We start from the raw sequence: 93870 nt of genomic DNA on the forward strand, positions 1-93870 counted from the left end.
ACTCGGTGACCCGCGCCACCGTGTTGTAGTGTTCCCAGCGCACGTCGGCTAAGACCTTGCCGGTGTACTGGTCGACATGCAGGGTTGCGTCATTGCGCGGGTCGTTGGCGAATACGGCGATGGTGAACACGCCCGTGGCCGTGGTGGGGAAGGTGACGCTGTAGCCCGGCTCGACCTGGCGTGCGGTGGCCAGGTCCACCACCTGTTGCAGGCTGATCGCCGGGGCGGCCGGGCCATGGTGCATGCCGCCGTGCTGCATGTGTTCGGCATGCTCGCCGGACATCGGCATGGGGGTGTTTTCCAGGGCCCATGGCACGGTCTGTTGTGTGGCGGTGTTGAGGCTGCGGGCCTGTTGGTCGGACTGCGGCACGTCGTTCCACATCGCCGCTGGGAAGTGGTTCCACAGATCGGCGTATTGCTTGCCCCAGAAGCCGGTCCAGGTCAGGCCGCTGAGGATCATCAGCAGCAGGAATGCGGCGCCCCAGAACCCGGTGACCCCATGCAGGTCGCGCCAGAACAGGCGCCCGCGACTGCCCAGGCGCGGCCACAGGATCCCAGCGGCGGATCTGCCGCGCGGCCACCACAGGTACAGGCCGGACACCACCAGCATCACCCCCCAGCCCGCCGCCAGCTCGATCAGGCGGTCGCCGGTGGTGCCGATCATCAACTCACCGTGCAGCGCACGGACGATGGCTTGCAGGTTGTAGGTCGCGTCCTGCTCGCCGAGTACGTTGCCGCGATAGGGGTCGACGAACACGGTCAGTTCGTGGCCGGCGTTGTGCAGGACAAACTGCGCGCTGCTGCTGGCGTCCACAGGCGGCAGGTATTTGCTGAGGGTGGCTTGTGGGTAGGCGGCCTTGGCGCGCTGCAATTGCTCGTCGGCGCTGAGGACGTGCGCGGCGGGCTCGACCTTGAGCAGGTCGGCATACATCAGCGGGTCCAACTGGGGTTTGAACAGGTAGATGATGCCGGTCACTGCCAGCAACACCATGAAGGGCGCGACAAACAGCCCGGCGTAGAAATGCCAGCGCCAGGCCAGGTTGTAGAAGGAAATCTTTGGAGGGTTCATCAGGGCGCTCCGCAAGGACTCTTATATGGGTATTGATGACGCTATTGCGGGCAATCCCCCTGTAGGAGCCGGCTTGCCGGCGATGAGGCCCTTGAGGACGCCATCACCGGCAAGCCGGCTCCCACAGGGGGGATTGCCCGCGATGTGGTTAGAAGCTCATATCCACCTTGGTCCAGAGCGTGCGCCCTGGCTCCTTGATAGCTTGCGGGTCGTTGGCCGGGTAGCCGAACCCGGCGTTGCCGGCCAGGTTCAAGTGTTCGGCGTAGGCCTTGCCGAACAGGTTGTCGACGCCGGTGCTGACCTTGAAGTTCTTGTTGATGCGGTACGCCGCGTTGAGGGAGAACACGCCAAAGCCACCGCTCTTGGCGAAGTCCTTGCCGACCACGTTGCCTTTGTTCTGGTCGATGCGGTTTTGCGCCGCCACCACGCGCCACAAGGCGCCGGCGCTCCAGTCGTCTTCGCTGTAGGTCAGGCCGAAGCGCGCGTCCAGCGGCGGCATTTGCGGCAGGGCCTTGCCGTCGCTGCTGTTTTTGCCCCAGGCATACGCCAGGGTGGCATCGGCTTTCCAATTGGAGGTCAGCTTGTAGGCGGCGCCCAACTCACCGCCCATGATCCGCGCGTCGATGTTCTGCGCCTGGGAAGTCATGCCCATCATCCCGGGGGTGTAGTTGAACAGGATGTAGTCGCGCACCTGGCCAACATACCCGGAGGCCCAGGCTTCAAGCTCAGCGGTCTTGTATTGCAGGCCGAAGTCCAGCTGGGTGGTTTTCTCCGGCTTGACTGCATCAAAGGCATTGAGCGAACCCGCCGGGCCTTTGCCGGGGGAGAACAGTTCCCAGTAGTCCGGGAAGCGTTCGGCGTGGCCGAGGCCGGCGTAGAGCGTGGTCGGGCTGTCGGCCAAGTCATGTTCATAACGCACGAAACCCGATGGCAGGGTGTCGGCGCGGGTGTCGCCGGCTGTCGGGTTGGCGCGGATCATCATGCCGCTGCCGGTGCGCTGGCGGTAATCCTTGGCCGAGGCGCGATCCAGGCGGGCGCCCGTGATCAACCTGTCATTGTCGGCGGCGTACCAGGTCAGTTCGCCAAACACCCCGTAGTTATGGAAGTCGGCGTCCTTGGTGCGCGGCAGGTTCTTGTAGGTATCGACACCGGCGCTGCTGCGCTGGCGGTGTTCGTTGGTCTGCGCGTCGATGCCGCTGATCAGTTGCACATCGGCCCAGCGCCAGGTGGCTTTGATCCGCGCGCCGAGGGTGCGGCGGTCGACGTTGGACGCCATGGGCCCGGCCATCATCCCGGTGCCCGATGGCGTGCGCAGGCTGTAGTTGTCCATCACATGGTCGGCGTAGTTGTAGTAGACCTGGGCTTCAACCTTGTCCAGCACCTCGCCGATGTTGGACTTCTCGAACCGCAGGCCAAGGCTTTCGCGCAGGAACTGCGAGCCGTCCATGCCACGCCCGGCGTAGCGCGCTTCGCCATCGCCACGGCCGGCGGTGAGCTCTAGCAGGGTGTCGGCGTCCGGGGTCCAGCCGAGGGCGACGTCGCCGTTCCATTTATCGTAGCGCGAGGCGACGGTGTCGTTGTTGCCGTCCTTGTAGTCATCGGCGTGGGCCTGGTTGCCGATCACGCGGATATAGCCGAGCGAGCCACCGGCAGCGGCATCTACTACTTTGTCGAAGCGCCCGTTGGAGCCGGCGAGGATGCTGGCGTTGACCCGGGTACCCAGTTCGCCGAACTGTTCCGGCTCACGGTCGAACAGCACTGTGCCGGCCGAGGCGCCGGGGCCCCAGAGTACGGTTTGCGGGCCTTTGATCACGGTCAGCTTGTCGTAGGTTTCCGGGGAGATATAGGAGGTGGGCGCGTCCATGCGGCCAGGGCAGGCACCGAGCATCATGCTGCCGTTGGTGAGGATGTTCAGGCGCGAGCCGAACATGCCGCGCAGTACCGGGTCGCCATTGGTGCCGCCGTTGCGCACCAGGGCAAAGCCTGGGATGGTCTTGAGGTAGTCGCCGCCGTCACTGGCCGGCACCGGCTGGCGCGGGTCCTTGGGGTTGGTGACGATAGTCAGCGGGGAGCTGGGAGCGACGCCAGTAATCACCGTCGGGCTCAGCTCGTTGCGGTGCTCGGCGTGGTCGTCGGCATACGCCTGTGGCGCCAAGAGTGCGCCGCACAAAACGGCGAGCACAGGGGTACATCCCATACGGGTGTCAGCAGGAAACCTGGACATGAAAAATTCCATCAATCAGTCGTAAACAACACGGCCAGCAGCCTGCGGCTGTCTGTGTGAAGACGGCCGTGCGAAGTTGTGTGTTATTGGCGGTCTACGACTGGCTGGGCGGTGCGCGGCTGCGGGCGCCGGGGAAGATGCTCTGCCGGGCATGGCCCAGGCGCGGTGCGGGGATCAGGCCGGTGGCCGGCGGCGGGCTGCCGAGGGCCACGAACGACACGCTGCCAGGCAGGGCCGGGCAACTGAACAACAGGCTGCAATAGCCGCATTTCTCCCACATCACGTGGTCGGCGGCGGGGGCCTTGGCATGCCCGGCCGGGTGCTGCGGGGCGGCATGGCAGATGTCGTCCATGGACATCTGCATGGACATGCCGGCGTGATGGTCCATCGGCATCGCTTGGGAAATCAGCGGTCCGATAAAGATCATCAGCATGGCGAACAGGCTGATCCAACTGCCGCGGGCCAGCCTCAAGGGCTGGCGGCGGCGCAGGGTCGAGCTGTTGGCGGGAGCACCCATGGGGAGCGGCCTGGGGTGGTTACTGGGCGTGCTGGTGCTCGTGGTTGGCCATCGGCGGCACTTTTTGTACCCAGACTTGCACTTTTACCGGCCCGGCCTTTTCGAAGTTCAAGGTCAGGGGGAAGTGCTGGCCGTCGCGCAACTGGCTGCGATCTTTAAGATCCAGGAGCATCACGTGATAGGCCATCGGTGCAAAGGTCAGCTCGCCCTTGGACGGCACGGCCACGCTGGGCACCTGTTGCATCTTCATCAGGTCGCCCTGCATCACATGCTCATGCAGCTCGGCCTTGGCCGCCACCGGCGTATCGACACTGAGCAGGCGGTCCGGGGCTTCGCCCTGGTTATGGATCACAAAGTAGGCGGCAACCGTGGGTGCATTGGGCGGCAATTCCTGGGACCAGGGATCGCTTACCAGCAGGTCGCCGGCCTTGTAGTCATCGGCATTGGCAGCACTGAACACAGGCAGCAGCAAGGCCGCCAGAAGCAGGGAAGATTTGAGCATGGCAGTTCTCCAGAACGATTCAAACGCAGTTCAATTGCGAAGTGATCAAACGGTTGGAGAGGCGCGGGGGTTGAGGCTCGGCCATTGCTGGCGCGGGGTCGGGGCTTGCAGGGCAGGCGATGGCAGGCCAGGCGCCGGGTCGAAGCGGGTGAGATACAACTGCGGCACATGCCCCGGCAGCGCCACCAATGGCGCCGAGCCCGAACAGCACCAGCAATGCTGCATGCTGGAATGCTCGTCCTGCTGCGGCGCCGGTACATCCAGCGTGCCCAGGGACATCGCCACCAGCTTGCTGCCGGTGGACGAGCAGAAACTGCCCCACAGCAATTGCTGGGTAGGGCTTTTGCCCTGCTGCATCGCCCCAGCCATCGGCATGGCAAACGCATTGAACAGCACTGCAAGGCAGGCGATCCAGGCAAATGCAAAGCGTTGACGGGCCATGGCGGACAATCCGTAGGGTTAAGCGATCAAGTGGGTATTTAGCCTGATCGGGGGGCATAAGTAAAAGTTGCTGGTGTGGTTTGGTGTCGCAGTGATCCCAAGTTATGTAAAGGGAACGCCATGCACCTGCATATCGACCCCAAGTCCCTTTCGCAGTACCGCAAATATCGCAGCCAGGTTATCCATGCTTGGGTTGCCATGCGCCGAAAGCATGCGATGCAAGCTTTTGCTCGGTTTGGCCGTTTCCTTTGCCAAGCTCTCAAAACCCACCGTGGCGTTGACCAGGTCGCGCAGAATGATGCGGGACAATTCTGGTTCGCCGTTGAGAAATAGCGTAGCAGCCTCGTCGAGGAGTGCCTGGGCAAACTCTGGGTCGCGCTGGGCGGCTTCGGCAATCGTGAGTTTATAACTGCGGGTAAGTGCCATGCTGGCTACCTCTTTTGTTCCAGTTTTTTGTCGCGTTGATAATCGCGGATCAGCGACTTTGCAGTTTTGATATCTTTTTTCTGAGTGGATTTGTCACCGCCACCGAACAAGATGATCAGTCGCAGGCCCTCCCGTACCAAATAAATTCGATACCCCGGGCCCCAATCGATCCGGTACTCGCCCATTCCATCGAACCACTTGATATTGCTGGTGTTGCCCATTTCCAGCCGAAGCAATGAGGTTGAAACCTTGAGACGTGCCGGGACGCTCAGGGATAAAAACCATTGTTTGAATGGGCTGGTTTGGCCGTCGCGTTTATATTCTTCGATCTCAATCATCGCCCTCCTCGAAGGTAACAAATAGGTTACTAATCAAGCAAGCGGGCGATCCTGACTTATTGAGTGAAACTTGCCAACGCTGTGAGTGTTTCTTGGAGCGTCAAAAACTCCCGATCCACCCCCGCCAACACCGGCCGCTGCAAAACCACCACCGGTATGCCGCGCTCGCGGGCCACTTGCAGCTTGGGTTCGGTGGCGCTGCTGCCGCTGTTTTTGCTGATCAATACATCGATGCGCCGCCGTTCGAACAACGCCCGTTCGTCCTCGATCAAAAACGGCCCACGGGCGCCGATCACTTCGCAGCGTTCGTTGCCGGGGTAGGCGTCCAGCGCACGCAAGGTCCAGAACTGCCCGGCGGGGATTTCGTCGAGGTGTTGCAGCGGTTCGCGGCCGAGGGTGAACAGTGGGCGCTGGAAGGGTTTCAAGGCCTCGATCAGCCCGGCCCAGTCGCAGACTTCGCGCCAGTCATCAGTGGGTTGTGGCTGCCAGGCGGGACGGCGCAGGGCCCAGCAGGGGATCGTGCACAAGCGCGCTGCCTGGGCGGCGTTGGCGCTGATTCGTGCGGCGTAGGGGTGGGTGGCGTCGAGTATCAGGCTGATGTTCTGGGCGCGGACAAACTGCGCCAACCCCTCGGCACCGCCGTAACCACCGACGCGGACCTGGCACCTCAGGTCAGTGGGCACCCGGCCAATCCCGGCCAGGCTGTAGATATGCTGGGGCCCCAGGGTGCGGGCGATGGCCAGGGCTTCAGTCACGCCGCCCAGCAGCAGGATGCGCTTCATAGCGGCTTGATCACTTCCAGCAAGGTGATGGGCAGCGCCTGGCGCCAGGTGTCGAATTCGCCCAGGGGCTGGGCCTGGGCCACATGGATGCGGGTCAGTTCGCCGCCGTGTTGTGTGCGCCAGTTCATCAGGGTCATCTCGCTTTGCAGGGTCACGGCATTGGCCACCAGCCGCCCGCCGGGACGCAGGTGTTGCCAGCAGGTGTCGAGCACGCCGTCGCGGGTTACGCCGCCGCCGATGAAGATTGCATCGGGCGCCTCCAACTCTGCCAGGGCCTGGGGCGCGCTGCCGCGAATCAATTGCAGGCCAGGCACGCCGAGGGCCTCGCGGTTGTGTTCGATCAACTGTTGGCGGCCGGCGTCGGCTTCAATTGCCAGGGCGCGGCAGCTGGGGTGGGCGCGCATCCATTCGATGCCGATGGAGCCGCTGCCGGCGCCCACATCCCACAGCAATTCGCCGGGAGTCGGGGCGAGGCGCGCTAAGGTCATGGCCCGCACATCGCGCTTGGTCAGTTGGCCGTCATGCTTGAACGCCGCATCCGGCAGGCCGGCCAGGCGTGACAGGCGTGGGGTATTGGCGTCGGCGAGGCAGTCGATGGCGATCAGGTTCAGCGTGGCAATCGGTGGGTCTTGCCAGCCTTCGGCGTGGCCATCGATGCGCCGCTCGGCGGTGCCCCCGAGGTGTTCAAACACACTCAGGCGGCTCGGGCCAAACCCGCTGGCGCGCAGCAACGCGGCGATGGCGGTCGGGCTCTGGCCGTCGTTGCTCAATACCAGCAAGCGCACGCCACTGGCCAGATGGGCATTGAGCGCGGCCACCGGGCGGGCGACCACCGATAGCGTCACCACGTCCTGCAACGGCCAGCCCAGGCGCGCCGCCGCCAGCGATACGGACGAGGGCGCTGGCAGGATCAACAGCTCATCCGCCGCCACCTGCCGTGCCAGGCTGGCGCCGACGCCGTAGAACATCGGGTCGCCGCTGGCCAGCACGCAGACCGGCTCAAAGCGCCGCGCCAAGAGCGGCTCCAGGGAAAACGGGCTGGGCCATAGCTCGTGTGTGCCACGGATGCACACCGGCAGCAAATCCAGCTGGCGCTGGCCGCCAATGATACGAGAGGCGCGCAACAGAGCATGCCGGGCATTCCTGCCCAGGCCCTTGAAGCCGTCTTCACCGATGCCTACTACCGTCAGCCAGGGCGACATATTGATTCCTTGAACGACATCCGACGGGCAGGCTTTTCATGCCGCCGGACAAAGCAGGCATAATACCGCGCCTTTACCCGTGAACCGGTAGCCCCCCGTGAAGCCACTTCCTCTGTCCACTAGCAAACGCCCCTCGGGTTGCCCGGGGTTGCTGCGTATTGTCCAGGCGTTGGATGGCGGGATTTGCCGGATCAAACTGGCCGGTGGGGCCATCACCGCCGCGCAGGCACTGGCCGTGGCGCACGCCGCGCAGGTTTACGCCGGTGGGGTGATCGAGGCGACCAACCGCGCCAACCTGCAGATTCGCGGTATTGGCCCGGAGCATGACGGCTTGATCGCGCATCTGCTGGCCGCAGGCCTGGGCCCGACCACCGCCGGTGGTGATGATGTGCGCAATGTGATGCTCAGCCCCGGCGCAGGCATCGACCGCGACATGCTGCTGGACACCCGGCCCCTGGCGGACCAGATCCTCGCCACCTTGCAAACCCATCCACGGTTCCATGAGTTGTCGGCCAAGTTCGCCGTGCAACTGGATGGCGGCGAAGCCCTGGCGATGCTCGAACATCATCACGACCTGTGGTTATCAGCCTACGCCGCGCAGGGCCAGACCTGGCTGGCGTTCGGCCTGGCCGGTTGCCCCGGGCAAGATCAACCGCTGGCCGCTGTCCCCGTGGAGCAAGGCCATGGGCTGGTCGTCGCCGTGCTGGAGCTGTTCCTCGACCTGGCGCGCCCGGAGCAGAACCGCATGCGTGAGGTGCTGGCGCAAACGTCTGTGGATAACTTCGTCGGGCGTTTGCACCTGCCGTTGCTCCGCGCCGATGGCTATCGCCGCCGCGCCAGCCCGAGCAGCTTGCGCCTGGGCACTTATCCACAGCGCCAACCGCAGCGGGTCTACGTGGCCGCCGTCACGCCATTGGGGCGCCTGGACTCGGCCATGCTGCGAGGCGCTGCGCAACTGGCCCTGGAGCATGGCGACGGCACATTGCGCTTCACCCCATGGCAAGGCTTGCTGCTGCCCAACCTGGCGCCGGACGTTGCCGTGGGCGTTACCGAAGGCCTGGCGCAGTTGGGCTTCCTCTGTTCGGCCGACCAGGCCCTGGCGCGGATGATTGCCTGCACCGGTTCCAGCGGCTGCGCCAAGGCCCAGGCCGACACCAAGGCCGACGCCCTGCACCTGGCCACGTTGCTACAGGACCACGGCCAGGGCCTCGACGTGCACTTGTCCGGCTGCCCGCGCACCTGCGCTGCGGCGCACATTGCCCCGGTCACCTTGCTGGCGGTGGGCACCGGGCACTACGACCTCTATTTTCGCGATGCAGGCCAGCCGGGTTTCGGCCGCCTGCACGCGCACAACCTTTCTATTGAAGCGGCGGGCGCCGTGTTGCGTGCCCGTCCACGGAGCAGCACCGATGATTGATTACATCCGCGACGGTCAGGAGATCTATCGCAACTCCTTTGCGATCATTCGCGCAGAGGCCAAGCTGGATCGCATCCCGGCCGACCTGGAAAAACTCGCCGTGCGGGTGATTCATGCCTGCGGCATGGTCGAGGCTATCGACGGTTTGCAGTTCTCTGAAGGCGCAGGCAAGGCCGGCCGTGAAGCTCTGGCCGCCGGTGCGCCGATCCTGTGCGATGCGCGGATGGTCTCCGAAGGCGTGACCCGTGCGCGCCTGCCGGCCAACAACGAGGTGATCTGCACCTTGCGCGACGATAGCGTGCCGCAGCTGGCACGGGAGCTGGGCAACACTCGTTCCGCCGCCGCCCTGGAACTGTGGCGCCCGCACCTGGCTGGCAGCGTGGTGGTGATCGGCAACGCGCCGACTGCCTTGTTCTACTTGCTGGAAATGCTCGACGCCGGCGCCCCCAAGCCGGCGCTGATCCTCGGTTTCCCGGTGGGCTTTGTCGGTGCCGCCGAGTCCAAGGCGATGCTCGCCGCAGACAGCCGTGGCGTGCCGTTTGTGATCATGCAGGGCCGCCTGGGCGGCAGTGCGATGGCCGCCGCAGCGGTCAACGCCCTGGCCACGGAGGTCGAATGATGCAGGCGCGTGGACGTTTGATCGGCCTGGGCGTCGGCCCTGGCGACCCGGAACTGATTACCCTCAAGGCCCTGCGCCTGCTGCGCGAATCGCCGGTGGTGGCGTACTTCGTCGCCAAGGGCAAGAAGGGCAATGCGTTCGGCATTATCGAAGAGCACCTGGTACCCCAGCAGACGCTGATGCCGCTGGTGTACCCGGTGACCACCGAAGCCTTGCCGGCGCCGTTGTCCTATGAACAGGTGATCAGCGATTTCTACGACGCTGCCAGTGTCGAGGTGGCCGCGCACCTGGATGCCGGGCGCGATGTGGCGGTGATCTGCGAAGGCGACCCGTTCTTCTACGGCTCCTACATGTACCTGCATGACCGCCTCGCCGAACGCTACGACGCCCAGGTCATTCCCGGCGTGTGCTCGATGCTCGGTGGCGCCTCGGTGCTGGGCGCGCCGTTGGTGTATCGCAACCAGAGCCTGTCGGTATTGTCCGGCGTGCTGCCCCACGACGAACTCAAGCGCCGCCTGGCCGATGCCGATGCGGCGGTGATCATGAAGCTGGGGCGCAACTTCACCAAGGTGCGCCAGGTGCTTGAAGAGCTGGGGCTGGCCGGGCGCGCGCTGTATGTGGAGCGCGCCACCATGGCCAACCAGAAAATCGTCGCGCTGGATCAGGTCGAGCCCATGTCTTCGCCGTATTTCTCGCTGATCATCGTGCCGGGCGAAAGGTGGCAAGGGTGATGACGCCGGCGATCGTAGTCCTCGGCCAGGGCAGCCTGGCCACCGCGCGCAGCATCCAGCAGGTCTACCCCGGCGCCTTGATCCACGGCCTGGCTGGCCGGGTGGAGGGGGCCGACCAAGCCTATAGCGAATTTGGCGCGACCCTGCGTCAGTTGTATCAGCAGGGCACGCCGATCATTGCCTTGTGCGCGGCCGGGATTGTGATCCGCACGTTGGCGGCGCTGTTGCTGGAAAAAGGCGAGGAGCCGGCGGTGCTGGCTGTTGCTGAAGACGGTAGCGCGGTGGTGCCGTTGCTCGGTGGCCTGGGCGGGGTGAATATCATGGCGCGGGAAATCGCGGCGGCCCTGGGTGTGGCTGCCGCGATTACCACCAGTGGTGAGCTGCGTTTTGGCACCTGCCTGCTCAACCCGCCCCAGGGTTATCAACTGGCGGACCTTGAACTGGGCAAGCGCTTTGTCGCGGACCTGCTGGCCGGCGAGCATGTGCGTATCGAAGGCGCTGCGCCATGGCTGGAGCAGGCCAACCTGGCGCAGGACCAGCAGGCGCGCCTGAGCATTCATGTCGGCAATGCCGAGCGGGTGCCAGCGGCCAATGAGCTGCTGATCTATCCGAAAAACACTTGGATCACCTGCCGCCCGGGCGTCGGTTTGGCCGCGCGGGTGCGCCAGGCGTTGCAGCAGGATGGTATTGCCGTGCAGTCCCTGGCGTGCCTGCTGGCCGATAATGCCGATATGGCCAGTGGCCAACTGCATGAGGCCGCGCTGGAGCTGGGCGTACCGCTGCGCTTTACGGCGCTGGCCGCCGGGCCGGAGCTGGTCATCCATTCGAGCGCTGCGCCGGTGGACCTGGCGCAACTGGGCCACCCCCGTGGCCGCCTTGCGGTGATCGGCCTGGGCCCCGGCGCTGCCGAACTGATGGTGCCGGCGGTCAAGGCTGAGCTGGCGCGTTGTACCGACGTGCTGGGCTACGAAACCTATGTGCGCATGGCCGGGCCGTTTCGGGCCGACCAGGTGCAGCACTGCACCGACAACCGCGAAGAGATGCAGCGGGCGCGGCATGCCTTCGCGCTGGCGGCCGAGGGGCGTTCGGTGGTGGTGGTGTCTTCCGGCGACCCTGGGGTGTTCGCCATGGCTGCGGCGGTGCTGGAGGCGTTGCACGAATCCAGCGACCCGGCCTGGCAGCGGGTCGAGCTGGAGATCCTGCCGGGGGTCTCGGCGTCCCTCGCCACGGCGGCCCAGGCGGGTGCGCCACTGGGGCACGACTTCTGCGTGATGTCGCTGTCGGACAACCTCAAGCCCTGGTCGATCATCGAGAAACGCCTGGACCTGGCATGCGAGGCCGACCTGGCCCTGGCGTTCTACAACCCGATCTCGCGTTCGCGCCCCTGGCAGTTGGGGCGCGCCCTGGAAATCGTCGCCCGGCACCGCGTTGCCAGCACGCCGGTAGTGCTGGGACGCGATATCGGTCGCCCCGGGCAGACACTGCGCACCACCACCCTGGGCCAGTTGACCCCGGACCAGGTGGATATGCGCACCATGGTGCTAGTCGGTTCGTCCACCACCTGCGCGTTCCCTCGGGTGGGCGGTGGCGAGTGGGTGTACACGCCACGCTGGTATGGCGAGAAGCCGGCCTCCTGAAATGATAGCGGCCCCGCGATGGGGCCGCTGATCTGTCAGAAAACGCCAATCATCGATGACAGAGATTTCTGCATTCACCCCCGCCGTTTCGCAATGCCATCAACGGTTCCTCCCTTTTAGTTGCAGAAAGTAAGCCTGCTGTTATCAGGCTTCACCCCATCCCCCGTGTTTGCGAGGGGGCCAAGGGGCGCAGGTTTTTCCTACGGCCAAATAACCCTATTTGTACCCCCTGAAAAAAGTTCAATCACACGACTAGTGTTTCTTGTAAGCCCGTGTGGGTTTTTGTGGAGAAACAGTTATGGAGCGCAAACATAAACGAATCGATGTGGCGAAAAAGAACAAGCTGATTGCGGCATACCGGCTGCCACTGACCAGTCAGCCGTCGGGTTCGCCAGGGCCCGCCCAGGCCGATGGCGACTTGAATGGCGCGGTGATCAACAACAGTGTGTTTTCGTTTGTGGCGGGTATGAGCCGCCTCAACAAGGAATACACCCGCAAGAGTTACCTGTTGGCCAGTAGCTACGTGAGTGATGTGCTGAAAGTGGGGCGTGGTACGCAGGCCTGGTACGACGAGTTCATCAAGGTCATGGGCAACCTTGGGTGGTTGCCGATACGCAGCAGTTTCGAACGGGTCACCACTTCGGTGAAGGGGCTGAGCGTGCAGATGGCGGCGCTGAACATCATCACGTCCACGGTGGCCTCGACGTTCCTGTCGGGCTCCCTGGCCATGGCGCTGCCCAAGTTGGCGGCGGATGCCTTCGAGGCGTTGAAGCAGCTGTCGGCACCGTTTGATCTGTTCAAGCGCAATATCGTCAACCATGAGGGCGGCGACTTTGGCCTGGCGTCCTGTTCTGAGGTCGACGGAGAGGTGTTGATGGTGCTGGTGACCTACAGCGCCCATGGCGTGAGCAAGAAAGTGGGGGTGCCGTTTTTTGAATGGGACAGTTCCACGGTCGAAGCCTACAGTGGCCAGACCTGCCTGATGCTCAATCCCGCCGTGGTCAACGACGCAACCCTCAAGCAGTTGCGCGAGAGTGCAGGCGACAAGGTCTTGCTGGCGATTGCCCAATACCGGATCTGACCGTTGCCTCAGGGCACCAGGTAACCGCGCACTCCGGTAAAGATGATCTGCGCTGCCAGTGCGCACACGAACAAGCCCATCAGGCGGCTGACAATCTGCAGCCCTTGGTCGCCGAGGATGCGTTCGATGCGGTTGGACAAGTACAGCACCACGCCCACCGTCAGGCTGGCCAGGGCAATGCTCAGGATCGCGGTGAGCTTGTCATCCCAATGGGGCTGGCTGACGCCCATCACCAGCAGCGCACCGATGGTGCCGGGGCCGACCGTCAAGGGGATGGTCAGGGGGACGATGGTCACGTCCTGCTGCACGTTGTCGGTCTGCACTGCCGACTTGCCCTGGGCCATGCCCAGGGCGGAGATAAACAACACACTGCCGGCGCCGATGCGGAAGGCATCCACGGTGATGCCAAACACACTGAAAATCACCCGGCCAAACAGGTAGAGCAACACGCTCGACACCAGTGTCGCCAAGGCGACCTTCCAGGCCAGGCGCCGCCGTTCCTTGCTGGAATAGCCACGGGTCAGGCTGATAAAGCAGGACAGGACGAAGAAGGGGCTATACAGCACCAGCATCTTCAAATAAACGCTGAACAACACGTGGAGCATGGTGGGAGCTCACAGCGAAGGAAGGGCGAGGGAGAGTTTATCAGGCTTGCAGGCCGGAAGGCGCGACTGCGAACCAATGTGGGAGTGGGGTTGTGTAGGAGCGGGCTTGCCGGCGATAGCATCGCCTCGGTACATCAGGTATATCCAGGTGATGCTATCGCAGGCAAGCCAGCTCCCACACAAGCCAGCTCCTACACAAACCAGCTCCGGTACCCGCAGGGATGTGTGGTGATTCAGGACGTATGCGCCTGCTCTGCCGGCTGCTCACGCTGCGTCACCCAGAACTCTACCAGTTCGCGCAGTTGCGACAGCTCCACCGGCTTGGCCATGTGCCCATCCATCCCGGCCTGGCGTGCGCGTTCCTTGTGTTCCGAGAGGATGTGCGCGGTCAGCGCCACCACCGGCGTGCGGGTGCGCTGGTTGCTGACTTCCCAGACCCGCAACTGCTGGGTCGCGGAGAAACCATCGAGGATCGGCATTTCGCAATCCATCAACACCAGGTCGTAGCGCTGGGCCTTCATCGCCTGCAAGGCTTCCTCGCCGTTGCTGGCGGTGTCGGGTTGCAGGTTGAGCTTGCCGAGCATGCCGCGAATCACTTTGGTGGAGATGCTGTTGTCTTCGGCCACCAGGATGCGGAAATCGCTGGGCACCGTGACGGCCACCGGGGCGCTCGGCGCGGGGTGGCGGGGTTGCACCACGCCTTTGCTGCGCTGGGTCAACTCGTCGGCCAGGGTGGTCTTGAGGGTGTAGCCCGCGACCGGTTTGGCGAGGATGCGCTTGATCCCGCAATTGCGCGCGATGATCTTGCTTGGCGCGTTGCTGATACCGGTGAGCATGATCAGCAGGATGTCGTGGTTCAGGCTCGGGTCTTCCTTGATCTTCGCCGCCAGTTGCATGCCGGTCATGCCAGGCATGTTCTGGTCCAGCAGCACCACATCGAAATAATCGCGCAGGTGCGCCTTGGTGCGCAGCAGGGCCAGGGCTTCCTTGCCCGAGGGCACGGCGCTGACGTTCAGGCCCCAGGCGGTGCATTGCTGCACCAGCACCTTGCGGCAGGTGTCGTTGTCGTCCACCACCAGCACCCGTGCGCCTTGCAGCGGGCCGTCGAGGTCGGAGGTCGGGTGTTCCAGGCGCTCCGGGTCCAGCGGCAAGGTCAGCCATAGCGTGCTGCCTTGCTGGCTGCCAGCCTTGATGCCGAACTCGCCATTCATCAACAGGATCAGTTGGCGGGCGATCACCAGGCCAAGGTGGCCGCTGAGGCGGGTGGCCGAGAGGAAATTCTTGCTGTGCAGTTCGCTGTGCAGCAGGGCGTCGCGCTCGGCAGCTTCCATCGGCAGGCCGCTGTCTTGCACGGCAATGCGCAGGCGCGGTTTGCTGCTGCGCTCGTCCAGGGCGACCACGATCAGCACTTCGCCTTCGTCGGTCTTTTGCAGGGCATTTTCCAGCAGGCTCAACAGGGCCTGGCGCAGGCGCGTCGGGTCGCCGCTGATGACTCGGGGCACCTGGGGCTGGATAAAGCTGATCAGCTCGACGTTCTGCTGCTCGGCCTTGGCGCGAAAGATACTCAGGCAGTCTTCGATCAGGGCGTTGAGGTCGAACTGCACATCGTCCAGTTCAATCTGCCCGGACTCGAGCTTGGAGATGTCGAGAATCTCGTTGATCAGGGTCAGCAACTCATTACCGGCGCTGTGGATGGTCTGCACGTAGTCACGCTGCTTGACCGACAAAGGCGTGCCCAGCAGCAACTCGGTCATGCCCAGCACGCCATTCATGGGGGTGCGGATTTCGTGGCTGATCTTCGCCAGGAACTCGGCCTTGGCCGCGATTTCGGCGTTGCTCGCAGCCAGGTCGCGGCTGAGGCTGAAGCGGTCCTCGACTATGCTGCGCTGGCGCTCGCCCAGGGCCTGGCTCATCAGCAGGCCGCTGACGCAGATCACCGCCAGCAAGGTGATGATCAGGCCTTGCGGGGCCACCAGGGTCAGGCCCAGCAGGGCCGGGAGGATAATCAGCGTGCCGGTGTTGAACACCACCATGGCCAGCAGGAACAAGCGGGCCGGCCGGTAGCCTTTTTGCCAGTGGTAGGCCGAGACAAACAGCATGCTCAGGCCGGCCAGCGCCACCAGGGCATAGGTGATGATGTTCAGTGGCAGGGTGTTGACGAACAGCAGCAACAGGCCGCACAGCACGATCAGCAGGATGTCCGCCATCAGCAGCTTGTTCAGTGGATGCGGGCCCAGTGGCGCGAAGAAACGGTAGGCAAACATCAGGCCGCACGGTGCGGTCAGCAGCAACGCCATATAGGCCCCCGGGGTTTGCACGGCGTGCCAGTTCGGCAGCCAGGGGCCCAGCAGGTTGAGCAGCAGCAACAGGCTGAGCAACAGCAGCACTTCGCAGGCCGCCAGCCACAGGCTGCTGCGCGAACGATGGTAGGCGTAGCGGGTGAGGTTGTGCAGGATCAGCATCAGCAGGCAGCCGAACAGCAGGCCATAGACCAGGGTCTGGGTCTGGTTGGCGGCGGCCATCACGGCGGGTTCGAGGGTCAGGTATGGCCGCAGCTCGTGCTCCGAAACCAGGCGCACATATACATCCAGGGGCTTCTGGCTCTGGGGCAAGGGCAGCATGAAGTCGCTGCTCGGCAGCGGGCGTTCGGCCTGGGGTTGGCGGGTGCCGGTGTTCACTTGCTCGATCAGCGTGTCGCCGTCCAGCACATACAGGTTGAGGTGCGCCAGGTCCGGCGCGAAGACCCGCAGCACTTGCTCGTGCTTGCCGGGCTGCAGCCTGAAACGTACCCACAGCGCACCATTGGGCTCGGCTGCGGTGATCCGGTCCAGTTCGATGGGGCTAAATTGGTTGGTGTAGCGTGCCGAGCGAATGTCGCTCAGTTGCAGGTCGGCCTGTTCATCAAGCAATACCGCCCAGCCGCTACCTTGTGCGGCGGCCTGGGCCGGCAAAAGGCAGAGCAGGGTCAGCAGGCTGACTGTAAAAACTATGGCGATCCTGAGCCAGCGCACGGCGAAATCCCTTCGTAGGTTGATGCACGGGGTTAACTATGCGCGGGACCGTAATGGGACGGCAAGGGCCAAAGGCCCCTGCCTAGCCGAACGGACAGCTGCTTACTGATCTTCGCCCCGCTCACGGGCAATGGCGCGGTAGCCGATGTCCTTGCGGTAGAAACAGCCCTGCCAGTCGATCTTCGCGGCCAGCTTGTACGCTTGCTGCTGGGCGGCATCGACACTGGCGCCCATGGCGGTGGCGCACAGTACACGGCCACCTGCGGTGACGACTTGGCCATCCTTGAGCGCGGTACCCGCGTGGAACACTTTGCCTTCCAGTGTAGCCGCTGCGTCCAGGCCCTGGATCAGGTCGCCCTTGGCGTAGTCGGCAGGGTAGCCACCGGCGGCCAGTACGATGCCGACGCTTGGGCGTGGGTCCCACTGCGCTTCGACCTTGTCCAGCGCTTGCGCCAGGGCGGCTTCCACCAACAGCACCAGGCTCGACTGCAGGCGCAGCATCACCGGCTGGGTTTCCGGGTCGCCGAAGCGGCAGTTGAACTCGATGACTTTCGGGTTGCCGGCCTTGTCGATCATCAAGCCTGCGTACAGGAAGCCGGTGTAGACATTGCCTTCATCGGCCATGCCGCGCACGGTCGGCCAGATCACCAGGTCCATGACGCGCTGGTGCACGTCGGCGGTGACCACCGGGGCAGGGGAGTAGGCACCCATGCCGCCGGTGTTGGGGCCGGTGTCGCCGTCGCCGACGCGCTTGTGGTCCTGGCTGGTGGCCATCGGCAAGACGTTCTTGCCGTCGACCATCACGATAAAGCTGGCTTCTTCACCGTCGAGGAATTCTTCGATCACCACCCGCGAACCGGCGTCACCGAAGGCGTTGCCGGCGAGCATGTCGCGTACCGCGTCTTCGGCTTCTTGCAGGGTCATCGCGACGATCACGCCTTTACCGGCGGCCAGGCCATCGGCCTTGATCACGATGGGGGCGCCTTTCTCGCGCAGATAAGCCAGGGCCGGCTCGATCTCGGTGAAGTTCTGGTAGTCGGCGGTCGGGATCTTGTGGCGCGCCAAAAAGTCCTTGGTGAAGGCTTTCGAGCCTTCCAACTGGGCGGCGCCAGCGGTCGGACCGAAGCAGTCCAGGCCACGGCTGCGGAACAGGTCCACGACACCCGCCACCAGCGGCACTTCCGGACCAACGATGGTCAGGGACACGTTCTTTTCGGCAAAGTCAGCCAGTTGCTCAAGGGCCAAGACGTCGATGGCGACGTTTTCGCACTTGGCTTCAATGGCGGTACCGGCGTTGCCGGGAGCGACGAAGACTTTCTGCACGCGTGGGTCCTGGGCGACTTTCCAAGCCAGGGCGTGTTCCCGGCCACCGCTGCCAATGATCAAAACATTCATTTCAAAAACCTCAAATTCTGTAGGCGCTGCTGGAGCGCTTTAAAATGTGGGAGCGGGCTTGCTCGCGAAAGCGGTGGGCCTGTGAGGAATGTGTCGAATGACACACCGCATTCGCGAGCAAGCCCGCTCCCACATAAGCCCCACCCACATTTGGATCAGTGGCGGAAGTGGCGCATGCCGGTGAAGACCATGGCAATGCCGGCTTCATCAGCCGCGGCAATCACCTCAGCATCACGCATCGAGCCACCCGGTTGAATCACCGCAGTAACACCTGCTTTTGCAGCGTTATCCAGGCCATCACGGAAGGGGAAGAACGCATCCGATGCCATCACCGAACCCGCGACTTGCAAACCGGCATGTTCAGCCTTGATCGCCGCGATACGCGCCGAGTTCACGCGGCTCATCTGGCCGGCGCCGACACCGATGGTCTGGCGGTTCTTGGCGTAGACGATGGCGTTGGACTTGACGTACTTGGCCACTTTCCAGGCGAAGATCAGGTCGTTGATCTCTTGCTCGGTCGGTGCGCGCTGGGTCACCACTTTCAGGTCCTGGCTGCCGATCATGCCGATGTCGCGGCTCTGTACCAGCAAGCCACCATTGACGCGCTTGTAGTCCCAGGCAGCGGCGCGGTCAGCCGACCACTCACCGCAGGCCAGCAGGCGCACATTGGCCTTGGCGGCAACGATGGCACGGGCCTCTTCGCTGACGGACGGGGCGATGATCACTTCGACGAACTGACGCTCGACGATGGCCTTGGCAGTCTCGGCATCCAGTTCGCGGTTGAAGGCGATGATGCCGCCGAATGCCGATTCGGTATCGGTGGCGTAGGCCAGCTCGTAGGCCTGGCGGATCCCGCCTTCAGCGTCCGGGCTCACCGCCACGCCGCACGGGTTGGCGTGCTTGACGATCACGCAGGCCGGCTTGACGAAGCTCTTCACACATTCCAGCGCGGCGTCGGTGTCAGCCACATTGTTGTAGGACAGCTCCTTGCCCTGCAGTTGGGTCGCGGTGGCGATCCCCACTTCGGCAGGCTTGGCTTCCACGTAGAACGCCGCGCTCTGGTGCGGGTTCTCGCCGTAGCGCATTTCCTGGGCCTTGATGAACTGGCTGTTGAAGGTGCGCGGGAACTGGCTGCGGCCGGAAGTCGACAGGGTCTCGGCGGCCTGGTTCACGGTGCCCATGTAGTTGGCGATCATGCCGTCGTAGGCGGCGGTGTGTTCGAAGGCCTTGAGCATCAGGTCGAAACGCTGGGCGTAGGTCAGGCCGCCGGCTTTGAGGCTTTGCAACACCTGGGCGTAGTCGCTGGCGTTGACCACGATGGCCACGTCTTTGTGGTTCTTGGCTGCCGAGCGCACCATGGTCGGGCCGCCGATATCGATGTTTTCGATCGCGGTCGGCAGGTCGCAGCCTGGCTTGTTGATGGTGGCTTCGAACGGGTAGAGGTTGACGGCCACCAGGTCGATCGGCTTGATGCCGTGCTCGTTCATGATGGCATCGTCGATACCGCGACGGCCGAGGATGCCGCCGTGGATTTTCGGGTGCAGGGTCTTGACCCGACCGTCCATCATTTCTGCGAAACCGGTGTAGTCCGCGACTTCTACTGCGGCCACGCCGTTGTCCTGCAGCAGTTTGAAGGTCCCGCCCGTGGAGAGGATTTCCACGCCCAGGGCTTCCAGCTCCCGGGCAAATTCGAGGATCCCGGTCTTGTCGGAAACACTGATCAAGGCACGGCGGATCGGCAGGCGGGTAGTCTGGTCGGTCATCTCAATTTCCATCAAAAGCAAAGGAGTCAGCAAAAAAGGCGACCGGTTTTACGCGGGCGCCTTTCTGGTTTGATTGAATGCTTACAGCAAATCGTACTGTTTGAGCTTCTTGCGCAGGGTCCCACGGTTCAGGCCCAGCAGCTCACTGGCTTTGGTCTGGTTGCCCTTGACGTAGTTCATCACGCTTTCGAGCAAGGGCGCCTCGACTTCGGAGAGCACCAGGTTGTACACATCCGTGACGGCCGCGCCCTCAAGGTGGGCGAAATAATTGTGCAGCGCTTTCTCGACGCTCCCGCGAAGGGTCTGGCCTTCTTCGCTCGGCGTGTTGAGGTGCTGTTTCAAATTGACGTTGTCGCTCACGGGTGTTGTTCCACTCACTAAAGTCTCGGTCATCATCGTCATGCGGCCACCCCTTCTGCGTCCCCTGCTCTCAGGCTCTTGTCTCGTTCGGCAAAGAACTCACGAACGGCGGTGACCTGTGCTTGCGTTTCATCCAAACGATTGAACCCGGCGCGAAACTCTTTGGCGCCGGGCAGGGTTGCGAGATACCAACCCACATGCTTGCGAGCTATGCGCGCGCCCATCACGTCTCCATAGAAGGTGTGCAGGGCGGCCAGATGCTCTAGCAGAATACGTTCCACCTCGATCAGCCCCGGTGCCGGCATGATTTCGCCGGTACGCAGGAAGTGCTCGATCTCACGAAAAATCCATGGCCGCCCCTGGGCGGCCCGGCCGATCAACAGCCCATCGGCACCGGTTGCGTGCAGCACGCGCCGGGCTTTCTCGGCCGAGTCGATGTCGCCGTTGGCAAAGACCGGAATCGACACCGCCTGCTTGATCGCAGCAATGGTGTCGTATTCAGCCTCGCCGGTATAAAGGTCCGCACGGGTACGGCCATGCACCGCCAGCGCTGTAATGCCTGCCTGTTCGGCGATCTTCGCCACCGTCAGGCCGTTCTTGTTGTCCCGGTCCCAGCCGGTGCGGATCTTCAGGGTGACCGGCACATCCACTGCACCCACCACGGCGTGCAGGATCTCGGCCACCAACTGCTCATCCTTCAACAGGGCGGAGCCGGCGGCCTTGTTGCAGACCTTTTTTGCCGGGCAACCCATGTTGATATCAATAATCTGTGCACCCAGCTCCACGTTGGCCCGGGCTGCATCCGCCAGCATCTGCGCGTCGCCACCGGCGATCTGTACCGAGCGCGGCTCGGGATCACCTTCGTGGATCATGCGCATCCGCGATTTGCGGGTGTTCCACAAGCTCATGTCGCTGGTGACCATTTCCGAAACTACAAGGCCCGCGCCCAAACGTTTGCACAGCTGACGAAAGGGCTGGTCGGTGACACCCGCCATCGGGGCGAGAATCAAAGCGTTTGGCAATGTATATGGGCCGATGCGTACCGCCGACATAGGACTTCCCTGTTGTGGGGCCGGATCATTAGAGTTCGAAAAAGGGTTGGCATGATACCCGCTCTCGATGACTGGTTAAAGGCTGAATTGGATAAAATCTGAGCAGTTATTTTCTTATCGCCAGCGGTTTGGTCGTGGACGAGCAAGTCAATAACCTGCCGTCCGAACCTTGACGTGCGCTGCGAATCACTCGGGGGAGTGGAAACTGAGACTGTAGTTCACAGCCTTGTTGCCTGGGTCGAGAATGTCCAAGGCGATATGGATCGGGGTCTGGGACGGCATCTCGGTCTGGCCGGCCAGCTCCCCGCTGAGGTACTCGGCGGGCTTGAAGCGCCGGCTGGCGATCATCCGGCCATTGAGGTCGGCAAAACGCAGCTCCAGCAGCGGGAACGGCTGGGAGAACGTCGCACGGTTGTAGATGATCGCATCCACCACCAGGGCGCCGGCGAACTCGGGATGGCTGCGCACCACCAGGTTGCTGCTCTTGATATGGGCAATATCGACCCGCGACGGCACGGTGCAGCCCAGTTTCGGGCACAGTTCCTGGAACCATGGCCGGTACTTGTCCTGACGGGCCAGGTCGTCGAACTGATAGGCGATGTACTGGCCAGCGAGGGCGGCGGCGGCCAGCAGCACCAGGGTCAGCCAGAGCAGGCGGCGGCCCCAGCCGGCCGGGCGTTTGCCGGTGTACAGGTGCAGCGGGTCGTCTTCCAGGTCCTGCAGCATCTCGTCATGGGCGTTGCCCGTGGCGCGTGTGCGCTTGCGGCGTGGCTCAGGCTCGGGTTCGTCCAGCTCGCTGCTGAGCGTGGGCTCGGGCGGGTCGAGAGGCTCGTCAGCATGCAGTACGGGCTCGTCGTCCACCTCGTGGATGTCGAAGGACATCGAGGGCTCGGTACGCTGGGTTTTGCCCGTGGGGGCTGGGGCCGGTTCGGCGGCTTGCTCGGCGTGGGCGATTGTCGCAGCCCGTTCGTCCGGTGGGTCGCTGAACAGGCTGGCGGCCCATTGTTCTTCTTCAGCCTTGGCGGTGTCGCGGCTGGCGCTCATCGACTCGTCTTTTTGCCGGCGGTCCGCGCCTGCCTGGCGTCGTTCGCTGCCCTGGGGCTGGGTGTGCTGGATTTCCCGGCGTTCCAGCTTGGCCAGTTCTTCGTCGAGGTCCAGGTGGTCCAGGTCCAGCTCCTCGGCGGTCCATTGCTTCTGGCTGATGGCGCGCGGCGGGGCTTCGGCGGCCGGTGTTTCAGGCGCGTGGGCGCGCTGCTCCAGCAGTTGCCGGGCGGCATTGAACACTTGCAGGCAAGAGCCGCAGCGAACCACGCCGCGGGCCACGCTCAACTGGGCATGGCTGACGCGGAAACGGGTTTGGCAATGCGGGCACTGGGTGACAAAACTGTCGGTCATGCGGCCATCCGATTCATGCAGGCGCTCATTCTAGCGCCGACGACCGCTGATGCGTACCCAGCCATCGCGGTTGGCGATGGGGTCCAGGTCGAAGTCCTGGGCATAGGCGGCGGCGACTTCTTCGCCCTGCTCGGCGAGGATCCCCGACAGCGCCAGGCGCCCGCCCGGCTTGACCAGGCTCGACAGTTGCGGGGCCAGTGAGACCAGCGGCCCGGCGAGGATATTGGCGACCAGTACGTCGGCCTGCACCTGGGGCAATTGCTCCGGCAGGTACAGTGGGAATTTGCCTTCAGGGATGTTGTTGCGCCCGGCGTTATCGCGGGAGGCTTCCAGGGCCTGCACGTCGATGTCGGTGCCGACGGCTTCCTTGGCGCCCAGCAGCAGCGCGGCGATGGCCAGGATCCCCGAGCCGCAGCCGAAGTCCAACACGTTGCAGCCTTGCAAGTCCTGGCCATCGAGCCATTCCAGGCACAGGGCGGTGGTGGGGTGGGTGCCGGTGCCGAACGCCAGGCCCGGGTCCAGCAGCAGGTTGACTGCCTCAGGCTCCGGGGCCGCATGCCAGCTTGGCACGATCCACAGGCGCTGGCCGAAACGCATAGGCTGGAAGTTGTCCATCCAACTGCGTTCCCAGTCCTGGTCTTCGATCACTTCGCTATGGTGCTCGGGCAGCGGGCCGCCGGTGAGCAGTTCCATGTGGGCAAACACGCTGCTGGCGTCGGTGCCGTCTTCGAACAGCGCCAGCAAGTGGGTGTGGGACCACAGCGGGGTGGTGTTCAGCTCAGGCTCGAAAATCGGCTGGTCTTCGGCGTCCATGAAGGTCACCGACACGGCGCCCACTTCGAGGAACGCGTCTTCATAGGTTTCGGCTTGTTCTGGGCTGATGGCGAGACGGACTTGCAGCCAAGGCATGGCGGGCACCTTTGAAAAAATGAGTGTGCAGCGGGGTGGGGCTGCGAAAGGGCGCAAGTTTACGCGAGAGCAGGCCAGAAGACGACACCACTGACAGCACGGGAGCCAAATGTGGGAGCTGGCTTGCCTGCGATGGCGGGGTGTCAGCTTGCTCATCAGTGCCAGGCCTACCGCTATCGCAGGCAAGCCAGCTCCTACAGGGTTTTGTGGTGTTCTTGTGTGCGCATAAACGACAAAACCGCCCGAAGGCGGTTTTGTGGGTGGAGCACAAACTTACTGGTTGGCCAGCTTGTGTTCCAGGTAGTGAATGTTCACACCACCTTCGCAGAAGCCTTCATCACGAACCAGATCCCGATGCAGGGGGATGTTGGTCTTGATGCCGTCGACCACGATTTCGTCCAGGGCATTGCGCATACGGGCCATGGCCTCGTCGCGAGTGGCGCCCCAGGTGATCAGCTTGCCGATCAACGAGTCGTAGTTGGACGGAACCTTGTAGCCGCTGTACAGGTGCGAATCGACGCGAACGCCGTTGCCGCCGGGTGCATGGAAATGCTTGACCAGGCCTGGACTCGGGATAAAGGTTTTCGGGTCTTCGGCGTTGATCCGGCACTCCAGGGAGTGACCGTGCATCTTCACGTCGTCCTGGGTGAAGGACAGCACGTTGCCAGCGGCGATGCTCAGCATCTCCTTGACGATGTCGATACCGGTGACCATCTCCGAAACCGGGTGCTCTACCTGCACACGAGTGTTCATCTCGATGAAGTAGAAGCGGCCGTTCTCGTAGAGGAACTCGAAAGTCCCGGCGCCACGGTAGTTGATATCGATGCAAGCCTTGACGCAGCGTGCCAGGACTTCCTGACGCGCCTTTTCATCCAGGCCCGGTGCCGGAGCTTCTTCCAGGACCTTCTGGTGACGGCGTTGCAGCGAGCAATCGCGGTCGCCCAGGTGGATGGCGTGGCCCTGGCCGTCGGACAGTACCTGGACTTCCACGTGACGTGGGTTGGTCAGGTATTTTTCCAGGTAGACCATCGGGTTGCCGAACCAGGCGCCCGCCTCGGAGCGAGTCTGCTTGGCCGCTTCGATCAGGTCTTCTTCCTTGTGCACCACGCGCATGCCGCGACCACCACCGCCGCCGGCGGCCTTGATGATCACCGGGTAACCGACTTCACGACCAATGCGCAGGGCGGTTTCCTCGTCCTCGGGCAGTGGGCCGTCGGAGCCTGGAACGGTAGGCACGCCGGCTGCGATCATGGCGTCCTTGGCCGACACCTTGTCGCCCATCAGGCGAATGGTCTCGGCTTTCGGGCCGATGAAGGCGAAGCCGGATTTTTCCACCTGTTCGGCGAAATCGGCGTTTTCCGCGAGGAAGCCGTAGCCAGGGTGGATGCCATCAGCGCCGGTCACTTCCGCCGCAGCGATGATGTTCGAGACCTTCAGGTACGAGTTCGTGGCCAGTGGCGGGCCGATGCAGATGCTTTCGTCCGCCAGTTTCACGTGCATCAATTCGGTATCGGCCGTCGAGTAAACAGCGACGGTCTTGATGCCCTCTTCCTTACAGGCGCGCAGGATCCGCAGCGCGATCTCGCCGCGGTTGGCGATCAGGACTTTTTGCAGTTTCTTCGCAGGTTTCAACATCGAAGGCGCTCCGCGGTTCAAACGATGGTGAACAGCGGCTGGTCGTACTCAACCGGCTGACCGTTTTCTACCAGGATGGATTCGATGACGCCGGCTTTTTCGGCCGTGATGTGGTTCATCATCTTCATCGCTTCCACGATGCAGATGGTGTCGCCCACTTTCACGGTCTTGCCCACTTCAACGAAGGCTGGCGAGGTCGGTGCCGGGGTGCGGTAGAAAGTACCGACCATTGGCGACTTGACCACGAAACCGTTCAGCACAGGCGCTGCTGGTGCGGCAGGTGCAGCGGCAGCAGCAGGCGCGGCGGCTGGAGCAGCGGCGGCTGGCGCCGGCGCTTGCATCTGTGGCGCGTAGAACTGTTGGGCCGGGGTCTTGCTGTGACGGCTAATCCGTACGGACTCTTCGCCTTCCTTGATTTCCAGCTCGTCGATACCGGATTCTTCCAGCAGTTCGATCAGTTTCTTAACTTTACGGATATCCATGAATCATCAACTCCCAAGGGTCGGTCAGGGGCGTATAGCCTGTTCTTCAATGTGTTCCAGGGCGGCCTCCAGGGCCAGTCGGTAACCGCTGGCGCCAAGGCCGCAGATCACTCCTACCGCTACGTCGGAGAAGTAAGAGTGATGGCGGAAAGCTTCGCGTTTATGCACGTTCGATAAATGCACTTCGATGAATGGGATGCTCACCGCCAGCAGCGCGTCACGTAATGCAACGCTTGTGTGCGTAAAAGCGGCGGGATTGATCAGGATAAAGTCCACGCCTTCGCTGCGCGCGGCGTGAATGCGATCAATCAATTCATACTCGGCATTGCTTTGCAGGTAGAGCAGATGGTGGCCGGCTTCACGGGCCCGTCGTTCCAGATCGAGGTTGATCTGTTCGAGGGTCACTGCACCGTACACACCCGGTTCGCGGGTGCCGAGCAGGTTCAGGTTGGGTCCGTGCAGAACCAGTAAGGTCGCCATCGGCTGTTCCTTGTTATTGGAGGTAGGTACGTCAGAACCCGGCGACTATGCCGCAAAGCCTTTGTGACTGTCCAGTTCTCTGCAATAGCCAGCACGATTAGCGAGGATTGCGCAAAGTATGTGACTGGGGCGCACGATCCGGTCATTGGTAATACGGTCTGGAAAGCAATGAAGATCGACTGTAGGAGCTGGCTTGCCTGCGATAGCGGTGTGCCAGGCGACTAATCGGCTACTGATCCACCGCTATCGCAGGCAAGCCAGCTCCTACATTTGATCTTCATGGGGCGGGAGATGGCGTCAGACGCGAAATGCCTGCACCGCCGTATTAAGCTGCCCGCCGAGCACCAACAGATGCTCGCCCTGGCGGCGGCCCTGGCCGATCCGCAGCAGGTTGTCCTCGCCCAACTGGTGGATGCGCTCGCTGTTATCGCGGATTTCACTGACCGCGCCGCTCTGTTGGGCCGTCACCTCGGCAATCCGGGTGGCGGTGTCGGAAATGGTCTGGATCGCGCCGACGATTTCATCCAGCGCGCCGTCGGCCGCCTGGGCCTGCTGGGCGGTGGCTTCGGCGTGTTCGACCTGGGCGCGCATGCCTTCCACCGATTGCCGGGCTGCGGTCTGCAGGCCGGCAATCAGGGTCTGGATCTCGGCGGTGGCGCCTGCCGTGCGCTGGGCCAGGGAGCGTACTTCGTCGGCAACCACCGCAAACCCGCGCCCGGCCTCACCGGCGCGGGCCGCTTCGATGGCGGCGTTGAGTGCCAGCAGGTTGGTCTGGTCGGCAATCGAGCGAATCACCGTAAGCACGCTGCCAATGGTTGCGGACTCTTCGGCGAGTTTTTCGATCATCTGCGCATTGTCTTGCACTTCGCCCACCAGCGCGTGCAGGCCGGTGAGGCTCAAGCCGATCACCCGTTGGCCATGTTCCACGGCCTCGCCGGCACTGCGGCTGGCCCCGGCGGCCTGGCTGGCGTCACCGGCAACCTGCTGGATAGTGGCCTCCAACTCGCCCAATGAATCACGGATTTGCGCAGTGTCCCCGGCCTGGCGTTCGGCCCCGTCATGCAGGCCGCCGCTCAGTTCGGCCAGGGCGCGGCTGCTGCCGGCCACTTGCTCGGCATTCGTGCGAATAGTGCCCACCAGGTTCACCAGGTAAGCCCGCAGGCGATTGAGCGAGGCTTCAATATCATGCAGTTCGCGGTTGGTCGCACCCAGGGCTATCTCTTGGCTGAAGTCACCCTCGGCCCAGGTCGACAGGGCCGGCGCCAGGCTGGTCAGCACCCGCGCCAGGCGCCGTTGCAGGGTGTCGATGAGCAGGGCGATCAGCAGGATCAGGCCAATCATCACGCCTTGGATCACCCGCACTTCGCCCTGGATTCTGGCGTGCTGGGCGCGCACTTCGGGCTCCAGTGCGGCAATGGCTTGCTGCACGGTGTCGATTTTCAGATGGGTGGCGGCGGCCAGCTCAGTGCGTTTGTGGATTTGCTCGCGGGTGCGCGCCAGTTCGGCCGGGTAGCGCGTGAGCAGGCTGTTGAGCTCGCGCTTGAGGCCCACGCCGGTGTCTTCGGCGGCTGTGGTTTCGCTGCTTTCCAGGCCCATCAGCGCCGAAAAATCATCGCTGTTGGAGGCACTGCTGGCGGTCACGCCCAGCAGCGGCAGTTGCCCAAGCTGATCAGCCTGGCTGCGGATGTTGGCCAGTTCGCGCTCTACATCGTCGGCCAGTTCGCTGCGCCCGCTGCTCACCAGTTTGTCCCGTGCCAGGGATAGTCGGCCCAGATGCTGGGAGGCGGCGAGCAACGGCGGCAGATAACGCGGCGCGTCTACTGAGCTGACGCCGATGGCGTACTGGCTCAATTGCTCCAGATTGGCCCCCAACTCCCGTTCGGCTTGCAGCAGCAGGGCTTGTGGGTCACCGGCCAGTTTGCCGGCGGCCAGCAGGTCGGTCTTGCTGAAGCCATCGAGGTCGAGCAGGCCGGGCCGCAGTTTTTGCGTCAGCTCAGGCGGCAGCTCGTCCAGGTGCAGCAGCAGGTTTTCCAGGCTCTGGCCGGCAGCGCTCAGGCGCAAGGCGTCGCCGCTGGAAAGATAATCGTCGATATTGCGCGCAGTCTGGTTCTGGAAGGCCTGGGACAGGCCCAGGTAGCGCTCCATCAACAGGTACGGGCGCTCAAGGGCCCGCTGCGACCACCAGAGCGTAGCGCCCAGGGCCAGGCAAACGGCGACCAGCAGAAGGGTGTTCAGATTCGTCAGCAGCTTCAGGCGCATGCGTGGTTTCAACCAACGGCGGAAAGATAAGTGCCTGAAGTTATTGCGTTTTCGTTACAAGGTTATGACGGATTGGGTGGAATCCGATGAAAAGGTGGCACTTTGCCTTGAGGCGCCTGCGGCGTGCACCCGGTTACGCCCGGCATCCTTGGCGCGGTACAGCGCCTCGTCGGCCTGGGCGGCCATCATCAAGCTGTCAGAGCCATCGCACAGCTCGACCACACCGGCGCTGAAGGTGCACCACAAATCCTGGGGCTGGGCCGGGTAGTGAATTTCGGCAAAGCGCCCACGGATTTCGTCGAGCACTTTGCAGGCCGCGTCCAGGTCGGTGTCGGGCATCACAATGGCGAACTCTTCGCCGCCGTAACGGCCGATGTAGTCGGTCTTGCGCAGGCGTTGCTTGAGAAACAGCGCCAGGCTCTTGATCACGCGGTCGCCCATGGGGTGGCCGTGGCTGTCGTTGACCCGCTTGAAGTGGTCAATGTCGAGCATGGCAAAGCTCAGCGGCTTGTTCTCGCGGCGCGAGCGGAAGCTGCAGTCTTCCAGCAGTTGCAGGATATGGGTGTGGTTGTACAGGCCGGTCAGGCTGTCGCGCACCATCCGCGCCTTGAGATGGCGGGCGCGGGCGGCGCGGTTGCGCACGGTGGTGATCAGGTGGCGCGGCTTGATTGGCTTGGTGAGGAAGTCGTCGCCGCCTTCGCTCATGGCATCCAGCTGTTTATCCAGGTCGTCTTCGGCCGACAGGTAGATGATCGGCACGCTGACATAACGGTCATTGTGGCGAATCACCTTGGCCAGTTCCGTACCGGTGCAGGCCGGCATGTACATGTCGAGGATGATCAGGTCGGGCTGGAAGTCTGCCAGCTCGGCCATGGCCTGGATCGGCTCGATCAGGGTCCGGGTGACGATCCCGGCGCTGTTGAGCAGGCGCTCGGTGTGCATCGCCTGGGCGCGGGAGTCGTCGATGATCAGCACTTTATAAGGTTCGTACTGGGCGACGCAGGTCAGTACCTCGATTTTTTCCAGCAGGCTCGAGGCTTCCAGGGTCCCGGTGAGGAACTCCTGGCCACCGGCGCGCACCGCCGCCAGGCGGGTGGGGGTGTCGGTTTCGTGCAGGCTGAAGAACAACAGCGGCAGTTTCTGCTCCAGGCCTTCCTGGGCTTCGGCGGCCAGTTTCAGGCCCAGGCCGGCGCCGCAGAAGTCCACGTCCATCACAATCGCCGCCGGCAGGCGTTCGGCCATGGACGAGCGGAACGCGGCCACGCTGTCCAGGGACTGCGCGCTCAAGCCAAAGAATTCCAGCTGCTTGGCCAGGCGCTCGGCACGGTCGTGATCGGCCAGCATCACGTAGATCGGCTTGCGCATCGGCGGCAGGAAGGTCTGGTCCAACTGGTCGCCCTGGCGCAGGCCGGTTCGTGACAGGCGCTGCATCAAGCGGTTGAGGTCGGTGATCAGGTGGCTGCTCAGGCGGCCGCGGTTTTCATCCACCGCTTTGAGCGACTCGATGATGTGCCGGGCCAGTTGGCCATGCTCGGGTTGTTCAAAGCGCTCGGCAAAACGCAGCAGGCGCAGATTGGCCTCGCTGAGTTCGTTCAATTCGGCGTTCGACCATTCGCTGCGCTGCAAACGCTGCCAGATCTCAAGAATTTGACGCGCCTGATGAATTACCCGCTGGGCAAAGTGGTGCTTGAGACGCTCACGGCTTGGGTCTTCTGGCTCGGTCATATCCTGACTACTAGGTAAGGGTGCATGCTGAGGTCGACTGGTGGCTCTATGCTAGCACCTCTTTTCAATCGCACGAGTGTCATACGTCAATTAACTGCAAGGTCCCGGGGATTCATTTACTGACTGGCGGGTCGCATAGGCGCATCAGCGCCCTTCCTTTATAGTTGAGTGCCAGCTTTGCGCCACCTTGATTAAAAGCCCCGCACAGACGGGCACGATGGGGTAGGGTTGTGGTCGTAGCTATTGAACTCAAGTGACTGAAAGGATATCCGCCATGCTGGACTGGAAAAACCGTGCAGGCAGCGCCCCAGGCCCAAGCCCTGCGCCCAAGTCGGCCTCCCGCAGCTATTTTCGTAACCTGTTGATGAGCCGGGCACTGCTGACCCTGGTGGTGATTTACCTGTTGGTCACCGGTGGCCTGGGTTGGTATTGGAGCCAGGAGCCGGCCTTGTTCCCGGTCCAGCAAAACGCGCAAATTGCCGCCGAAAAAGACGGCAAGCAAATGGTCATCGGCTTTACCACCGTCGAAACCGTCAAGACCGTAGTGGGCACCCTGCTCAACAAGCCTGGCGGCTACATTTCCAACGACCGCTTCCCGCCTGGGTTGTGGATGGACAACATGCCCAGCTGGGAATATGGCGTGCTGGTGCAGGTGCGTGACCTGACCCGTGCCCTGCGCAAGGACTTCGCCCGCTCGCAATCGCAATCGGCCGAAGACGCCGACCTGGCCAAGGCCGAGCCGCGTTTCAACTTCGACAACAAAAGCTGGGTGCTGCCTTCCAGCGAATCGGAATACCAGGAAGGCATCAACTCCCTGAGCCGCTACCAGGCACGCCTGTCCGACCCCAATCAAAAAGGCGCCCTGTTTTATGCGCGCGCCGACAACCTGAACAACTGGCTGGGCGATGTCGCCACCCGCTTGGGCTCGTTGTCGCAGCGCCTGTCGGCCAGTGTCGGCCGGGTCAAGCTCAACACCGCGCTGAAAACCGAAGCGCTGGCGCCGGGCGAAGTGCCGCAGGTCGATGAAGAAGTGGTGGAAACCCCATGGATGCAAATCGACAACGTGTTCTACGAAGCCCGTGGCCAGGCGTGGGCCCTGTCCCACCTGTTGCGTGCCATCGAAGTCGACTTTGCCGACGTCCTGGCCAAGAAAAACGCCACCGTCAGCGTGCGCCAGATCATTCGTGAGCTGGAAGCCTCCCAGGAAACCCTGTGGAGCCCGATGATCCTCAATGGCAGCGGCTACGGCGTATTGGCCAACCACTCGCTGGTGATGGCCAACTACATCTCCCGCGCCAACGCGGCAGTGATCGACCTGCGTCAACTGCTGAACCAGGGTTGAATCATGGTTGATAGCGCCAAGGAGGTCGCGCACCGCGCGGCCTCGGATGCCGAACACATCGCCTGGGTCGACGAGCAGGACAACCTGCTCGGCGCCCTGGTGCGGGCCGACCTGCGCGAGCGCGGGCTGATCGGGCGCGGCACCTACATCATGCTGTTCAACTCAAAGGGTGAGCTGTGTGTGCATCGGCGCACCCTGAGCAAAGCCATCTATCCCGGTTACTGGGACGTGGCGGCGGGGGGCATGGTTGCGGCGGGCGAGACCTATGAGCAATCGGCCGCCCGCGAGCTGGCAGAAGAGTTGGGCGTCAGCGGTGTAAAGCTTACGGCCCACGACCACTTCTTTTTCGAGGACACGGGCAACCGGCTCTGGTGCTCGGCGTTCTCGGCAGTCTGGGACGGGCCGCTGCAATTGCAGCCCGAAGAGGTGCTGGAAGCGCGCTTTATGAGCATCGAGGCGGTGCTGGCCGATATCGAGCAAAAGTCCTATTGCCCCGACTCGTTGGCCGCCTTAAAACGCTATCTGGCTGCGCGTCGCTAAAGTTGCATAAATTGGCGCCATTTGGCTCTTAGCAAGTAGGCTTTTTGCCGTTACACTGCGCGACTTTTCAAGCCGAACCGCTCCAACGTTTCCCCGGTCCCTGTAGGAGCGAGCTTGCTCGCGAAAAAACCAATGTCACCGCGTGCTGTCTGGATGCCCGCGTTATCGTTGACGATTTTCGCGAGCAAGCTCGCTCCTACAGGGGCGGGTAGGCCTGAGCGGTTCGGTAGCGCTGCCCCTGCCTGAGTGGGGCTTCGCGGTTGGTGGCCGGTTGACGGGCACTGATCAGTCTTCATCCTCCCAAGAGGATTGCCGGTGGCCAAAAAAGCCGCATCCTTCGCCGCCCTTGGTGGCCTGGTGTTTTCCACCGACGCAGGTCGGCATTGCCCGGACTGTCGCCAGCCCGTGGACGCCTGTACCTGTAAACAGACCCTGATTCCCGAAGGTGACGGAATTGCCCGCGTACGCCGCGAGAGCAAGGGCCGTGGCGGCAAGACGGTGACCACCATCACCGGCGTGCCCCTGGCAGCCGAGCCACTCAAGGAGTTGGCCACGCTGCTGAAAAAGCGCTGTGGCACCGGTGGTGCCCTGAAAGACGGGATCATCGAAATCCAGGGCGATCACGTCGAGTTGCTGTTGGCCGAGTTGATCAAGCTCGGCTACAAGGCGAAGAAATCCGGCGGCTAGCAGCCTCTGTGAAACCCGCACCGACGAGCGCGCTCGTCGTCTCCATGGTTTCACAGAGCCTGTTCCTGACCGGTGTCTAAACTCTGTCCTGCAAGTGGGGTCTACCCCTCTCACAGGCAAATCGTCATTTTCACTCTTTAGACTGCGCCAGCCTCTGACTTGGGTGGCGCTCTTCGACTTTATATAGGGGACTTCGATGTCCGTACGACGCACACGCAAAGACGATGGCAGCCAATGGACAGTTGCGGACAGCCGCAGTGTTTACGGGATTCGCCATTGGGGGGCCGGGTATTTCGCGATCAATGATGCCGGTCGCGTTGAAGTCCGTCCGAACGGCCCGAACAGCTCGCCCATCGATTTGTACGAGCAAGTGGATGAGCTGCGCAAAAGCGGCCTGTCCCTGCCTTTGCTGGTGCGCTTCCCGGATATCCTGCAAGACCGCGTGCGCCAGCTGACCGGCGCCTTCGACGCGAATATCGAGCGCCTGGAATACCAGAGCAAATACACCGCGCTCTACCCGATCAAGGTCAACCAGCAGGAAGCGGTGATCGAGAACATCATCGCCACCCAGGACGTGTCCATCGGCCTGGAAGCCGGCTCCAAGCCTGAGCTTCTGGCCGTACTGGCCCTGGCACCGAAAGGCGGCACCATCGTCTGCAACGGTTACAAGGACCGTGAGTTCATCCGCCTCGCGCTGATGGGCCAGAAGCTGGGCCACAACGTGTTTATCGTGATCGAGAAAGAGTCCGAAGTGGGCCTGGTGATCGAAGAAGCCGCCAACCTCAAGGTCAAGCCACAGGTCGGCCTGCGGGTGCGCCTGTCGTCCCTGGCGTCGAGCAAATGGGCCGACACCGGTGGCGAGAAGTCCAAGTTCGGCCTGTCGGCGGCGCAGTTGCTGTCGGTGGTCGAGCGCTTCCGCGCCGCGGGCCTGGACCAGGGCATCCGCCTGCTGCACTTTCACATGGGCTCGCAGATCGCCAACCTGGCGGACTACCAGCACGGGTTCAAGGAAGCCATCCGCTACTACGGCGAACTGCGCAACCTCGGCCTGCCGGTGGACCACATCGACGTCGGCGGCGGCCTGGGCGTGGACTACGACGGTACCCACTCGCGCAACGCCAGCTCGATCAACTACGACATGGACGACTACGCCGGCGTGGTGGTGGGCATGCTCAAGGAATTCTGCGACGCGCAGAACCTGCCGCACCCCAACATCTTCTCCGAGAGCGGCCGCTCCCTGACCGCCCACCACGCCATGCTGGTGGTGCAGGTGACCGACGTCGAGAAACACAACGACGACGTACCGGTGATCGAGAACAAGGAGAGCCTGCCGGAAACCGTGCAATGGCTGGTTGACCTGCTGGGCCCGACCGACATTGAAATGGTCACCGAAACCTACTGGCGCGCCACCCACTACATGAGTGACGTGGCTGCCCAGTACGCCGACGGCAAGCTGACCCTCGCGGAAAAAGCCCTGGCCGAACAGTGCTACTTCGCCGTGTGCCGCCGCCTGCACAACTCGCTCAAGGCCCGCCAGCGCTCGCACCGCCAGGTGTTGGACGAACTCAACGACAAGCTGGCCGACAAGTACATCTGCAACTTCTCGGTATTCCAGAGCCTGCCGGACACCTGGGCCATCGGCCAGGTCTTGCCGATCCTGCCGCTGCACCGCCTCGACGAAGAGCCGCTGCGCCGCGCGGTACTGCAGGACCTGACCTGTGACTCCGACGGCAAGATCAAGCAATACGTCGACGAGCAAAGCATCGAGACCAGCCTGCCAGTGCACGGTTTGAACGAAGGCGAGGACTACCTGCTGGGGATCTTCCTGGTGGGCGCCTACCAGGAAATCCTCGGGGACATGCACAACCTGTTCGGTGACACCGATTCGGTGAACATCTACCAGCGCGAGGACGGCTCGGTGTACAGCGCCGGGATCGAGACCCACGACACCATCGAAGACATGCTGCGCTACGTGCACTTGTCGCCGGAGGAGTTGATGACCCACTACCGTGACAAGTGCGCCAGCGCGAAGATCACGGCGGCAGAACGCACCCAGTTCCTGGATGCGCTACGCCTGGGCCTGACCCGTTCGTCCTACCTGTCTTCCTAAGACCGGCAGGCACAGCGCCAAGCTGTGGGAGCGGGCTTGTGTGGGAGCGGGCTTGCTCGCGAAAGCAGTAGATCAGTCAATACAGGTGCTGACTGATCTGCCGTCATCGCGGGCAAGCCCGCTCCCACATTAGTGTGCGCCCAGCCACAGCCCCTGCCGATTCAGCCGCCAGGCAATCGCCCACAACGTCAAACTGCGCACTGCCATAAACAGCAGGAACGTTATCCACAGCCCGTGGTTACCCAGCCCCTGCAACGCCCAGGCAAGCGGCAGCATAATCAGCACCGTCAGCAACATGCCGTTGCGCATCTCCCGCGCGCGGGTCGCGCCGATAAACAAACCGTCCAACAGATAACTCCACACCGCAATCAACGGCAGTACCGCAAGGTACGGCAGGTAGATATCGGCGGTTTCGCGCACGCTGGGGATATCGGTCTGCATGGCGATAAACAAGTGGCCGGCGAAGGTAAACAACAGCACAAACCCGAGGCTGGCGATCAATGACCAGCCGCAGGCAACGACCAGCGAGCGGCGCAGGGCCTGGCGGTCATGGGCGCCGATGGCGTGGCCGCACAACGCTTCCACCGCGTGGGCCAGACCGTCCAGGGCATGGGCGGTCAGCAACAGCCCGTTGAGCAGCAGGGCATTGGCCGCGACGGTGGCGTCGCCCAGCCGGGCGCCTTGCACCGTGATCATGAAAAACACCGATTGCAGCGCCAGGCTGCGGATAAAGATGTCGCGGTTGACCGCCAGCAGCGCGCGCCAGCTTTGCCAGACCTTGAGCGCCGCCCAGGCGATGTGCCCGGGGTAGGCGCGCAAGGCTTTTTGCGTGAGGGCCAGGCCGAGCAAGGCGCCGGTCCATTCGGCAATCACCGAGGCCCGCGCCGAGCCGACCACGCCCCAGTCCAGGCCTAAAACGAACCACAGGTTTAGGGCGATATTTACAAGGTTAGTGGTCAACAGAATCGCCAGCGGGGCCCGGGCGTTCTGCGTGCCGAGGAACCAACCCACCAGGGCGTAGGTAGCCAGGGCGGCAGGGAGGCCGAACAGGCGGGTGTGGAAGAATTCGCGGGTCAGTTGATTCAACTCGGCCGAGGGCTGCATCCACTCCAGTGCCAGGTGGCTGAGGGGAATGCCCACCGTGCCCAGCACCATCGCCAACCCCAGTGCCAGCAGCAAACCTTGCAGCAGGATTTGCCGCAGCGCCGCGCCATCATTGCGCCCGGCGGCTTGGGCGGCAAACCCGGTGGTGCCCATGCGCAGAAAACCCATGGCCCAGGCCAGGAAGGTATACAGGCTGGCCCCAACGGCCACGGCACCCAGTTGATGGGCGTGGGGCAGGTGGCCGATGACCATGCTGTCCACCAGCGCCACCAACGGTACCGAAATATTCGACAGAATCATCGGCGCGGCCAGGGCCCAGACACGGCGGTGAGTGGGGCGGTGGCGCCAGTCGGTGAGTAAGGTGGGCATGGGGGCTCCTTGGGGGAGCGGCATTGTAACTGGCCCTCAACAGCGGCGCAGATCCAAATGTGGGAGCGGGCTTGCTCGCGAATGCGGTGGGTCAGTTGGCATCTCTATTGACTGACCCACCGCATTCGCGAGCAAGCCCGCTCCCACCTTTTTGATCGCGTTTATGCCGGGGGATGCAGGCACTCGATGGAGCGGTCGACCGTGGTCTTGGCGATCTCCAGCAAATGCCACACCGCGAGCACCTTGGCCCGTTCGGCGCCGGGCAAGTGTTCACCACAGTCGAGCGCGGTGGCCGAGGCGCTGTTCAGCAGGCTGGCGGTGTAGAGCAGGGAGTCTTCGAAACTCAGTTCTTCACTGATGGAGTGGAAGCCCTGGGTCGGTAGGTAGTGGCTGAGGGCGCGACTGAAGGCGGCGCGGTCGTTGAGCAGGTCGCAGGGTGGGTCGGGGACAATCTTATGCATGGTGTAACTCCATATGGTTTGGAGCTGACATCCGTCGCGACTAAACGAAGGGTGGCGGCTGTACGCAGGTTAGTCGACCGGCCATATGGCAAACCGGCGCACCCGAAGGTGCCCTACGCACAGCCACCATGAAACTTCATGAGACCATGCGCCATATAGGATCCGGGCGACTAAACCCGATCACTGATAAGCAGTGACGGACCGCAGACTAGTCACCGATTCCAACAGGCACAAGGCGCCAAGGATTGTCTAGGAAACGTCCTGCAATTTAAAGCGATACGCCTTGCTGGCCCTTTACAAACCGTGACCAAATGCCAGCCCGGCGACCCCACAAGCCAGCTCCCACAGGAGGTCTTCAGTGTTTGTGGTGGCGATGTCGGCATGATGAAGGGTCATGGCTGTGCTGATGAGCTTTCGCTTCCGGCCGGCACGCGAGGCTGAGTTAAATGTCCGCCTTCTCCTCTGAACAGCCAAAACCCCATGGATAACTCCGATATCGCGATCACCCTGGTCCTGATCTCCGCCTTCATGCACGCCACCTGGAACGCTGTTGTCCGGGCCGGCAGCAGCCGTTTCATGACCCTGGCCCTGGTCGATGGCACCGCATTGCTGATCTGCCTGGCGGCGCTGCCGCTGGTCAATGTGCCAAGCCTGCAAGTCTGGGGTTATGTACTGCTTTCGGTGATATTGAATACGGTCTATCGCCTGTTTCTGATCAAGGCCTATGAGACGGGCGACTTCGGCCAGGTTTACCCGGTGATGCGCGGTGTGCCGCCGGTGCTGGTGGCGTTGTTTTCCTACTTTCTGCTGCATGAGCAACTGTCGTTCCATGCGATGGCCGGGGTGTTGTTGATTTGCCTGGGGATCATCAGCCTGACATTTGTACGCAGGATGACCGCGCACATGCTCAAGCCGATCCTGATGGCGGTAGGCGCTGGAGTGTTTATTGCGTCCTACACAGTGGTGGACGCCAAGGGCGTGAGAGCCAGTGAAACGGTGCTGCAATACATTATTTACCTGACGGTGTTCCAGAGCATTCCTATCCCGCTGCTGGCGTTTTTCAAGGAGCGTGCGGCACTTGTCCAGGCCATTGGCAGTCATTGGCGAGTGGGGGCCTTGGGGGGTATTTTTTACCTGGCATCCTACGGCCTGGTGTTGTTCGCGCTGTCGCTGGATGCGGTGGCCAAGGTCTCAGCGCTGCGGGAAACCAGTGTTATTATCGGCGCCATTATTGCCGCGCTGTTCTTCCATGAACGGTTCGGCTGGCGACGGATGCTCTCGGCGTTCGTCATTGTTTGCGGGATCATCCTGATCAAAGTGAGCACCTGATGGCTCAGCGCCCTCCACCCACCCCGATGCTTCAGGCTTTTGTCAGCGCCGCGCAAACGGGCAGTTTCGCGCGTGCGGCGTCTGAGCTTAACCTCACCGCCAGTGCCATCAGCCATCAAATTTCAGGCCTGGAAGCGTGGTGGGGCGTACAGTTGTTTGAGCGGCACTCGCGCGGCGTCAAGCTGACGTCGGCAGGGCAGGCCTTGTTGCCGGTCACTGATGGGTTTTTCAAAGGGCTGGAGGCGGCGTTGCAGGCTCTTAATCCGCGCACAGCCCAGCCGTTGTACCTCTTGTGCACCTCTTCGCTCTGTTCGACCTGGCTGATTCCCAGAATGCATGGCTCGCATACTGACGCCTCGTTCAATCTTGACGTGGTGCTGACCAGCGCAGATATGAACCCTGCCAGCCTGGGGGCTCATCAATTTGATGTCGCAGTAGTCATAGGGGGCGGGGACTATCCCGAGCATCATGTCGAGTTGCTGATGCGCGATGCGGTGTTTCCCGTATGCTCGCCGGCGTTTTATCGCGAGCATGGCGATATTGCACCGACGGATATCGCCCGCTACCCATTGATTCACCGGGCGGATGATCAGATCTGTCCGGGGTGGGAGAGTTGGTTTGCGTTCCAGGGGGCGGCGGCGCCCCCGTATCACCCTGGGCCTCGGTTTCCGGATTCGAGCCTGGCTATAAGCCTTGCGGTCAAGGGGGGTGGGATCGCTCTGGGCCGGACGGCGTTGGTATACGACCAATTGGAAGAGGGGGCGTTGGTTGCCTTGAGCAGCCCCGTGATGATGTCGCCGGCGGCGTATTACGTTATTTGCCGCAATGGTCGACAGTCCGAGCCGGACATCGCCCGGTTGATTGATTGGCTCAAGGCCAGCGCGGGTGAGTTTCTGCGGGAGGTTCGGACCCGGCACCCGCAAATAGCGGGTGCTGGAGCACTTTAGCGGTAGGGTTTGGCCTGACTTGGCCTGCACGCAGAACCAAACCGCCCTCCGTCGGTCAATTTGATCACTGCCACAACCGCTTCACTGGCACTGATATATAGTTCACCCCTCAGACACCCCGACAACGAGTGCCCCATGCTTAACAAAGGATTGTTCCTGGCCTGTGCGCTGGCCCTGCTGAGCGCCTGCGATTCTTCCGACAAACCCGCAGCCCCCGCGGCCTCTGCGCCAGCGGTGACGGCCCCAGCCAAGGCCGCGGTGGATGTGGCGACGCTCAAGCAGCGTTATGCCGGCCGAGAGTTAAGCGTGGTGGACGTTTCTGAGGTGCAACTGGATGGCGCCAGCACCTTGTCGGTGAGTTTTTCGATCCCGCTGGACCCGGACCAGAAGTTCGCCGACAAGCTGCACCTGGTGGACAGCAAATCCGGCAAGGTCGATGGAGCCTGGGAGCTTTCCGACAACCTGATGGAACTGCGCTTGCGCCACCTGGAGCCCCAGCGCAAGTTGGTGCTGACCGTGGACGCCGGCCTGCGGGGGGTCAATGACGCCAAGCTCGCCGCCGAGTACGTCAGCCGCCTGGAAACCCGCGACCTGCAAGCCACCGTCGGCTTCGCCAGCCGTGGCACCCTGTTGCCCACCCGCCTGGCCGAAGGTTTGCCAGTGATCGCGCTGAATGTCGACAAGATCGACGTCGAGTTTTTCCGTATCAAGCCCGAATCGCTGCCGGCGTTTCTCGCCCAGTGGGGCCGCAATACCAGCCTGCAAAGCTATGAGTCGCGCGAACTGCTGCCCATGGCGGACTTGGTGTACGGCGGCCGCTTCGACCTCAATCCTGCGCGCAACACCCGCGAAACCCTGCTGCTGCCCATCGCCGGCCTCAAGCAACTGCAACAGCCGGGCGTGTACCTGGCGGTGATGCGCGCCTCGGGCACCTACAACTATTCGCAGCCGGCCACGCTGTTTACCCTCAGTGATATCGGCCTGTCGGTGCACCGTTACGCCAACCGCCTGGATGTGTTTACCCAGGCGCTGGAAGGCGGCAAGGCGCTGGACGGTGTCGAGCTGGAAATCCTCGATGCCGAAGGCCGCGTGCTGGGCCAGGGCAAGACCGAGAAGGGCGGCCACGCCGAACTGCCGCTGCCGAAAAAGGCCCAGGTATTGCTGGCCAAACAGGGCGAGCAAACCAGCCTGTTGCGCCTCGACAGCGCGGCGCTGGACCTGGCCGAGTTCGATATCGGCGGCCAGCCTGCGCACCCGCTGCAATTCTTCGTGTTCGGCCCGCGCGACCTGTACCGCCCTGGCGAAACCGTGCTGCTCAACGCCCTGCTGCGCGACAAGGACGGCAATGCCGTCAAGCCGCAGCCCGTGAGTGTCGAAGTACGCCGCCCGGATGAACAGGTCAGCCGCAAATTCGTATGGGACGCCGATGCCTCTGGCCTCTATCAATACCCGTTGCAGTTGGCCGGCGAAGCGCCGACCGGGCGCTGGCAACTGGTGTTCGACCTGGGTGACGGCAAGCCGCAGCTGTATGAATTCCTCGTCGAGGACTTCCTGCCCGAGCGCCTGGCCCTGGAACTCAAGGGCAGTGACACGCCGTTGAGCCCGGCGGACAACGCCATTATCCAGGTCAATGGCCGCTACCTCTACGGCGCCCCGGCGGCGGGCAATCGCCTGAGCGGGCAAGTGTATGTGCGCCCGCTGCGCGAGGCGGTCAAAGCCCTGCCGGGCTACGAGTTCGGCTCGGTAACGGAAGAAGAACTGAGCCAGGATTTTGAACTGGACGAAAGCGTGCTCGACGCCCAGGGCCAGGAAAAACTGACCCTGGAAAGCAAATGGAGCGAGGCCAAGTCGCCGCTGCAACTGATCGTGCAGGCCAGCCTGCAAGAATCGGGCGGGCGCCCGATCACCCGGCGCCTGGTGCAGCCGGTCTGGCCGGCCGAGCAATTGCCGGGCCTGCGCGGCTTGTTCGATGGCAAGGAAACCGATGGCGATGGCCCGGCGGAATTCGAAGTGCTGCTGGCCAACCAGGACGGCCAGAAACTTGCCGTCGACAACCTCAAGGTCCGCCTGATCCGCGAGCGCCGCGACTACTACTGGAACTACTCGGACAACGACGGCTGGAGCTATCACTACAACGAGAAATTCCTCAACCTCGATGAGCAGACCGTCAACATCAAGGCCGGCGACACGGCCAAGGTCAGCTTCCAGGTGGAGTGGGGCCCGTACCGCGTCGAGGTCGAGGACCCGCAGACCGGGCTGATCAGCAGCAAGCGTTTCTGGGCCGGTTACCAGGCCCAGGACAACACCGAAGGCGGCGCCGTGCGCCCGGACCAGGTCAAGCTGGCGCTGGACAAACCGGCGTATGGCGATGGCGATACGGCCAACGTCACCGTCACCCCGCCGGCAGCCGGCAAGGGCTACCTGTTGGTGGAGTCCAGCGAAGGCCCGTTGTGGTGGCAGGAAATCGAGGTGCCGGCCGAAGGCAAGAGCTTTGCGGTGAAGCTCGACCCGAAATGGTCGCGCCATGATTTGTATGTGAGTGCGCTGGTGATCCGTCCCGGCGAGCGCAAGGCCAACATCACCCCTAAACGCGCCGTGGGCTTGCTGCACCTGCCGTTGGACCGTACCCAGCGCAAACTGGGCTTGACCCTGACCGCACCGGAAAAAATGCGCCCCAAACAGCCACTGACGGTCAAGGTCGCGGCAAAAAATGCCGATGGCAGCGTGCCGAAACAGGTGCATGTGCTGGTGGCGGCGGTGGACGTGGGCATCCTCAATATCACCGAATACCCGACCCCGGATCCGTACTCCAGCCTGTTCGGCCGCAAGGCGTATGGCGTGGACCAGTTCGATATCTATGGGCAGTTGATCGAAGCCGGCCAGGGCCGCCTGGCCAGCCTGGCCTTTGGCGGTGACGCGGCGCTGGCCAAGGGCGGCAAGCGCCCGGACACCAGCGTCACCATCGTCGCCCTGCAAAGCGCGCCGGTGACCTTGAACGAGAAAGGCGAGGGCGAAGTCAGCGTCAATATCCCCGACTTCAACGGCGAGCTGCGCCTGATGGCTCAGGCCTGGAGCGATGACCGCTACGGCATGGCCGAAGCCAAGACCGTGATTGCCGCGCCGTTGATTGCCGAGCTGTCGGCCCCGCGCTTCCTCGCGGGCGGCGACCAGACGCGCCTGGCGCTGGACCTGTCCAACCTGTCGGGCAAGGCACAGAAGCTCGATGTGCAACTGACCGCCGAAGGGCAACTGACCCTGCTGGGCGAACCATCGCAAAGCGTGCAACTGACCCAGGGCCAGCGCACCACCTTGCAGATTCCGGTGCGCGCGCTGGGCGGTTTTGGCCAGGGCAAGATCAAGGTCACGGTCAATGGCCTGGACCTGCCGGGCGAGAACCTGCCGGCGTTTACCCGCGAATGGACATTGGGTGTGCGCCCGGCTTATCCGGCGCTGCTCAAGCAATACCGCGCGGTGCTCAAGGACGACGCCTGGAGCCTGCCGGACAGCGAACTGGCCCTGTTTGAGCCGGCCGGGCGTGAGGCGCTGTTGAGCCTGTCGAGCCGTCCGCCGTTGAACCTGGGCGAGCAGATTCGTGCGCTCAAGGCCTACCCGTATGGTTGCCTGGAGCAAACCGCCAGCGGCCTGTACCCGTCGTTGTATGCCGATGCCGCCGTGCTGACGCGCCTGGGGTTGACCGGCGAGCCGGATGCCGAGCGCAAGCGCAAGATCGAACTGGGCATAGAGCGCCTGCTGGGCATGCAGCGCTACAACGGCAGCTTTGGTTTGTGGGGCGCCGATGGCGAGGAAGAATACTGGCTGACGGCGTACGTCACCGACTTCCTGCTGCGCGCCCGCGACCAGGGTTTTGCCGTACCGCCCGAGGCGCTGAAAAAGGCCAGCGAACGCCTGCTGCGCTATGTGCAGGAACGCAATCTGATTGAAGTCGACTACAGCGACAACGCCGACCACACGCGTTTTGCCGTACAAGCCTATGCCGGGCTGGTGCTGGCGCGTAGTCAGCAGGCGCCGCTGGGGGCATTGCGCAGCTTGTTCGAACGTCGCAGCGATGCTCGTTCCGGCCTGCCTTTGGTGCAGTTGGCGATTGCCCTGCAGAAGATGGGTGACCAACCGCGTGCCGACCAGGCCTTGCTGGCCGGTTTGGCGGTCAAGCGCAAAGCCAATGAATGGCTGGCCGATTACGGCAGCCCGCTGCGTGATCAGGCGATGATCCTGGCCCTGCTGGAAGAAAACGACCTGGCCAAGGGCAAGCGTGAAGAGCGCCTGTTCGAGCTGTCGGACCAGATGGCGGCCAGCCCGTGGCTGTCGACCCAGGAGCGCAACTCGCTGTTCCTGGCCGGGCGTGGCTTGCTGGGCAAGCCGGAAACCAACTGGACGGCGCAGTTGAGCAGCGGCGGCGAAACCCGCGAGCTGAACAACAGCCAGTCCGGCCTGAAGCTGGAAGGGCCGTTGCTGGCCTCACCACTGACCCTGCACAACCCGGGCAGCGAGCCGATTTACCAGCAACTGAGCATCTCCGGTTATCCACAGCACGCGCCGGCAGCGGGTGGCGAAAACCTGAGTATTCGCCGCGAGTACCTGGGGATGAATGGCCAGCCGCTGAACCTGCAAAACCTGCGCAGCGGCGACCTGGTGTTGGTGCACATTGCGGTCAGCGCCAACAAACAGCGGGTGCCGGATGCACTGGTGGTTGACCTGTTGCCGGCTGGCCTGGAGCTGGAGAACCAGAACCTGGGGCAAAGCGCCGCCAGCCTGGAAAACGCCAGCAGCCAGGTCAAGGAATGGCGCGAGTCGATGCAGAATGCGTCGATCAAGCATCAGGAATATCGCGATGATCGCTACGTGGCCGCGCTGAACCTGGACGGCTATGGCACCACGCACCTGCTGTACCTGGCCCGTGCGGTCACGCCTGGGACTTATCGCGTACCGCCGCCGCAAGTGGAGTCGATGTACCGGCCGAACTGGCAGGCAGTGGGGGAAACCCCGGCCGATATGGTGATCAAGGGCCGTTAAGCCCAACCCCTATAGGAACTGGCGGTAGCTTTATGTGGGAGCGGGCTTGCCCGCGATAGCGATCTTTCAGCCCATACATTCGGTGGCTGATACACCGTTATCGCGAGCAAGTCGCACCGCTGCTCCCACACAAGCCCGCTCCCACAGGGTCTGTATTTAATGCACAACCCAACTGAGCAGCCACAACCCCAGCATCAACCAGATAATCCCCATGATGATCGAGGCCCGCATAAATGCCCGGACTGCCGAGTACAGCAGCATCAGGCCGATGATCAGGGTGATGATGCTGATGATCGAGGTGTCCATGCCCAGGGTGCGCGACAGGCCATCGATAAAGTTGCCACCGGCATTGGTCAGGGCGCCGAACAGGCCACTGAGCCCGTCGACGATAAAGCGGATGACCGAACCGAGCGCCTGGCCCAGCCATTCGAAAAAGCTTTCTACCTGCATATGAGTTTCCTGATGAAAGGGTGGGCGTATCTGCCGGACCTGAGCCTTTGGTCGCCAATCCCTTGGGCGAGTTCCCTAGAAGCATAGAGGTTTGCCCGTTTGAATTTGCGAATAGTTGCACGCGCTACCCTGGGTAGCCTGCTGGTGGTAATAGCCCTGCTGTGGCTGGCCGACCGCCTCTGGCCCCTGCCGCTGCCCAAGGATGACCTGGCCCGCGTGGTGCTGGCCGAAGATGGCACGCCGTTGTGGCGGTTTGCCGATGCCAACGGCGTGTGGCGTTACCCGGTGGCCACCGATGAGGTCTCGCCGTATTACCTCGATGCGCTGCTGACCTACGAAGACCGTTGGTTCTACCAGCACCCCGGCGTCAACCCGCTGGCCCTGGTGCGGGCGACCTGGCAGAACCTCAGCGGTGCACGGGTGGTATCTGGCGGCAGCACCTTGTCGATGCAGGTGGCGCGCCTGCTTGATCCCCATTCGCGCACCCTGCCGGGCAAGTTGCGCCAGCTGTGGCGTACGGCGCAGTTGGAGTGGCATCTGTCCAAGGACCAGATCCTCAACCTGTACCTCAATCGCGCGCCATTTGGCGGCACCTTGCAGGGCGTGGCGGCAGCCAGTTGGGCGTATCTGGGCAAGTCGCCGCAACAGCTGACCCACGCTGAAGCGGCGCTGCTTGCGGTTTTGCCCCAGGCACCGAGCCGTCTGCGCCCGGACCGCCACCCGCAGCGCGCCCAGGAGGCCCGGGACAAAGTGCTGCGGCGCCTGGCCGAGTTTCAGGTATGGCAACAACCTGCGGTCGACGAGGCCCTGGAAGAACCCCTGTTGCTGGCGCCGCGCCTGGAACCCAGCCTGGCGCCGCTGCTGGCGAGGCGCTTGAACCGTCCCGACAGCCCGCCGCTGATTCGCACCACTCTCGACGCGACCCTGCAACGGCGTCTCGAAGACCTGCTGCTGGGCTGGCGTGCGCGGCTGCCGGAACACACGTCGGCGGCGATCCTGGTGGTTGAGGAAGAAAGCATGGCGGTGCGCGCCTACCTGGGCTCTGTGGATATCAACGACGCGCGGCGCTTTGGCCATGTGGATATGATCAGCGCCCTGCGCTCGCCGGGCTCGACCCTCAAGCCCTTCCTGTATGGCATGGCTTTGGACGCGGGGCTGATTCACTCCGAATCGCTGTTGCAGGATGTGCCACGGCGCTACGGTGACTACCGGCCGGGCAACTTCTCCATGGGCTTTACCGGCGCGGTACCGGCCAGCACGGCGCTGTCCAGTTCGCTGAACCTGCCGGCGGTGCAACTATTGGAAGCCTATGGGCCCAAGCGCTTTGCCGGCGAAATGCGCATCGGCGGCATGCCCCTGGCGCTGCCGGCGCTGGCCGAGCCGAACCTGGCATTGATCCTGGGCGGCGCCGGCAGCCGCCTGGAGGACCTGGTCGGCGGCTACAGCGCGTTGGCCCGCGACGGCAAGAGCGCGGCCATCCGTTTGCAGCCTGATGATGTGCTCAAGGAGCGCCCGTTGTTGTCGCCGGGTGCGGCGTGGATCGTGCGGCGCATCCTCAGTGGCCAGGCGCGGCCGGACCGTGATCCCCGGGCCGAGTTGGTACAGCGCCCGGTGTTGGCCTGGAAGACCGGCACCAGCTACGGTTTTCGCGATGCCTGGGCCATTGGGGTCGGGCCGCGCTATTTGATTGGTGTGTGGATCGGCCGCCCGGACGGCACCCCGGTGCCCGGCCAGTTCGGCCTGGCCTCGGCGGCGCCGTTGATGCTGCAAGTGCACGATGTGTTGACCAACCGCGACAGCCAGCGCGGCATTACTGCGCCCGTTAAGGCGGTGCCGATGAATGTCGGCGTGGCGGCGATCTGTTGGCCCCTGGGCCAGCCCATGAGCCGCAGCGATCCCAATTGCCGGCGCCAGCGGTTTGCCTGGACGCTGGACAACACCACGCCGCCGACCTTGCAGGCCCTGGACCAACCTTTGGGTGTCGGCTTGATGGAGACCGTGTGGGTCAATGCCAAGGGCCTGCGCGTGGCGGCCAGTTGCCCGGGCGCGGTCTCGCGGGACATAGCCCTGTGGCCGGCACCGCTGGAGCCATGGTTGCCGCGGATCGAGCGGCGTGACGCGCGCATCCCCGCGCCAGACCCGGATTGCCCACCCCCGGCCCTGGCGGCAGCGTCGCCGTTGTCGGTGGTGGGTGTACGTGAGGGGGACCAGTTGCGGTTACCGGCGGGTAGCCAGCAGCAGTTGCGCTTGAAGCTATCGGCGTTGGGCGGCAGTGGGCGGCGCTGGTGGTTCCTCAATGGTGCACCGTTGGGGGACAGCGCCAGTCAGGACAGTATCAATGCCAGCCTGGAGCAGTTGGGGCGCTATCAACTGAGTGTGCTCGATGAGGCGGGGCAGACGGCCAGGGTTGAGTTCAGCGTGGTGGATTAGGTCGCCATCGCAGGCCAGCCAGCTCCCCCATGTTGATTTGTAAATACCGTCAAATGTGAGAGCTGGCTGGCCTGCGATAGCGCCCTGACAAGCGCCGTAAATTTATTTGCCATCCCCGCCTTTGAGCCCGAAGCTATACCCCTTCAGGAGCGCCCCATGAATCTCGAACACCTTACCGAACGCATGCATCGCATCCGCGATAACAACGACTGGAAGCCATTCCACAGCCCGAAAAACCTGGCCATGGCCGCCAGCGTCGAGATGGCCGAGCTGGTGGAAATCTTCCAGTGGCTGAGCGAAGACCAGTCCCGCCAGTTGCCCGCCGACAAACTCGCCCACGCCGGGCAGGAAGTGGGGGACATCGTGCTGTATCTGCTGCTGTTGTGCGGCGAACTGGGCCTGGACATGAACCAGGTGGTCAGCGCCAAGCTGGCCGACAACGAACGGCGGTTTACCCATGAGTGATCGCCATTTCGACCAGTTGGCCACGCGCTTTGCCGAGAAGATCTACGGCGGTGCCAAGGGTGCGATTCGCCTGGCGGTGTTGCAGGCCGACTTGGCCGAGGCCCTGCCGGACCGGCCTCTGCGCGTGCTGGATATCGGCGCAGGCCTGGGCCATATGTCGTTGTGGCTGGCCGAACGCGGGCATCAGGTGACCTTGGCCGAGCCTGCCGAACCGATGCTCGAAGGTGCCCGCCAGCGGTTCGCCGAGGCGGGGCAGAGCGCAACGTTCATCCAGGCGCCGTGGCAGGACCTGCTGGGTCAACTGACCGAGCCCTACGACCTGGTGCTGTGCCACGCCGTGCTGGAATGGCTGGCCGAACCCCATGGGATCCTGCCGGTGCTGCACCAGTTGACGGCGCCGGGCGGCTGGTTGTCCCTGGCGTTCTATAACCGTGATGCGCTGATTTACCGCAACTTGCTCAAGGGGCACTTTCGCAAGATGCGCAAAAATGACATGGCGGGCGAAAAACAGAGCCTGACCCCGCAACAGCCCCTGGACCCGCGTGAACTGGCGGCGCAACTTGAAGGCCTGTGGCAGGTCGAAAGCCAGAGCGGGGTGCGGGTATTCCACGACTATATGCCGGTGGAGTTCCAGGCCCGCGCCGACTTGCAGGACTTGTTGGAGATGGAGCTCGCTCACCGTCGTCACCCAAGCTTTGCCGGACTTGGGCGTTATTTGCACTGGATCTGCCGTCCGGTTTAAGCGGCCCAGTCTGCGGAGATCGAAATGAAGCGCTGTGCATTGATCCTGCTGTGCCTGGGGCTGGGTGCCTGCTCCAGCAACAATCCGTATGTCGCGGCCTCCAAGCCCATGCCACCGGCGCCTGCCCAGGCGGCCAACACCTTTGATGCCAGCGCCTACCCGGCGCCGGTGCGTGACTACGGCGCCTATCGCAACTGGGCCTGGCGCAACGGCCAATTGCCGGCGGGCTCGGCCTGGGCAGATCCTGCACAGATCGCCGAAGCCGTCAGCGGCGCCCTCGACCAGCGTGGCCTGCGGCCGGTGCATGACCAGCGCGCGCCGGACTTGCTGGTCAGCGCCGATGTGCATCTGGAAAAACGCCTGCGCCAGGTGCAGGACGATTATGGCTACGGCTACGGTGGCTACAACCGCTATGGCAACGGCTATGGCATGTACAACTCGGTGCCGATCGTGCGCACCTATGAAGTGCAAGTGGTGGTGGTGCGCGTCAACCTGTTCGACGCCCGCACGGGCCAGCCGGTATGGAGCGCCAGCGCCGAAACGGGCAGCCAGGGCAGCCTGAGTGAACGCGGCGATGCGTTGCGCCAGGCTGTGCAGAAGGCCATGACGGCGTATCCTCCGAGTTAACAGCTATTCTCATCTCAGGTTCGGTTTGCCCTTTGGAGAACTACCATGTTGCGTCGTATCGCTTTGCTCGCTTTTGCCGTGCTTTTGGGCGGATGCCAGACCAGCCAGGTCAACCACGATTTTGACGCCAGTCGCGACTTTGCCGCCTACCGCAGTTGGGCCTGGAAAGACCCAGCGTTGCAGTACCGCCCCGATGATCCACGGATCAAGAGCGACCTCACCGAACAGCGCATCCGCCAGGCGGTGGCCGACCAACTCGACCAGCGCGGCTTGCGCCCGGCGGCCCCGGGGGCCAAGGCTGATGTGAACGTGCAGGCCTACCTGATCGTCGAGGATCGCCAGCAGCAAGTCACCACCAACTACGGTGGCGCCTGGGGCGGCCCGTGGAATGGCTATTGGGGTGCGCCGATGTACAACGAAACCCGCAACGTCACCTACAAGGTCGCCACCCTCCAGATCGACCTGCTCGACGGCAAGGACGGCAAGTTGGTATGGCGCGGCAGTGACGAACAGATGATGAGCAGCTCGCCCAACCCCCAGGACCGCAATGCGGCGATCCGGGCGACGGTGACCAAAGTGCTGTCCAACTACCCGCCTCGCTAAGTCGTACTCGGTCCGTGTAGGGCCGCTGCATCACTGCGATGCGGGCGCTGCGGTTTAGCAGGTACACCGAGGCGATCCCATCGCAGCCTCGCCGGGGCTCGACAGCTCCCACATTCGATCTGTGTTGCCAAGATAAATCTGCAGGTGTCGCGGCTCCCCTGTGGGAGCTGTCGAGCCCCGGCGAGGCTGCGATGGGATCGACTCCGTACAACTCGATACACCGAGGTGCCCGCATCACTGCCATGCAGCGGCCGGACTAGCCAGCGTCGAGCGGTGTTTCTTTCCGTCAGTCGCCAAAGTGGCGACTTGCCAGCGTACCTTGCAAGCCTTGTCTACACTGCTGTTGACTACAGGAGAGTAAGCGCTCGGCAGTTCGCCGGCAAAGGAGTGCTCGATGTCTCCCCGACTTCGTTCTGGCCAACGTGGCGCAATCGGTCTGGTATTCGCCGGCACCCTGGCATTGGCTCTGGTGTTTCTGTTGCTGGTGGTCGATAGCGGCCGCCTGTACCTGGAAAAACGCAAGCTACAGGCCGTTGCCGACACCGCCGCCCTGGAAGCCGCCAATCGCGGCGGGCAGTGCTCCGCCAGCACTACGGCGGTGGACTACGCCAAGCAGAACGCCACCCGCAATGGTTTCACCGTTGTCGCCAATGACAACAGCCGCGCGCTGGCGGTGACGTGTGGGACGTTGTTGACCAATGGCCTCAACACCCGTGTATTTACGGCGGATGCCACCAAGAATGAGGCCATCCGCGTAGTCGCGAGCCGCACCGTCACCACTGGTATCGCCAATGGGGTGTGGAAGTTGTTCAGCGGGACGTACAACGCAAGTACTACGTTGACTGCGACAGCGGTGGCGGCGCTGGCGCCGCCGGTGGCGCAGTTGACGATTCGCAGCTCGTTGCTGACGGTCAATTCGGCTCAATCAGACATCTTGAACAAAACCATCGGTGGCTTGCTTGGTGGTGGCCTTTCCCTGACCGCCGTGGGTTGGCAGGGCTTGATCAATACCAATGTGAACCTGCTCAGTTACCTGGACCAGTTGGCTATTCAAGCGAATGTGGCGGCGGGTGACTACGCGACGCTGCTCAACACCGCGGTTTCGGCGACGCAATTGATCGACGCGGCGGTCAAGGTTCTGCAAACCAACGGTTCGGCGGTCGCGGCGACGATCACTAACGTGCTTGCCATCGAGGCCATCGCACCGAATACCAAGGTGCTCAAACTGGGCGATTTGTTAAATGTCGCGACGGGCACGCCCACAGCGGCCTTGAATACGGACGTGCAGTTGTTCCAGTTGCTGCAGGGCGTGGCCCAGCTCTCCAATGGCAATAGTTTGGTGAGGGCAGATTTTCAATTGAGCGTGCCACTGGTCGCCACCTTCTCAGTCAAAACCAAAGTCATGGAGCCGCCACAGCTATCCGCCATCGGCAACCCCGCCTTGGCCAAGGCTGGCTTGGCTACGGGGACAAATCAGATTTCCGTGCGCACTGCACAAGTACGCACGCTGATCTCGGTGGATGCGCCGATACTGAAGACGGTTTCTTCAGTGCTGTCGGGGCTGTCAGCCTTGACCGACCCGGTGACCAAAGTGGTGAAGGGCCTTTTGAACCTGGATCTGGCCGCTATCGTAAACGCTCTTTTGTGTACGTTGTCTTGCGAGCGCACGGATGTAGATATTGCCAGCAAGCTGGATATCTACATCGAAGCCGCCAGCGGCGAAAGCCATGTCACCGACTTCACCTGTGCAACGTCCGCCAGCAAGACGCTGACCGCCTTGGCCACGAGTTCCATGGCCACTCTGGCCGTCGGCAACATTGACCCGGCCAAGGCGTTTTCCTCGTCGACACCGGTCGATGTCCAGCCGATCCGCCTGATCGATATCGGGACCCAGCACTGCACCTTGCTGGGGGGCTGCGACCCACGCAAAGCCAACGTCGGCGGCGGTTTTTTGTTAAAGGCACAATCAACTGTGGGGCAGAGAACAGAAAGCCTGTTTTATTCACCGGTGGCAGAAATGAATACTCTGCCGACCTATAAAAGTATTTCCAGCATCAACATCATCAATAGCCTGGGCGCCACACTGAGTGGCCTTCAGGTGACCTATGCACCGCCACCCGCCCCGGCTGTGCCAAATGGTGCACTGGCAGGTGTGGCGACACTCCTGACAACAATCACCACGACACTGGTCGGGCTCGTCCAAGGGCTTTTGTCGCCGCTGCTGGACCCTATCGTCAATACGCTACTGAGCGCTCTGGGCATCAACCTTGGCAATGCCGAAGTCGGCGCCAACCTCACCTGCCACATGGGCCGCGCCTACCTTGTGATCTAACCCCCACCCACCACCGGCAACTCCACACAAAACCGCGCCCCATGTTCACTGTTGGCGACGCTCAGGCGTCCGCCCATGTTTTCCACAATGCCGTAGCTCACCGACAACCCCAGCCCGGTGCCGACGCCAATCGGTTTGGTGGTAAAGAACGGCTCGAAAATCCGCTCCAGCAACCGCGCATCGATGCCGCCGCCGTTGTCTTCGACCCAGATGCGCACGTGGCGGCTGTCGTGTTCGCTGTACAGGGCGATCCAGGGGTGGAAGTCGTGGTTTTTTTCGTGGCGTGCCATCAGTGCATCGCGGGCGTTGACCACCAGGTTGATCAGTACCTGTTCCAGTTGGTCGACATGGCCGTTGACCTGTACGCCCAAGTCCATCGGCGTGATGCGCAGGTCCACGCCTTTGCCGCGCAGGCCCTCGCCCAGCAGTGACTGGGTGCCTTCCACCGCCTGGGCCGGGTCGAAGGGTTGTTGCTCGACCTCCGAGCGGCGGCCGAACACGCGCATGTGGTCCACCACCCGGGCGGCGCGTTGGACCTGGGCGTCGATGCGCTGGAGTTTTTCCGTGAGGTAGTCGATCTGCACGTCGCCGTTGCCCAGGCGCTTGAGCACATTGACGATGGCCATGCGCATCACATTCAGCGGCTGGTTGATCTCATGGGCCAGGCCGGTAGCCATTTCGCCGAGGGTGGCCATTTTTGCGCTTTGGGTCAGTTGCTGCTGGGAGCGACGCACTTCGGTGTTGTCGCGGCCCACGGCCTGGACTTCCTGCAACTGGCCGTGTTCGTCGAATACGCCACGGTCCGACCAGACCCACCACGCATGTTCGCGCCCCGGCAGTTGCAGGCTGATTTCAGCCGTACTGACGGGGAATTCCGGGCTCAACTGGCCGATGCGTTTTACAAAGGCGTTGCGCTGTTCTTCAGATAACCAGTGGCCCAGGTTGATCCCCGGCAACTGGGCCGGCGTGCATTCCAGGTAGTTGGCCAGGGGCGTGTTGCCGAAGGTCAGGGTCAGGTCCGGGCGGTAGCGGCAGATCATCGCCGGTGAGTCTTCGACGAGGATGCGATAGCGCTCTTCGCTGTCCTTGATCTGTTGCGCCGCCAGGGTCGCTTCGGTGACGTCCAGCCACAGGCCGACGGCCTCCACCGGCAAGCCGAGGTCGTCGCGCAGCAGCTTGGCTTCGTCCAGCAGCCAGTGGTAGTTGCCCTGGCGATCGCGCACGCGGTAGCGACTGCGCACGCTGCCTTCGCGCAGCAACTGCCGGGTGCGTTCGAAGTACAGGTCACGGTCTTCGGGGTGTACCCATTCCACGGAGGTGTCGTGGGTGCATTCGGCCAGGGTCCAGCCCAGCAGCGGCAGCAGGCTGTCGCTGAAGAACGCCGGGTGCAGCGCGCCGTTGACGTAGCGCTGCACGTAGATCACCGCCGGGGAGCTGGCGATCAGGTTGTCCAGGCGCGCATGGGCGGCGGCGGCCTGCAATTGTTGGTTCTTGATGTCGCTGATGTCGAGCATGAAGCCGATCCAGCGGCGCTGCTCGCCGGCACCCAGCACCTGGCCCTGGACGCGGTACCAGATGGGGTTCTGCTTGGCGTCGCTGCGCAGCAGGCGCACGCTGGTCAACAAGGGTTTGCCCAGGGTTTGCAGGTCTTGCAGGCGGCTGTTGAGTTCCTGGCGGTCGGCGGGGTGGATCAGTTCCAGCCAGTTGGCCAGTACCTGTTTGGTCGGTGCATCTTCCGGGCTCAGGCTGCGCATCAGCTGTGGGGCCAGCAGGATTTCTTCACCGCTTTCCAGCAATTCCCACCAGCCGGTACCGAGCAGGCCTTGCAAGGCTTCCACCCGTTCCAGTTGTTGGTGATGACGTTGCTCGCGCAGGCGGCTGAGCAAAGGGGCGGCGAGGGCGGCGGCGAGGTTCAGCCAGTCACGTTCGCTGACGTCGGGGTGGCCACTGTAGAACCCGCACAGCAACCAGGCGGCCACCCCCTGGCTATCGCGATAGGGCACCAGCAGGCCCTCGGCGCTGCCAAACACGCTGTACAGGCGCGGGTGTTCGCTGCGGCCCTGGAGGGTTTTCAGGCTCAGCGCGGTGTTGCCGTTGAGGCTGTCCAGGCAGGTACCCAGGCGTTGGCCCGGTTCCCACAACTGCGGCGCGTCGTGGGCGCTGTAGCCGCTGTAGACCAGCCAGTCCTGGTCCTGCTGGTCGAGCAGGACCATCGCCACGCACGGGATATGCCAGCGCTGGGCCAGGTTGCGCAGGTGCTCGCTGAACACTTGCGGCAGGCGTGTCAGGCTGCAGACGCGCAGCTGCTCGCTCATCTGGCTGGCCAATTGGTGGTTCTGTTCGCGCTGCTGGGCCAATTGCCGGCCGCTCAGTAGGTCGCTGATATCCAGCAGGCGCAGGATCCAGCCATCGCCGTCCGGCTCGATCCAGCCACGGGTATGCAGGATGGTATCGGCGGCACCCTGGAAATCCAGGTCCAGGCTGTGCCGCTGCCAGTCGGCGGGCGTGCCTTCGATGCTCAGGGCGCCAGGCAGGCACAGCAGGTCGCGCAACAGCGGGTGAGCCGGGGCGCCAAGGTGACGGGCCAACTGTGGGTGCAATGCCCGGCTGATATCCAGCACATGACCTTGCGGGTCCAGGCGCAGGTGCAAGCCTTGCGCCGGTGGGCTGGCGGGCGTCTCCAGGGCCTGGGCGCTGCTGCGGCCCAGCAGCCTGCCGAAGATTTTGTCACCGGAGTTCAAAATTGCAGGCTCGACTGGGCGTGCAACGTGGTCGGCAAGCGGGGCACCGTGCCAATGCCCGGCAGCACGATAAACGGCAGGACGTTCTTCAGGTTGGCCGAGGGGTAGTTGATCTCGACGGTCAACACGCCTGCGGTGTAGGTCGGATTGATATGGGCCGCCTGGAACTGGAACGTCGCGGGGATCCACTGCAATTGGCTTTGCACGGTCTGGGTCGCCCGCAGGATCAGCGCCGCATTGTAGTTGGGGGTGCTGGGGTCCAGTGCCACGCTGCGGCGCACGGCTTCGGCGGTAGCCTGGTTGAACGACTGCAGCAGCAACAGCGGCAGGCTATAGCTGACCATGGCATAGAACACGGCAAAAAAAATCACGAACACTGCCGCAAATTCGATGGCGACGGCGCCTTTTTGCTTTCTAGGGAGGCTGGTTTTCATCACTGCGACTACCCTGACTGCTACTACCTGATATCAGCATAGAATCAATCGGCAAAATGGGACGGTTTTTACGTGATCCAAGGCCTCGTGGTAGTTGTCTGGTTGGTGTTGTGTGCAATGCAGGATATTCGCCAGCGACAGATCGCCAATCGCCTGACCCTGGGCGTGGCGTTGCTGGCGCTGCTCTATCTGCTGTGGAGCGGTAGCACCTGGCTCGGCACGTCCCGGTCTGAAGGGCTGTGGGCGTTGATCCTGGCGCTGCTGTTGACGCTGCCCGGCTACGCCCTCGGGCGCCTGGGGGCCGCGGATGTGAAGATGCTCGCGGCGTTGGCGCTGGCGTCGAATTCGACCTACCTGTTGTGGTCGCTGATCGGGGCCGGCGCGGCCAATGTCGCCTGGCTGGTCTATGGGCCTCGGCTGTTACCGCTTACCAGTCAAGGCGTTAGAGCGCGCCTGGGTTACCTGGTGGTGGATCCGTCAAAAAAACTGCCCTTTGCACCGTTTCTTTTAGTGGGTTTTACCTTGGCCTGGCCGTGGCTCCATTAGTCGCGGGCGCTCTATATCGCTATGTACATAGTCGCAAAGTACGTCTACGTTTATTTGTACCGGTAATTAGGAAAGTTCCTCGGAACGGATAGGTCAATCTTTGGCTTGCCAGGCATGGAGTAGCGCGTGAACAAGCTTACATCTGCAGTAAAAGTGCTCGTGGTCGACGATCAACCGCTGATTGTGGAGGAGCTTTGCGAATTTCTTGAAAGCAGCGGTTATCGCTGTGTCCCGTGTGGCTCCAGCCAGCAGGCCGTGCAACGCTTCAGTGAAGACCCGCAGATCGGCCTGGTGCTGTGTGACCTGCATATGCCGGACATGGACGGCATTGAGTTGGTGCAGGCCCTGCAGAAAATTGCCGGCAAGCAGCGTGCCTTCGAAGCCATCATGCTCACTGGCCGGGCGGACAAGCAGGACGTGATCAAGGCCTTGCGCGTGGGCATCTCCGATTACTACCAAAAGCCCATCAACCTCAATGAGTTGCTCGAAGGCTTGCAGCGCCAGGAGGCCGCCCTGGAAGAGCGCCACAAGAATCTGCACCTGGGGAACTTGAATCAGAAGCTGCAATATCTTTCCGAGTCCATCGATGACTTGTACCAGGACCTGGACAAGGTCCGTCGCGGCCCGGCGCCGCAAGCCGAGGGCGAAGGGTCAAGCGAGGAGGCCGAGCGCCTGGAGGTGCCGGCGATCTTCAATCAGTTGTCGCCCCGGCAACTGGACGTCGCGCGGCTGGTGGGCAAGGGCCAGACCAACTACCAGATTGCCTGCGAGCTGGGTATTACCGAGAACACGGTCAAGTTGTACGTGTCCCAGGTGTTGCGCTTGACCCATATGCACAACCGCACCCAACTGGCGTTGGCGCTGTCACCGAGCAACTCGGCATTGCGCCAGCGGGTGACGGCGCACTGAAGCTTTGCGTACAGCCCTGTAGGAGCGGGCAAGCTTAATGCCAGTCAGTTAAGCGCAGATCCCCCCCCTGTGGGAGCGGGCTTGCTCGCGAAGACGTCGGCCCGGCAAACATTGATGTTGACTGACCCACCGCTTTCGCGAGCAAGCCCGCTCCCACATTTGATCTTCACTGTCTTGAGCATTGCGTTCGCTTAACTGATCTGCATCAGGGCAAGCCCGCTCCCACATTTCTCCAGTGGCTGTGGTTTATTTGCTACTGCCCGAGCCCCCGCTTGCGTTTTCTTCGTCGAACTTTTCGGGGATCGCGAATTTCTTGCTCTCCAGCAAACGCTGTATCGCCAGTTCACGTTCGGCGGGCGTTGCCCTCTGTACCGTGGGTGAGGCGGCTTGCCCGTCGACTTGCAGCCTCAGCCAGTTCTCCGTTTCCTGCTGGGCCTTGGACGAGGGCCCAGGCTCGATGGCCAGTACCGTCAGGGGCAGGGCCAGCAGCGTCAGGCTGGCGAGGTAGGGGAATTTCATCATCGGCTCCTTCAAGCGCTTACTTGATTAGTGCGGGCGGTGCATCGCTGGCCGCTGCGACCTGGTCCTTGGCCTTGGCAGCCGGCGTGCCGGCGGCCTTGAGTTTCTCGGCCCGGGCCTGGGCCTCGGTGACCTGCTCGGGGCTCAGGCCCACTTGGCTGGCCAGTTGTGCGGCCTGGCCCCAGTTGTCCTGGTAGATCAGCAGGGTCACCAGGTTGACCGCCGCCAGTTGATCGCTTTGCTTGAGCTCCATGGCCGTCATGAACTCAAAGCGCGCCTCTTCCAGGCGCCGTTGGTTGAGGTAGACCACCCCCAGGTCGTTGCGGATTTTTTCGTCGGTGGGCGCCAGTTGCGCCGCCCGTTGCATATGGGCCAAGGCCTGGGCGTTGTCGCCCTGGGCCGCCGCCAGTTGACCCAAGCCGTGTTCCCCTTCGGCCGCCATGCAGGTGCCCAGCAGGCTGCGGTACAGCGGTTGCGCTTCACTGCGCCCGAGCAGGCGGTAGACCTTGGCCTTGCGCTGGCGCACTTGCGGCAAAGACTCCGGCAGGCTTTGCAGGTTGGCCAGGCTGGCGTGCATCTTTCCTTCATTGGCCATGTCGTCGGCCAGGTTCAGCGACAGCTCCTGCTCGGCGCTGGGCTTGGCACAACTACCCGGGGTCATCAGCGCCGACCACGGCGTCTGGCCGTTACTGGCACAGCCGCCGAGCATCAGCAGGCCCAGGCCTGCAATCAGTGCTTTCATCGAGCGCTCCTCAAAAACTGCTCAGGGCCCGGGAGATCGCAATGAATGCCGGCCCCCCCAGCACAATCAATAAAGCGGGAAACAGGAAGACCATCATCACCACCGACATCTTGGCCGACATCTTCGAGATGAATTCCTGCAAGCGGGTCAAGCGGCGGTCATCGAGCAGTTGCTTGAGGGCCAGCAGCGACTTCATGGCGCCGCCGCCCTGCTGGATCAGTTGTTGGAGAATGATGCAGGTGTCGGTGAATTCGTCCACGGCCAGCAGCCGGGCAGTTTTGCCCAGTTCCTCGCTCAGTTCCAGGCCGGAGTCGACCCGTGCCAGGATCAGCCGCAGCTCCTGGGTCAGCGCGGGCAGCAGGCGCTGAGCTTCAACGCTCAATACCCGCAGCGACTGTTCAACCGCCATGCCCGACTCGAACAGAATGCGCAGCAGCGGGATGAAGGTCGACACCTCACGGGAGATTTGCTGCTGGCGGGCCTTGGCCGCGCTGGCGAGGATGCGCTTGGGTATCAGGTAGCCCACGCCCAGGCCGAGCAGGGGCGCGATCCACGGGGAGTCGGCGCCGGGAAAGATCAGTTCCTCACCCACCAGGATCAGCCCGGCCAGCACCAGCGGCACGCCAATCTGGCAGGCGGCGAAGATCGAGCGCTGATTGGCTTTGCGCCAGCCCACGCGGTTGAGCAGGATCTGCGTTTCGTTATCCATGCTCACCGAGCGCTGGGCCAGTTGGCTGCTGCCAAACTGGCTGAGCAGGGTGCCGAGCCGGTCGCGGCGCACCAGTTGGCCTTGCAGGCGCTGGTTGACCAGGCGCTCGCGGCGACGCTGGGCCAGCAACTGGCCGGCGATCAGCGCGAGCGCAGCCAAAAACAACAAGGCACTGATCAGCAGGACCATCTCAAATACTCCGCAACATGCGCCACATCGTCAGGCAGCCCAGCACCTGCATGGTCAGCGCGGCCAGCAGCATGTAGCGGCCGCTGTCGTCGTTCCACATGGTCAGCAGGTAGCCTGGGTTGATCAGCATGAAATAGCCCACCATGGCGATCGGCATGCCCGCCAGGACAAAAGCGGTAACGCGCGTCTCGCCGGTCATGGCGCGCAATTGCCGCGCGCCCTGTTCCCGTTCGCGGATCACCTTGATCAGGTTCTCCAGCAAGTCACTGGCATTGCCGCCGTAGCGGTGGTTGACCTTGAGGCCCAGGGCAAGCATGCGGAACTCGTCTTGCTCGTAGAACTCGGCAAAATCACTGGCGGCCTCGGGCAGGCTGACCCCCAGTTGCACATTGCGCTGGATACGCCCCATGGCGGGCTTCAAGGGCTCCTCGGTGCTGTCGATCGCACCCAGCAAGGCGTCGGCCAGGGTGCGTCCGGACTTCAGGCTGCGCACTGTATGGTCGAGCACTTGCGGCAGTTGTTCGATCATCCGCTTCACCCGCCGCCGATAGCGCCAGGCGATGTACAGCCGCAGCAGCAGCGGCGGCAGCAACACCATGCTCAGCAGGCCGACCCAGCTCCACACCAGGAACCCCAGGACGGCGCCCAACACCCAGCAGGTCACCCACAGGCCCAGGCTGTCGGTGGGTTTGCCCAGGCCCGCGCGCTGGAACATGCGCTCCAGGCCGACCCAACGCCCACGCTCTTCGGCCAGCAGCGGTTGGCCTTCGGCGAGTCGTTCCAGGACGCGGTCGGTTTCTGCCTGGCGCAGGCCACTGAGGAACAGGTGCAGCGACACGCCAATCAGGATCACGCAACTGAACATCAGGATGGCGCCGGTCATGGTGACGCTCCTATAGCGGCAGGGCGGATTCGCGGCGCAGTTTGTCACCCGCCGGGTTGACGGCCTCGCGCAGGAAGCCGAAGCCGGTGCGCCGGTCATGGCGGAACAGGGTGTTGGTGACATACACGTCATCGCGCACCCCCACCACTTCCACCACTTCACTGACGCAGCGCCGGCCGTCGGGCAGGCGGGTCAGCTGGATCACCACATCCAGCGCCGCGCAGATCATCTGGCGCAGGGTTTTCTCCGCGACCACCCGCCCGGTCAGGCCCACCAGGGTTTCCAGGCGCAACAGGGCGTCCTGGGCGTTGTTGGCGTGCACGGTGCTCATGGAGCCGTCGTGGCCGGTGTTCATTGCGGTCATCACATCCAGCACTTCCACACCACGGATCTCACCGAGGATGATGCGGTCCGGGCGCATCCGCAGGGCGTTGCGGATCAGGTCGCTGGCCTTCACCTCACCGTGCCCCTCGGCATTGGGCGGACGGGTTTCCAGGCGCACCACGTGGGGGTGGCCCAGTTGCAGTTCGGCGACGTCTTCGATGGTCACCAGGCGTTCGTGGGGGTTGATCAACTGGCTGAGAATATTGAGCAAGGTGGTCTTGCCGGTGCCGGTGCCGCCGCTGATCAGGATATTGCAGCGCTTGCCCACCGCCTCCTGGAAAAACTCGAAAATCGACTGGTCGATGGTCTGCATCGCTACCAGGTCGCTGCTCTTGAGCATGTCCTTGCGAAACTTACGAATCGACAGGCACGGACCGTCGAGGGCAATCGGCGGGATGATCGCGTTGACCCGGCTGCCATCGGGCAACCGGGCGTCGACCATCGGCGAAGATTCATCCAGGCGCCGACCCAATGGCGCGAGGATGCGTTGCATGACCCGCTCCACATGGTGGGCGTCGATAAAACGCAGGTCGCTCTGGTGCAACAGGCCGTCCCGTTCGACAAACACCCGGTGTGGGCCGTTGACCAGAATCTCGGTCACTGACGGGTCGCGCAACAGCACTTCCAGAGGGCCGAAGCCGGTCAGTTCATCGACGATTTCCTCGGCCAGGCGCTCCATCTCATAACGGGAAATTGCCAGGTGCATGCGCGTGATGTATTCGGACACCTTGTCGATGACAAATTGCGCCAGGGATTGGCGCGAGCCTTCCAGCAGGTTTTTCCCCGACTCTTCGATGGCATCGATGATGTAGCGGTGCAGCACCAGTTTCAGGCCGTCGTGATCCACTGCGCTGCCAAGCCCACGGGCGGGCGCGCCGAAGAGCTTTTCGCCGTTCATTTGGTGGTCCCCCGCAGTCGCTCAAACCAGCGGGTGGAAGGTTTTTCAAGACCTTCGGAGCGCTTGGCCAGGCGTTCGCCCAAGACCTTCAGGTTTTGCGTCAGGGTCTCCCTGGGCGCCAGGCTGAACAAGGTTTGCCCCTGGTTCTTGGCGTTCAGGCGCACTTCCGGGCTCAATGGCAGCACGGCGATGACTTCCAGGCCGAAGCTCTTTTCCAGGGCCTCGCTGTCCGGTGCGGCGCCCTTGAGATAGCGGTCGATCAGCAGCCGTGCATGGTCCAGCTTCATACCCTTTTCCCGCCACTGATTGAGTACCGCCAGGTTGCGTCGGCAGTCGAGGACATTCTGGTCGGTGCACCACAAGAGCTTGTCGCAGTGGCTGACAAAAGTGCGCAGGGCTTCGCTGTCGCGCTGGCCGGTGAGGTTTACCACGATGTGCTGGAAGTGTTGGCGCAAGGCACTGAGCAGCATGTACAGCTCGGCGGCGCTGGTCAGTTCCAGGGGGTCGTCGCTTTCGGTGTAGGCGAGGATGCGCAGGCCACCTTCGGTGGCGGTAAAGGCGCTGTTGATCAGCGTGGTGTCCAGGCGGCGCAGGTGGCGCAGGGCATCGCCAAAGTTGAACGAGCTTTCCAGGCCCAGCAACGCCAGGCTGTCGCCACGGGGCAGGCCCAGGTCCAGCAGCAGGGTCTGTTGACCGCTCTTTTGCACCACCATCGCCAGGTGGCTGGCGAGCAGGGCGCCGTCGGCATTGCCCTGGGTGCCATACAGCACCGTCAGGCCGCCCAGGTGCGCATTGTGGGCGACTGGCGGCAGGCGTTTGCTCAGGCGCCGCACCAGGCCGGCGACTTCGCTGGAGCGTGAACCATAGGCGACAAAATCCCGCGCCCCGGCACGCATCGCGTTGAGTACCAATTGATTGTCCATGCCGTCGCCCAGGGCGACGATGGCCAGCATCGGCTTGGCTTCCAGGGCGCCCTCGATCAAGGCGCTCTGGGCCACTACATGCTCGCGGTCCAGGCCGACGAACACCAGGTTGGCGAAGGTCACGTCCACCAGGGCCAGCAGTTCGTCGAGGCTGCCACCACCGGCACTGACCACTTGGCCCAAGGGCGCCAGGGCGCCTTGCAGCCATTCCAGGTCGGTGGTGTTGCGGGTGATTGCCAGGAACGTCTGGCTCAGGCTGTCGCTCATTGGGAAAGTCCTGTGCGTCGGTCGAAGTTGCCGTTTTCCAGGAAGTACAGGCGATACCAGTTGGGATCGTAGTTGCGCAGTTTTTCCCCGGGCAGGGACGGCAGGCGCGCGTTGGCGGCCAGGGGTTGGACCAGGTGCGGGGTAACGATCATCAGCAACTCTTTTTCCTCGCGGCTGACGTTGCTGTCACGGAAAAACGCACCAAGGATCGGTATATCGCCCAGGCCTGGAAACTTGCTGATGGTGGAGCGGTTGTTATTGCTGATCAGGCCGCTGATCACAAAGCTTTCGCCATCGGCCAAGGACACTGTGGTGTCGGTACGCCGCACCGTCAGTGCCGGTACCTGGATGCCTTCTACCTGCAAGGCGTTGGCGTAATCCAGCTCGCTGACTTCCGGTGCGACCTTGAGGGAAATCCGCGTGCGGTCGATCACGGTGGGGGTCAGGGTCAGGCGGATACCGAACTCTTTGTACTCGATGGAGATGGTGTCGCTGCCGGCACTGGGCACTGGGATCGGCACTTCGCCACCGGCAAGGAAGGTCGCACTGTGCCCGCTCATGGCAACCAGGCTCGGCCGCGCCAGCGTGTAGGCAAAACCGCTGCGTTCCAGGGCATTGATCAGCGCCGAAAAGCGCCCGCCGCCGATGCCGATGTTAAAACTCTCGTTATCCAGGGGCAGGCTCATCCCGGCTGTGCGCGGGCTGCCGAACAGGAAGTTGCGGGTGCCGCCGAAAATCGACGTGCTGGCCTCCTTGAGCTTGGTGCGGCTGACTTCGACAAAGCGGATATCGGTCTGCACCTGGCTCGGCAGGGACGGGTCGTCGGACGGCGCCAGGGCCTGGCTGGTCAGGCTTGAGCTGGCCTTGCCCTTGACGAACACCATGCTTTGGCGCGGCGCACTGGAGCAGTGGGTCCAGACCATCAGGCTGGTAGCGCCCGAGGCAACGCCGGTGAGCAGGAAGGCGCGGTCACCGTTGAGGTGTACATCGGCGATTTTCGGGTCGCCGATGGCCAGCCGGGTGATCGCTACAGGCGATTGCAGGGTCTGTTGCAGGCCTTCGCCGACCTCGACCACGGCCGGCAGGGCGCCCAGGCCGCTGCAACTGTCGGTAGCCGCGAACGCCAGGCTTACAGGCAGGCTGGACAGCATCAGTGCCCAGGCCATTTGCGTGAACGCAGGTGCAAATCGATGGCGCATTCAAGGCATCCTTGCTCAGGGATTTTGTTGGATCGCTTGGTTACCGCGTATGACCTCGATGCCGGAGCGCCGGGGTTCGTTGGCGCCTCCAGCCTGTGTGACTCTTTTCGGCGCACCGAGCATGGCCAGTTGAGTGAACTGGTACAGCTCGCGATTGGCGCTTTGCAGTTTGGCGAAGGCCTCGTTGTCCCCGGCCCAGTACTGGCTCAGCAATTGTTCATCGGCACTGCGTACCGCCAGGCGCAAGGCGCCGACGCTGGTGGCCAGCATCAAGCGGCTCATCAACTGTTCCGGCACTGCCAGCACTACGGTTCGCGGTGGGCTTGCCTGGCGTTGTGCCTGGCGGGCTTTTTCTTCATCGGTGGTGGGCGGCGCAACGGCGGGCTTGCCATCGTTGGTCGGGCCGAGGGTATCGCCGACACTGAGCAGGCGCAGGGCCGGCACGATGATCTGTGACGTGGGCTCGGGGTTGGTGCCTTCCGGGCGCAGGAACAGCAGCACATCCACAAAATCCCCGGGGCTCAACTGGCCAGCCGCACCGATGACCTCATCGACGGCCACCGCCAGGGCGCGTTCGTCAGGGCGGATCATGCGGGCCAGCGGGCCTCCGGCATTGAAGCTGGAATCATCCAGCCAGGTGCCGGCACGCAGGGCTCTCAAGGGCGTGCGGCCGATGGCCTGGTCGAGGCTGGTCAAGCTGCCGGCCGGGGCGGTGCGCAGTTTTTCCAGGGTCAGGTCGGCGGCGGTCAGGGCGATATAGGGCGGCACGTCATGGGCCAGGACCACCACGGGTTGGCGGGTCTGGTCTTCGACGGCGGCGACGGTTTTTTCCACAGAAACGCCAGATGGCGCGGGCGTGGCTGCCGGCTCAGGCGGACGACTCAGTACCAGTCCCCAATAGCCTGCAAACAGCGCACCGATTAATAACAACCCGGCCAGGATCATGCTGACACGACTGTTCATGAAGGCTCTCCCTTTCCTGTTGCACCACGCGCCCGTTTTTCCCAACGAGTTGATTTCGCAACCAGGCAGCTATGAACATCTAACGATTTCGCTATTTGACGGTAGCCGAGCTAGGACAAAATGCCATTAGCGTCCGCGATTTATTTTGGAACCCTCGCGCAGCTCCTTAAAACACGGGTTCATGACGTCAAGGTTGTGACTACTACTTTGTGATTAATCCGTTCTTACAGTTGTTGATGTGGGGTTTGTTGACAATGCTCTAGTGGCACGCAGCAATCACCGTGCAGCACCGCGATCTGCGCAAGCAAGCGCAAAGGAGAAGTCATATGTTCCTTACCTTCATGATGAAGCTCTACGTCCAACTCCAACTGTTCTTTCATCGCAAAGAGGGCGCGACGGCGATTGAATACGTGATTCTTGTCGCGGTTATCGCGCTGGTCGTGCTGGCGGCCGGTAAATTGCTTGGGCCTCAGATCGCGGCCATGTTCGCTAAAGTCGGAGCCGCCTTGACCTGATTGGCAGCAGTGCCTTGAGCATGCCCATCAGTGATTGTCTTGGAAGGTATTGCTCATGAGCGCTGTTGTTGCGAGCCGCCAGCAGATCCTGTTGGTGGATGACGAAGAAGATGCCCTCGTTGAACTGGCCGAATCGCTGGGAGACGAGGGCTTTATTTGTTTTTGTGCCACCTCCGTCACAGATGCATTGCAGCAACTGACACTGCATCCTGATATCGCGCTGGTTATCACCGACTTGCGCATGCCCGAGGAAAGTGGCATCTCCCTGATCAAGCGCTTGCGTGAGCACACGTCACGCCAGCACCTGCCCGTTATTGTCATGTCCGGCCATGCCGAAATGGATGATGTCAGTGACATGCTGCGCTTGCAGGTCCTGGACCTGTTTCGCAAACCCATCTACCTGGTTCGGTTGATCGACACCCTTAACAATCTGTTCCCCCGGGCGTAGGGAACAGTTGGCCCGTGCATAGCGCCCTGCTGAGGAGATGCCCTATGTTGCTTGCCCTGCTGCTGAGGATGTATGCGTGGTCGATGCTGTTCTGGCGCCGCCGGGACGGTGCGACGGCTATCGAGTATGTGATTTTGATTGTGGTGATTGCGCTGGTGGTGCTGGCGGCTGGGAAGTTGCTGGGGCCGCAGATTGCGACGTTCTTTGGCAAGGTGGGGGATGCTCTGACCTGAGGGCGGTGCCATAGGTATCTACACTGGGTTTGTGTACATATCCGTTGCTGCGGTCATGGCCACTTAGGGTTCCGCCCTGACGGCGGGTCACTTTCGAAGAGCGCGAAAGTAACCAAAGCGCTTTTGCCCCACCACTCGGTGCCTCGCCTAGGCTCGGCATGCCCGCAGTCAGGCATTGCTCCGTGGGCCCGCCGCGATCGTCCATCCATGGCCGTGTCGCGGCTACCCCGGCATCCATGCCGGGGTGCCCACTGCGCAATACCTGCCTGCGGCCAGCGTGGTTTGACGGGGCGTCTGAGATCAAGATCAAGATCAAAAGCAGAGCTACAGCGCAGAGCTGCATTTCCCTGTGGGAGCTGGCTTGTCGGGTCGCCGCATCGCCGCATCGCCGGCAAGCCGGCTCCTACAGCTGATAGCTAAAACTCAAGGTATACCGCGGCCGCCGGTTAAAACTGTCCAATGCCATATCCGACATCGGCTTGGCCGCCTCCAACGCAATGTTGTAGTACTTGGCATCGCCAAAGCGCACGCCAACGGCGGCAGATGACATGTCACTGTCCTTGACCGGCAGGTTGTTGAACCAGGCCTTGGCGCGGTCGAGCACGACGTAAGGCTGCACGACCCTTACCCAGTCGCCAGCGCGGTTGTAGCTGTAGTTCACCTCGTAGGCCACCCCCCAGCCCTTGTCGCCCGAACCCTGGTCATCCGGGTAGCCGCGCCCGAAGTTCTGCCCACCGAACACCGCCCGTTCGCTGTCGGGCAGGGTGTCGTCGCTCCAGTACAGCGCCGCCGAGAGCACGCCTTGCCAGTTGTCGAAGAACTTGTCGCTCTGCACCCCGGACAGGCGCAGGCGGAAGAAGTCCAGGTCGGATTTTATGCCCTCGAAGTCACTGCGGGTTTTTGCGCCCAGGCCGTCGACGCCCTGGTACAGGCCGGCGCTGAGGATGCGCAGTTGGCGATTGTCGGCCTTGCGCCAATCCCCTTCAAAGGCCAGCGCGCGCAGGTCGGTTTCCACGTCAAAGCGTTGCGGGTAACCGACCAGTTGATAGCGAGTCCTGTCGTTCACTCCGTAGAAGCGAGTGCCGAGGGTCAGGGACTCGCTGGGCGAGGCGATCAGCGGGTGGCTCAGGCCGATGGAGAACCGGTCGTTTTCCCGGTGTGGCTTGAGCGAGAAGCCGCCGTCGAGGCGGATATGGGTGCTCGGGTCGCTGCGATAGCGCGCGCCATACAGGCTCAGTTGCGTGCCCTCGGCATTGATGAACTGGCTGTAGTCGAGCCGGTAGTAATGCTCTTTGTCGTCCCCCGGCGGGAACAGGCCGCTGAGGCTGACTTGTTCGCCCATTGATGTGTGGGAATTGCTGGTACCGGCGATCAAGGCTTGCAGGCCCCCGCGGCTGTCGTCGGTCATGCTCATGCTGCTGGTGAACGGTTTGCGGCTGGCCTGGATATTCATGTGCGCGGCACCATCGGTGGTGCCCGGTGGCGGTACTTGCGCTTGCAGCGTCACGCCGGGAATCCGCCCCATCAAGGTGGTGTAGCGCTCGAAAGTCTTGCGGGTCAGCGGGCGTTCGGCCTGGAGCTTTTGCGCCAACTTGTCGACGTAGGCCGACACCGAACCAATGTCGCCTTGTACCTGGTAGTCCTTGATATAACCCTCGACCAACACCACGCGCACCAGGCCCTGTTCGAAGCGCTGGTCGGGCAGGAAGGCGTAGGACAACAGGTAGCCGTCCTGCTGATAGCGCCGGGTGATGCTGCGGGTCGCTTCGATCAGTTGGGCGAGGTTGGTTTCATGGCCAATCAACGGCTCGAAAACCTGGGCGACTTCCTGCAGCGGATACACCGTGCCGCCTTCGATCTGCAGCTTGCGGATGGTGACTTTGGTGTCCATCAGCAGCGGTTGCGCTTGTGCCGCCGGGGTCTCTGGTAGCTGGGTCTGCGGCGTCACGGGCCGGTAGGCGTCGGCCGGCAGGTTGGGGACGGGGAGGTTGCGGATGGTGTCGTTGCTGTTGAGGAAGCTGGGTAGGGTCTCGGCGTGGACGTAAGCGCTGAGGGTGAGCAATAACAACGGCGTCAAAACGCGCATAGGACACTCCATGGTCAAAACTGCAGCGGCATTTCGCAGGGTCCCGCCGGGTTCTTGGGCACGGTTCGGGAGTTCCAATAAAAAAGACGAGAGACCCATTGGAATCTCTCGTCTCAACCAAGCGTAGGCGCTGTAGGGGAGGCCGTCTAATGGCCAGGTGCAATTCTTCTATTTGCCGGTCAGCCCCTTGAGCAGGCCGCCTACGCCGGTGTTTGTAGTGGCCGAACCAGACGCCGTGGCGTTGGCGTTGGCATTGATGTTCAGACCGCCCAGCAGGCCCCCGCCGCTACCACTGGTGCCGCCGGTAACCAGGCCGCCCACCGAGGACACCACGCCCCCGACTGCGGTGACGGTCTGGCCCACGGTATTGGTGACCGGGTTGGCGTTGGCCGCGCTGATGTTGCCGCCCAGGCCGCTGACTGCGCCGCCCACTTGCGTCACCAGGCCGTTGACCGGTGCACCGAGGCCGGTGGTGGTGCCGATGTTTTGGGTCAGGCTGCTGACACCCGAAGTCACAGGGTTGAGCGCTGCGCCCACATTGGTTGCCAGGCCTGCCACCGGTGCGGTTGCCGCCGTGTTGGCGACGCCGTTGCCACCGATCACTGTGCCGAGCGAGGCTACTGTGTTGCCCAGTGCGCCGCCTGCCACACCCCCCGCACTGACGGTGCCGTTGGTGTTGCCCGCATTCAGGCCGTTACCGACGTTGGCCACCAGGCCGCCCACCAGTTCAGGCAGACCGGATGCAGGGGCGCTGCCACTGCCGGTCCCGGCAGACGGTGCGACGTAACCACCGGCAGTGCCCGCTACTGCTCCGACACCGCCGAGCACGCTGCCCAAGGCACCAGTTACCGGGTTGCCAGCGCCACCCGCGCCTGCCACCTGGGTGCCGAGGCCGGTGACGGTAGAGCCGACTTTGTCCAGCAGGCCATTGACCGGGTTACCCAGGCCGGTGGCTTTACCCAGGTTGCCGGTGGTGTTTTCCACCAGCGAGACCACAGGCACCAGCACTTTGCCGCCCAGGGTATTGGTGACCGACCCCAGTGGGCCGGTGGTGCTGGCGGTGCTCAAGGTATCGCCGAGCATGGTGACCGCCTGGCCAACCTTATCCACCAGGCCGCCGGCTGCCCCACCGACGCCGCCGGTAAGGCCGCCCACTACCGGGATACCGCCCAGGGTGGTCGACAGTGTTTTGCCAGTGTTCGAAACACCCGTGCCCAGGTCGGCGACGCCGTTGGCCACACCGGCCACGGTAACGCCCAGGGAGTTGCTGTTAGTGCCCAGGGAGCCCAGGCCAGTACCGACGCCGGTGCCTACGCTGCCCACGGCGGTGCCCACGCTGGACACCAGGCCGCCTGCGGCAGTGCCGACTACTGGAACGCCGCCAACGGTGGTGCCGATGCCACCGATAGCTGTACCGACATTGCCGAGGGTGCCGCCCAGGTTGGCTGCAATCTGGCCAGTGACCAGGGGGCTGGTGGTCGAGCCAGTGCCGCCACCAGTACCACCGCCAGTGCCGCCGCCAGTGCCACCACCGGTTCCGCCGCCAGTGCCGCCGCCAGTGCCACCACCGTCGCCACCGCCAGTGCCACCACCGGTTCCGCCGCCAGTACCACCACCGTCGCCACCGCCGGTTCCGCCGCCAGTACCACCACCGTCGCCGCCACCAGTGCCGCCGCCAGTACCACCACCGTCGCCGCCACCAGTGCCGCCGCCAGTACCACCACCGTCGCCGCCACCAGTGCCGCCGCCAGTACCACCACCGTCACCACCACCCGTACCACCACCGCCGGTACCGGCGCCAGCATCCGGGGAGGAGGATGCAACGCTGCTTTTATGACCGCCACCACCACTGCTGCAGCCTCCCAGGCTCATCGCCAAGATAAGGGCCAATGCAGTACTTGCCTTCCACAACACGACTTGAGTTTTCATGATGAGTTCCTTAGCACCTGGTACAGCCTTTGTTGGTTTCGCAAGTTCGCCTGTTCTTTGGCAGGCAATACATGCGTCCGTTGTGGCTATAACAGTCTTCGGTACTCTTTCTCGCAACGCTCAACTTGGTATTAACGATTTATATACAGGCGCTGGTATGCATCTTGGTGATTAATACCAAGGGTATAGGGGGCGGTTTGTTGTTTGCATCGATGTTTTATAAATCAACTACTTGAATAAGTTAGCGGGCTATCGTTAGCCCGCTATAACTTAGGTTGTATATATACAATTAATCAGCAAATTACCCCGGTTTCAGGCAATCGGCTGCCACTTGCCGAGCATGTGCTCTATATCGCTGTGGCCCTTGAGTTGCAACTCACCGCTGGAGCCGGGGGCGCTGCTCAACAAGATGACCTCGCCAGGCAGGCGCACCGGTTTCTTGAACTCAACGTAGATCTCGATATTCGCCGTGGGCAGATGTTCATGCAGGGCCGCCACGGTGCGGGCCTTGTTCCACAGCCCATGGGCGATCGCCTGGGGGAAGCCGAACAGCTTGGCGGTGAGGGCGCTCAAGTGGATCGGGTTGTAGTCGCCGGATACCCGGGCATACCGCCGTCCGATGTCGGATGGCGCCTGCCAGCGGGTCAGTTCGCTGATCGAATTGGGCGCTGGCAGGGATTGCTCTGGGGCCTCGCCATCGAGTTTCATCCCGCGACAGAGCATTTGGCTTTCACCTTCCCACAGCAGCCCCAGGGAATCTTCGACGGTGGTGATCAGGTCAAAAGTCGCACCCTTGGCATGGGGTTGCAGGTTGCGCGTATGCACGCTGACCCGTACATCGCTGACCCCGCCCATGGGGCGAAACACCCGGATACGGTTACTCAAATGCACCAGCCCCAGCAGCGGGAAGGGGAATTCCCGTGCTGTCAGCAGTTGCAACTGCAGGCCGAACGCCAGGATGTGCGGATAAGTCGCCGGCAGCAGCGGGCTCTGGGCAAACCCGCAGACCTTGCGATAGGCCGCGACCGCCTCGGGGTTGACCTGCACCCGGCAATGCAGGCCAAACGTGGGCAAGGTGGTGCCGGTGATCTTGCGCTTGAGCGCGGCGCGCCAGTACAGCGGTGGCAGCGCCGGGCTGCTGGGTAATGTGTGCCACAGCATGGTTACGCTCCCAGCAGGCTTTGCCCGCATACGCGCAATGCCTGGCCACTGACGGCGCCTGACCCTGGCTGGCCCAGCCAGGCCACCGCCTCGGCAACATCCTGCGGCAAGCCACCCTGGCCCAGTGAACTCATGCGCCGCCCGGCTTCACGTAAGGCGAAAGGAATATGCGCAGTCATCTGGGTCTCGATAAAGCCCGGCGCCACCGCGTTGATGCTGATACCCCGTTGCGCCAGCAGCGGCGCCCAGGTCTGGGCCAGGCCAATCAACCCGGCCTTGCTCGCGGCGTAGTTGGTTTGCCCGCGATTGCCGGCAATGCCGCTGATGGACGCGAGCAAAACCACGCGGCCATTGTCGTGCAGGGTGCCGCTGTCGAGCAGGGCCTTGGTCAACACTTGTGGGGCGTTGAGGTTGACCGCCAATACGGCGTCCCAGTATTCCGGGGTCATATTGGCCAGGGTCTTGTCGCGGGTGATCCCGGCGTTGTGCACCACAATGTCGATGCCGTCCGGCAAGTGTTCGATCAGTTGCGTGGCGGCGTCATCGGCGCAGATATCCAGGGCAATGCCACGCCCGCCCAAGCGTGCGGCGAGGGCGTCGAGATCGGCCTTGGCTTGCGGCACATCCAGCAACACAATTTCGGCACCGTCGCGCGCCAGGGTTTCGGCAATCGAGGCGCCGATGCCACGGGCAGCCCCGGTCACCAGGGCCTTGAGCCCGGCCAGCGGGCGCGTCCAGTCGTGCACCTGGGTTGGGCAGGCGTTCAGGCGCAGCACTTGGCCGCTGATATAGGCGCTTTTGGGTGAAAGGAAAAACCGTAGCGCACCTTCCAACTGCTCCTCGGCGCCTTCTGCGACATACAGCAGTTGCAGGGTACCGCCGTTGCGCAGCTCCTTGGCCAGGGACCGGCTGAAGCCTTCGAGGGCGCGCTGGGCGCTGGCGGCAAACGGTTCGTCGAGGCTTTCCGGGGCGCGGCCGAGAATCACCAGGTGCGCGCTGTGATCGAGATTTTTCAGCAGCGGCTGGAAGAATTCACGCAGTTGCTTGAGTTGGTCGGTGTGCTGCAAGTGGCTGGCATCGAACAGCACCGCCTTGAGCTTGGGGCCGTGCCCGGGGATCCACGGCGTGGCCTGCAGCGGCTCGGGCCCGTAGCTGTAGATGGCCTCGGTGAGTTTGTTGGCAAACCCCAGCACCTGGGCCGCGAGCGGGCCGCCGCCCAACAGCAGGGCGCCATCCACCGGGCGCAGGCGTCCGGCTTGCCAGCGCTCCAGGCGTACCGGGGACGGCAGGCCAATGGCCGAGACCAGGCGGTGGCCGAGGCTTGAGTTGGCGAAGTCGATATAACGGTCAGACATGGAACGCTCTCCGGCTGCTGGGGTTCAAAGGGTGGACCATCAATAGGTGACAGTCGTTCCTAGTCTAGGCTCAGGATTGCACCTACCACCTAACAGGGAGCTTTCCATGACTCAGTTGCGCCGTGTCGCGATCATTGGCGGTAATCGCATCCCCTTCGCCCGTTCCAATGGCCCCTACGCCACGGCGAGTAACCAGGCCATGCTGACCGCTGCCCTGGAAGGCTTGATCGAGCGCTACAACCTGCACGGCCTGCGCCTGGGCGAAGTGGCCGCAGGCGCGGTGCTCAAGCATTCGCGCGACTTCAACCTGACCCGCGAATGCGTGCTGGGCTCGCGCCTGTCGCCGCAAACCCCGGCCTATGACATTCAACAGGCCTGTGGCACCGGGCTGGAAGCGGCGTTGCTGGTGGCCAACAAAATTGCCCTGGGGCAGATCGAATGCGGGATCGCCGGCGGTGTCGACACCACCTCCGACGCGCCCATCGGGGTGAACGAGGGCCTGCGCAAGATCCTGCTGCAGGCCAACCGCAGCAAATCCATGGCGGATAAATTAAAAGTCCTGTTACAACTTCGCCCGCAACACCTCAAGCCGGAACTGCCGCGCAATGGCGAACCGCGTACGGGCCTGTCCATGGGCCAGCATTGCGAGTTGATGGCGCAGACTTGGCAGATACCCCGCGCCGAGCAGGACCAACTGGCCCTGGAAAGCCACCAGAAGATGGCCGCGTCCTACGCCGAAGGCTGGCATAACGACTTGCTCACGCCGTTCCTGGGACTGACCCGTGATAACAACCTGCGCCCAGACCTGACCCTGGAAAAACTCGCCAGCCTCAAACCGGCTTTTGAACGCAGCGCAAAGGGCACCCTGACCGCCGGCAACTCCACGCCACTGACCGATGGTGCATCCCTGGTGTTGTTGGGCAGCGAAGCCTGGGCCAAGGAGCGTGGCCTGCCGATCCTCGCCTACCTGCGCGATGGCGAAGCGGCGGCGGTGGATTTCGTCAATGGCGCCGAAGGGCTGTTGATGGCGCCGGTGTATGCCGTCCCACGCCTGTTGGCGAGAAATGGCCTGACCCTGCAGGATTTTGACTACTACGAAATCCATGAAGCCTTCGCTGCCCAAGTGTTGTGCACACTCAAGGCCTGGGAAGATGCCGATTACTGCAAGAGCCGCCTGGGCCTGGACGCACCGTTGGGCGCCATCGACCGCAGCCGCCTGAACGTCAAGGGCAGTTCCCTGGCCGCCGGGCACCCGTTTGCCGCTACCGGTGGGCGTATCGTCGCCAACCTGGCCAAGCTGCTGGACGCGGCCGGCAAGGGGCGCGGGCTGATTTCGATCTGCGCGGCGGGTGGCCAGGGCGTGACGGCGATCATTGAGCGCTGATCTCGGCTATCATCCGAACGCCTTGAGCAATAGCGGCTTTGTCGGATTAATCTGGCATATTGGATGCATTCTTTAGCAGATCAAGGCTCGTTACCCTCTCCCCGCTGTGCGAGGATTGCCGTATAACGAGTGCCATACGCGTGTTTGGTAATAAAGGACCCACAATAAAAGCTGATGAAGACTCCTAAACGCATTGAACCCCTGATCGAGGACGGTCTGGTCGACGAAGTGCTGCGCCCACTCATGAGTGGTAAAGAAGCAGCTGTTTATGTGGTGCGCTGCGGCAACGAGTTACGTTGCGCCAAGGTCTACAAGGAGGCGAATAAACGAAGTTTTCGTCAGGCGGCCGAATACCAGGAAGGCCGCAAGGTCCGCAACAGCCGGCAGGCCCGGGCGATGGCCAAGGGCTCCAAGTTCGGCAAGAAAGAAACCGAAGACGCGTGGCAGAACGCCGAAGTGGCGGCCTTGTTTCGCCTGGCCGGTGCCGGTGTGCGTGTGCCCCAGCCCTACGACTTCCTCGAAGGCGTGTTGCTGATGGAACTGGTGGCCGATGAATACGGTGATGCGGCGCCACGCCTGAACGACGTGGTCCTGGAGCCGGATCAGGCCCGTGAGTATCACGCATTCCTGATCTCGCAGATCGTATTGATGCTGTGTACCGGCCTGGTGCACGGTGACTTGTCCGAGTTCAACGTACTGTTGACGCCGACGGGACCGGTAATCATCGACCTGCCGCAGGCGGTGGACGCGGCGGGTAACAACCACGCATTCACCATGCTCGAGCGGGACGTGGGCAACATGGCTTCGTATTTCGGGCGCTTTGCCCCGGAATTGAAGGCTACCAAGTACGCCAAGGAAATGTGGGCGCTGTACGAAGCCGGCACCTTGCACCCGGCCAGCGTATTGACCGGCGAGTTCGACGAACCGGAAGAGTTGGCGGATGTGGGCGGCGTGATGCGCGAGATCGAAGCGGCACGCCTCGACGAAGAGCGGCGCCAGGCGATCCGCGCAGCGGACGATGCGCCACCGGGCAAACCGGCGGAGGAACCGCCGCCGCCGTGGATGCAGTGATCTGACAACAAAAAATCCGGCCCAGGCCGGATTTTTTGTACCCCCGCTCCTTACTCAGTTACAGCAACTGCCCGACGCCAACTTCTTGAGGATCGGGCAATCGGGCCGGTGATCGCCCTGGCAGTTCTCCATCAGGTCCTGCAAGGTATCGCGCAACTGCCCCAGCTCGCGGATCTTGTGGTTCAGCTCATCGATATGCTGGCGAGCCAACGCCTTGACGTCGGCGCTGGCGCGCTGCCGGTCTTGCCACAATTCCAGCAGCTTGCCGACTTCCTCCAGGGAAAACCCCAGGTCCCGCGAGCGCTTGATAAAGGCCAGGGTATGCAGGTCCTCGTGGTCGTACAGGCGATAGCCGCTGTCGCTGCGATGGGCCGGCTTGAGCAGGTTGATGGATTCGTAATAGCGAATCATCTTGGCGCTCAAGCCGCTTTGCCGGGCTGCTAGGCCGATGTTCATTGGCGGTGATCCTCCAGATCCTTGGGTTTCCAGGTTTTCAACAGCAGCGCATTGCTGACCACGCTCACGCTGGACAGGGCCATGGCGGCACCGGCCAATACTGGGTTGAGCAGGCCGAACACGGCCAGCGGAATGCCGATCAAGTTATACACAAAGGCCCAGAATAGATTCTGCCGGATTTTTGCGTAGGTCTTGCGGCTGATTTCCAGCGCTGCGGGCACCAGGCGCGGATCGCCGCGCATCAGGGTGATACCGGCCGCGTGCATCGCCACGTCGGTGCCGCCGCCCATGGCGATGCCGATATCCGCAGCGGCCAGGGCCGGGGCGTCGTTGATGCCGTCGCCGACCATGGCCACTACCCCGGTCTTTTTCAGCTCGGCGACGGTGGCGGCCTTGTCGGCAGGCAACACTTCGGCGTGCACATCGTCGATGCCCAGCGCTTGTGCCACCACGCGGGCGCTGCCGCGGTTGTCGCCGGTCAGCAAGTGGCTGCTGATATTGCGCGCCTTGAGCTGTTGCACGGCTTGCAGGGCACCTTCCTTAAGGGTATCGCCAAAGGCAAACAGGCCCAGTACCCGCAGCTGTGGGCTTTGCTCGATCAGCCAGGACAAGGTGCGGCCCTCGGCCTCCCAGGCGCTGGCGTGGGCGGCCAGGTCCCCCGGCTTCAAGCCGGTCTCATCGAGCATGCGCCGATTGCCCAGGGCCAGTTGCCGGCCGTCCAGGGTGCCGGCAATGCCGCGCCCGGTCAGGGATTGGCTGGCGCTGACATCGGCAACCGGCAGGCCTTGTTCGTTACACGCGTCCAGTACTGCCTTGGCCAATGGGTGTTCGCTGCCGCGTTGCAGGGCGCCGGCCTGTTGCAGCAGCAACGCCTCATTGCCATCTACCGCATGCAGGTGGGCGATTTTCGGCGCGCCGGAGGTGAGGGTGCCGGTTTTGTCGAACACCACCGCGCTGACTTCGTGGGCGCGCTCCAGGGCTTCGGCATCCTTGATCAGAATCCCGTGACGGGCCGCAACGCCGGTGCCGGCCATGATCGCAGTCGGCGTCGCCAGGCCCAATGCGCACGGGCAGGCAATCACCAGTACCGCCACCGCGTTGATCAATGCGGTTTCCAGCGGCGCACCGTATAACCACCAACCAATCAGGGTGGCGAGGGCGATCACCAACACGGTCGGCACAAATACCTGGCTGACTTTATCCACCAGTTTCTGGATCGGCGCCTTGGCGGCCTGGGCGTCTTCGACCAGGCGAATGATGCGCGCCAGCACGCTCTCGGCGCCGAGGGCCAGGGTGCGTACCAGCAAACGGCCTTCACCGTTGATCGCACCGCCGGTGACTTTATCCCCAGGCTGTTTCGGTACCGGCAGGCTTTCACCGGTGATCAAGGCTTCGTCTGCATGGCTTTGGCCTTCGACCACTTCGCCATCCACCGGGAAACGCTCGCCGGGCTTGACCAGTACCAAGTCGTTGAGGCGCAGCGCGCTGATGGCGACATCTTGCTCGCGGCCATCAATCACTTGGATCGCCCGCTCCGGCCGCAAGGCCTCCAGGGCCCGGATGGCGCTGGCGGTCTGGCGTTTGGCGCGGCTTTCCAGGTATTTGCCGAGCAGCACCAGGGCGATCACCACCGCCGAGGCTTCGAAGTACAGGTGCGGTTCCACCCCAGCCGGGGCGATGAGCCATTGATAGATACTCAGGCCATACCCGGCGCTGGTGCCGATGGCGACCAGCAGGTCCATGTTGCCCGCACCGGCGCGCACGGCTTTCCAGGCGGCGACATAGAAGCGCGCACCAAAGATGAACTGCACCGGTGTGGCGAGAAGGAACTGGATCCAGGCCGGGAGCATCCAGTGCAGGCCGAAGGGCTGCACCAGCATCGGCAACACCAGTGGCAATGCCAACACAATGGCCATCACCAGTGACCAGCGTTCGCGTTTCAGGCGCTGTTCCTGGCTGGCTTGGGTGGCGGTTTCGCTCTGCGGCAAGGTGGCGGTATAGCCGGCCTTTTCTACGGCGGCGATCAGTACGGCGGCGTCCATCTGGCCCGCCACCTCGACGTGGGCTCGTTCATTGGCCAGGTTGACGCTGACGCTTTGCACGCCGGGCACCTTGTTCAGGGCGCGTTCGACCCGCCCGACGCAACTGGCGCAGGTCATGCCGCTGATCGGCAGGTCGAAGGTGGTGGATCCATTCATGGGGCAGTCCTCCAGGAGTAGTTGCCTGTAGGATCAACCTTAACCTTAGGGGAAGGTCAAGCTCCATTATCCCGCGTGGTTCAATAGCCCAGTTTTGCAGGCTTTAGGTACATGCCGTCTGCGCCTTGGGCAATGCGCAGCTTGCGCACGTCGCCAGCTTTCAACTCGATGGTTTGTGCCTTGGGCGCCAACAGTCCCGGCAGGCAGCCAGGCGCCTGGCCCGGCAACAGTTTGAGACGCAGCGAGACCCGGCCTGCGGGGAAGTTGAACGAGGTGGCCTGCTCCTGGAACAGCCGGCCGGCCAGTTGATCATTGACGTACAGGCCAATCTCGCAATTGGTGGGCACTTCCAGGCGTTCCCTGGAAATGATCAGCACCCCATAGTCCTCGGCGGCGCTGGCCTGGGGGACAGTGGCGAACAGGCTGAGCAGGCTCACAAGGCCAAAAAACGACCAGCGCATGGTGAATTCTCCGGGTTTCAAATCGTGGATGGTTGCAGCTTGGCCGACGCCGCCAGGGAATGCCAGCCCGGCAGTTGTTTTCAGCGCTTGACCTTGCCATCGTGGCAAGGATGAAACTGGGCGAAACCTCACTCAAGGAGTCATGTCATGCAAATATTCAGCGTTGAAGGAATGACCTGCGGCCATTGCGTTCGGGCCGTGACCCAAGCAGTACAATCCAGAGATCCGGCCGCTAGCGTGAATGTAGATCTGAAAGCCAAGGAAGTCGGCGTGGTAAGTCGCTTGTCGCCGGAAGAAGTGATCAGCCTGATCACCGAAGAAGGCTACAACGCCAGGCTCGCCTGATTATTTAATAGGTAGCGAGCTAACGTAATGTTCAAGGCACCCAAGCGCGGCTAGACTGTCGGGCTGCCGACTCTTCCGGGTGCCTGATGAACCTTCGCATAATCCTTATTCTGGGGGCCTTGAGCGCATTTGCGCCGCTGGCCATCGACTTTTATCTACCGGGCTTCCCGGCCATGGCCGTGGCGTTCGGTACCGACGAAAAACATATCCAGCTGACCCTGGCGGTGTACTTCACCGGCCTGGCGATCGGCCAGTTGATCTATGGGCCGCTGGCGGATCGTTTTGGCCGGCGTATCCCGCTGTTGAGCGGCGTCACCCTGTTCACCGTGGCCTCCTTGGCGTGCGCCTATGCGCCGTCCCTGGAGTGGCTGATCGGTGCGCGTTTCGTCCAGGCCCTGGGCGGGTGTGCGGGCATGGTGATTTCCCGGGCGGTGGTCAGCGACAAGTGCGACGCGGTGGGCTCGGCCAAGGTCTTTTCGCAGTTGATGCTGGTGGTCGGGCTGGCACCGATCCTGGCACCGATGCTCGGTGGGGTAATGGTCAGCCTGTGGAGCTGGCAGTCGATTTTCCTCGCGCTGACGGTATTTAGCGTCGGCGCCGGGGTGGCGGTGGCTGTCGGTTTGCCGGAGAGCTTCCCGGCTCATCAGCCTCGGCAGCCATTGTCCGGGGCGTTGCGCCAGTACGGACGCCTGCTGGCCGACCGGGTGTACCTGGGCTATGCCGTGACCGGTGGCATCGCGATTGGCGGGATGTTTGCCTACATTGCTGGTTCGCCTTTCGTGTTTATCAAGCTCTACGGCGTGCCGGCCGAGCACTATGGCTGGCTGTTTGGCACCAATGCCGCGGGTTTTATCCTGGTGGCCCAGGTCAACGCGCGGCTGCTGGCCAAGCGCGGCCCGGCGTTTCTGCTGACCCGCACGGTGTGGGTGTACCTCGCGGCGGCGCTGGCGTTGCTGGCGGTCAGTGCTCTGCATACCCAGGCGTTGTGGCCGCTGCTGGTGCCGCTGTTCCTGTGTATCGCCAGCCTGGGCTGCATCATGCCCAATACCTCGGCGTGCGCCATGAACGGCCAGGGCGCGCGGGCCGGTAGCGCGTCGGCCCTTTTGGGTTGCATTCAGTTTGGGGTGGCGGCGGGGGCGGCATCGTTGGTCGGCGCATTGCACGACGGCACGGCCATGCCGATGTCGATCGTCATCAGTCTGTGCGGGGTGTTGGCGGTAGTGGTGGCCATGTTGACCCAGCGCCTGCAACGGCAGCGTGCCTTGCAAGCGCAGGTCTGACGGCGTTTTCAGCCAGTAGCGCGCTGCTGGCTTTCGGGAAAGCGGTGGGGTGCCTGGATCCGGTTTTGCAGGGTATTGGCGAAGGCGCGGGCCTCGGCTTCACTGCGGAAGGTAAAGGCATCGTGGTCCAGGCGAACCTGCCATTTGTTGCCTTGGGATTTTGCTAACGCTTTTATCAGGATCTTCATTGCTGACTTCCTCACGTAAAAGATTGCGTGGCAAAGGCGGCCAATATAAACCCGAATACGCTCACAAATATGACAAGGATCAAGTGTCTGACTAGCGGTGCCGTCCTTTACCTACAACGATAGCGGACGACACTCACAGAGCCCGCGTCTTAGAAGCCGTCCAGCACAATCTTGCCCTTGGCCTTGCCGCTTTCCAGCAACCCGTGGGCGCGGCGCAGGTTCTCTGCGTTGATCACGCCGAAGTGTTCGCCCACCGTGGTTTTCAGGGTGCCGGCGTCGATCAGCTCGGCCACGCGGTTGAGCAGGTTGTGTTGCTCGATCATGTCGGCAGTCTCGAACATCGACCGGGTGTACATGAACTCCCAATGCAGCGACAGGCTCTTGCGCTTGAGCTTGAGCACGTCCAGCGACTTGGGATCATCGATCAATGCCAGTTTGCCCTGGGGCACAAGGGCTTCGACCAACTGGTCCAGATGCTGGTCGGTCTGGGTCAGGCTGGCGACGTGGGTCACCTGCGGGTGGCCTGCGCGCTTGAGCTCTTCGCTCAGGGGCTGGCTGTGATCGACCACCAGGTCGGCCCCCAGGTCCTTGGCCCAGGCCTGGGTTTGCGGGCGCGAGGCACTGCCAATGACCTTGAGCGCGGTGAGTTGCGCCGCCAGTTGGGTGAGGATCGACCCCACGCCACCGGCAGCGCCGACAATCAGCAGGCTCTGGCCTTGATCGGTCTTGCCTTCAGGGACTTGCAGGCGTTCGAACAGCAGTTCCCAGGCGGTGATAGCGGTCAGCGGCAGGGCAGCGGCTTCGGCAAAACCCAGGCTCTTGGGCATATGGCCGACGATGCGCTCATCCACGGTGTGCAGCTCGCTGTTGCCGCCCGGGCGTGTCAGGGAGCCGGCGTAGAACACCTTGTCGCCGGCCTTGAACAGTGTCACTTCGCTGCCGACGGCCTTGACCACGCCCGCAACGTCCCAGCCCAACACCTTGGCCGCGCCGTTTTCCGGGGCGACGTTCTGGCGGATCTTGGTGTCCACCGGGTTGACCGAGATGGCTTTGACTTCTACCAGCAGGTCGCGCGGGCCGGCCACCGGCTCAGGCAATTGGATATCTTGCAGGGACTTGGGGTCGTTGATTGGCAATGCGGCGTAGTAGGCGATGGCTTTCATGACGAGTTCCAGGGTGTGTGGAAGGGAATAGGTGGATCATTGGCTATTTCTCTTGCAGATAAAACCCGCTAAAAGAGCAGTCTCTTTCAATATATTTTTGATAATTAGTCGGGGCGATGCTCATGCTGCGTTTTGATGATTTGCAGTTGTTCGTGCGTGCGGCGGATTTGGGCAGTTTGTCTGCCGCCGCCCGGGTCATGGATATGTCGGCGGCGGTAGCCAGTGCCGCGTTGAAACGCATCGAGCAACAATTGGGCGTGCGCTTGCTGGCTCGCTCCACCCGCAGCCTGCGCCTGACCGCCGAGGGCGAGGGCTTCTTGCAGTACGCCCGTGGTGCCTTGAGCCAACTGGATGAAGGCCGGCGCCTGCTGGCCAGCGGTCAGGATCATGTCAGCGGTGTCCTGCAACTGTCGGCGCCTTCGGACTTCGGACGCAACCTACTATTGCCGTGGCTCGACGAATTTCAACGTGAGCACCCGCAATTGAGCGTACGCCTGCTGCTGGGCGACCGGATCGCCGACCTGTTCCGCCAGCCGGTGGATATCGCCTTGCGCTACGGCGAACCCGAGGACTCGAGCCTGGTGGCTTTGCCTGTGGCGCCGGACAATCGCCGGGTGCTGTGCGCGGCGCCCGGCTACCTGGCCCGCCATGGCGAGCCGCGCCACCTGGAGGAGTTGGCCCAGCACAATTGCCTGCTTTACATGCTCGGCAGCCGGGTGCACGACCATTGGAGCTTTCGCGATGGCAAGCGGGAAATCAGCCTGACCGTCACCGGTGACCGCTTCAGTGATGATGCCGATGTGGTGCGGCGCTGGGCCGTGGCCGGGGTGGGCATTGCCTACAAGTCCTGGCTGGATGTCAGCGCCGACGTGCTGGCCGGCCGTCTGCAGTTGCTCTTGCCGGAGCTGCAGGGTGAGCGCACACCGCTCAATCTGCTGTGCGCCCACCGCGCGCAATTGAGTAAACCGATCAATCTCCTGCGAGAAATGCTCGTGGCACGTTGTGGGAAGTTGAGCGCGCAGTTGCCTGAACGGCGAGGGACTACGCAATAACCCCAGGGGATTCAGGAAATTTCAGGCAGTTGCTGTAGCTGATTTGGCTGTAAGACGCCACGGAATCTGCTGCTTACACACTTATACTTTTGCGCGGAATGGAGCAGACCAACGATTCAACAGGGAGTGAGTATATGGAACAGGCACCTTGCATCAGCCAGATCGCCACCTTGCTGGCCGACCCTAAGCGCACCGCGATGATCTGGGCATTGATGGACGGCTCGGCCAAGCCGTCTGAAGAACTGGCGATGTTGGCTGGGTTATCGGCGTCATCGGCCAATGCGCATCTGGCGCGGTTGGCGGCGGGTGGATTGCTGCGTATTGAAGCCCGTGGGCGCAAACGCTTCTTCCGCATGGCGGCGGCGGATGTGGGCGCGGCAGTCGATGCGTTGGCCAGTACCACAATTGCCAGTGTGGCACGCATTGCGCCCAGCCGGCCGGTGGCGGCGTTGCTGGCGCCGGCAGCGTTGCGCCAGGCGCGGCTGTGCCATGACCACTTGGGCGGGGAAATGGCGGCGGCACTTTATCAACGCATGCTGCTGGCGAAGTGGATCGAGCGCTACGAACAGCGGATCCATGTGACGCCCCTGGGCGCACGGCATTTGGCCGAGCACGGCATTTTTACCCAGGCCTTGGCCCATCAGGGTTACTCGACGCTGGCTTGCGACTGTTTTGACTGGAGCGAGCAGCAGCCGCACCTGGGTGGGGCGCTGGGGGCGGGATTGTTGCAATTGTTCATGCAGTCGCGCTGGTTGAAGACGATCAACGAGTCGAGCGCACTGCAGGTCACCGAGGCCGGGCGCCTGGAAATTGCCCGGATAGCGGCTGTGTAGGAGCCGGCAAGCCGGCTCCTGCCTGGGTTGCTTACGGCTTGATCAGGCGTGCATCCAGGCTGTTTTGCGCCAGGCGGCTGGCCTGGTCTTGGGTCATGCCCAGCGAGGTGTGCAACGCGTGGAAGTTCTCGGTGACATACCCGCCGAAGTACGCCGGGTCATCCGAGTTCACCGTGACCTTCACCCCACGCTCGAGCATGTCGAGGATGTTGTGCTGGGCCATGTCGTCGAACACGCACAGTTTGGTATTGGACAGTGGGCACACGGTCAGGGGGATCTGCTCGTCGATGATCCGCTGCATCAGGCGCTCGTCTTCGATGGCGCGCACGCCATGGTCGATACGCTGGATCTTCAGCAGGTCGAGGGCTTCCCAGATGTACTCCGGTGGGCCTTCTTCGCCAGCATGGGCGACGGTCAGGAAACCTTCGCCACGGGCGCGATCGAACACGCGCTGGAACTTGCTCGGCGGGTGGCCCATTTCCGAGCTGTCCAGGCCCACGGCGACAAACGCATCACGGAACGGTAGCGCCTGGTCGAGGGTTTTTTCGGCTTCTTCTTCGCTCAGGTGGCGCAGGAAGCTGAGGATCAGGCCGCTGGTGATGCCCAGTTGCTGCTCGCCATCTTTGAGCGCGCTGGCGATGCCATTGAGCACCACTTCAAACGGGATACCACGGTCGGTGTGGGTCTGCGGGTCGAAGAACGGCTCGGTATGAATCACGTTCTGCGCTTTGCAACGCAGCAGGTAGGCCCAGGTCAGGTCGTAGAAATCCTGGGAGGTGCGCAATACATCGGCGCCCTTGTAGTAGAGGTCGAGAAACTCTTGCAGGTTATTGAAGGCGTAGGCCTTGCGCAGGGTTTCGACGTCGTTCCACGGCAGCGCGATTTTGTTGCGTTCGGCCAGGGCGAACAGCAGCTCGGGCTCCAGCGAACCCTCCAGGTGCAGGTGCAGTTCGGCCTTGGGCAGGGCGTTGAGCCAGTCGTACATGTGTGCGTTCTCATCAGGTGCAATGGCGGCATTCTACAGGCCAGGGCGCAAATAATCGGTAAAACCTGACCGAGCGGTAAGCATTGTTCGTGCCTGCGGCAATGGGTGAATGAACTAAGGTGTAACGAAACGTTAGCGAATCGCCGCAGTCTGTACCCCATCAATGACTGAATCGCCGCTCGAAAAGGCCCGCAATGCTCACATCCCTCAAGCAAGAAAAATTCATGTGGCTGGCGCTGATCGCCGCCATCGCGGCCTACTCGCTGGAGCACTGGCTGCTGCACAGTGGGCAGGTGACGGCACTGCTCGGTGGCCTGGTGCTGATCGGTTTTATCGTCATGGCGTCGATGCGCGTGGCCCACCACGCCGAACTTCTCGCTGAAAAGGTCGGCGACCCCTACGGCACCATGATCCTGACCCTCGCGGCAGTGCTGGTGGAAGTGGTGATCCTGGCGATCATGATGAGCAACGAGGCGTCGCCGACCCTGGTGCGCGACACGATTTACTCGGCGGTGATGCTGGATATCAACGGCATCTTAGGCTTGGCCGCGCTGATGGGTGGCATCAAGCATGGGGAACAGTCCTACAACGATGATTCGGCGCGGACCTACAGCGTGATGATCCTCACCGCCATGGGCGTATCCATGGTGGTACCGGAATTTATCCCCGAGGCCGATTGGAAAATCTACTCGGCCTTCACCATTGGCGCGATGGTGGTGTTGTACGCCTTGTTCCTGCGCATGCAGGTGGGGCCACACAGCTACTTCTTCAGCTACAGCTATCCGGAAAAACGCCGCAAGCCGTTGCCGGAAGAACAGGCTTCGCCGGTCAACCTGACATTCTCCATCGCAACCCTGGTGTTTGGCGTGGTGGTGATTGGCGCATTGGCCGAAGTGATGTCCAAGACCCTGGACCTTGGCCTGGAGGGCACGGGCGCGCCGCCGGTGATCACGGCGATCCTGGTGGCGGCGATTTCCGCCGCCCCGGAGATTCTGACCGCCTTGCGCGCGGCATTGGCCAACCGCATGCAGTCGGTGGTCAACATCGCGCTGGGTGCTTCGTTGTCGACGGTGATCTTGACCGTGCCGGTGATGGAAGCCATGGCGCTGTACACCGGCCAGCCGTTTCAGATGGCGATGACGCCGGTGCAAACCGTGATGGTGTTTATCACGCTGATTGTCAGCGCGATCAACCTCAACGATGGCGAAACCAACGCCATCGAAGGGATGACCCATTTTGTGCTGTTTGCGACCTTTATCATGTTGTCGCTGCTGGGCGTGTAGTCAGCCGGCGATCAACTGCCGCGCCGCCTGGCTGTGATCGGCGATCAGGCCCTTGAGGTCCATGCCCTCGATTTGCCCCTCGATCACCCGCCACTTGCCGCCCACCATCACTCGATCCGCACGGTCGGCGCCGCATAGCAGCAGCGCCGAAACAGGATCGTGGCTGCCGGAGAAGCGCAGCTCATCAAGTTTGAACAGCGCCAGGTCGGCCTGTTTGCCTACCGCCAGTTCACCGATATCGCTACGGCCGAGCAACTGCGCAGAACCCTTGGTGGCCCAGCCCAGTACGCCTTCAGGGGTGATTTTTTCCGCGCCGTAGCGCAGGCGCTGGATATACAGGGCCTGGCGTGTTTCCAAAATCATGTTGGAGGCATCGTTGGAAGCCGAGCCGTCCACGCCCAGGCCAATCGGCGCGCCGGCGGCGATCAGGTCCAGGGTCGGGCAGATGCCGGAGGCCAGGCGCATGTTGGAGCTTGGGCAATGGCAAATCCCGGTGCCGGCCGCGCCCAGGCGGGCGATCTCCTCAGGGTTGAAGTGAATGCCATGGGCCAGCCAGGTGCGGGGCCCGAGCCAGCCGACACTGTCGAGGTAGTCCACGGTGCGCAGGCCGAAGCGTTGCAGGCAGAAGTCTTCTTCGTCGAGGGTTTCGGCCAGGTGGGTGTGCAGGCGCACATCGAGCTGGTTGGCCAGTTCGGCACTGGCGCTCATGATTTGGGGGGTGACCGAAAACGGCGAGCAGGGCGCCAGGGCGATCTGGATTTGCGCGCCATCGCCGCGCTCGTGGTAGCGCTTGATCAGGCGCTGGCTGTCTTCGAGGATCACTTCGCCCTGCTGCACCGTCTGTTGCGGTGGCAGGCCGCCGTCGGCTTCGCCCAGGCTCATCGAACCGCGAGTGAGCATGGCGCGCATGCCCAATTCGCGCACGCTGTCGACTTGCACGTCGATCGCCTGCTCCAGGCCATCGGGGAACAGGTAGTGGTGATCGGCCGCGGTGGTGCAGCCTGAGAGCAGCAGTTCGGCGAGCGCGACTTTGCTGGCCAGGGCCAGTTTTTCCGGGGTCAGGCGCGCCCAGACCGGGTACAGGGTTTTCAGCCAGGGGAACAGCGGCTGGTTGACCACCGGGGCCCAGGCGCGGGTCAGGGTTTGGTAGAAGTGATGGTGGGTGTTGATCAGGCCGGGAAGGATCACGTGCTCGCGGGCGTCGAAGGTGTTTTCGCAGGCCAAGCTTGGTTGTTGGCCGAGGGCGAGTACTTCAATGATCACGCCGTCTTGCAGCACCAGGCCGCCACGGGCATCGAGAGCATTGGCAGTGAAAATCGCGAGAGGGTTTTTTAACCAGGTACGGGTCGCAGGCATTGGCCGGCTCCTCTGAATGATGGGTTCAGGTTTGCCAGCTCAGTGTTGCCCTGTCTGCTGATCCAGGGTCGCCGGTAAAGGCGAGGTGGGAAGTCTACGTGGAGTGAGCGGTGGGGTCTATCCACCGCTCATCCGACATCCATTTATCCTGTAGGAGCCGGCTTGCCGTCGATGAGGCCCGCCAATATTGCGATGTTCTCAGTGACGCCATCGCCGGCAAGCCGGCTCCTACAGGGTGGGGTTACCAGGGAATGGTCTGGCCCTTGTAGTTGACGAAATGATGGCCGCCCTTGCCGGTGTAGGCGTTCACTTGGGCAATCAGGCCGCGCACGCTGGTCTCCACGTCCAGGTCGGCCCCTTCGCCGCCCATATCGGTCTTGACCCAGCCCGGATGCAACGACAGGACGGTCAGTTTCTGCTCGCCCAATTGCGACACGAAGCTGTTGGTCATGGAGTTCAGGGCGGCCTTGCTGGCCTTGTACAGCGCAAGGTCTGGTGCGTCGGGCATGGTCACGCTGCCCAGCACCGAGCTCATGAACGCCAGTACGCCGCTGCCCTGGCGAATCTGCGGGGCAAAGCGTTGAGCCAGGTTGATCGGCGCCACGGCATTGGTGAAAAACAGTTGGCCGACTTCGGCCTGGGTCGCGTGGCCCGGGGTCTGGTTGGCCGGGCCCTTGACGCCGGCGTTGACGAACAGCAGGTCGAAGGTCTGGGTTTTCAGGCGCTGGTTCAAGGCGATGACGGCCTGTTGGTCGTCCATGTCCAGTTGCTCGATCTGTACCGGGCCCAGGTTTTTAAGGGCGTCGGCTTTTTGCGGGTTGCGCACGGTGGCGGTGACTTGCCAGCCATCAGCCAGCAATTGCTTGACCAGGCCAAGGCCCAGCCCGCGCGAGGCGCCGATGATCAGTGCGGTTTTTGGCGTAGACATGAAGGCTTCCTTTGGCGTCGGAGTTTAGTGAACAACCTTATCAGGTTCAGCGTTGTAGCAGGATTCGTCCGCGGCTCAGGTCGGCCAACTGCGTTTGCAGGGTGTCGATATGGGCTTCGCCGAGTGCCAGTTGCAGCTCCACGCCGTTGGCGGTGAAGGTTTCTTCCACCACCAGGCCACCCAGTTCGGCGACACGCAGCTTTACCAGCGTCAACTCGGCAAAGCCGCAGGCGCAACTCAAGGGCACGCGGCTGATCAGTTCGACCCGTTCGGCGTTTTGCAGGCATTTATTCGCGCCGCCCCCATAGGCCCGGGCCAGGCCACCGGTACCCAGTTGGATACCGCCATACCAGCGGACCACCAGCACCACGACCTGGTCAAACCCCTGGGCCTCGATGGCGGCCAGGATCGGCCGCCCGGCGGTGCCGCCGGGTTCACCGTCGTCGTTGCTGCGGTATTGCCCACCGAGTTTCCAGGCCCAGCAGTTATGCGTGGCGTTGAGGTCGCTGTGCTGCTCGATAAACGCCTGGGCGTCCTGCGGGCTGGTAATCGGTGCGGCATAGGTGATGAAGCGGCTTTTGCGGATTTCTTCGCGAAATTCGCAAAAGCCCGTAAGGGTGAAAGGCATTGGATCGCTTCGTTCAGAGGGCAGGCTTGATGCCACAGCCCTTGAGAATAATGTGGATAAGGTTGCTGCCGGCGTCTTCCATGTCCTGCTTGGTCAGCTTGGTGCGACCGGTCACGCGGCAGATCTGGGTCGCGAAGTCAGCGTAGTGCTGGGTGCTGCCCCACAGCAGGAAGATCAAGTGTACCGGATCCACGGGGTCCATCTTGCCGGCATCGATCCAGGCCTGGAATACCGCAGCCCGGCCGCTGAACCAGGCGCGGTAGTCCTGGCTGAAATATTCGGTAAGGCATTCGCCGCCGCTGATGATCTCCATGGCGAAGATCCGCGAAGCCTGGGGCTGGCGCCGCGAGTATTCCATCTTGGTGCGGATATAGCGGGTCAGCGCCTCGGCGGGATCATCCTCGGCGGTCAGGGTGTTGAAGGTGCTGTCCCACAGTTCGAGGATATTGCTCAGTACCGCGATGTACAGCCCCAGCTTATTGGTGAAGTAATAATGCAGGTTGGCCTTCGGTAGCCCGGCGCTCGCGGCGATGGTGTTCATGCTGGTGCCTTTGTAGCCATGCCGGGCGAATTCGTCTTCAGCGGCCTGGATGATCGCTTGTTCGTTCTTTTGCCGAATGCGGCTGGCGGGTTTTCCGGCGTGGCTGTTGTGGGCAGGAACTTCGAGGCTCATGGAGGTTTCCGTGCAGATCGATGAATGCGATTGCTGCACAGATAACCCACCCTCAAGCCTCAGACAAGTCCCGATACGATAAAAGCGTCAAAGCGGTTCCAGCGTGTCGTTTTCCACGAGTGGATTTGCGGCAGGCGTTGTCGCCTTGGATTCCGGCAGGATCAGGCACAACACAATCGCCGTCAGCCCGCCGCTGGTGATGGCTGAATCGAACAGGTTTTGCACCAGGGTTGGCATCAGGTGTAACAGGTTCGGTTGCGCGGCGATGCCCAGGCCGACCCCAAACGAGGTGGCGATGATCAGCATGCTGCGGCGGTCCAGCGGGGCTTGGGCCAGGATGCGCACGCCGGCGGCGGCCACGCTGCCGAACATCACCAGGGTCGCGCCGCCGAGCACCGGCTTGGGGATTTGCTGCAATACCGCGCCAATCATTGGAAACAGCCCGAGGCAAAACAGCACTACGCCGATGTACAGGCCCACATAGCGGCTGGCGACGCCGGTCAACTGGATCACGCCGTTGTTCTGGGCAAAGGTGGTGTTGGGGAACGCGCTGAAAGTGGCGGCGATCATGCAACTGACGCCATCCCCCAGCACGCCGCCCTTGAGCCGGCTTATATAGGAAGGGCCGCTGATGGGCTGGCGGGCGATCATGCAGTTGGCGGTGAGGTCGCCCACGGTTTCGATGCTGCTGATCAGATAAATCAGCGCGACCGGCAGGAAAGCGCTCCAGTCGAAGCTGAAGCCAAAATGGAACGGCGTCGGCAGGCTGATCAAGGGCAGGTCGGGCAGGGGCTGGGGCACCAGCTTGCCGCTGAACCAGGCGGCGAGGCTGCCCAATAGCAGGCCGATGATGATTGCGCTCAGGCGTACCCACGGCGTATTCGAGCGATTGAGCAGGATAATCGTCAGCACCACGAACAGGCCCAGGGCCAGGTTGGTCGGAGCGCCAAAGTCCGGCGCATTGAAGCCGCCGCCCAGGTCGGTGATGCCCACCTTGATCAGGCTGATGCCAATCAGGGTAATCACAATCCCGGTTACCAGCGGCGTGATGACCCGGCGCAGTTGGCCGATAAAACGGCTCAACACGACCTGCACCAGCGCGCCGAAAAAGCACACGCCAAAGATCATCGCCAGGATGTCTTCCGGGCTGCCGCCGCGCTGCTTGACCAGGAAACCCGCCGATAACACTGCGCCGAGAAAGGCAAAGCTGGTGCCTTGCAGGCAGATCATCCCCGCGCCAATTCCAAACGGCCTACGGGCCTGGATGAAGGTGCCGACACCGGAAACCATCAACGCCATGCTGATCAAGTAGGGCAGGTGGGCGGCCAGGCCCAGGGTCGAGCCGATTATCAGAGGCGGGGTGATGATGCCGACGAAGCTGGCGAGCACATGTTGCAGGGCCGCGAGCAATGCGGGCAGTGGTTTGGGACGGTCGTTGAGGCCGTAGATCAGGTCGCTGGCGCTGGAGGATTCTGGTGGCATGGCATGTGGACTCGGGGCTGACGGTTCATGGTCCCTGTGCCTTGCAAAAAGCTGTCCACTTGCTCAGGTTTTGTGTGGGGCCCGTATCAGCGGGTCGCGGCCAGGCTGTCGAGAAAGCTTTCCAGCACCAAATGGGGGCGGCGGCCCTTGCGGGTGACCGAAGCCAGGCTTAAATCGTAAAAACGTGTAGGCGGTTTCAGCGCACGCAGTCGGTCTTGTTGCACCCACAGGCTGGCGTAGTGGTCGGGCAGGTAGCCGATATAGCGCCCCGTGAGGATCAGGAAGGCCATGCCTTCGCGGTCGGAAGCGCTGGCGGTGCAGTTGAGCGCCTGATAATGGGCCTGGATATCGGCGGGCAGGCGGAAGGTTGGTGCGATGGCGTCCTGGCTATTGATGCGGTGGTCGTCCAGTTGCTTGTCGTCCGCATAAAACAGCGGATGGCCCACCGCGCAGTAGAGCAGCGAACGCTCGCTGTACAGGGGTTGGTACTCCAGGCCCGACAGTGCGCTGGCCTGGGGCACCACGCCGACATGCAGGCGCCCGTCGAGCACACCTTGTTCCACTTCGTTGGGGGCGATCATGCGGATCTGGATCTGCACGTCCGGGCCGCGTTCTTTCAACTGCGCCAGGGCATGGGTGATGCGCATATGGGGCAGGGTCACCAGGTTGTCGGTCAGGCCGATGATCAGTTCGCCGCGCAGGTGCTGGTGCAGGCCGTTGACCTCGGTGCGGAAACTCTCCAGCGCACTTAATAGTTGCAGTGCGGACTGGTAGACCTCGCGACCTTCTTCCGTCAGAGAGAAACCGGCGCGCCCGCGCTGGCACAGGCGCAGGCCCAGGCGCTGTTCGAGGTCGCTCATTTGCTGGCTGATGGCCGAACGGCCGATGCCCAGCACGGTTTCCGCCGCCGAGAAGCCTCCGCACTCCACCACACTGCGGAAGATGCGCAACAGGCGGATATCGAAGTCGCTGACTTGGGCTAGCGGGTCGGGTCGACGGCTGCTCATAGTTTAGTGAATGCCTGACTGAAGGTTAGAAGAGTTGCATTTCCTAGACTTTATCCCCGTGGCAATTTAGCTGCAACAACGCTTTTCAATCCCGACGCTGCCTTTTGCCCTGCGAGGTTTTGCTGATGAACATGCCCGAAAACGCCCCATCCACCCTGGCCAGCCAATTGAAGCTGGATGCCCACTGGATGCCTTACACCGCCAACCGTAACTTCCAGCGCGACCCACGCCTGATCGTGGGTGCCGAAGGCAGTTGGTTGATCGATGACAAGGGGCGTCGGGTCTATGACTCGCTGTCGGGGCTGTGGACCTGCGGCGCAGGGCACACGCGCAAGGAAATCCAGGAAGCGGTCGCCAAGCAACTGGGCACCCTGGACTACTCGCCAGGCTTCCAATACGGTCATCCTTTGTCCTTCCAGTTGGCAGAAAAGATTACCGACCTGACCCCAGGCAACCTGAATCATGTGTTTTTCACTGACTCCGGCTCCGAGTGCGCCGACACGGCGGTGAAGATGGTGCGTGCGTACTGGCGCCTAAAGGGCCAGGCAACCAAGACCAAGATGATCGGCCGCGCCCGTGGTTATCACGGGGTGAACATCGCCGGTACCAGCCTGGGCGGCGTCAACGGCAACCGTAAGATTTTTGGCCAGGCGATGATGGATGTTGATCACCTGCCCCATACCCTGCTGGCCAGTAATGCCTTCTCCCGCGGCATGCCGGAGTTGGGCGGTATTGCCCTGGCTGACGAGTTGCTCAAGCTGATCGAGTTGCATGATGCTTCGAACATCGCTGCGGTGTTCGTCGAGCCGATGGCAGGCTCGGCTGGCGTGCTCGTACCACCCCAGGGCTACCTCAAGCGCCTGCGTGAAATCTGTGACCAGCACAACATCCTGCTGGTGTTCGACGAAGTGATTACCGGCTTTGGCCGGACCGGCTCGATGTTTGGTGCCGATAGCTTCGGTGTGACGCCGGACCTGATGTGCATCGCCAAGCAAGTCACCAACGGGGCGATTCCGATGGGTGCGGTGATTGCCAGCAGCGAGATCTATCAGACATTCATGAACCAGGCGACGCCTGAGTACGCGGTGGAATTCCCACACGGCTATACCTACTCGGCACACCCGGTAGCTTGCGCAGCCGGGTTGGCGGCATTGGATCTGTTGCAGAAGGAAAACCTGGTGCAGAGCGTGGCCGAAGTCGCGCCGCACTTTGAGAATGCGCTGCATGGCCTCAAGGGCAGCAAGAATGTGATCGACATTCGTAACTACGGCCTGGCCGGTGCGATCCAGATTGCACCGCGTGATGGGGACGCCATCGTGCGCCCATTCGAAGCAGGCATGGCGTTGTGGAAGGCCGGGTTCTATGTGCGTTTTGGCGGCGACACCCTGCAGTTCGGCCCAACCTTCAACAGCAAGCCGCAGGACCTGGATCGCTTGTTCGATGCGGTCGGCGAAGTGCTGAACACGATCGACTGATTTCTCCTTCTATATAGAACAACTGTCGGGCGCGACGCGTGTCGCGCCTGTGGACAACTTTTCAGGAGCCTTGCATGAGCCTTATCCAGCATTTGATCAACGGCGAACTGGTTAACGATAGCGGTCGTAGCGCCGACGTCTACAACCCATCTACTGGCCAGGTGATTCACCAGGTGCCATTGGCCAGCCGTGAAACCATTCAACAGGCGATCGACTCGGCCAAGGCGGCATTCCCGGCCTGGCGCAATACGCCACCGGCCAAGCGTGCCCAGGTGATGTTTCGTTTCAAGCAATTGCTGGAGCAGAACGAAGCCCGCATCTCGCAGTTGATCAGCGAAGAGCATGGCAAGACCCTGGAAGACGCCGCCGGTGAGTTGAAGCGCGGTATCGAAAACGTTGAGTACGCATGCTCGGCGCCGGAAATCCTCAAGGGCGAGTACAGCCGTAACGTCGGCCCGAACATTGATGCCTGGTCCGACTTCCAGCCGCTGGGTGTGGTGGCGGGTATTACACCGTTCAACTTCCCGGCCATGGTGCCGCTGTGGATGTATCCGCTGGCCATCGTCTGCGGTAACTGCTTCATCCTCAAGCCATCGGAGCGCGACCCAAGCTCGACGCTGTTGATTGCGCAGTTGCTGCAGGAAGCCGGTTTGCCCAAAGGCGTGTTGAGCGTGGTGCATGGTGACAAGGGCGCGGTGGATGCGCTGATCGAGGCGCCTGAGGTCAAGGCCTTGAGTTTTGTCGGTTCGACGCCGATTGCCGAGTACATCTATTCCGAAGCGACCAAGCGCGGCAAGCGTGTACAGGCGCTGGGCGGGGCGAAGAACCATGCGGTGCTGATGCCGGATGCGGACCTGGACAACGCGGTCAGTGCCTTGATGGGCGCAGCCTACGGTTCCTGCGGCGAGCGTTGCATGGCAATCTCGGTGGCGGTCTGTGTGGGTGACCAGGTGGCGGATGCATTGATCGCCAAGCTGGTACCGCAGATCAAGGCGCTGAAGATTGGTGCGGGTACTTCCTGTGGCCTGGACATGGGGCCGTTGGTTTCTGCGCAGGCGCGGGACAAGGTCAGCGGCTATATAGAAGACGGTGTGTCTTCGGGTGCTGAGCTGGTGGTCGATGGGCGTGGCTTGAGCGTTAGCGGTCATGAGGACGGCTTCTTCCTCGGTGGCTGCCTGTTTGATCGCGTGACGCCGCAGATGCGCATCTATAAGGAAGAGATCTTTGGCCCAGTGCTGTGCATCGTCCGGGTGAACAGCCTGGAAGCGGCGATGCAACTGATCAATGATCACGAATATGGCAACGGCACCTGCATCTTTACCCGTGACGGTGAGGCGGCGCGCCTGTTCTGTGACGAGATTGAAGTAGGCATGGTAGGGGTTAACGTGCCATTGCCAGTGCCGGTGGCTTATCACAGCTTCGGCGGCTGGAAGCGTTCGCTGTTTGGCGACTTGCACGCCTATGGACCGGATGGGGTGCGTTTCTATACCCGTCGCAAGGCGATCACCCAGCGCTGGCCGCAGCGTGCCAGCCATGAGGCGTCGCAGTTCGCGTTCCCTAGTTTGTAAGGTTGGATGAGCAGAAGGCCGGCCCCTTGGGGCCGGCCTTTGCGTTTTCGGGGCTTTTTTGACCGATATGACAGAATTGTGAAAGTAACGGTTGACGGCGATTTATATCTGTCTATAATTCGCCCCACTTCCGCCGCAGTCGAAACGGAAAACTCCTTGGTAAACAAAGAGTTATGTGGTTTTCGGCAGCAGGTTGCTTCAGTTCATCGAAGCCAAAAGGAAGTTGAAAAAGAGGTGTTGACAGCAGCGTGTAACGCTGTAGAATTCGCCTCCCGCTGACGAGAGATCGAAAGCGCAAGTGGTTGAAGTTGTTGAGGAAAACCTCGAAAGCTTCTGAAAATAATCACTTGACAGCAAATGAGGCTGCTGTAGAATGCGCGCCTCGGTTGAGACGA

The 93870-nt window shown here is 62.6% G+C and carries 84 protein-coding genes (1 of these 84 cut by a window edge); 32 read left to right on the forward strand and 52 right to left on the reverse strand.

Annotated features, from left to right (window positions below; genetic code table 11):
- From HBO05_RS11025 to cbiE, 9 genes are all read right to left on the reverse strand, one after another.
- On the reverse strand, window positions 1-1069 hold the 5' portion of the coding sequence (locus HBO05_RS11025) for a PepSY domain-containing protein (RefSeq protein WP_172312618.1). It extends 314 nt beyond the left edge of the window; 1069 of the gene's 1383 nt are visible here — the first part of the coding sequence; its start codon is at window positions 1067-1069; its stop codon lies off the left edge, out of view.
- A 148-nt stretch (window positions 1070-1217) separates the two neighbouring features.
- Window positions 1218-3293, reverse strand: coding sequence for a TonB-dependent copper receptor (locus HBO05_RS11030; RefSeq protein WP_172312620.1), 2076 nt, complete (start codon window positions 3291-3293; stop codon window positions 1218-1220).
- A 94-nt stretch (window positions 3294-3387) separates the two neighbouring features.
- Entirely contained in the window at window positions 3388-3810 is a 423-nt protein-coding gene (locus HBO05_RS11035) for a DUF2946 domain-containing protein (RefSeq protein WP_169952083.1), read from the reverse strand.
- Window positions 3811-3829: 19 nt separating this feature from the next.
- Entirely contained in the window at window positions 3830-4312 is a 483-nt protein-coding gene (locus HBO05_RS11040; protein WP_169952081.1) for a copper chaperone PCu(A)C, read from the reverse strand.
- A 45-nt stretch (window positions 4313-4357) separates the two neighbouring features.
- Window positions 4358-4753: a DUF2946 domain-containing protein gene (locus HBO05_RS11045; protein WP_172312622.1), complete on the reverse strand. Its 396-nt coding sequence runs from the start codon at window positions 4751-4753 to the stop codon at window positions 4358-4360.
- Between the two features lie 102 nt (window positions 4754-4855).
- On the reverse strand, window positions 4856-5179 hold the full coding sequence (locus HBO05_RS11050; protein ID WP_172312624.1) for a transcriptional regulator: 324 nt from the start codon (window positions 5177-5179) through the stop codon (window positions 4856-4858).
- A gap of 5 nt (window positions 5180-5184) precedes the next feature.
- Window positions 5185-5517, reverse strand: coding sequence for a type II toxin-antitoxin system RelE/ParE family toxin (locus HBO05_RS11055; RefSeq protein ID WP_169952075.1), 333 nt, complete (start codon window positions 5515-5517; stop codon window positions 5185-5187).
- A gap of 56 nt (window positions 5518-5573) precedes the next feature.
- The gene (locus tag HBO05_RS11060) at window positions 5574-6299 is read right to left on the reverse strand and encodes a cobalt-precorrin-6A reductase (RefSeq protein WP_172312626.1); all 726 of its coding nucleotides are present in this window, start codon (window positions 6297-6299) and stop codon (window positions 5574-5576) included.
- Window positions 6296-7501, reverse strand: coding sequence for a precorrin-6y C5,15-methyltransferase (decarboxylating) subunit CbiE (gene cbiE, locus HBO05_RS11065; RefSeq protein WP_172312628.1), 1206 nt, complete (start codon window positions 7499-7501; stop codon window positions 6296-6298). Before cbiE ends, HBO05_RS11060 begins: the two co-directional genes overlap by 4 nt.
- Before the next feature lie 112 nt (window positions 7502-7613).
- Here cbiE and cobG point away from each other — a divergent pair, with 112 nt between their 5' ends.
- From cobG to HBO05_RS11090, 5 genes are all read left to right on the forward strand, one after another.
- On the forward strand, window positions 7614-8918 hold the full coding sequence (cobG, locus tag HBO05_RS11070) for a precorrin-3B synthase (RefSeq protein ID WP_170058659.1): 1305 nt from the start codon (window positions 7614-7616) through the stop codon (window positions 8916-8918).
- Window positions 8911-9537 carry a precorrin-8X methylmutase gene (locus HBO05_RS11075; protein WP_169952069.1) on the forward strand — a complete coding sequence of 209 codons (627 nt, stop codon included), beginning with the start codon at window positions 8911-8913 and terminating at the stop codon, window positions 9535-9537. The genes cobG and HBO05_RS11075 overlap by 8 nt, the downstream gene beginning before the upstream one ends.
- On the forward strand, window positions 9537-10268 hold the full coding sequence (locus HBO05_RS11080) for a precorrin-2 C(20)-methyltransferase (protein ID WP_169878151.1): 732 nt from the start codon (window positions 9537-9539) through the stop codon (window positions 10266-10268). Before HBO05_RS11075 ends, HBO05_RS11080 begins: the two co-directional genes overlap by 1 nt.
- A complete protein-coding gene (cobJ, locus tag HBO05_RS11085; RefSeq protein WP_172312630.1) occupies window positions 10268-11905 on the forward strand; it encodes a precorrin-3B C(17)-methyltransferase in 1638 nt (545 codons plus the stop codon). Before HBO05_RS11080 ends, cobJ begins: the two co-directional genes overlap by 1 nt.
- A gap of 298 nt (window positions 11906-12203) precedes the next feature.
- Window positions 12204-12986, forward strand: a complete 783-nt coding sequence (locus HBO05_RS11090) for a hypothetical protein (RefSeq protein ID WP_169952065.1) — start codon at window positions 12204-12206, stop codon at window positions 12984-12986.
- 8 nt (window positions 12987-12994) lie between these two features.
- Here HBO05_RS11090 and HBO05_RS11095 read toward each other — a convergent pair whose 3' ends face one another.
- From HBO05_RS11095 to HBO05_RS11155, 13 genes are all read right to left on the reverse strand, one after another.
- Entirely contained in the window at window positions 12995-13591 is a 597-nt protein-coding gene (locus HBO05_RS11095) for a MarC family protein (protein WP_003171467.1), read from the reverse strand.
- 233 nt (window positions 13592-13824) lie between these two features.
- Window positions 13825-16602: a hybrid sensor histidine kinase/response regulator gene (locus HBO05_RS11100; RefSeq protein WP_172312632.1), complete on the reverse strand. Its 2778-nt coding sequence runs from the start codon at window positions 16600-16602 to the stop codon at window positions 13825-13827.
- Window positions 16603-16704: 102 nt separating this feature from the next.
- Window positions 16705-17997 (reverse strand): phosphoribosylamine--glycine ligase, encoded by a 1293-nt coding sequence (gene purD / locus HBO05_RS11105; RefSeq protein ID WP_170042520.1) that lies wholly within the window; start codon window positions 17995-17997, stop codon window positions 16705-16707.
- Window positions 17998-18152: 155 nt separating this feature from the next.
- Window positions 18153-19760, reverse strand: a complete 1608-nt coding sequence (gene purH / locus HBO05_RS11110; protein WP_172312634.1) for a bifunctional phosphoribosylaminoimidazolecarboxamide formyltransferase/IMP cyclohydrolase — start codon at window positions 19758-19760, stop codon at window positions 18153-18155.
- A gap of 81 nt (window positions 19761-19841) precedes the next feature.
- Window positions 19842-20162, reverse strand: coding sequence for a DNA-binding transcriptional regulator Fis (fis, locus tag HBO05_RS11115; RefSeq protein WP_003186237.1), 321 nt, complete (start codon window positions 20160-20162; stop codon window positions 19842-19844).
- The gene (dusB, locus tag HBO05_RS11120; RefSeq protein ID WP_169952057.1) at window positions 20159-21172 is read right to left on the reverse strand and encodes a tRNA dihydrouridine synthase DusB; all 1014 of its coding nucleotides are present in this window, start codon (window positions 21170-21172) and stop codon (window positions 20159-20161) included. The genes fis and dusB overlap by 4 nt, the downstream gene beginning before the upstream one ends.
- Before the next feature lie 186 nt (window positions 21173-21358).
- Window positions 21359-22567 (reverse strand): DUF3426 domain-containing protein, encoded by a 1209-nt coding sequence (locus tag HBO05_RS11125; RefSeq protein ID WP_170058632.1) that lies wholly within the window; start codon window positions 22565-22567, stop codon window positions 21359-21361.
- A 30-nt stretch (window positions 22568-22597) separates the two neighbouring features.
- Window positions 22598-23476: a 50S ribosomal protein L11 methyltransferase gene (gene prmA / locus HBO05_RS11130; protein ID WP_170058633.1), complete on the reverse strand. Its 879-nt coding sequence runs from the start codon at window positions 23474-23476 to the stop codon at window positions 22598-22600.
- Window positions 23477-23749: 273 nt separating this feature from the next.
- A complete protein-coding gene (gene accC / locus HBO05_RS11135; protein WP_003188188.1) occupies window positions 23750-25111 on the reverse strand; it encodes an acetyl-CoA carboxylase biotin carboxylase subunit in 1362 nt (453 codons plus the stop codon).
- 17 nt (window positions 25112-25128) lie between these two features.
- Window positions 25129-25593: an acetyl-CoA carboxylase biotin carboxyl carrier protein gene (accB, locus tag HBO05_RS11140; protein ID WP_029297651.1), complete on the reverse strand. Its 465-nt coding sequence runs from the start codon at window positions 25591-25593 to the stop codon at window positions 25129-25131.
- Window positions 25594-25617: 24 nt separating this feature from the next.
- Entirely contained in the window at window positions 25618-26073 is a 456-nt protein-coding gene (gene aroQ / locus HBO05_RS11145; RefSeq protein WP_170042526.1) for a type II 3-dehydroquinate dehydratase, read from the reverse strand.
- Window positions 26074-26370: 297 nt separating this feature from the next.
- Window positions 26371-28332, reverse strand: coding sequence for a methyl-accepting chemotaxis protein (locus HBO05_RS11150; RefSeq protein WP_172312636.1), 1962 nt, complete (start codon window positions 28330-28332; stop codon window positions 26371-26373).
- Window positions 28333-28386: 54 nt separating this feature from the next.
- On the reverse strand, window positions 28387-30057 hold the full coding sequence (locus HBO05_RS11155; RefSeq protein ID WP_172312638.1) for a PleD family two-component system response regulator: 1671 nt from the start codon (window positions 30055-30057) through the stop codon (window positions 28387-28389).
- A 274-nt stretch (window positions 30058-30331) separates the two neighbouring features.
- On the opposite strand from HBO05_RS11155, the gene HBO05_RS11160 reads away from it, so the two are divergent.
- The 4 genes from HBO05_RS11160 to speA all read left to right on the forward strand — a co-directional run bounded on the left by HBO05_RS11160 (window position 30332) and on the right by speA (window position 34736).
- Entirely contained in the window at window positions 30332-31399 is a 1068-nt protein-coding gene (locus HBO05_RS11160) for a DUF2333 family protein (RefSeq protein ID WP_169952047.1), read from the forward strand.
- Between the two features lie 3 nt (window positions 31400-31402).
- Complete coding sequence (locus tag HBO05_RS11165) at window positions 31403-31939, forward strand: NUDIX hydrolase (protein ID WP_169952045.1); 537 nt, start codon at window positions 31403-31405, stop codon at window positions 31937-31939.
- Window positions 31940-32254: 315 nt separating this feature from the next.
- Entirely contained in the window at window positions 32255-32626 is a 372-nt protein-coding gene (locus HBO05_RS11170; protein ID WP_169897394.1) for a translation initiation factor Sui1, read from the forward strand.
- A gap of 196 nt (window positions 32627-32822) precedes the next feature.
- Window positions 32823-34736 (forward strand): arginine decarboxylase, encoded by a 1914-nt coding sequence (gene speA, locus HBO05_RS11175; RefSeq protein WP_169952043.1) that lies wholly within the window; start codon window positions 32823-32825, stop codon window positions 34734-34736.
- Window positions 34737-34865: 129 nt separating this feature from the next.
- On the opposite strand, the gene HBO05_RS11180 is transcribed toward speA, so the two are convergent.
- Both HBO05_RS11180 and HBO05_RS11185 read right to left on the reverse strand, forming a co-directional pair.
- The gene (locus tag HBO05_RS11180; RefSeq protein ID WP_169952040.1) at window positions 34866-36209 is read right to left on the reverse strand and encodes an MATE family efflux transporter; all 1344 of its coding nucleotides are present in this window, start codon (window positions 36207-36209) and stop codon (window positions 34866-34868) included.
- A gap of 161 nt (window positions 36210-36370) precedes the next feature.
- A complete protein-coding gene (locus tag HBO05_RS11185; protein ID WP_170042570.1) occupies window positions 36371-36670 on the reverse strand; it encodes a hypothetical protein in 300 nt (99 codons plus the stop codon).
- A gap of 480 nt (window positions 36671-37150) precedes the next feature.
- Here HBO05_RS11185 and HBO05_RS11190 point away from each other — a divergent pair, with 480 nt between their 5' ends.
- The 3 genes from HBO05_RS11190 to HBO05_RS11200 all read left to right on the forward strand — a co-directional run bounded on the left by HBO05_RS11190 (window position 37151) and on the right by HBO05_RS11200 (window position 43977).
- On the forward strand, window positions 37151-37999 hold the full coding sequence (locus HBO05_RS11190; RefSeq protein ID WP_169952036.1) for an EamA family transporter: 849 nt from the start codon (window positions 37151-37153) through the stop codon (window positions 37997-37999).
- On the forward strand, window positions 37999-38946 hold the full coding sequence (locus HBO05_RS11195; protein WP_172312640.1) for a LysR substrate-binding domain-containing protein: 948 nt from the start codon (window positions 37999-38001) through the stop codon (window positions 38944-38946). The genes HBO05_RS11190 and HBO05_RS11195 overlap by 1 nt, the downstream gene beginning before the upstream one ends.
- Before the next feature lie 135 nt (window positions 38947-39081).
- Window positions 39082-43977 (forward strand): alpha-2-macroglobulin, encoded by a 4896-nt coding sequence (locus HBO05_RS11200; RefSeq protein ID WP_172312642.1) that lies wholly within the window; start codon window positions 39082-39084, stop codon window positions 43975-43977.
- Window positions 43978-44133: 156 nt separating this feature from the next.
- Here the strand turns inward: HBO05_RS11200 and HBO05_RS11205 are convergent, their stop codons facing one another.
- On the reverse strand, window positions 44134-44427 hold the full coding sequence (locus HBO05_RS11205; RefSeq protein ID WP_057437585.1) for a hypothetical protein: 294 nt from the start codon (window positions 44425-44427) through the stop codon (window positions 44134-44136).
- Window positions 44428-44526: 99 nt separating this feature from the next.
- On the opposite strand from HBO05_RS11205, the gene pbpC reads away from it, so the two are divergent.
- From pbpC to HBO05_RS11235, 6 genes are all read left to right on the forward strand, one after another.
- On the forward strand, window positions 44527-46857 hold the full coding sequence (gene pbpC, locus HBO05_RS11210; protein WP_172312644.1) for a peptidoglycan glycosyltransferase PbpC: 2331 nt from the start codon (window positions 44527-44529) through the stop codon (window positions 46855-46857).
- A 156-nt stretch (window positions 46858-47013) separates the two neighbouring features.
- A complete protein-coding gene (locus tag HBO05_RS11215) occupies window positions 47014-47322 on the forward strand; it encodes a MazG-like family protein (RefSeq protein ID WP_172312646.1) in 309 nt (102 codons plus the stop codon).
- On the forward strand, window positions 47315-48064 hold the full coding sequence (locus tag HBO05_RS11220; protein WP_170042536.1) for a methyltransferase: 750 nt from the start codon (window positions 47315-47317) through the stop codon (window positions 48062-48064). Before HBO05_RS11215 ends, HBO05_RS11220 begins: the two co-directional genes overlap by 8 nt.
- Before the next feature lie 24 nt (window positions 48065-48088).
- Complete coding sequence (locus HBO05_RS11225) at window positions 48089-48691, forward strand: DUF4136 domain-containing protein (protein ID WP_029297619.1); 603 nt, start codon at window positions 48089-48091, stop codon at window positions 48689-48691.
- 45 nt (window positions 48692-48736) lie between these two features.
- A complete protein-coding gene (locus HBO05_RS11230; protein ID WP_170042537.1) occupies window positions 48737-49294 on the forward strand; it encodes a DUF4136 domain-containing protein in 558 nt (185 codons plus the stop codon).
- 394 nt (window positions 49295-49688) lie between these two features.
- Window positions 49689-51626, forward strand: a complete 1938-nt coding sequence (locus HBO05_RS11235; RefSeq protein WP_172312648.1) for a pilus assembly protein TadG-related protein — start codon at window positions 49689-49691, stop codon at window positions 51624-51626.
- Here HBO05_RS11235 and HBO05_RS11240 read toward each other — a convergent pair.
- Both HBO05_RS11240 and HBO05_RS11245 read right to left on the reverse strand, forming a co-directional pair.
- Entirely contained in the window at window positions 51623-54367 is a 2745-nt protein-coding gene (locus tag HBO05_RS11240; protein ID WP_172312650.1) for an ATP-binding protein, read from the reverse strand. The genes HBO05_RS11235 and HBO05_RS11240 overlap by 4 nt on opposite strands.
- The gene (locus HBO05_RS11245; RefSeq protein WP_169952020.1) at window positions 54364-54801 is read right to left on the reverse strand and encodes a TadE/TadG family type IV pilus assembly protein; all 438 of its coding nucleotides are present in this window, start codon (window positions 54799-54801) and stop codon (window positions 54364-54366) included. Before HBO05_RS11245 ends, HBO05_RS11240 begins: the two co-directional genes overlap by 4 nt.
- Window positions 54802-54873: 72 nt before the next feature.
- On the opposite strand from HBO05_RS11245, the gene HBO05_RS11250 reads away from it, so the two are divergent.
- Window positions 54874-55347, forward strand: a complete 474-nt coding sequence (locus tag HBO05_RS11250; RefSeq protein ID WP_172312652.1) for a prepilin peptidase — start codon at window positions 54874-54876, stop codon at window positions 55345-55347.
- Window positions 55348-55473: 126 nt separating this feature from the next.
- On the forward strand, window positions 55474-56256 hold the full coding sequence (locus HBO05_RS11255) for a response regulator transcription factor (protein WP_170058644.1): 783 nt from the start codon (window positions 55474-55476) through the stop codon (window positions 56254-56256).
- Window positions 56257-56502: 246 nt separating this feature from the next.
- On the opposite strand, the gene HBO05_RS11260 is transcribed toward HBO05_RS11255, so the two are convergent.
- From HBO05_RS11260 to cpaB, 8 genes are read right to left on the reverse strand one after another with little or no spacing between them, the layout of a single operon-like run.
- On the reverse strand, window positions 56503-56775 hold the full coding sequence (locus HBO05_RS11260; RefSeq protein WP_172312654.1) for a DUF3613 domain-containing protein: 273 nt from the start codon (window positions 56773-56775) through the stop codon (window positions 56503-56505).
- 19 nt (window positions 56776-56794) lie between these two features.
- Window positions 56795-57517, reverse strand: coding sequence for a tetratricopeptide repeat protein (locus HBO05_RS11265; protein ID WP_169952012.1), 723 nt, complete (start codon window positions 57515-57517; stop codon window positions 56795-56797).
- A 10-nt stretch (window positions 57518-57527) separates the two neighbouring features.
- Window positions 57528-58415, reverse strand: a complete 888-nt coding sequence (locus tag HBO05_RS11270) for a type II secretion system F family protein (protein ID WP_169952010.1) — start codon at window positions 58413-58415, stop codon at window positions 57528-57530.
- Window position 58416: 1 nt separating this feature from the next.
- Window positions 58417-59298 (reverse strand): type II secretion system F family protein, encoded by an 882-nt coding sequence (locus tag HBO05_RS11275; protein WP_169952008.1) that lies wholly within the window; start codon window positions 59296-59298, stop codon window positions 58417-58419.
- Between the two features lie 10 nt (window positions 59299-59308).
- Window positions 59309-60580, reverse strand: coding sequence for a CpaF family protein (locus tag HBO05_RS11280; RefSeq protein ID WP_169952006.1), 1272 nt, complete (start codon window positions 60578-60580; stop codon window positions 59309-59311).
- A complete protein-coding gene (locus HBO05_RS11285; RefSeq protein ID WP_172312656.1) occupies window positions 60577-61770 on the reverse strand; it encodes a pilus assembly protein in 1194 nt (397 codons plus the stop codon). The genes HBO05_RS11280 and HBO05_RS11285 overlap by 4 nt, the downstream gene beginning before the upstream one ends.
- Window positions 61767-62969 (reverse strand): type II and III secretion system protein family protein, encoded by a 1203-nt coding sequence (locus HBO05_RS11290; RefSeq protein WP_169952002.1) that lies wholly within the window; start codon window positions 62967-62969, stop codon window positions 61767-61769. The genes HBO05_RS11285 and HBO05_RS11290 overlap by 4 nt, the downstream gene beginning before the upstream one ends.
- Window positions 62970-62984: 15 nt before the next feature.
- Window positions 62985-63932 (reverse strand): Flp pilus assembly protein CpaB, encoded by a 948-nt coding sequence (cpaB, locus tag HBO05_RS11295; RefSeq protein ID WP_169952000.1) that lies wholly within the window; start codon window positions 63930-63932, stop codon window positions 62985-62987.
- A gap of 326 nt (window positions 63933-64258) precedes the next feature.
- Here cpaB and HBO05_RS11300 point away from each other — a divergent pair, with 326 nt between their 5' ends.
- From HBO05_RS11300 to HBO05_RS11310, 3 genes are read left to right on the forward strand one after another with little or no spacing between them, the layout of a single operon-like run.
- Window positions 64259-64447 (forward strand): Flp family type IVb pilin, encoded by a 189-nt coding sequence (locus HBO05_RS11300; protein WP_038445716.1) that lies wholly within the window; start codon window positions 64259-64261, stop codon window positions 64445-64447.
- Between the two features lie 55 nt (window positions 64448-64502).
- Window positions 64503-64895, forward strand: a complete 393-nt coding sequence (locus HBO05_RS11305) for a response regulator (RefSeq protein WP_169951998.1) — start codon at window positions 64503-64505, stop codon at window positions 64893-64895.
- Window positions 64896-64939: 44 nt separating this feature from the next.
- Window positions 64940-65128 (forward strand): Flp family type IVb pilin, encoded by a 189-nt coding sequence (locus HBO05_RS11310; protein WP_169951996.1) that lies wholly within the window; start codon window positions 64940-64942, stop codon window positions 65126-65128.
- A gap of 403 nt (window positions 65129-65531) precedes the next feature.
- Here the strand turns inward: HBO05_RS11310 and HBO05_RS11315 are convergent, their stop codons facing one another.
- From HBO05_RS11315 to HBO05_RS11335, 5 genes are all read right to left on the reverse strand, one after another.
- Window positions 65532-67214, reverse strand: coding sequence for a ShlB/FhaC/HecB family hemolysin secretion/activation protein (locus HBO05_RS11315; protein WP_172312658.1), 1683 nt, complete (start codon window positions 67212-67214; stop codon window positions 65532-65534).
- A gap of 168 nt (window positions 67215-67382) precedes the next feature.
- Entirely contained in the window at window positions 67383-68654 is a 1272-nt protein-coding gene (locus HBO05_RS11320; RefSeq protein WP_172312682.1) for a collagen-like triple helix repeat-containing protein, read from the reverse strand.
- The gene (locus HBO05_RS29470) at window positions 68582-69037 is read right to left on the reverse strand and encodes a hypothetical protein (protein WP_170042279.1); all 456 of its coding nucleotides are present in this window, start codon (window positions 69035-69037) and stop codon (window positions 68582-68584) included. The genes HBO05_RS11320 and HBO05_RS29470 overlap by 73 nt, the downstream gene beginning before the upstream one ends.
- Window positions 69038-69455: 418 nt before the next feature.
- The gene (locus HBO05_RS11330) at window positions 69456-70304 is read right to left on the reverse strand and encodes a MaoC/PaaZ C-terminal domain-containing protein (RefSeq protein ID WP_169957128.1); all 849 of its coding nucleotides are present in this window, start codon (window positions 70302-70304) and stop codon (window positions 69456-69458) included.
- Between the two features lie 2 nt (window positions 70305-70306).
- Window positions 70307-71659 (reverse strand): 3-oxoacyl-ACP reductase, encoded by a 1353-nt coding sequence (locus HBO05_RS11335; protein WP_172312660.1) that lies wholly within the window; start codon window positions 71657-71659, stop codon window positions 70307-70309.
- A 106-nt stretch (window positions 71660-71765) separates the two neighbouring features.
- Between HBO05_RS11335 and HBO05_RS11340 the strand changes: the two genes are divergently transcribed.
- Together HBO05_RS11340 and HBO05_RS11345 are read left to right on the forward strand one after the other, a co-directional pair.
- On the forward strand, window positions 71766-73043 hold the full coding sequence (locus HBO05_RS11340) for an acetyl-CoA C-acetyltransferase (RefSeq protein WP_169957131.1): 1278 nt from the start codon (window positions 71766-71768) through the stop codon (window positions 73041-73043).
- A 174-nt stretch (window positions 73044-73217) separates the two neighbouring features.
- On the forward strand, window positions 73218-74114 hold the full coding sequence (locus HBO05_RS11345; protein WP_076961462.1) for a PA4780 family RIO1-like protein kinase: 897 nt from the start codon (window positions 73218-73220) through the stop codon (window positions 74112-74114).
- Between the two features lie 54 nt (window positions 74115-74168).
- Here the strand turns inward: HBO05_RS11345 and cueR are convergent, their stop codons facing one another.
- The 3 genes from cueR to HBO05_RS11360 form a co-directional block, all read right to left on the reverse strand.
- Entirely contained in the window at window positions 74169-74570 is a 402-nt protein-coding gene (gene cueR / locus HBO05_RS11350) for a Cu(I)-responsive transcriptional regulator (RefSeq protein ID WP_169957133.1), read from the reverse strand.
- A complete protein-coding gene (locus HBO05_RS11355) occupies window positions 74567-76768 on the reverse strand; it encodes a heavy metal translocating P-type ATPase (RefSeq protein WP_172312662.1) in 2202 nt (733 codons plus the stop codon). The genes cueR and HBO05_RS11355 overlap by 4 nt, the downstream gene beginning before the upstream one ends.
- Before the next feature lie 80 nt (window positions 76769-76848).
- Window positions 76849-77229, reverse strand: a complete 381-nt coding sequence (locus HBO05_RS11360; RefSeq protein ID WP_169957135.1) for a hypothetical protein — start codon at window positions 77227-77229, stop codon at window positions 76849-76851.
- 147 nt (window positions 77230-77376) lie between these two features.
- Between HBO05_RS11360 and HBO05_RS11365 the strand changes: the two genes are divergently transcribed.
- Window positions 77377-77574 (forward strand): cation transporter, encoded by a 198-nt coding sequence (locus tag HBO05_RS11365; protein WP_169957137.1) that lies wholly within the window; start codon window positions 77377-77379, stop codon window positions 77572-77574.
- Between the two features lie 86 nt (window positions 77575-77660).
- Window positions 77661-78854, forward strand: coding sequence for a multidrug effflux MFS transporter (locus tag HBO05_RS11370; RefSeq protein WP_172312664.1), 1194 nt, complete (start codon window positions 77661-77663; stop codon window positions 78852-78854).
- An 8-nt stretch (window positions 78855-78862) separates the two neighbouring features.
- Here HBO05_RS11370 and HBO05_RS11375 read toward each other — a convergent pair whose 3' ends face one another.
- Window positions 78863-79042 carry a hypothetical protein gene (locus HBO05_RS11375; RefSeq protein ID WP_032859764.1) on the reverse strand — a complete coding sequence of 60 codons (180 nt, stop codon included), beginning with the start codon at window positions 79040-79042 and terminating at the stop codon, window positions 78863-78865.
- A 149-nt stretch (window positions 79043-79191) separates the two neighbouring features.
- Complete coding sequence (locus HBO05_RS11380) at window positions 79192-80205, reverse strand: zinc-binding alcohol dehydrogenase family protein (protein ID WP_172312666.1); 1014 nt, start codon at window positions 80203-80205, stop codon at window positions 79192-79194.
- A gap of 122 nt (window positions 80206-80327) precedes the next feature.
- Between HBO05_RS11380 and HBO05_RS11385 the strand changes: the two genes are divergently transcribed.
- Both HBO05_RS11385 and HBO05_RS11390 read left to right on the forward strand, forming a co-directional pair.
- The gene (locus tag HBO05_RS11385; protein WP_170042550.1) at window positions 80328-81257 is read left to right on the forward strand and encodes a LysR family transcriptional regulator; all 930 of its coding nucleotides are present in this window, start codon (window positions 80328-80330) and stop codon (window positions 81255-81257) included.
- Window positions 81258-81391: 134 nt separating this feature from the next.
- Complete coding sequence (locus HBO05_RS11390; RefSeq protein ID WP_170042551.1) at window positions 81392-82090, forward strand: helix-turn-helix transcriptional regulator; 699 nt, start codon at window positions 81392-81394, stop codon at window positions 82088-82090.
- Between the two features lie 31 nt (window positions 82091-82121).
- Here HBO05_RS11390 and HBO05_RS11395 read toward each other — a convergent pair whose 3' ends face one another.
- A complete protein-coding gene (locus HBO05_RS11395) occupies window positions 82122-83075 on the reverse strand; it encodes an adenosine deaminase (RefSeq protein WP_170042552.1) in 954 nt (317 codons plus the stop codon).
- 194 nt (window positions 83076-83269) lie between these two features.
- On the opposite strand from HBO05_RS11395, the gene HBO05_RS11400 reads away from it, so the two are divergent.
- On the forward strand, window positions 83270-84358 hold the full coding sequence (locus HBO05_RS11400) for a calcium:proton antiporter (RefSeq protein WP_170042553.1): 1089 nt from the start codon (window positions 83270-83272) through the stop codon (window positions 84356-84358).
- Here the strand turns inward: HBO05_RS11400 and HBO05_RS11405 are convergent, their stop codons facing one another.
- The 6 genes from HBO05_RS11405 to HBO05_RS11430 all read right to left on the reverse strand — a co-directional run bounded on the left by HBO05_RS11405 (window position 84359) and on the right by HBO05_RS11430 (window position 90432).
- A complete protein-coding gene (locus HBO05_RS11405; protein WP_172312668.1) occupies window positions 84359-85714 on the reverse strand; it encodes an 8-oxoguanine deaminase in 1356 nt (451 codons plus the stop codon).
- 241 nt (window positions 85715-85955) lie between these two features.
- Complete coding sequence (locus tag HBO05_RS11410; RefSeq protein ID WP_169957148.1) at window positions 85956-86642, reverse strand: SDR family oxidoreductase; 687 nt, start codon at window positions 86640-86642, stop codon at window positions 85956-85958.
- Between the two features lie 46 nt (window positions 86643-86688).
- Complete coding sequence (locus HBO05_RS11415; protein ID WP_169957150.1) at window positions 86689-87270, reverse strand: YigZ family protein; 582 nt, start codon at window positions 87268-87270, stop codon at window positions 86689-86691.
- Window positions 87271-87283: 13 nt separating this feature from the next.
- Window positions 87284-87943: a TetR/AcrR family transcriptional regulator gene (locus tag HBO05_RS11420; protein WP_169957152.1), complete on the reverse strand. Its 660-nt coding sequence runs from the start codon at window positions 87941-87943 to the stop codon at window positions 87284-87286.
- An 87-nt stretch (window positions 87944-88030) separates the two neighbouring features.
- A complete protein-coding gene (locus HBO05_RS11425; RefSeq protein WP_170058655.1) occupies window positions 88031-89425 on the reverse strand; it encodes a nucleobase:cation symporter-2 family protein in 1395 nt (464 codons plus the stop codon).
- A gap of 86 nt (window positions 89426-89511) precedes the next feature.
- The gene (locus tag HBO05_RS11430) at window positions 89512-90432 is read right to left on the reverse strand and encodes a LysR family transcriptional regulator (RefSeq protein ID WP_172312670.1); all 921 of its coding nucleotides are present in this window, start codon (window positions 90430-90432) and stop codon (window positions 89512-89514) included.
- 125 nt (window positions 90433-90557) lie between these two features.
- On the opposite strand from HBO05_RS11430, the gene HBO05_RS11435 reads away from it, so the two are divergent.
- Window positions 90558-91907 carry an aspartate aminotransferase family protein gene (locus tag HBO05_RS11435; protein WP_169957156.1) on the forward strand — a complete coding sequence of 450 codons (1350 nt, stop codon included), beginning with the start codon at window positions 90558-90560 and terminating at the stop codon, window positions 91905-91907.
- Between the two features lie 74 nt (window positions 91908-91981).
- On the forward strand, window positions 91982-93475 hold the full coding sequence (locus HBO05_RS11440; protein ID WP_170042556.1) for a CoA-acylating methylmalonate-semialdehyde dehydrogenase: 1494 nt from the start codon (window positions 91982-91984) through the stop codon (window positions 93473-93475).
- The last annotated feature ends 395 nt before the right edge of the window (window positions 93476-93870 follow it).

It is taken from the genome of Pseudomonas sp. WS 5079, assembly GCF_012985465.1.
Lineage (GTDB): Bacteria > Pseudomonadota > Gammaproteobacteria > Pseudomonadales > Pseudomonadaceae > Aquipseudomonas.

What these genes read in the sequence shown, in the direction of transcription:
- HBO05_RS11195 (WP_172312640.1), top strand. Translation starts at nt 37,999, where the DNA reads ATGGCTCAGCGCCCTCCACCCACCCCGATGCTTCAGGCTTTTGTCAGC.
- HBO05_RS11375 (WP_032859764.1), bottom strand. Translation starts at nt 79,042, where the DNA reads ATGAAGATCCTGATAAAAGCGTTAGCAAAATCCCAAGGCAACAAATGG.
- HBO05_RS11310 (WP_169951996.1), top strand. Translation starts at nt 64,940, where the DNA reads ATGTTGCTTGCCCTGCTGCTGAGGATGTATGCGTGGTCGATGCTGTTC.
- HBO05_RS11355 (WP_172312662.1), bottom strand. Translation starts at nt 76,768, where the DNA reads ATGAATGGATCCACCACCTTCGACCTGCCGATCAGCGGCATGACCTGC.
- HBO05_RS11075 (WP_169952069.1), top strand. Translation starts at nt 8,911, where the DNA reads ATGATTGATTACATCCGCGACGGTCAGGAGATCTATCGCAACTCCTTT.
- HBO05_RS11435 (WP_169957156.1), top strand. Translation starts at nt 90,558, where the DNA reads ATGAACATGCCCGAAAACGCCCCATCCACCCTGGCCAGCCAATTGAAG.
- HBO05_RS11400 (WP_170042553.1), top strand. Translation starts at nt 83,270, where the DNA reads ATGCTCACATCCCTCAAGCAAGAAAAATTCATGTGGCTGGCGCTGATC.
- HBO05_RS11365 (WP_169957137.1), top strand. Translation starts at nt 77,377, where the DNA reads ATGCAAATATTCAGCGTTGAAGGAATGACCTGCGGCCATTGCGTTCGG.
- HBO05_RS11415 (WP_169957150.1), bottom strand. Translation starts at nt 87,270, where the DNA reads ATGCCTTTCACCCTTACGGGCTTTTGCGAATTTCGCGAAGAAATCCGC.
- HBO05_RS11055 (WP_169952075.1), bottom strand. Translation starts at nt 5,517, where the DNA reads ATGATTGAGATCGAAGAATATAAACGCGACGGCCAAACCAGCCCATTC.
- HBO05_RS11235 (WP_172312648.1), top strand. Translation starts at nt 49,689, where the DNA reads ATGTCTCCCCGACTTCGTTCTGGCCAACGTGGCGCAATCGGTCTGGTA.
- HBO05_RS11215 (WP_172312646.1), top strand. Translation starts at nt 47,014, where the DNA reads ATGAATCTCGAACACCTTACCGAACGCATGCATCGCATCCGCGATAAC.
- HBO05_RS11245 (WP_169952020.1), bottom strand. Translation starts at nt 54,801, where the DNA reads ATGAAAACCAGCCTCCCTAGAAAGCAAAAAGGCGCCGTCGCCATCGAA.
- accC (WP_003188188.1), bottom strand. Translation starts at nt 25,111, where the DNA reads ATGTTGAAACCTGCGAAGAAACTGCAAAAAGTCCTGATCGCCAACCGC.
- HBO05_RS11345 (WP_076961462.1), top strand. Translation starts at nt 73,218, where the DNA reads ATGAAGACTCCTAAACGCATTGAACCCCTGATCGAGGACGGTCTGGTC.
- HBO05_RS11050 (WP_172312624.1), bottom strand. Translation starts at nt 5,179, where the DNA reads ATGGCACTTACCCGCAGTTATAAACTCACGATTGCCGAAGCCGCCCAG.
- HBO05_RS11080 (WP_169878151.1), top strand. Translation starts at nt 9,537, where the DNA reads ATGCAGGCGCGTGGACGTTTGATCGGCCTGGGCGTCGGCCCTGGCGAC.
- dusB (WP_169952057.1), bottom strand. Translation starts at nt 21,172, where the DNA reads ATGTCGGCGGTACGCATCGGCCCATATACATTGCCAAACGCTTTGATT.
- prmA (WP_170058633.1), bottom strand. Translation starts at nt 23,476, where the DNA reads ATGCCTTGGCTGCAAGTCCGTCTCGCCATCAGCCCAGAACAAGCCGAA.
- HBO05_RS11200 (WP_172312642.1), top strand. Translation starts at nt 39,082, where the DNA reads ATGCTTAACAAAGGATTGTTCCTGGCCTGTGCGCTGGCCCTGCTGAGC.
- fis (WP_003186237.1), bottom strand. Translation starts at nt 20,162, where the DNA reads ATGACGATGATGACCGAGACTTTAGTGAGTGGAACAACACCCGTGAGC.
- HBO05_RS11030 (WP_172312620.1), bottom strand. Translation starts at nt 3,293, where the DNA reads ATGTCCAGGTTTCCTGCTGACACCCGTATGGGATGTACCCCTGTGCTC.
- accB (WP_029297651.1), bottom strand. Translation starts at nt 25,593, where the DNA reads ATGGATATCCGTAAAGTTAAGAAACTGATCGAACTGCTGGAAGAATCC.
- HBO05_RS11440 (WP_170042556.1), top strand. Translation starts at nt 91,982, where the DNA reads ATGAGCCTTATCCAGCATTTGATCAACGGCGAACTGGTTAACGATAGC.
- HBO05_RS11035 (WP_169952083.1), bottom strand. Translation starts at nt 3,810, where the DNA reads ATGGGTGCTCCCGCCAACAGCTCGACCCTGCGCCGCCGCCAGCCCTTG.
- HBO05_RS11290 (WP_169952002.1), bottom strand. Translation starts at nt 62,969, where the DNA reads ATGCGCCATCGATTTGCACCTGCGTTCACGCAAATGGCCTGGGCACTG.
- HBO05_RS11160 (WP_169952047.1), top strand. Translation starts at nt 30,332, where the DNA reads ATGCTGGACTGGAAAAACCGTGCAGGCAGCGCCCCAGGCCCAAGCCCT.
- HBO05_RS11410 (WP_169957148.1), bottom strand. Translation starts at nt 86,642, where the DNA reads ATGTCTACGCCAAAAACCGCACTGATCATCGGCGCCTCGCGCGGGCTG.
- HBO05_RS11425 (WP_170058655.1), bottom strand. Translation starts at nt 89,425, where the DNA reads ATGCCACCAGAATCCTCCAGCGCCAGCGACCTGATCTACGGCCTCAAC.
- HBO05_RS11060 (WP_172312626.1), bottom strand. Translation starts at nt 6,299, where the DNA reads ATGAAGCGCATCCTGCTGCTGGGCGGCGTGACTGAAGCCCTGGCCATC.
- HBO05_RS11185 (WP_170042570.1), bottom strand. Translation starts at nt 36,670, where the DNA reads ATGCATAAGATTGTCCCCGACCCACCCTGCGACCTGCTCAACGACCGC.
- HBO05_RS11180 (WP_169952040.1), bottom strand. Translation starts at nt 36,209, where the DNA reads ATGCCCACCTTACTCACCGACTGGCGCCACCGCCCCACTCACCGCCGT.
- HBO05_RS11380 (WP_172312666.1), bottom strand. Translation starts at nt 80,205, where the DNA reads ATGAAAGCCATCGCCTACTACGCCGCATTGCCAATCAACGACCCCAAG.
- HBO05_RS11095 (WP_003171467.1), bottom strand. Translation starts at nt 13,591, where the DNA reads ATGCTCCACGTGTTGTTCAGCGTTTATTTGAAGATGCTGGTGCTGTAT.
- HBO05_RS11420 (WP_169957152.1), bottom strand. Translation starts at nt 87,943, where the DNA reads ATGAGCCTCGAAGTTCCTGCCCACAACAGCCACGCCGGAAAACCCGCC.
- HBO05_RS11165 (WP_169952045.1), top strand. Translation starts at nt 31,403, where the DNA reads ATGGTTGATAGCGCCAAGGAGGTCGCGCACCGCGCGGCCTCGGATGCC.
- HBO05_RS11395 (WP_170042552.1), bottom strand. Translation starts at nt 83,075, where the DNA reads ATGTACGACTGGCTCAACGCCCTGCCCAAGGCCGAACTGCACCTGCAC.
- HBO05_RS11280 (WP_169952006.1), bottom strand. Translation starts at nt 60,580, where the DNA reads ATGAACGGCGAAAAGCTCTTCGGCGCGCCCGCCCGTGGGCTTGGCAGC.
- HBO05_RS11275 (WP_169952008.1), bottom strand. Translation starts at nt 59,298, where the DNA reads ATGACCGGCGCCATCCTGATGTTCAGTTGCGTGATCCTGATTGGCGTG.
- HBO05_RS11430 (WP_172312670.1), bottom strand. Translation starts at nt 90,432, where the DNA reads ATGAGCAGCCGTCGACCCGACCCGCTAGCCCAAGTCAGCGACTTCGAT.
- HBO05_RS11125 (WP_170058632.1), bottom strand. Translation starts at nt 22,567, where the DNA reads ATGACCGACAGTTTTGTCACCCAGTGCCCGCATTGCCAAACCCGTTTC.
- HBO05_RS11045 (WP_172312622.1), bottom strand. Translation starts at nt 4,753, where the DNA reads ATGGCCCGTCAACGCTTTGCATTTGCCTGGATCGCCTGCCTTGCAGTG.
- HBO05_RS11390 (WP_170042551.1), top strand. Translation starts at nt 81,392, where the DNA reads ATGGAACAGGCACCTTGCATCAGCCAGATCGCCACCTTGCTGGCCGAC.
- HBO05_RS11225 (WP_029297619.1), top strand. Translation starts at nt 48,089, where the DNA reads ATGAAGCGCTGTGCATTGATCCTGCTGTGCCTGGGGCTGGGTGCCTGC.
- HBO05_RS11205 (WP_057437585.1), bottom strand. Translation starts at nt 44,427, where the DNA reads ATGCAGGTAGAAAGCTTTTTCGAATGGCTGGGCCAGGCGCTCGGTTCG.
- aroQ (WP_170042526.1), bottom strand. Translation starts at nt 26,073, where the DNA reads ATGGCGACCTTACTGGTTCTGCACGGACCCAACCTGAACCTGCTCGGC.
- HBO05_RS11335 (WP_172312660.1), bottom strand. Translation starts at nt 71,659, where the DNA reads ATGTCTGACCGTTATATCGACTTCGCCAACTCAAGCCTCGGCCACCGC.
- HBO05_RS11360 (WP_169957135.1), bottom strand. Translation starts at nt 77,229, where the DNA reads ATGCGCTGGTCGTTTTTTGGCCTTGTGAGCCTGCTCAGCCTGTTCGCC.
- purH (WP_172312634.1), bottom strand. Translation starts at nt 19,760, where the DNA reads ATGACCGACCAGACTACCCGCCTGCCGATCCGCCGTGCCTTGATCAGT.
- HBO05_RS11090 (WP_169952065.1), top strand. Translation starts at nt 12,204, where the DNA reads ATGGAGCGCAAACATAAACGAATCGATGTGGCGAAAAAGAACAAGCTG.
- HBO05_RS11040 (WP_169952081.1), bottom strand. Translation starts at nt 4,312, where the DNA reads ATGCTCAAATCTTCCCTGCTTCTGGCGGCCTTGCTGCTGCCTGTGTTC.
- HBO05_RS11285 (WP_172312656.1), bottom strand. Translation starts at nt 61,770, where the DNA reads ATGAGCGACAGCCTGAGCCAGACGTTCCTGGCAATCACCCGCAACACC.
- speA (WP_169952043.1), top strand. Translation starts at nt 32,823, where the DNA reads ATGTCCGTACGACGCACACGCAAAGACGATGGCAGCCAATGGACAGTT.
- HBO05_RS11150 (WP_172312636.1), bottom strand. Translation starts at nt 28,332, where the DNA reads ATGCGCCTGAAGCTGCTGACGAATCTGAACACCCTTCTGCTGGTCGCC.
- cbiE (WP_172312628.1), bottom strand. Translation starts at nt 7,501, where the DNA reads ATGTCGCCCTGGCTGACGGTAGTAGGCATCGGTGAAGACGGCTTCAAG.
- cpaB (WP_169952000.1), bottom strand. Translation starts at nt 63,932, where the DNA reads ATGAACAGTCGTGTCAGCATGATCCTGGCCGGGTTGTTATTAATCGGT.
- HBO05_RS11370 (WP_172312664.1), top strand. Translation starts at nt 77,661, where the DNA reads ATGAACCTTCGCATAATCCTTATTCTGGGGGCCTTGAGCGCATTTGCG.
- HBO05_RS11190 (WP_169952036.1), top strand. Translation starts at nt 37,151, where the DNA reads ATGGATAACTCCGATATCGCGATCACCCTGGTCCTGATCTCCGCCTTC.
- HBO05_RS11220 (WP_170042536.1), top strand. Translation starts at nt 47,315, where the DNA reads ATGAGTGATCGCCATTTCGACCAGTTGGCCACGCGCTTTGCCGAGAAG.
- HBO05_RS11270 (WP_169952010.1), bottom strand. Translation starts at nt 58,415, where the DNA reads ATGGTCCTGCTGATCAGTGCCTTGTTGTTTTTGGCTGCGCTCGCGCTG.
- HBO05_RS11305 (WP_169951998.1), top strand. Translation starts at nt 64,503, where the DNA reads ATGAGCGCTGTTGTTGCGAGCCGCCAGCAGATCCTGTTGGTGGATGAC.
- HBO05_RS11230 (WP_170042537.1), top strand. Translation starts at nt 48,737, where the DNA reads ATGTTGCGTCGTATCGCTTTGCTCGCTTTTGCCGTGCTTTTGGGCGGA.
- HBO05_RS11260 (WP_172312654.1), bottom strand. Translation starts at nt 56,775, where the DNA reads ATGAAATTCCCCTACCTCGCCAGCCTGACGCTGCTGGCCCTGCCCCTG.
- HBO05_RS11315 (WP_172312658.1), bottom strand. Translation starts at nt 67,214, where the DNA reads ATGCGCGTTTTGACGCCGTTGTTATTGCTCACCCTCAGCGCTTACGTC.
- HBO05_RS11340 (WP_169957131.1), top strand. Translation starts at nt 71,766, where the DNA reads ATGACTCAGTTGCGCCGTGTCGCGATCATTGGCGGTAATCGCATCCCC.
- HBO05_RS11300 (WP_038445716.1), top strand. Translation starts at nt 64,259, where the DNA reads ATGTTCCTTACCTTCATGATGAAGCTCTACGTCCAACTCCAACTGTTC.
- cobJ (WP_172312630.1), top strand. Translation starts at nt 10,268, where the DNA reads ATGACGCCGGCGATCGTAGTCCTCGGCCAGGGCAGCCTGGCCACCGCG.
- HBO05_RS11330 (WP_169957128.1), bottom strand. Translation starts at nt 70,304, where the DNA reads ATGCTGTGGCACACATTACCCAGCAGCCCGGCGCTGCCACCGCTGTAC.
- purD (WP_170042520.1), bottom strand. Translation starts at nt 17,997, where the DNA reads ATGAATGTTTTGATCATTGGCAGCGGTGGCCGGGAACACGCCCTGGCT.
- HBO05_RS11385 (WP_170042550.1), top strand. Translation starts at nt 80,328, where the DNA reads ATGCTGCGTTTTGATGATTTGCAGTTGTTCGTGCGTGCGGCGGATTTG.
- HBO05_RS11155 (WP_172312638.1), bottom strand. Translation starts at nt 30,057, where the DNA reads ATGACCGAGCCAGAAGACCCAAGCCGTGAGCGTCTCAAGCACCACTTT.
- HBO05_RS11405 (WP_172312668.1), bottom strand. Translation starts at nt 85,714, where the DNA reads ATGCCTGCGACCCGTACCTGGTTAAAAAACCCTCTCGCGATTTTCACT.
- HBO05_RS11265 (WP_169952012.1), bottom strand. Translation starts at nt 57,517, where the DNA reads ATGAAAGCACTGATTGCAGGCCTGGGCCTGCTGATGCTCGGCGGCTGT.
- cueR (WP_169957133.1), bottom strand. Translation starts at nt 74,570, where the DNA reads ATGAACATCGGCCTAGCAGCCCGGCAAAGCGGCTTGAGCGCCAAGATG.